112 protein-coding genes, 1 rRNA gene, 3 pseudogenes and 1 riboswitch (1 of these 117 cut by a window edge) are annotated in these 114301 nt (G+C 46.9%); of the genes and pseudogenes, 55 read left to right on the top strand and 61 right to left on the bottom strand.

Annotated elements, in window-relative coordinates; translation table 11 throughout:
- Window positions 1-754: the 3' portion of a LytTR family DNA-binding domain-containing protein gene (locus NL646_RS09530; RefSeq protein ID WP_069489142.1), read on the top strand. Its footprint begins 38 nt before the window's first position; 754 of the gene's 792 nt are visible here — the last part of the coding sequence; the start codon falls outside the window, past its left edge; its stop codon occupies window positions 752-754.
- Window positions 755-831: 77 nt separating this feature from the next.
- Entirely contained in the window at window positions 832-1467 is a 636-nt protein-coding gene (locus NL646_RS09525) for a DUF2268 domain-containing protein (RefSeq protein WP_140049151.1), read from the top strand.
- Between the two features lie 102 nt (window positions 1468-1569).
- Here NL646_RS09525 and NL646_RS09520 read toward each other — a convergent pair whose 3' ends face one another.
- Window positions 1570-2064, bottom strand: a complete 495-nt coding sequence (locus NL646_RS09520) for a peptidylprolyl isomerase (RefSeq protein ID WP_253664134.1) — start codon at window positions 2062-2064, stop codon at window positions 1570-1572.
- A gap of 199 nt (window positions 2065-2263) precedes the next feature.
- On the opposite strand from NL646_RS09520, the pseudogene NL646_RS09515 reads away from it, so the two are divergent.
- Window positions 2264-2377 (top strand): annotated as a pseudogene (locus NL646_RS09515) (IS200/IS605 family transposase); the annotation flags it as partial.
- Between the two features lie 81 nt (window positions 2378-2458).
- Here NL646_RS09515 and NL646_RS09510 read toward each other — a convergent pair.
- From NL646_RS09510 to NL646_RS09500, 3 genes are all read right to left on the bottom strand, one after another.
- Window positions 2459-4120: a methyl-accepting chemotaxis protein gene (locus tag NL646_RS09510; protein WP_015312741.1), complete on the bottom strand. Its 1662-nt coding sequence runs from the start codon at window positions 4118-4120 to the stop codon at window positions 2459-2461.
- A gap of 179 nt (window positions 4121-4299) precedes the next feature.
- On the bottom strand, window positions 4300-4686 hold the full coding sequence (locus NL646_RS09505) for a thiol-disulfide oxidoreductase DCC family protein (RefSeq protein WP_015312742.1): 387 nt from the start codon (window positions 4684-4686) through the stop codon (window positions 4300-4302).
- A 1-nt stretch (window position 4687) separates the two neighbouring features.
- Entirely contained in the window at window positions 4688-5515 is an 828-nt protein-coding gene (locus NL646_RS09500) for a DUF4344 domain-containing metallopeptidase (RefSeq protein WP_109884489.1), read from the bottom strand.
- 249 nt (window positions 5516-5764) lie between these two features.
- On the opposite strand from NL646_RS09500, the gene NL646_RS09495 reads away from it, so the two are divergent.
- Together NL646_RS09495 and gltS (NL646_RS09490) are read left to right on the top strand one after the other, a co-directional pair.
- Complete coding sequence (locus tag NL646_RS09495) at window positions 5765-6403, top strand: CatB-related O-acetyltransferase (RefSeq protein ID WP_253664133.1); 639 nt, start codon at window positions 5765-5767, stop codon at window positions 6401-6403.
- A gap of 544 nt (window positions 6404-6947) precedes the next feature.
- A complete protein-coding gene (gene gltS, locus NL646_RS09490; RefSeq protein WP_005464899.1) occupies window positions 6948-8183 on the top strand; it encodes a sodium/glutamate symporter in 1236 nt (411 codons plus the stop codon).
- 98 nt (window positions 8184-8281) lie between these two features.
- On the opposite strand, the gene NL646_RS09485 is transcribed toward gltS (NL646_RS09490), so the two are convergent.
- Genes NL646_RS09485 through NL646_RS09475 form a run of 3 tightly spaced genes read right to left on the bottom strand, consistent with a single transcriptional unit; the run spans window position 8282 to window position 10337 of the window.
- Window positions 8282-9112 (bottom strand): hypothetical protein, encoded by an 831-nt coding sequence (locus tag NL646_RS09485; RefSeq protein WP_172960612.1) that lies wholly within the window; start codon window positions 9110-9112, stop codon window positions 8282-8284.
- Window positions 9112-9969: an ABC transporter ATP-binding protein gene (locus tag NL646_RS09480; RefSeq protein ID WP_253664132.1), complete on the bottom strand. Its 858-nt coding sequence runs from the start codon at window positions 9967-9969 to the stop codon at window positions 9112-9114. Before NL646_RS09480 ends, NL646_RS09485 begins: the two co-directional genes overlap by 1 nt.
- Window positions 9966-10337, bottom strand: a complete 372-nt coding sequence (locus NL646_RS09475; RefSeq protein ID WP_005497659.1) for a GntR family transcriptional regulator — start codon at window positions 10335-10337, stop codon at window positions 9966-9968. Before NL646_RS09475 ends, NL646_RS09480 begins: the two co-directional genes overlap by 4 nt.
- Window positions 10338-10770: 433 nt before the next feature.
- Here NL646_RS09475 and gltS (NL646_RS09470) point away from each other — a divergent pair, with 433 nt between their 5' ends.
- Both gltS (NL646_RS09470) and NL646_RS09465 read left to right on the top strand, forming a co-directional pair.
- Window positions 10771-11997, top strand: a complete 1227-nt coding sequence (gene gltS / locus NL646_RS09470) for a sodium/glutamate symporter (RefSeq protein WP_005464942.1) — start codon at window positions 10771-10773, stop codon at window positions 11995-11997.
- 177 nt (window positions 11998-12174) lie between these two features.
- Complete coding sequence (locus NL646_RS09465) at window positions 12175-13041, top strand: hypothetical protein (RefSeq protein WP_023584394.1); 867 nt, start codon at window positions 12175-12177, stop codon at window positions 13039-13041.
- A 127-nt stretch (window positions 13042-13168) separates the two neighbouring features.
- Here the strand turns inward: NL646_RS09465 and nagB are convergent, their stop codons facing one another.
- On the bottom strand, window positions 13169-13969 hold the full coding sequence (nagB, locus tag NL646_RS09460; protein ID WP_005464933.1) for a glucosamine-6-phosphate deaminase: 801 nt from the start codon (window positions 13967-13969) through the stop codon (window positions 13169-13171).
- A 385-nt stretch (window positions 13970-14354) separates the two neighbouring features.
- On the opposite strand from nagB, the gene NL646_RS09455 reads away from it, so the two are divergent.
- Window positions 14355-14606 carry a DUF3081 domain-containing protein gene (locus tag NL646_RS09455; protein WP_005464900.1) on the top strand — a complete coding sequence of 84 codons (252 nt, stop codon included), beginning with the start codon at window positions 14355-14357 and terminating at the stop codon, window positions 14604-14606.
- 151 nt (window positions 14607-14757) lie between these two features.
- Here NL646_RS09455 and NL646_RS09450 read toward each other — a convergent pair whose 3' ends face one another.
- The gene (locus NL646_RS09450) at window positions 14758-15111 is read right to left on the bottom strand and encodes a DUF413 domain-containing protein (RefSeq protein ID WP_005464927.1); all 354 of its coding nucleotides are present in this window, start codon (window positions 15109-15111) and stop codon (window positions 14758-14760) included.
- A 148-nt stretch (window positions 15112-15259) separates the two neighbouring features.
- Between NL646_RS09450 and NL646_RS09445 the strand changes: the two genes are divergently transcribed.
- The gene (locus NL646_RS09445; RefSeq protein WP_005464903.1) at window positions 15260-16159 is read left to right on the top strand and encodes a LysR family transcriptional regulator; all 900 of its coding nucleotides are present in this window, start codon (window positions 15260-15262) and stop codon (window positions 16157-16159) included.
- Window positions 16160-16278: 119 nt separating this feature from the next.
- Here the strand turns inward: NL646_RS09445 and NL646_RS09440 are convergent, their stop codons facing one another.
- The 3 genes from NL646_RS09440 to NL646_RS09430 form a co-directional block, all read right to left on the bottom strand.
- Entirely contained in the window at window positions 16279-16974 is a 696-nt protein-coding gene (locus tag NL646_RS09440) for a pirin family protein (RefSeq protein WP_005497668.1), read from the bottom strand.
- Window positions 16975-16995: 21 nt separating this feature from the next.
- Window positions 16996-17439, bottom strand: coding sequence for a DoxX family protein (locus tag NL646_RS09435; protein ID WP_005464911.1), 444 nt, complete (start codon window positions 17437-17439; stop codon window positions 16996-16998).
- A gap of 348 nt (window positions 17440-17787) precedes the next feature.
- Entirely contained in the window at window positions 17788-17991 is a 204-nt protein-coding gene (locus NL646_RS09430; RefSeq protein WP_005464930.1) for a hypothetical protein, read from the bottom strand.
- A 180-nt stretch (window positions 17992-18171) separates the two neighbouring features.
- Between NL646_RS09430 and NL646_RS09425 the strand changes: the two genes are divergently transcribed.
- The 3 genes from NL646_RS09425 to NL646_RS09415 all read left to right on the top strand — a co-directional run bounded on the left by NL646_RS09425 (window position 18172) and on the right by NL646_RS09415 (window position 20936).
- On the top strand, window positions 18172-19539 hold the full coding sequence (locus NL646_RS09425; protein ID WP_025789698.1) for a DNA-3-methyladenine glycosylase 2 family protein: 1368 nt from the start codon (window positions 18172-18174) through the stop codon (window positions 19537-19539).
- Entirely contained in the window at window positions 19536-20018 is a 483-nt protein-coding gene (locus tag NL646_RS09420) for a methylated-DNA--[protein]-cysteine S-methyltransferase (protein WP_005464913.1), read from the top strand. Before NL646_RS09425 ends, NL646_RS09420 begins: the two co-directional genes overlap by 4 nt.
- Before the next feature lie 99 nt (window positions 20019-20117).
- Complete coding sequence (locus NL646_RS09415; RefSeq protein WP_069492872.1) at window positions 20118-20936, top strand: hypothetical protein; 819 nt, start codon at window positions 20118-20120, stop codon at window positions 20934-20936.
- 83 nt (window positions 20937-21019) lie between these two features.
- Here the strand turns inward: NL646_RS09415 and NL646_RS09410 are convergent, their stop codons facing one another.
- Window positions 21020-21628, bottom strand: coding sequence for a YitT family protein (locus tag NL646_RS09410; RefSeq protein WP_005464880.1), 609 nt, complete (start codon window positions 21626-21628; stop codon window positions 21020-21022).
- Between the two features lie 201 nt (window positions 21629-21829).
- Between NL646_RS09410 and NL646_RS09405 the strand changes: the two genes are divergently transcribed.
- Window positions 21830-22225 carry a GFA family protein gene (locus tag NL646_RS09405; protein ID WP_065770963.1) on the top strand — a complete coding sequence of 132 codons (396 nt, stop codon included), beginning with the start codon at window positions 21830-21832 and terminating at the stop codon, window positions 22223-22225.
- 27 nt (window positions 22226-22252) lie between these two features.
- Here NL646_RS09405 and nhaD read toward each other — a convergent pair whose 3' ends face one another.
- Together nhaD and NL646_RS09395 are read right to left on the bottom strand one after the other, a co-directional pair.
- Window positions 22253-23683 (bottom strand): sodium:proton antiporter NhaD, encoded by a 1431-nt coding sequence (nhaD, locus tag NL646_RS09400; protein WP_005482814.1) that lies wholly within the window; start codon window positions 23681-23683, stop codon window positions 22253-22255.
- 410 nt (window positions 23684-24093) lie between these two features.
- Window positions 24094-25119, bottom strand: a pseudogene (locus NL646_RS09395) (acyltransferase).
- A 254-nt stretch (window positions 25120-25373) separates the two neighbouring features.
- Between NL646_RS09395 and NL646_RS09390 the strand changes: the two are divergent.
- Together NL646_RS09390 and NL646_RS09385 are read left to right on the top strand one after the other, a co-directional pair.
- Window positions 25374-25964, top strand: a complete 591-nt coding sequence (locus NL646_RS09390; protein ID WP_029796395.1) for a TetR/AcrR family transcriptional regulator — start codon at window positions 25374-25376, stop codon at window positions 25962-25964.
- 120 nt (window positions 25965-26084) lie between these two features.
- Window positions 26085-26942, top strand: coding sequence for an alpha/beta fold hydrolase (locus tag NL646_RS09385; RefSeq protein ID WP_021821208.1), 858 nt, complete (start codon window positions 26085-26087; stop codon window positions 26940-26942).
- A gap of 111 nt (window positions 26943-27053) precedes the next feature.
- On the opposite strand, the gene NL646_RS09380 is transcribed toward NL646_RS09385, so the two are convergent.
- A complete protein-coding gene (locus tag NL646_RS09380; RefSeq protein ID WP_253664131.1) occupies window positions 27054-29600 on the bottom strand; it encodes a glycosyl hydrolase family 18 protein in 2547 nt (848 codons plus the stop codon).
- A 369-nt stretch (window positions 29601-29969) separates the two neighbouring features.
- Complete coding sequence (locus NL646_RS09375; protein WP_020841634.1) at window positions 29970-30473, bottom strand: DUF2850 domain-containing protein; 504 nt, start codon at window positions 30471-30473, stop codon at window positions 29970-29972.
- Between the two features lie 324 nt (window positions 30474-30797).
- Here NL646_RS09375 and NL646_RS09370 point away from each other — a divergent pair, with 324 nt between their 5' ends.
- Window positions 30798-31082 carry a pyrimidine/purine nucleoside phosphorylase gene (locus NL646_RS09370; RefSeq protein ID WP_005464991.1) on the top strand — a complete coding sequence of 95 codons (285 nt, stop codon included), beginning with the start codon at window positions 30798-30800 and terminating at the stop codon, window positions 31080-31082.
- A gap of 170 nt (window positions 31083-31252) precedes the next feature.
- Complete coding sequence (locus NL646_RS09365) at window positions 31253-31534, top strand: hypothetical protein (RefSeq protein ID WP_253664130.1); 282 nt, start codon at window positions 31253-31255, stop codon at window positions 31532-31534.
- A gap of 19 nt (window positions 31535-31553) precedes the next feature.
- On the opposite strand, the gene NL646_RS09360 is transcribed toward NL646_RS09365, so the two are convergent.
- Complete coding sequence (locus NL646_RS09360) at window positions 31554-32711, bottom strand: GGDEF domain-containing protein (protein ID WP_005464995.1); 1158 nt, start codon at window positions 32709-32711, stop codon at window positions 31554-31556.
- A 575-nt stretch (window positions 32712-33286) separates the two neighbouring features.
- Here NL646_RS09360 and NL646_RS09355 point away from each other — a divergent pair.
- Window positions 33287-34627, top strand: a complete 1341-nt coding sequence (locus NL646_RS09355) for an MATE family efflux transporter (RefSeq protein ID WP_062905932.1) — start codon at window positions 33287-33289, stop codon at window positions 34625-34627.
- A 97-nt stretch (window positions 34628-34724) separates the two neighbouring features.
- On the opposite strand, the gene NL646_RS09350 is transcribed toward NL646_RS09355, so the two are convergent.
- The 3 genes from NL646_RS09350 to NL646_RS09340 form a co-directional block, all read right to left on the bottom strand.
- On the bottom strand, window positions 34725-36404 hold the full coding sequence (locus NL646_RS09350) for an RluA family pseudouridine synthase (RefSeq protein WP_025558361.1): 1680 nt from the start codon (window positions 36402-36404) through the stop codon (window positions 34725-34727).
- Between the two features lie 117 nt (window positions 36405-36521).
- Window positions 36522-37142: a DsbA family protein gene (locus tag NL646_RS09345; protein ID WP_005497686.1), complete on the bottom strand. Its 621-nt coding sequence runs from the start codon at window positions 37140-37142 to the stop codon at window positions 36522-36524.
- Window positions 37136-38002, bottom strand: coding sequence for an MBL fold metallo-hydrolase (locus NL646_RS09340; protein ID WP_025558360.1), 867 nt, complete (start codon window positions 38000-38002; stop codon window positions 37136-37138). Before NL646_RS09340 ends, NL646_RS09345 begins: the two co-directional genes overlap by 7 nt.
- 126 nt (window positions 38003-38128) lie before the next feature.
- Between NL646_RS09340 and NL646_RS09335 the strand changes: the two genes are divergently transcribed.
- Window positions 38129-39016: a LysR family transcriptional regulator gene (locus NL646_RS09335; RefSeq protein WP_253664129.1), complete on the top strand. Its 888-nt coding sequence runs from the start codon at window positions 38129-38131 to the stop codon at window positions 39014-39016.
- A 95-nt stretch (window positions 39017-39111) separates the two neighbouring features.
- Complete coding sequence (locus NL646_RS09330; protein WP_253664128.1) at window positions 39112-39915, top strand: HAD family hydrolase; 804 nt, start codon at window positions 39112-39114, stop codon at window positions 39913-39915.
- Between the two features lie 109 nt (window positions 39916-40024).
- On the opposite strand, the gene NL646_RS09325 is transcribed toward NL646_RS09330, so the two are convergent.
- The 5 genes from NL646_RS09325 to NL646_RS09305 form a co-directional block, all read right to left on the bottom strand.
- Entirely contained in the window at window positions 40025-40414 is a 390-nt protein-coding gene (locus NL646_RS09325; protein ID WP_240495054.1) for a hypothetical protein, read from the bottom strand.
- 24 nt (window positions 40415-40438) lie between these two features.
- Window positions 40439-41530: a diguanylate cyclase gene (locus NL646_RS09320; protein ID WP_005464959.1), complete on the bottom strand. Its 1092-nt coding sequence runs from the start codon at window positions 41528-41530 to the stop codon at window positions 40439-40441.
- Window positions 41530-41991 (bottom strand): oxidoreductase, encoded by a 462-nt coding sequence (locus tag NL646_RS09315; RefSeq protein WP_005482833.1) that lies wholly within the window; start codon window positions 41989-41991, stop codon window positions 41530-41532. The genes NL646_RS09320 and NL646_RS09315 overlap by 1 nt, the downstream gene beginning before the upstream one ends.
- 445 nt (window positions 41992-42436) lie before the next feature.
- Window positions 42437-43276 carry an S-formylglutathione hydrolase gene (gene fghA, locus NL646_RS09310; RefSeq protein ID WP_025626235.1) on the bottom strand — a complete coding sequence of 280 codons (840 nt, stop codon included), beginning with the start codon at window positions 43274-43276 and terminating at the stop codon, window positions 42437-42439.
- Between the two features lie 61 nt (window positions 43277-43337).
- The gene (locus NL646_RS09305) at window positions 43338-44486 is read right to left on the bottom strand and encodes an S-(hydroxymethyl)glutathione dehydrogenase/class III alcohol dehydrogenase (RefSeq protein WP_005464962.1); all 1149 of its coding nucleotides are present in this window, start codon (window positions 44484-44486) and stop codon (window positions 43338-43340) included.
- 293 nt (window positions 44487-44779) lie between these two features.
- On the opposite strand from NL646_RS09305, the gene NL646_RS09300 reads away from it, so the two are divergent.
- A complete protein-coding gene (locus NL646_RS09300; RefSeq protein ID WP_203503710.1) occupies window positions 44780-45586 on the top strand; it encodes an arylamine N-acetyltransferase in 807 nt (268 codons plus the stop codon).
- Between the two features lie 80 nt (window positions 45587-45666).
- Window positions 45667-46536: a LysR family transcriptional regulator gene (locus NL646_RS09295; RefSeq protein WP_005464972.1), complete on the top strand. Its 870-nt coding sequence runs from the start codon at window positions 45667-45669 to the stop codon at window positions 46534-46536.
- On the opposite strand, the gene NL646_RS09290 is transcribed toward NL646_RS09295, so the two are convergent.
- The 3 genes from NL646_RS09290 to kdgR form a co-directional block, all read right to left on the bottom strand.
- A complete protein-coding gene (locus NL646_RS09290) occupies window positions 46537-47247 on the bottom strand; it encodes an exonuclease domain-containing protein (RefSeq protein WP_025521120.1) in 711 nt (236 codons plus the stop codon).
- A 2-nt stretch (window positions 47248-47249) separates the two neighbouring features.
- Complete coding sequence (locus NL646_RS09285) at window positions 47250-49118, bottom strand: DUF294 nucleotidyltransferase-like domain-containing protein (protein WP_253664127.1); 1869 nt, start codon at window positions 49116-49118, stop codon at window positions 47250-47252.
- Between the two features lie 83 nt (window positions 49119-49201).
- Window positions 49202-49984, bottom strand: coding sequence for a DNA-binding transcriptional regulator KdgR (gene kdgR, locus NL646_RS09280; RefSeq protein ID WP_005460804.1), 783 nt, complete (start codon window positions 49982-49984; stop codon window positions 49202-49204).
- 255 nt (window positions 49985-50239) lie between these two features.
- Here kdgR and kduD point away from each other — a divergent pair, with 255 nt between their 5' ends.
- From kduD to NL646_RS09245, 7 genes are all read left to right on the top strand, one after another.
- Complete coding sequence (gene kduD / locus NL646_RS09275; RefSeq protein ID WP_005482916.1) at window positions 50240-51001, top strand: 2-dehydro-3-deoxy-D-gluconate 5-dehydrogenase KduD; 762 nt, start codon at window positions 50240-50242, stop codon at window positions 50999-51001.
- An 18-nt stretch (window positions 51002-51019) separates the two neighbouring features.
- Window positions 51020-51544: a YgjV family protein gene (locus tag NL646_RS09270; RefSeq protein WP_005497706.1), complete on the top strand. Its 525-nt coding sequence runs from the start codon at window positions 51020-51022 to the stop codon at window positions 51542-51544.
- Window positions 51545-51551: 7 nt separating this feature from the next.
- Window positions 51552-51872, top strand: a complete 321-nt coding sequence (locus NL646_RS09265; protein ID WP_005467181.1) for a cupin domain-containing protein — start codon at window positions 51552-51554, stop codon at window positions 51870-51872.
- 40 nt (window positions 51873-51912) lie between these two features.
- Window positions 51913-52548: an RpiB/LacA/LacB family sugar-phosphate isomerase gene (locus NL646_RS09260; protein WP_005460779.1), complete on the top strand. Its 636-nt coding sequence runs from the start codon at window positions 51913-51915 to the stop codon at window positions 52546-52548.
- Window positions 52549-52625: 77 nt separating this feature from the next.
- Complete coding sequence (locus NL646_RS09255; protein ID WP_253664126.1) at window positions 52626-53537, top strand: alpha/beta hydrolase; 912 nt, start codon at window positions 52626-52628, stop codon at window positions 53535-53537.
- 98 nt (window positions 53538-53635) lie between these two features.
- Window positions 53636-54565 carry a sugar kinase gene (locus NL646_RS09250; protein ID WP_005482884.1) on the top strand — a complete coding sequence of 310 codons (930 nt, stop codon included), beginning with the start codon at window positions 53636-53638 and terminating at the stop codon, window positions 54563-54565.
- A gap of 11 nt (window positions 54566-54576) precedes the next feature.
- Window positions 54577-55200, top strand: coding sequence for a bifunctional 4-hydroxy-2-oxoglutarate aldolase/2-dehydro-3-deoxy-phosphogluconate aldolase (locus tag NL646_RS09245; protein ID WP_005460834.1), 624 nt, complete (start codon window positions 54577-54579; stop codon window positions 55198-55200).
- Between the two features lie 186 nt (window positions 55201-55386).
- Here the strand turns inward: NL646_RS09245 and NL646_RS09240 are convergent, their stop codons facing one another.
- Window positions 55387-57126 carry a transporter gene (locus NL646_RS09240; RefSeq protein ID WP_253664125.1) on the bottom strand — a complete coding sequence of 580 codons (1740 nt, stop codon included), beginning with the start codon at window positions 57124-57126 and terminating at the stop codon, window positions 55387-55389.
- Between the two features lie 129 nt (window positions 57127-57255).
- On the opposite strand from NL646_RS09240, the gene NL646_RS09235 reads away from it, so the two are divergent.
- The 4 genes from NL646_RS09235 (at window position 57256) to NL646_RS09220 (ending at window position 63473) form a co-directional block, all read left to right on the top strand.
- A complete protein-coding gene (locus tag NL646_RS09235; RefSeq protein ID WP_005482845.1) occupies window positions 57256-57933 on the top strand; it encodes an oligogalacturonate-specific porin KdgM family protein in 678 nt (225 codons plus the stop codon).
- Window positions 57934-57948: 15 nt separating this feature from the next.
- A complete protein-coding gene (locus NL646_RS09230) occupies window positions 57949-60177 on the top strand; it encodes an exopolygalacturonate lyase (protein ID WP_253664124.1) in 2229 nt (742 codons plus the stop codon).
- A gap of 300 nt (window positions 60178-60477) precedes the next feature.
- A complete protein-coding gene (locus NL646_RS09225) occupies window positions 60478-62250 on the top strand; it encodes a sodium:solute symporter family protein (protein ID WP_005487072.1) in 1773 nt (590 codons plus the stop codon).
- Window positions 62251-62306: 56 nt separating this feature from the next.
- Window positions 62307-63473 (top strand): oligogalacturonate lyase family protein, encoded by a 1167-nt coding sequence (locus NL646_RS09220; protein WP_005482890.1) that lies wholly within the window; start codon window positions 62307-62309, stop codon window positions 63471-63473.
- Between the two features lie 86 nt (window positions 63474-63559).
- Here NL646_RS09220 and NL646_RS09215 read toward each other — a convergent pair whose 3' ends face one another.
- Together NL646_RS09215 and NL646_RS09210 are read right to left on the bottom strand one after the other, a co-directional pair.
- The gene (locus NL646_RS09215) at window positions 63560-64333 is read right to left on the bottom strand and encodes a siderophore-interacting protein (protein ID WP_140123386.1); all 774 of its coding nucleotides are present in this window, start codon (window positions 64331-64333) and stop codon (window positions 63560-63562) included.
- A 179-nt stretch (window positions 64334-64512) separates the two neighbouring features.
- Window positions 64513-65097, bottom strand: a complete 585-nt coding sequence (locus NL646_RS09210; RefSeq protein WP_253664123.1) for a LysE family translocator — start codon at window positions 65095-65097, stop codon at window positions 64513-64515.
- Between the two features lie 114 nt (window positions 65098-65211).
- Here NL646_RS09210 and NL646_RS09205 point away from each other — a divergent pair, with 114 nt between their 5' ends.
- Window positions 65212-65652 carry an Lrp/AsnC family transcriptional regulator gene (locus NL646_RS09205; RefSeq protein ID WP_005482841.1) on the top strand — a complete coding sequence of 147 codons (441 nt, stop codon included), beginning with the start codon at window positions 65212-65214 and terminating at the stop codon, window positions 65650-65652.
- Window positions 65653-65866: 214 nt separating this feature from the next.
- Window positions 65867-67045, top strand: a complete 1179-nt coding sequence (locus tag NL646_RS09200) for a lytic polysaccharide monooxygenase (protein WP_053319996.1) — start codon at window positions 65867-65869, stop codon at window positions 67043-67045.
- A 116-nt stretch (window positions 67046-67161) separates the two neighbouring features.
- Here NL646_RS09200 and NL646_RS09195 read toward each other — a convergent pair whose 3' ends face one another.
- Genes NL646_RS09195 through NL646_RS09185 form a run of 3 tightly spaced genes read right to left on the bottom strand, consistent with a single transcriptional unit; the run spans window position 67162 to window position 68792 of the window.
- Complete coding sequence (locus NL646_RS09195; RefSeq protein ID WP_024700790.1) at window positions 67162-67782, bottom strand: HAD-IB family hydrolase; 621 nt, start codon at window positions 67780-67782, stop codon at window positions 67162-67164.
- Between the two features lie 38 nt (window positions 67783-67820).
- Complete coding sequence (locus NL646_RS09190) at window positions 67821-68132, bottom strand: cupin domain-containing protein (RefSeq protein ID WP_053319995.1); 312 nt, start codon at window positions 68130-68132, stop codon at window positions 67821-67823.
- A gap of 9 nt (window positions 68133-68141) precedes the next feature.
- Window positions 68142-68792, bottom strand: a complete 651-nt coding sequence (locus NL646_RS09185; protein ID WP_005482928.1) for a Qnr family pentapeptide repeat protein — start codon at window positions 68790-68792, stop codon at window positions 68142-68144.
- A 497-nt stretch (window positions 68793-69289) separates the two neighbouring features.
- Here NL646_RS09185 and ompW point away from each other — a divergent pair, with 497 nt between their 5' ends.
- The 3 genes from ompW (at window position 69290) to NL646_RS09170 (ending at window position 72679) form a co-directional block, all read left to right on the top strand.
- Window positions 69290-69934, top strand: coding sequence for an outer membrane protein OmpW (gene ompW / locus NL646_RS09180; protein WP_005460838.1), 645 nt, complete (start codon window positions 69290-69292; stop codon window positions 69932-69934).
- 232 nt (window positions 69935-70166) lie between these two features.
- Window positions 70167-71192, top strand: a complete 1026-nt coding sequence (locus tag NL646_RS09175) for an HlyD family secretion protein (protein ID WP_005460787.1) — start codon at window positions 70167-70169, stop codon at window positions 71190-71192.
- On the top strand, window positions 71189-72679 hold the full coding sequence (locus NL646_RS09170) for an MDR family MFS transporter (RefSeq protein WP_063517882.1): 1491 nt from the start codon (window positions 71189-71191) through the stop codon (window positions 72677-72679). The genes NL646_RS09175 and NL646_RS09170 overlap by 4 nt, the downstream gene beginning before the upstream one ends.
- Window positions 72680-72775: 96 nt before the next feature.
- On the opposite strand, the gene NL646_RS09165 is transcribed toward NL646_RS09170, so the two are convergent.
- Window positions 72776-73021, bottom strand: a complete 246-nt coding sequence (locus NL646_RS09165; RefSeq protein WP_005460845.1) for a Rho-binding antiterminator — start codon at window positions 73019-73021, stop codon at window positions 72776-72778.
- A gap of 180 nt (window positions 73022-73201) precedes the next feature.
- Between NL646_RS09165 and NL646_RS09160 the strand changes: the two genes are divergently transcribed.
- The 3 genes from NL646_RS09160 (at window position 73202) to ygjK (ending at window position 78366) form a co-directional block, all read left to right on the top strand.
- Window positions 73202-74338, top strand: coding sequence for an MBL fold metallo-hydrolase (locus tag NL646_RS09160; protein WP_005482877.1), 1137 nt, complete (start codon window positions 73202-73204; stop codon window positions 74336-74338).
- 454 nt (window positions 74339-74792) lie between these two features.
- Window positions 74793-75560, top strand: a complete 768-nt coding sequence (locus NL646_RS09155; RefSeq protein ID WP_020841655.1) for a hypothetical protein — start codon at window positions 74793-74795, stop codon at window positions 75558-75560.
- 115 nt (window positions 75561-75675) lie between these two features.
- Complete coding sequence (gene ygjK / locus NL646_RS09150; RefSeq protein ID WP_140146850.1) at window positions 75676-78366, top strand: alpha-glucosidase; 2691 nt, start codon at window positions 75676-75678, stop codon at window positions 78364-78366.
- Between the two features lie 133 nt (window positions 78367-78499).
- Here the strand turns inward: ygjK and NL646_RS09145 are convergent, their stop codons facing one another.
- The 4 genes from NL646_RS09145 to NL646_RS09130 all read right to left on the bottom strand — a co-directional run bounded on the left by NL646_RS09145 (window position 78500) and on the right by NL646_RS09130 (window position 81953).
- Window positions 78500-79012, bottom strand: coding sequence for a macro domain-containing protein (locus NL646_RS09145; RefSeq protein ID WP_140051025.1), 513 nt, complete (start codon window positions 79010-79012; stop codon window positions 78500-78502).
- Between the two features lie 59 nt (window positions 79013-79071).
- Entirely contained in the window at window positions 79072-79497 is a 426-nt protein-coding gene (locus NL646_RS09140; RefSeq protein ID WP_069497224.1) for a VOC family protein, read from the bottom strand.
- A 154-nt stretch (window positions 79498-79651) separates the two neighbouring features.
- A complete protein-coding gene (locus NL646_RS09135) occupies window positions 79652-80494 on the bottom strand; it encodes a LysR family transcriptional regulator (RefSeq protein ID WP_069497223.1) in 843 nt (280 codons plus the stop codon).
- A gap of 151 nt (window positions 80495-80645) precedes the next feature.
- Window positions 80646-81953: a DUF1254 domain-containing protein gene (locus tag NL646_RS09130; RefSeq protein WP_253664122.1), complete on the bottom strand. Its 1308-nt coding sequence runs from the start codon at window positions 81951-81953 to the stop codon at window positions 80646-80648.
- A gap of 141 nt (window positions 81954-82094) precedes the next feature.
- Between NL646_RS09130 and NL646_RS09125 the strand changes: the two genes are divergently transcribed.
- A complete protein-coding gene (locus tag NL646_RS09125) occupies window positions 82095-83009 on the top strand; it encodes a LysR family transcriptional regulator (protein ID WP_171971128.1) in 915 nt (304 codons plus the stop codon).
- A 72-nt stretch (window positions 83010-83081) separates the two neighbouring features.
- Here NL646_RS09125 and NL646_RS09120 read toward each other — a convergent pair.
- From NL646_RS09120 to NL646_RS09100, 5 genes and pseudogenes are all read right to left on the bottom strand, one after another.
- Window positions 83082-83566, bottom strand: a pseudogene (locus tag NL646_RS09120) (VOC family protein).
- A gap of 138 nt (window positions 83567-83704) precedes the next feature.
- A complete protein-coding gene (locus tag NL646_RS09115; RefSeq protein WP_140107222.1) occupies window positions 83705-84022 on the bottom strand; it encodes a DUF4144 domain-containing protein in 318 nt (105 codons plus the stop codon).
- 96 nt (window positions 84023-84118) lie between these two features.
- A complete protein-coding gene (locus NL646_RS09110; protein ID WP_140107220.1) occupies window positions 84119-84829 on the bottom strand; it encodes an HAD family hydrolase in 711 nt (236 codons plus the stop codon).
- Between the two features lie 25 nt (window positions 84830-84854).
- Complete coding sequence (locus NL646_RS09105; RefSeq protein WP_005460763.1) at window positions 84855-85391, bottom strand: DUF924 family protein; 537 nt, start codon at window positions 85389-85391, stop codon at window positions 84855-84857.
- Between the two features lie 65 nt (window positions 85392-85456).
- Window positions 85457-87304 carry a M3 family metallopeptidase gene (locus NL646_RS09100; protein WP_253664121.1) on the bottom strand — a complete coding sequence of 616 codons (1848 nt, stop codon included), beginning with the start codon at window positions 87302-87304 and terminating at the stop codon, window positions 85457-85459.
- A 231-nt stretch (window positions 87305-87535) separates the two neighbouring features.
- Here NL646_RS09100 and NL646_RS09095 point away from each other — a divergent pair, with 231 nt between their 5' ends.
- Entirely contained in the window at window positions 87536-87898 is a 363-nt protein-coding gene (locus tag NL646_RS09095) for a hypothetical protein (protein WP_253664120.1), read from the top strand.
- A gap of 83 nt (window positions 87899-87981) precedes the next feature.
- Here the strand turns inward: NL646_RS09095 and NL646_RS09090 are convergent, their stop codons facing one another.
- A complete protein-coding gene (locus NL646_RS09090; protein WP_005460772.1) occupies window positions 87982-88155 on the bottom strand; it encodes a hypothetical protein in 174 nt (57 codons plus the stop codon).
- Between the two features lie 240 nt (window positions 88156-88395).
- On the opposite strand from NL646_RS09090, the gene NL646_RS09085 reads away from it, so the two are divergent.
- From NL646_RS09085 to NL646_RS09075, 3 genes are all read left to right on the top strand, one after another.
- A complete protein-coding gene (locus tag NL646_RS09085) occupies window positions 88396-89538 on the top strand; it encodes a sugar diacid recognition domain-containing protein (RefSeq protein WP_079885349.1) in 1143 nt (380 codons plus the stop codon).
- Window positions 89539-89696: 158 nt separating this feature from the next.
- A complete protein-coding gene (locus NL646_RS09080) occupies window positions 89697-91049 on the top strand; it encodes a GntP family permease (RefSeq protein ID WP_005482895.1) in 1353 nt (450 codons plus the stop codon).
- Between the two features lie 16 nt (window positions 91050-91065).
- Window positions 91066-92202 (top strand): glycerate kinase, encoded by a 1137-nt coding sequence (locus tag NL646_RS09075; protein WP_253664119.1) that lies wholly within the window; start codon window positions 91066-91068, stop codon window positions 92200-92202.
- Window positions 92203-92298: 96 nt separating this feature from the next.
- On the opposite strand, the gene NL646_RS09070 is transcribed toward NL646_RS09075, so the two are convergent.
- Window positions 92299-93735, bottom strand: a complete 1437-nt coding sequence (locus NL646_RS09070; protein WP_253664118.1) for a PLP-dependent aminotransferase family protein — start codon at window positions 93733-93735, stop codon at window positions 92299-92301.
- A 92-nt stretch (window positions 93736-93827) separates the two neighbouring features.
- Between NL646_RS09070 and NL646_RS09065 the strand changes: the two genes are divergently transcribed.
- From NL646_RS09065 to NL646_RS09055, 3 genes are all read left to right on the top strand, one after another.
- Window positions 93828-94727: a DMT family transporter gene (locus NL646_RS09065; protein WP_005460847.1), complete on the top strand. Its 900-nt coding sequence runs from the start codon at window positions 93828-93830 to the stop codon at window positions 94725-94727.
- Window positions 94728-94794: 67 nt separating this feature from the next.
- Window positions 94795-95082, top strand: coding sequence for a hypothetical protein (locus tag NL646_RS09060; RefSeq protein WP_253664117.1), 288 nt, complete (start codon window positions 94795-94797; stop codon window positions 95080-95082).
- Window positions 95083-95235: 153 nt separating this feature from the next.
- Window positions 95236-95826, top strand: coding sequence for a type II secretion system protein (locus tag NL646_RS09055; RefSeq protein WP_223304377.1), 591 nt, complete (start codon window positions 95236-95238; stop codon window positions 95824-95826).
- 37 nt (window positions 95827-95863) lie between these two features.
- Here the strand turns inward: NL646_RS09055 and NL646_RS09050 are convergent, their stop codons facing one another.
- The 5 genes from NL646_RS09050 to NL646_RS09030 form a co-directional block, all read right to left on the bottom strand.
- Window positions 95864-96391, bottom strand: a complete 528-nt coding sequence (locus NL646_RS09050) for a GNAT family N-acetyltransferase (protein WP_253664116.1) — start codon at window positions 96389-96391, stop codon at window positions 95864-95866.
- Window positions 96392-96420: 29 nt separating this feature from the next.
- Window positions 96421-96888 carry an HAD family hydrolase gene (locus tag NL646_RS09045; RefSeq protein WP_005497792.1) on the bottom strand — a complete coding sequence of 156 codons (468 nt, stop codon included), beginning with the start codon at window positions 96886-96888 and terminating at the stop codon, window positions 96421-96423.
- 149 nt (window positions 96889-97037) lie between these two features.
- Window positions 97038-97508 (bottom strand): GNAT family N-acetyltransferase, encoded by a 471-nt coding sequence (locus NL646_RS09040; protein WP_017447017.1) that lies wholly within the window; start codon window positions 97506-97508, stop codon window positions 97038-97040.
- Between the two features lies 1 nt (window position 97509).
- The gene (locus tag NL646_RS09035; protein WP_253664115.1) at window positions 97510-98241 is read right to left on the bottom strand and encodes a glucose 1-dehydrogenase; all 732 of its coding nucleotides are present in this window, start codon (window positions 98239-98241) and stop codon (window positions 97510-97512) included.
- A 9-nt stretch (window positions 98242-98250) separates the two neighbouring features.
- Entirely contained in the window at window positions 98251-98766 is a 516-nt protein-coding gene (locus NL646_RS09030) for a GNAT family N-acetyltransferase (protein WP_253664114.1), read from the bottom strand.
- 270 nt (window positions 98767-99036) lie between these two features.
- Here NL646_RS09030 and NL646_RS09025 point away from each other — a divergent pair, with 270 nt between their 5' ends.
- The gene (locus NL646_RS09025) at window positions 99037-100131 is read left to right on the top strand and encodes a NapC/NirT family cytochrome c (protein WP_005459939.1); all 1095 of its coding nucleotides are present in this window, start codon (window positions 99037-99039) and stop codon (window positions 100129-100131) included.
- A gap of 22 nt (window positions 100132-100153) precedes the next feature.
- Window positions 100154-102601 carry a trimethylamine-N-oxide reductase 2 gene (locus tag NL646_RS09020; protein ID WP_253664113.1) on the top strand — a complete coding sequence of 816 codons (2448 nt, stop codon included), beginning with the start codon at window positions 100154-100156 and terminating at the stop codon, window positions 102599-102601.
- A 70-nt stretch (window positions 102602-102671) separates the two neighbouring features.
- On the opposite strand, the gene NL646_RS09015 is transcribed toward NL646_RS09020, so the two are convergent.
- The 8 genes from NL646_RS09015 to thiD all read right to left on the bottom strand — a co-directional run bounded on the left by NL646_RS09015 (window position 102672) and on the right by thiD (window position 109120).
- Window positions 102672-103397 (bottom strand): phosphatase PAP2 family protein, encoded by a 726-nt coding sequence (locus NL646_RS09015; protein WP_253664112.1) that lies wholly within the window; start codon window positions 103395-103397, stop codon window positions 102672-102674.
- Between the two features lie 182 nt (window positions 103398-103579).
- Complete coding sequence (gene thiE, locus NL646_RS09010; RefSeq protein ID WP_005459945.1) at window positions 103580-104194, bottom strand: thiamine phosphate synthase; 615 nt, start codon at window positions 104192-104194, stop codon at window positions 103580-103582.
- 63 nt (window positions 104195-104257) lie between these two features.
- Window positions 104258-105049, bottom strand: a complete 792-nt coding sequence (thiM, locus tag NL646_RS09005; protein WP_005497806.1) for a hydroxyethylthiazole kinase — start codon at window positions 105047-105049, stop codon at window positions 104258-104260.
- An 18-nt stretch (window positions 105050-105067) separates the two neighbouring features.
- Complete coding sequence (gene tenA / locus NL646_RS09000; RefSeq protein WP_005497807.1) at window positions 105068-105730, bottom strand: thiaminase II; 663 nt, start codon at window positions 105728-105730, stop codon at window positions 105068-105070.
- Between the two features lie 18 nt (window positions 105731-105748).
- Window positions 105749-106699: an ABC transporter substrate-binding protein gene (locus NL646_RS08995; RefSeq protein WP_237469547.1), complete on the bottom strand. Its 951-nt coding sequence runs from the start codon at window positions 106697-106699 to the stop codon at window positions 105749-105751.
- A gap of 22 nt (window positions 106700-106721) precedes the next feature.
- Entirely contained in the window at window positions 106722-107522 is an 801-nt protein-coding gene (locus NL646_RS08990; RefSeq protein ID WP_237469548.1) for an ABC transporter permease, read from the bottom strand.
- Window positions 107515-108273 (bottom strand): ABC transporter ATP-binding protein, encoded by a 759-nt coding sequence (locus tag NL646_RS08985; RefSeq protein WP_253664111.1) that lies wholly within the window; start codon window positions 108271-108273, stop codon window positions 107515-107517. The genes NL646_RS08990 and NL646_RS08985 overlap by 8 nt, the downstream gene beginning before the upstream one ends.
- Complete coding sequence (gene thiD, locus NL646_RS08980) at window positions 108263-109120, bottom strand: bifunctional hydroxymethylpyrimidine kinase/phosphomethylpyrimidine kinase (protein WP_021450349.1); 858 nt, start codon at window positions 109118-109120, stop codon at window positions 108263-108265. The genes NL646_RS08985 and thiD overlap by 11 nt, the downstream gene beginning before the upstream one ends.
- Window positions 109121-109216: 96 nt before the next feature.
- A riboswitch (TPP riboswitch) is annotated at window positions 109217-109324 on the bottom strand.
- A gap of 312 nt (window positions 109325-109636) precedes the next feature.
- On the opposite strand from thiD, the gene NL646_RS08975 reads away from it, so the two are divergent.
- The gene (locus NL646_RS08975) at window positions 109637-111022 is read left to right on the top strand and encodes a TldD/PmbA family protein (protein ID WP_253664110.1); all 1386 of its coding nucleotides are present in this window, start codon (window positions 109637-109639) and stop codon (window positions 111020-111022) included.
- Window positions 111022-112365, top strand: coding sequence for a TldD/PmbA family protein (locus tag NL646_RS08970; protein WP_253664109.1), 1344 nt, complete (start codon window positions 111022-111024; stop codon window positions 112363-112365). The genes NL646_RS08975 and NL646_RS08970 overlap by 1 nt, the downstream gene beginning before the upstream one ends.
- Before the next feature lie 80 nt (window positions 112366-112445).
- Here NL646_RS08970 and trmY read toward each other — a convergent pair whose 3' ends face one another.
- The gene (gene trmY, locus NL646_RS08965; RefSeq protein ID WP_023623060.1) at window positions 112446-113045 is read right to left on the bottom strand and encodes a tRNA (pseudouridine(54)-N(1))-methyltransferase TrmY; all 600 of its coding nucleotides are present in this window, start codon (window positions 113043-113045) and stop codon (window positions 112446-112448) included.
- Between the two features lie 165 nt (window positions 113046-113210).
- On the opposite strand from trmY, the gene NL646_RS08960 reads away from it, so the two are divergent.
- The gene (locus tag NL646_RS08960) at window positions 113211-113735 is read left to right on the top strand and encodes a DUF3087 domain-containing protein (protein ID WP_005459966.1); all 525 of its coding nucleotides are present in this window, start codon (window positions 113211-113213) and stop codon (window positions 113733-113735) included.
- Window positions 113736-114220: 485 nt separating this feature from the next.
- Window positions 114221-114301 (top strand): 16S ribosomal RNA (locus NL646_RS08955); the annotation flags it as partial.

Raw genomic sequence — 114301 nt, 5'->3', positions numbered from 1 at the left:
GCCGTTATTGCGGCATCATCTCGACAAAAGCCTCGCGGAAGTGTGGCCGGAGTTGGACATCGTTGCCAAGGTAGCTGATGGCGAACAAGCCTTGCTCGCCATTGAGCAAAGCCAACCTGATATTGCCTTTCTAGATATTCGTATGCCCGTGTTAGATGGCATGAGTTTGGCGCAAAAACTCAATCGTTTGGCCAACCCGCCTTTGATCGTGTTTGTTACTGCTTATGATGACTATGCCATTAAAGCGTTTGAGCAAAATGCGGCAGATTACCTGCTCAAACCCATTTCCGACGCTCGTTTGCAGACGACCTGTGAACGAGTCAAAGCTCGACTCAGCCAACGAGGAAGCGACAACAGCCATGTTCAGATGAATAGTTTGTTGGAACAACTGCAACAGTTGTCTGCGCCTCAAACACCGCAATACTTACAGTGGATTAAAGCCACGCAAGGTGACGATATTCATCTCATCGCGACGTCTGATGTGCTGTATTTCAAAGCGGAAGAAAAATACGTTTCGGTGTATGCGCAGCAAGGGCAGGGGGAAGTGCAAGAATATTTGATCCGCACATCGCTCAAAGAGTTGATTGGGCAGCTAAACCCAGAGCAGTTTTGGCAAGTGCATCGCTCAAGCGTGGTGCAAGTGTCTAAAATCAGCAAAGTAAACAAAGACTTTGCAGGAAGAATGTTTGTTTATGTTGGTGAAATTAAGCTGCCAGTGAGCCGCGCTTCTCAAAGTTTGTTTAAAGGCATGTAACTTCTCCCTAATCCGTTGCTGCTCACTCTTTACACTGTAAACTCGCCCCACATCATCTAAATTATCAAGGAAGATAAATGAGTTATCGTGTGACTTTATTGAATGCGACGGGAGCGTTGTCTTCTGTTGCTGATTATTTGTATGAACAGCTGAATAGCCTGAGTCTACAACTCGCCGATCATTTTGAGCTGAACAATATTGATGTCACCATCAGTCCATTTGGTCACGGTGATGCGCCGCAAAGTGGCATTGGTGGTTACTGCTTGAGCCCCTACCGAGTCGAAGTCTTGCTAGACACTCAGCGCACGGATATAAAAACCGTCATTGAAAACGAACTGGCTGCAGTGCTCGCGCATGAATTGCATCATCTGTTTCGGATGCGAGCGGGAGAAAATGGACTCACTCTGGGAGCGGTGTTGATCATGGAAGGCTTGGCTTGCCATTTTGAACGTCAGGTCAACGGCGGCATCATTCCGAGTTTGTTTGAGTTGATAAAAGACCGCGACTGGCGGCCGTTTTACACAGAGATGAAAGATAAGTTAACGAGCTTGGATTACAACTTTGATGCTTACTTTTTGGGAAGCGATGAAAGCCGTTGGCCGAAGTACATGGGGTATTGGGTGGGGTATAACCTAGTCGCGGAATACCTAGCTAATTTTCAGGGCTCTGAACTCGATTTGGTCGGTGCCAAAGCCGAGATTTTCTATCAATAATTCTATCTAATCCAAGAATTCCTACTAATCATCAACACAAAAAAAGCGCCTAACTCAGAAGTGGTTAGGCGCTTTTTCTTATCTTGGAGCGGACAGAGGCGACTATTCGCTGATCGTCACTTTTTTAATAATGATAGGTTCGCATGGCACATCATCGTGACCCTGCTTTGATGTCGTTTTCACTTTCGCTATGCGATTAACCACATCCATGCCCGCTGTCACTTTTCCAAATACCGCGTAGCCCCAACCCAAGTTGGTGGTGGCGGTGTGATCTAAGAAATCATTGTCTTCCAAGTTAATGAAGAACTGCGCAGTTGCTGAGTGCGGCGCGTCGGTACGTGCCATCGCAATTGTGCCGACGGTGTTTTTTAGGCCACGGTTCGCTTCGTTTGCGATTGGTGCGTGGGTTGGTTTTTCTGTCATGTCCTCAGTGTGACCGCCACCTTGAATCATAAAACCGTCGATAACGCGGTGGAAAATCGTGCCGTTGTAGAAGCCCTCTTCACAGTATTTTTTGAAGTTTTTTGAGCTCACTGGCGCTCGTTCCAAGTTCAGTTCAATTTCGATGTCACCGAAATTGGTGGTCATAATAATCATGTCGATTTGCCCTTGTGGGTGCTAAGTTGGCGGCATTATAGCGAAGTCGTTTCTAGGCCGTAACAAAAACAGCGACGTCATGACGTCGCTGTTTTTATTTTCAGCCCTAAACCACCTACTTCAGTAGGTGGTTATCATCCGCTTCGGCTTTGCCTGTAAAACTACTCATGCTAAATGCATCTTTGATTTTTCCAGAAGTCAAAGAGGCTATTTTGTCGATAGTGTTGGAATCAATGAAGAAATAATACGCCGATATGTAAGACATCAAGAGAAGCAAGAGCGAGTAGAGCAGCAGCAATTGGCGCTGGACTAAACAAAGGCCCCCTTTTAGGGGGCTCACACAAAGCCACCTTCTTTAGAAGGTGGTAATTTACTTGTCGGTTAGCCTGTTGGATTAAACCGTGAAACGACCAACCAAGTCGTAGAGCTCGTTGGCTTTGTGATTGAGGTTTTGGCTTCCCGAGCGGTTTTGGTTGGCAAGGCTTGCCGATTGACTACTTTGTTGCGAAATGACCTCAACACGTTGAGAGATTTCTTGTCCCACTTGGCTCTGTTCTTCGGTTGCAGTGGCGATCAGCGTGTTCATGTCCATAATGTTGGCAATCGCTGCTTGAATGTCTTGCAACGCAACCGAGGCGGCGCGCGCCTCTTCTACCGTTGCTTCACCGCGCGCTTGGCTTGATTCCATCGCACGTACTGCGGCATCTGAGCCAGATTTAAGTTGCTCAATCATTTTATGGATATCGCCCGTACTGTCTTGAGTGCGGCTTGCCAGCTTGCGGACTTCATCTGCTACTACCGCGAATCCACGTCCTTGATCGCCAGCTCGCGCAGCTTCAATCGCGGCGTTTAGCGCAAGCAAATTAGTTTGCTCGGCAATATCTTGAATCACTTCTAAAGATGATGAGATGTTTTGAACGTCGCTCTCTAAACGGGCAATCACAGTGCTCGCCTCTGAAACTTCGCTTGCCAGCTCTTCGACAGAATTCGCAGCGGAATCGACGATGTGTTTCGCTTGTTGAGCGTTTTCATCGGCGTGTCGTGCTGATTCTGCTGCTTGGTTAGCGTTGTTCGAAATCTCATGCGCGGTGGCTGTCATTTCCGTCATCGCTGCGGCAACTTGCTCGGTTTCTTCACGTTGACCGCCAGCGAGTTCGTCGACTTGAGAGGCGCGTTGCGACATGTTGTTGGTTTCTGCGACGACTTCTTCACCAACTTGAGTCACGCTCTTGATGATGCCCTGCAGGCTTTCAACAAAGATATTGAAGTTGTGCGCTAACTGTTTGAACTCAGGTACGTTGGATTCGTGCATGCGCGCCGTAAGGTCGGCATCGCCTTGCGCGAAGGATTGGATCGAGGCATCAAACTGTTCGATTGGTCGCATGATGCTACGATTCACAAACACGGCGAAGATAGCAACTACGGCAGCGATAGAAACACAGAACAGCGCGATGGCCACTAGAGTCGTGTTGAGCGCGTCATGGGCTGAGGCTTCCATTTCTGCAATGACGGCATCAATGTCATCAGTGTAGAAGCCGGTACCGATCATTAAATCCCACTCAGGAATGAACATTGAGTAGCTCAATTTCGGTAGCGCCTCTGTTTGTCCTAGTTTCGGGAAGTAATAGGTAGTGAATTCACCCGTTTTGGCGTTTTTCAGCAAGTCTTGAATCAGGTAATTACCTTTCTTGTCTTGCAGGTTATAGAAGTTTTCACCGATGCCTTTGTCGTTCTTGCCGACCACAACACGGACGCCTTTGGAGTTGTAACCGAAGATGTAGCCCGTTTCACCAAATTCCAGCTCTCGTAAAACGGGAAGAGCTTCTTCTAATGTCGCATTTTTCTTGAGTAGCGGTTCAATCGCCGAGCGAGCCATCTGAACATAGTTTTTCAGCTCGGCTTTTTTCATCGCCATCATGGTGGTGTGGGTCTGATCAATTTGCTGTTGGTTATAAGCGTTAGTTTGCAGGTAGGTGAACCACATCATACCTAGTGCAATGGTGAGTACTGGAATGATGGAAAGAATATACAGTCGCTTTCTTATGGTTAGATTCATAGAGACTTCCTTACTTCTCGGCGCAGCGTTACGAAAAGGCAAAATTCAATCGATTTGCCGGATGAATATATGGCTATTTATTTTTGTAGTGATTGCAGATTAACCGACTTAGTAGGAGAGAAGTACTGGAAATGCACGATTTATCGCGAGCGTATTAACATTTTCAAGCGTGATCACAATTACCGAGAGCAGCGGCCAGAATTACAACGAGAAGTGCCCGTTAACCAATATGAGATGCGATACCTATTTTGGGCGAAGCGCAGATAAAGCCAGTCCGCAACAGGTCTAATGAGTGGCCAGCGCAGTGGTGCATACAACCAACCTCGTCCAACAAGCTGCCAAGCTCTGTAGGTCACATCCAGCCCGAGGAGTAAATTCCCGTGGTTGTCCAAGGCATGCAGAATGGTGTTGGCACGATCAGGGTCGATTTGCGGGTAGGCCGAAAAAGCGTCGCTGTAAATATCAACGGTGTTTATCTCTTGCTTATGATCGTGTTGGCGTAATGCCTTCATCTCTTTGGCGCACAGTGGGCAAGTGCCGTCGTAGAAAATAGTCAGTTTAGTCATATCAATTCGTCATTGCATTGGGGCTGCTTGATGGTTTCTCGCTGTTTTTACGTGGCGATGCTTCTTTGGGTTCATTGTGCTGCAGGTAGTGCTGCCAGTTAGTGCGAATGTTTTCGTAATTGTATTGGCAGAAGTCTTTGCGATCTCGAAGGTAGTCTTTTTCTACTTCGTCGAGTAACGATTTGTACTGTTCAGGATCGCTGCCATACACCAAGCACAAAGTGGAGAAGTAACGCTGTAGGTCAAAACTGTGTTCGTCAATGTACTCGCCGAAATCGTAATAGTCGGGTCTGTCATCGGACTCAAACGCAAACATGTCGGCGGCACTGATGGCCATATCGGCGCCATCGTCTAAATAGTCGATCAGTAAAATAGTGGCGAAATTGTCAACGGCATCTTCTTCTTTCCCCAACACAGGGATGCTTTGATCCTCGATGTACGCATGCCCAGCTTCATGCAGCAAAGTGTGTAATAAGGTATCTAATGCACCAGTCTTTGGCGATTTTCCGTAGCGATCTTCATATTGGTTGTTGGAGAAGTAATTGAGCGACTCCAAATAAAACGTATAAGGAATATGGATGGTGTGCGTGTCGGGATCGTACATAGGGCCATCTTCGCCGCCATAAATCAGAGTGAGCGGTTTACGAAAAGGGAAGTAGTCTTGAGAAAGTCGAACAAAAATCGGGTTCACATCGCTGCTTTGAATGGATTGCTCGGCAAGTTTGTCATGGGTTGTTTCTGCGGGCATGTACTCGATACGAATATTGTCCGCTGCGTTGGCAGAAGCGGCGCAGAGTAATAGTACAGGGAGAAGCGATTGAATTTTCATGTTGAGCTCTTGTTATTTGAATGACTTGCATAAAAATTATACATGGTTTTGGCGAATGAATAATCGGGATTGGCGTTTGTCACTCTGCGCCAATTCGTTTTATAGTTCGCCTAAAGGAGATCACTATGCCTAATCCACTGTTGTTACAACCCCGAATCCAATAGGCGTTGTTGACTGAGAACGCAGCAACAGCGCCACGAGAAATCGTTCCGTGGCAAAATTTTACTCTCTATTGAAGAGGCAAATGCCATGACTAAACATTGGTCTAAAGTTCAGTATCTGCACCAAGTGGTGCAAAACGCCAACATCCATATTAAAGGTACTCACAGTTATTACAGCGATTGCTGGGATAATGGTTTTGAGCAATCCGTCGTTCGTTATCTGCTGGGGGATGAAATCAGCAAGCAGTGGCAACCCCGTTGGGAAGTCGACCAACTCTATATTGGTGACTACGTTTGTATCGCCGCCGAAGCGGTGATTTTAATGGGTGGCAACCACAATCATCGAACCGATTGGTTCTGCTTGTATCCGTTTCTTGATGATGTCGAACGTTCCTATCAAAGCAGGGGCGACACGATTATCGGAGATGCTGTCTGGATTGGAATGCGTGCGATGATCATGCCAGGCGTTACGATTGGAGAGGGCGCGGTGATTGCCGCAAACAGTGTCGTGACGAAAAACGTGCCGCCGTACACCGTGGTAGCAGGCGCTCCTGCTGAGCCGATCAAAACTCGTTTTGACTCAGAGACGATTGATAAGTTATTGGCTCTTAAGATGTATTCTTGGGATGAGGCTAAGTTTAACGCGATTCGCTCTTTTATCTGTGGAAATGATATTGAGCAGTTAATCATTGCGGAAAGTAACTATAAAGATGGCGAATGTCACTGAAATGAGGAAAATTATCAGCGATATGTTATAATCTCGCTCCGTTGTGACGAAAACTATTGTTGCAGCTTGTGCGTTTCCTTGGCATCGATTCGTTTAAATCACCATGAGTCAGAGTTGAAAAACTACGATAGGAACAAGCAAACTCAATTGTTTGAACGCGATCTCGGCGTTTTGACGGTTACAGCGGGATGGAACTTTGTTCGATAGTAATCGACGCATTCTGTTTAAGTAAGGGAGCCCATTGCGCGGTTCAGAAAGTGTCACTAGAACTTACTCACAACATTATACCCGGCGCATTGACCACGCGTTTTTGGTTGAGGCAAAGGGCATTTGAAGGAGCTGTAAAGGCTCCTTTCACATTTAAGGGCGGCAAACAGCAAACCATTGGCACAATGCTTAACAAGCGCCCTTAAACTAGCCTAAGGCGCATGACACCATCTAATGAGTATTTTCGGAAATAAAGCGAGAAAATTTGCTATTGAATGAAGGTTAAACTAACACTCAATCATTACGGAGGATGAAGAGAACAATAATAAGAGGCGATATGAATCATTTAATATCTGTAGGTGCACTGGAATCCTTCTTGGTTGCGATCAGTGTGCTTTTCTTGGGGCATTTTATTAATGCTAAGTTACCGATTTTAAAGAAGTTCAATATACCTGAGCCGATTGTAGGTGGCCTTATCGTAGCCTGCATCATTACTGCTCTTCATTTTAACGGTGTCGACTTGGAGTTTGATCTACCGTTACAAAACACCTTTATGCTGATGTTCTTTGCCACGGTTGGTTTAGCGGCAAACTACACTCAGTTGATGAAAGGAGGCGCGAAGGTTTTTATCTTCTTAGCGGTCGCGTCTTTCTATATCATCATTCAAAACGGTGTCGGCGTGTCACTTGCGGCGGCATTGGGTTTAGACCCATTAATGGGGTTAATCGCGGGTTCGATTACTCTGTCTGGTGGTCACGGCACGGGGGCGGCGTGGTCACAAACTTTCCAAGACGTGTACGGATTAAATAACGTTCTGGAAATCGCGATGGCATCGGCCACTTTTGGTTTGATCATCGGCGGTATCATTGGTAGCCCAGTGGCTCAACGCCTAGTGGAAAAACATGGTATCGAATCTGAGTACGGTCGTGGTGGTAGAGATGCCAAAACCCACGAGAAGTTCCCAGAGCTGGTGACGTACAACGAGTACGAAGAAGACAAAGTAACGGCGAAAAAGGTCGTGGAAAAACTCTTCTTCTTACTGATTTGTGTGACGGGTGCGAAGTACGTTGAACAGTGGGTGAGTACCTACGAAATTTCTTGGTTGATGATTCCTGATTTCGTTTACGCGCTGTTCATTGGTGTGATTATTACGAACTTCTTAGAGGTGACTAAGATTCGTAAGCTGGACGCTGAAACCGTCGATATGCTCGGTACGGTGTCGCTGTCTCTGTTCTTGGCGATGGCTCTCATGAGCTTGAAGCTATGGAACATCTTTGATTTGGCGATCCCATTCTTAGTGATTCTGGCGATTCAGTCGGTGATTTTGGCCATCTTCACCTATTACGTGACCTTTAAGGTAATGGGCAGCAACTACGATGCGGCGGTTATCTCGGGTGGTCACTGTGGTTTTGGTTTGGGTGCGACGCCAACAGCGGTGATGAACATGGGTTCTATTGTTAACCGTTTTGGTCCTTCGCCTCAGGCATTTATGGTGGTACCAATTGTTGGCGCGTTCTTTATCGACATCGTCAACTTAATCATCTTGCAAGGTTACATTTCTTTCCTTGGCTAGACGATTGGATAGATGAGCCCCTAAGGGTAAAAATAAAAACGGTCACAACGCAGGTTGTGACCGTTTTTTTATGTCTCGGTTTTTGTTCGAGACGTTGTTTATTGAATGGTACGGCTGAACTTCAAACTTGCCGTCCACGCCAGTATCCCAATAAAGGCGTAGATGCCGACGTTGGCCCAACCCGCTTCAGGAATCGCACTGAATGGGTTAGAGGCGATGATCGCATGCAGAGGCAAATAGAGCACTGCTGAGAAGAACTGATCCAACCCGTAGTTACCAAACATCGCAATTGGCATCCAACGTAGCGCATAAATCGCGATGAACAGAATCACCAACGGCGAGTTTACCTTCTGAGAAATTGCCATCGCGCAAAGTGCTAGTGGCAGCATCAACACGCCTGCGAGCGCCATTCTTGCTAAGAACTCCACCCAGTGCAGCAGCACATAGCCAAGTGAAGTTTGACGGTAGAGCAAAGCCAGTTGTTGGTCGGTCGAAATATTGAGTAACCACAGCATAAAATCAGCCGCCAAAACGAGGCCAGAACACACCAGCGGGATCACCAACAAACCAAACGTCAGCTTCACGAGGTGCGTTTTTAGATCGCTAACTGGCATACTGCGCCAAAACATAATGCTGCCTTCGGCACGCTCTTTACGCAGCGTTCTAGGGAAGTACTGAATGGCAAGTAACATAGACAGCAAACCAGCGCCACCAGTGATCAGCATGTTGACGTCATCCCCAAGTTCTTTGTGAATATCACTCACATCGCCACCGAGGCTCATTTCGAAAAACATATTGTGTTGCAACGTGGTGTTACTCATCAAACTAATAAAAAGCAACGCTCCACACGCCAACATAAACAAAGGTAAGCGCAATACTAGTGGGTTTTCTAACCACTCTTTACGCAACATTGCGACGACAGAGCGCATCATGCTGCCTCCTTTTGTAACGCTAAAAACAGATCCGCCAGTTTTACACCATGCACATCGCCAAGCCCCGCCGCTTGATCCGCGTATTGTGAAGACAATAGCCATTTCGTTGTGCCTAATCCTTTTTGAGAAGAGAGTGGGTGCATCGCTTCAATTTGCGCACGGTGTTCGTCATTGGCATCGAGAATAAAGTAGTCTTCACTGATGCTGTCCATTGAGGTTTGCAGCACCGGGCGACCGTGTTTAAGAATCAACACATCGGTTAACAGATGTTCGATCTCGGAAACTTCATGGCTGGTGATGATCAGAACGCGTTCACCATCGTGAAACCATTCCAGTAAATGACGGTAGAAGGTGTCGCGGTAAACCAAATCCAAACCAAGAGTTGGTTCATCCAAAATCAGGATTTGTGTATTGGTTGCGATAACAATGGCAAGGTGCAATTGCACTTTCATCCCTTTCGAAAGGGCTCTGATTTTCGCACGAGGTTTGATGTCGGTTTGACGAAGCAGCGCATCTGCTTTGCTTCGATTGAAACCCGGGTGAACCCCTTCGGTATAACTCAGAAGCTGAGAGACTGTCATCCAATCTGGCAAAACATTCACATCCGAGATGTACGACAAGTTCTGCATGATCTTGTCGCGCTGCATCATGGGCTCGAAGCCATTGATGCGAATAGTCCCTTCGTAGTCGTGGGCGCCGAGTAGGGCGTTAATAAGCGTCGATTTACCCGCGCCATTGTGGCCGAGTAAACCAAGCACTTGACCAGCATGTAAGTCAAAACTCACATCATGAAGCGCCTCTCCTTGTTGACGGTACTGCTTGGAGACGTTTTTTACACTGACTAATGTGCTCATTGGTCACCTTTCATATGGGGGTTGAGTTGCTGGACAAGTTCATCAACTGACATGTCCAGACGTTGTAATGTATCGGCTATTTGAGGAATTTGCTGTTCAAGAAAGCGAGCCTTTTCCGCAGAGCGCAATTGTTGAATTGCCCCTTGTGCGACAAACATGCCTTGGCCACGTTTTTTCTCCACCAGTCCTTCATCAACAAGTAACTGATAGCCTTTCATGACGGTAAGGTGGTTAATTTTCATATCGGCAGAGATGCTGCGGACGGAGGGTAAAGCCTCGCCTTCTTTCCAGATGCCCTGCAATATTTGTTGGGTGATCTGATCAGCCAACTGGCGAAAAATCGGTTGGCGATCATGCCAATGCGTCATGATAAACATCCTATGGCTGAATTGGTGTTATATATATGTATAACACTGAGCTTGAGAAATAGAAAGAATTAATCTTTTTGCTCTCACACAACAGCGTGTTTATGGCGTCCGTTTTCGACACGTTGCACCGAATATTTGCACGCAATCGGATGCGTTTTTCTATTTCAAATTGATATAAAAACAACCACTTCTCATAAGTTGAGAATCCGCAATTAGAGGTACTTCAGAGCGTGAGAAACTTACGACAAAACTTGTGTTTATCACTGAGTGAGAATTTATTGAATATTAAAATTAAAACATTCTTATTTAGTGAGAATTAAAGTGGAATTCACCCTAGAAAAATAAGGACTCAATAGGCAACCTGATTGGATTCGTTACCTATCTCTCGTTGAAGCATTACTCAGCGGATGAGAAAAAGGAAAAAAGAGGTTTTATGAATCATGTTATTTCAATCGGCCCACAGGAGTCGTTTCTCGTCGCTATTTGTGTGTTGTTCCTAGGGCAATTTATCAACACCAAACTTCCAATTTTAAAAAAATTTAATATCCCAGAACCGATTGTTGGTGGGTTAGTCATCGCCTGTGTGATTACCGCAATGCACTTTAATGGCGTTGATTTATCCTTCGATTTACCACTGCAAAACACATTTATGTTGATGTTTTTTGCCACCGTTGGATTAGCGGCAAACTACACCCAGCTGATCAAAGGTGGTGCGAAGGTGTTTATCTTTCTCGCGGTGGCATCAGCGTACATTCTTATTCAAAACGCCGTTGGTGTGTCTTTGGCGACCGCATTGGGCTTAGATCCGCTAATGGGGTTAATTGCGGGTTCCATTACGCTTTCTGGTGGTCACGGAACAGGCGCAGCTTGGTCGCAGACTTTCCAAGATATGTACGGGCTACATAACGTACTTGAGGTTGCGATGGCATCTGCGACGTTTGGCTTGGTGATTGGCGGCATCATCGGTAGCCCAGTGGCACAGCGTTTGATAGACAAAAACAACCTAGAATCGGAATACGGCCGTACAAATCAAAGTCACCAACGTTTTCCTGAACTCGTGACTTATAACGAGCACGAAGAAGACCGAGTTACTGCAAAGAAAGTGGTCGAAAGCTTGTCGATTATTTTGTTGTGTGTGACAGGGGCGGGTTATCTAGAAAACTGGGTGAGCAGCTTTGGCATCAAATGGTTGATGATTCCAGACTTTGTCTACGCGTTGTTTATTGGTGTGGTGATCACCAACATCATGGAAGTGACGAAAGTTCGCAAAGTCGACTTAGAAACCGTGGATATTCTCGGTACGGTTTCATTGTCGCTGTTCCTAGCAATGGCGCTAATGAGCCTAAAACTGTGGAACATTTTTGATCTAGCCATTCCGTTCTTGATCATCCTTGCCGTGCAGTCGGTAATTCTCGCGGTGTTCGCTTACTACGTGACATTCCGCGTCATGGGCAGCAACTACGACGCGGCGGTAATTTCTAGTGGACACTGCGGTTTTGGTTTGGGGGCGACACCAACAGCCGTGATGAACATGGGGTCTATCGTGAACCGTTTCGGCCCGTCACCACAGGCGTTTATGGTGGTGCCGATTGTCGGTGCATTCTTCATCGACATCGTTAACTTAGTGATTTTGCAAGGCTGCATCGCCTTTATCAAATAATCGGCGAAAGGCGTAACCACGCCAATTTTAAGATCATTTAAAGCCAAAGCCAGTCGGAAAAGACTGGCTTTTTTGTTTCTTGGTATGAATCTTTCTCATTCTTGCTTCAAGCAATGAAATCAATGCGTTAATATCATTCACAGGATGTTATTTTCCCAGCAGCAGGAGGCTCCACACATGTCAGAAAAAATATCGACATCAGCATTAGCGAAAATGCGCAATATTGACGCCAAGCTGCTGTTTTCAGATCTCAAACGCGCCGGTTACATCACTCGCCAAGAGGACAAATGGATCCTGACGGAAGAGGGCGCTAAGTTCGGCGGTGAATATGTTGACCACCCCAAGTTTGGGCAGTTTATTGTCTGGCCTACGAACTTGCATATTGAGCTGAATCCTACCTCTGGGAAAACTCTGAGTGCCACACAACTTGGCGATAAACTTCGCCTTAATGCCAAGCGAATCAACCAATTGTTGAGTGAGCTAGGCTGGATAAGTAAATCAGAAGACGGATGGCAAGTCACCGAAGCGGGCATTCGAGCAGGTGGTCAACAGCGTGCAGATAAAGAATCACAAAACACCTTTGTGGTTTGGCACGATGTCGTTTTGCGCAACAAGCGCTTGAAGCAATCTGTAGTGGAGTTTTTGGGGCAAGATGCGGAGTCGCACTCCACCGACAAATCCTACTCCAGTTTTCGTCAAAAATTCGAAGCCAAACACCGGACTTTGGATGGGCACTATGTTCGTTCAAAAGGGGAGTTATTAATTGATAACTGGTTGTATTTGGCTGGCATTGTCCATGCTTACGAGCGACAACTCCCGATAGAACAAGAAGTGATGAGCGATTTTTATCTCCCTGCTGGCAAGCTGTACCTTCTGTTTTGGGGAAGTGATAGCGGAGAGACGCCAGAAATAGAGCGAGAAGCCATTCGCGCGGTGTATCAGCAACACAACTTCAATTTGATCGAAGTAGGGCCAAGTGAACTAGACAAGCTGGATGAAGTATTGCCAAAACGTCTGCGCCAATTTGGCATCCAAGCGTACTGAGGTTCTTCTCAAATGAACGAAGATGCTTGCGACGTGATGGTATTTGTCATGCCCAGAAACGAAAAAACCCGTGATGATTCACGGGTTTTGTGTTTTTAGCGGTTATCTTGGCTTATTGCCCGATGGATTAGAAACCTTTGATGTTTTCCGCTTCTAGCTCAGAGAAGTACTTAACTGTCTTCACTTTAAGCTCTTGTTGTGAAGGCTCGTCACATACGATCACTGCTTTAGGGTGCAGCTGAAGAGCAGAAACTGTCCATAGGTGGTTTACACAACCTTCAACAGCCGCTTCTAGTGCAAGTGCTTTGTTGTGACCAGTCACTAGGATCATCACTTCTTCTGCGTCTAGTAGTGTGCCTACACCGATAGTCAGTGCGTATTTAGGAACTTGGTTGATGTCGCCATCAAAGAAGCGAGAGTTCGCGATACGAGTATCTTCAGTTAGTGTCTTGATGCGAGTGCGAGAAGACAGAGAAGACGCTGGCTCGTTGAATGCGATGTGACCGTCGTTACCTACGCCGCCCATGAATAGGTTGATTTTGCCGTAAGACTTGATTTTGTCTTCGTAGCGTTTGCATTCTGCTTCGTGGTTGTCAGTGTTGCCGTTCAACAGGTTGATATTTTCTTCTTGAATATCAATGTGGTTGAAGAAGTTGTTGTACATGAATGAACGGTATGATTCTGGGTGATCCGCAGGGATACCGATGTATTCATCCATGTTGAAAGTGACAACGTGTTTGAAACTTACTTCACCAGCTTGGTAAAGCTCGATCAGTGCTTTGTAAGTTGCTAGAGGAGTGCCACCAGTTGGTAGACCCAGAACGAATGGACGCTCAGCAGTAGGTTTGAAATCGTTGATACGCTTAGCGATGTGCGCAGCTGCCCACTTACCTACTTGTGCTGCTCGAGTTAACGGGATAAGTCTCATTTTGTGCCCCTAGTTATTGGAATTTAAGATGTTCTGAAACATTAATTCGCATTATAAAATAAGTAATGGCGAACTGCTATTGTTTTAGGTCAAAAATTTGCTTTTTCTTTAACCAATGTTGCCTTTTGCAACCAGTTTTACGTTTGCTTTACGCTAAATTGTTAACTTGTGAGTGTTTTTTGGTCACTTTAGTTCATTGATAGATGCGTAAAATTTATGGCTTGAATTAAGTTATAAAATAAACATCAAGCGTCGATGTTCTGGGTTTATTGGATGGTAAGTGGCGGAAAAAATTCAAATATTTTGATCTCACTCAACCTCGTACATGGCAGGTAAATCATTCCTTAACCATAATTACAGCGTGTGAACAGGTAGGGATATCACGATGAAAAACGAATTGGATCCAAGCAAAGTGCTACAAGCGTACGAAAACGTCATGAACAACGGCTCGCCAACGGAGTTCGGTAAGATCTATGAAGGTGTGGAGGCGTTCTCGGATTACGATGGTTACAACGTCTTTTTAAGAGGCAACGGCGTGGAGCTGAAAGTGGGTTTCCACAACACGTATCACCTAGAGTACGAGCAGGAGCACTTAAAAGAAACGTTTTTGAAAAAGATTGCGATGCTGGCGAAATAGGTCGACATTTCCCATGCACCAAAATCGCAGATATTAAAAAAGCCCTCGGGAGAACGCGCCCTTGGGCTTTAGGAGAAGAAATGGGTCAGAAGCGTTCACTCACACCGAATGATGAACGTTTGTTGAACATCTGACGTTTGGTTATTTCTTATTAATCGTCTTCAGCCAAACTCTCTTCTGCATAGTCGTCAGCCGCATCTGGTTTGTTGCGACCGTTTAGCGTATGGAAGCGCTTACGACCACGAGCCAGTTGGGTGTATTTTAACCAAGTGCGCTCGATTTTAGTTTTCGCTTTGCCTGGGTTTTCTAGCACCTTGACGAAGTGTTTCTCTTCGCTATTCTCAGGTGTTAACTCGCCTGACTCTAAGCCAAGCATAGTATCCCCATAAATTGTTAGGATTTCCTCTTCCGAAAGAGTAAAATCGCCAGACTTTGCAAAGCCGCGTGGGAATTTTACGTTGTCGTAAAAACGTTTTTTGCCATGACGGAATTCAGTGTCAGACATGTCAACAGCCTCTGTAACCGTTATTGATGAATGTAGTGAACTACGGCGAAAATTAGGCGCAAAGCTAACAAAAGAAAAACAAAACTTTTTTGTCGTCAAGATTTTAATTAATTGTTAATCTGGTTTGATATTAACCAGGAGTTGGTTTATGGATGTTAAGGTCTTTAGAACATTTTTAGAGCTGGCAAAGGTTCGTCACTTCGGACGCGCAGCTGAGAACCTGTATATTACGCAAGCAGCGGTCAGTGCCCGCATCAAACAATTGGAAAGTTACTTCGATACGCAATTGTTTATTCGTGATCGAAATAACATAAAGCTGACCTCAGCAGGGGAACGCTTAATCAGTTATGCCGAAGTTATGGTCACCACATTGCAGCAAGCAAAACTGGAATTATCACTTGAAGATGGAAAAGCATTACAGCTCACCATGGGCGGTACGCCAAACATTTGGGATGCGTATTTGCAAAACTGTTTGAGTATTGTGACGGATTCTTTCGGCGGTTACGGCTTTATGGCCGAGGTGATGGGCCGTGAAATGCTAAGCCGTAGCTTATTAGAGCGCACGTTAGATATGGCATTTGCGTTTGACCAAATCAAAGCTGATGAGCTTAATTGTAAAAAAGTCGCGGATGTTGTCCTTGTGCTGGTTTCTACCGAGCAAGATTCATTAGATACGGTGTTTGAGCACAAATATGTGTATGTGGATTGGGGAACACGCTTCGCTTCTGAGCACTCTGAGCGTCACCCTAAAATTCCGGCTCCGTACCTGCGCACATCGACTGCGCGTATTGCTTTGGACTTCATTTTAGAGAAAGGCGGCGCGGCGTATCTGCCGGTGTCTCTCGTAGAGCCGTTTATTGCGAATGGGCAGCTCTACAAGGTGTCTGGAGTGGAAGATTGGTACCGACCTATCTACTTAAGCTATCGCAAAGCCAGCACGTCTGTAGAAGCAATTAAACAGGTCGAAGAGATTGTGAAAGAAATCGATCCTCTCACGGCTTACAGCTTGCAACAGATTGGGTCTGCATCATCGGACGCAAACCATTAACGCTTGGCGTCAATGAAAACGAAAAAATGAAAAGCCCCCTTGGCGTTTGCTTTGGGGACTTTCTTTTTAAGCGAGATTTATCACCGGATGGCGATAGGTCGATATCTATGAACCGATAGTTACGGCAAGTCAAAGATTAACGCAGTAACCGATTGATTGGTCAGGTTACGAAATGTCACCTTGCTCTGAGCTTCGATTTTAGCGCCATCACCGCCCGTTAGCAGGGTGTTGTCGATATGCAGCTCTCCCGATACTTGATGAACGTAAACATTTCTTCCAGAGTGGATGTCGAAGGCGAGTTCGCGATTCGGCTCCAAAATCAATTGATACAAATACGCATCTTGTTTGATGTGCAGTGTGCCACTCTCTCCCGTTGGGGTTGCAATGGTGGTTAACCCTGCATTACGTCCAAAATCTTTTTGCTGGTAGCCCGGTTTATTCCCAAAGGTGTTAGGTTGAATCCAAATTTGCAAAAAGCGTAAAGGGTCTGTTTCTGATGCGTTATATTCGCTGTGGTAAATGCCTTTACCTGCCGACATCAGTTGAAACTCCCCCGCAGGTAACGTTTGTACATTGCCTTCACTGTCTTTGTGCGCAATGACACCTTCTAGCACATAACTGATGATCTCCATGTCGCGGTGACCATGAGTATCAAAGCCTGCGTTGGGTTGAACTAGGTCATCGTTGATGACTCGCAGTTCAGAAAAGCCCATGTGTTTTGGATCGTAGTAGCTACCAAAAGAAAACGTGTGTTTGCTGTCTAGCCAGCCAAAGTTTGCTCGACCTCGGTCTTCTGCGTGTCTTACGGTGATCATCAGTGCCTCCAGTGTCCGTGGTTAGGAGAATTTTTTGTTTAGGAAGTTATCTAACGCCGCTTTACCTGCGCCAGAAAAGGCCAGTGAAACACTTGCTGCTAGCAGAGCTAGGCCAAATTCGTAGCCGTTATTTGCCATAAATAAGCCGTTTTCGAAGTGCACTGAGAAAATCGCCACAACCATAGTGAATGAGAGTGCGACTGCTGCAGGGCGTGTCAGCAAACCAAGTAGAATAAACAAGCCGCCGAAAAATTCTGCGCTACCAGCAAGAAATGCCATCAATACGCCAGGGCCAAGTCCAATTGATGCCATCCATTGTCCTGTGCCTTCCAAGCCGTAGCCGCCAAACCAACCAAACAGTTTCTGAGCGCCGTGCGCCATAAAGATGATGCCGATAGGGATACGTAGTGCCAGTGCGCTGTAACCTGATTGTGATGTCGTGATTTTGTGTAAAAGTGCTTTCATGGTGCTGTCCTCGATATGTTTGTTTCAGTGGGAGTGTGTCTGCTCCTGAGCTGTTGAGAACAGTTTAGGCGTGGTTGATGAGGTTATTAATTGGCTTTATTTGACCTTCTCGTTCAATAAATTCGAATTAGTATATTTTAACGTTTTTGCTCAGACGCTTATCTGTAATTTATTGGGAGTAAGATTGGCTAATTTAGCGATTTTAACGACAACTAAGTCGTAAATTTCGATGGATTTGGTATGTGAGAGAAAAGATATTGTTGATCAAAACGCAAAAAAAAGAGCACAGGGGGCTGTGCTCATTGCTTTCACGATTACAAGGGAGAAAGGTGTGTCCAAAGTAGAAGATCAAAGGTTCATCAAACTTTCTAATGACTCCTCGACATTGTTGTAGTGATAGGTCCGAATATTCACGCCATCTGTGGCATTGATTTGAATTTCTGAAATTTCGTTACCTGAGTCACGTTCGATGATCCCAATGGAGTGATCAACGGATTTACTGGTAATAACCTTTTGGTTTCTTAGTACAATTACGCAAGTATGTAAGTCCATGCCAATTCCCTTTAGCCGACGTTGTTGTGATGTTCTGGATTTAACTTTAGTGTACAAATTCGCTAATGCCAATAAATCTCAATATTGAGTTCCGAAAATGGCTAATTTTCATTTGTTCTGCGTTCTACAATGAAGTTATATCGAGTTGTTTCCACAGAATGCACGAGCAAGGATCGCTTCATGTTTATCCATCCTCATACATCGTTGACCTTCGAGCAGTGCCAAAAGGCGCGAGTGTCGCGAGACAGCCGTTTTGATGGTCGATTTTACGTCGCGGTAAAAACCACAGGGATTTTCTGCCGACCGATTTGTCCGGCGAACCTACCCAAAGAAGAAAATGTAGAGTACTTCACCGATAAAGCCCAAGCACTTAAAGCGGGTTATCGTCCTTGTTTGCGTTGTCGCCCAGACAGCGCGCCGGGATCGTGGGCATGGAAAGGCGTAGAAACAACATTTCAACGCGCGATTTCGTTGATTGATCGAGGAGAGCTGCATCACCACTCGGTGTCTGAACTGGCAGAGCGCGTTGGTATTTCTGATCGTTACTTGCGTATGTTGTTCGAGCAGTATCTCGGCATGTCACCAAAACAGTACGCGCAATATCAGCAGTTAATGTTCGCCAAACAGTTGCTGCATTCCAGTTCGATGTCGGTTACGGAAGTCGGCTTCGCCGCTGGTTTTAACAGCACGCGCCGTTTCAACGATGCGTTCCAAAAGTTTCTGAAGCTCACGCCTTCTCAAGTTCGTCGAAGAGAATTTGATGGCGTGAGCACGAATCGAATTGCGTTGTCTTATCGTGGCGAGTTGAATTGGCAACACATGCTGGATTTTTACCGACTAAGAGCCATTGAGGGCGTGGAGCGGGTGAGCGGCGAGAGTTACCAACGCAACGTTTGTTTGGATAACAGCAAAGCGTGGTTTAAGGCGATCAAAGGTGAAGGAAACCTTGAGCTTGAATTCGAAATTGAAGAAGTTGCGAAGCTGCAAAACTTAGTGTCTGGAATACGTCGTATGTTCGATCTCGACACCGATATTTGTACTGTCGAGCAGCATTTGGATTATGTGGCACCGGGGCTTGTTTCGAACCGAGGCATTCGGATTCCTGGAGTGTGGAATGCTTGGGAAGCCGGGGTTAGAGCCATTCTTGGTCAACAAGTGTCGGTCAAGGCCGCGATAGGCCAGCTTAATTTATTGGTGAAAACGCTCAGTGGTGATGCTGACAAGCGCTTTTTCCCGACGCCAGATGCGATTGCGAATGCCGACGTGAGTTTTTTGCGGATGCCGCAAAGTCGTAAAGAGACGTTGGTGCGTTTCGCTCAGTTTATGCAAAACAACGCGGAGACGGATCCGCAACAATGGTTAGCGTTGAAAGGCATTGGACCTTGGACGGTCAGTTATGCTCAACTGCGTGGGCAATCCCAACCCGATTGCTTTTTAGATAAAGACTTAGTGGTGAAAAAAGCGATGCAGCGCTACCCATCACTCAATACGCACACCGCAGCCCCTTGGGGAAGCTACGCGACGTTTCACTTATGGAATCAATCATGAACACAGTTTATACCGAGATGCCGAGCCCACTAGGTGCGGTCACTATCCAATCTAACGCTGAGGGCTTACTTGGCATTTGGTTTGAGACTTGTACGACCAAGCCAAGTGAATTGGGGCGAAGAGATGATCAGCATCCGATTTTGCGCCAAGCCGTCACCCAGTTGGACGAATACTTTTCGGGTCTGCGCAACGAATTTGATTTGCCTTTGGCAGCGACAGGTACCGATTTTCAAAATCAAGTGTGGCATGCGTTAACGACTATTCCATACGGCGAGACGTGGAGCTATCAAGATCTCGCCAACGCGATTGGCAACCCGAAAGCCGTACGTGCGGTTGGGTTAGCAAATGGCAAGAACCCTATTTCCATTGTGGTGCCTTGTCATCGCGTTATTGGTAAAAGTGGCAAACTGACTGGGTATGCTGGTGGGGTAGAACGCAAACAACGTTTGCTCGCATTAGAGCAAGGTACACCACTTTAAGTGAGGCGATTCTCATATTGTTGTTTGGCGTGCAACGCACGGTTGAGAATTGTGTAGAGTGGTTTATTTACGAACAAGATAACAAAGGATAACAAGGGCATGTCTTTCAAAATGGATTTTGATGCATTCATGAGTGAGTGTTGGCAGCTGCACGAGGAAAAGCCAGTACAGGTTTATGCTCAGCTAGAAACGGCGCTGAATGAGGTGGAAGCGCTCAGCCAAGTTGAGCGAATATTTGCACTGATGTTGCACACCGCAATTGGGCACCTTGAGCATCCCGAACGATTTCTTGCCTGTTTAGACAGCTTAGATGATCGCGCCATTACCGAGAGTTTGGCGTTTCAACGTAGCATCGCCGTTGCACGCTTTTTTGTCGATGGCACTGAGAATGTGGCATTGCTAGAGGAGCAAGATCAGCGTCGCGTGTTCTCTCTTATTGCGAACGAACTTTCTGCTCTTACTCAGCTTGAACCAGCGAGTCAATGGTTGGCGAAAGCCGCGTTAGAAATGACACCACACGATGCAGAAGAGGTGCTAGCGCGTTCGATCGCAATCACCGCAAACAACTTGGCTTGTCAGTATGAAGAGCTCTCAGAGCGTACTGACGAGCAGAAAGCGAGGATGTTAGAGTCTGCAAGGCTAGCACTGGATTATTGGAAAATAGCGGGCGGTTGGATGCAGGAAGAGCGCGCAGAATATCGTTTGGCGATGAGCTTGCTGAAAGCCGATGCACCTAAAGAAGCCAAAGTGCATGCTGAACGATGTGAAGCCATTTGTCTGCAAAACGGCGGCGATGCGTTTGAGCTTTTTTATGCGCATGACTTATTGATGCAAGTGCATTTTCAACTTAGCCAGCAATGCAAAAAACAATTGGATGCGCAGGTGCAGCAATACTGCACAACCAGCGAACTGGCGTAGGTTTGCCGCCACAGCAAAAAGCCCCGAGCTAATGGCTAGGGGCTTTTTGGCTGTCTAAACACTTTCGTATTTCTAGGTGTTGATTATGCCGTTTGCGGTTTTGGCTGGTATCGTCCAGGTTTGTGGTTCATCGCCAAAATCAAGTTGGTCGCAATGGCACCAAGAACGGAGAGAGCGATAAGGTGCACATCCACAATAAACAGCGACATCACCACGATGGCACAATCGAGCGCCATCTGAATTTTGCCCGCTCGAATCCCAAAGCGTTCCTGAAGGTACAAGGCCAAAATATTAAAGCCGCCCAAACTCATCTTGTGACGAAATATCACCAGCATACCAATACCGATCAATCCACCGCCCAACAACGCTGCGTAAAAAGGTTCGATTCGGGAAATTTCGATCACGTGGTGCAAATGGTCGACCGCGAAGGAGACAATAGAAACGGCAATAAAGGTATTAACCGTAAACCTCCAGCCCATGCGCATCACAGACAGAATATAAAAAGGCAGGTTAAGGGCGAAAAATATTTGACCAAAACTGAAGTCACTGACTTTGGTCAGAAAGATGGCCAAGCCAGCGGTGCCGCCAGTCAGTAATCCTACTTTACTGAAAAATATCACCCCAAGTGACACCAACGCGCTACCGAGCGTCAGAGCCAAGAGGTTTTCTCTTAGGCTATGATCTTTATCCATAAAACAATTTCCTTGGTTTAAAAACCGCGCCGGAGACAATCTGTCTATCGAACGCGGTAAACAGTCACCAAAATAGCGACTAATAAATCGACCGATAAAATGTCGCGAAAAGTGACCAATGTCGAGTTTTTGGACAAGATTATGATGATGTTAAGCTGTTTAACATAATGTACACATGAATAAAAACAACAAGGAAAAGCGATGATTAAGCAAGTTGGCAACACTCAAATTAACCCCCTGCATCGACTGACCTGTCACTGCGGAAAAGTCGAACTGGAACTGACGTTACCCAACGGAATTGAAAAGCCGAGACGCTGTGATTGCTCTATGTGTCGTCGTCGAGGTGCGATTGTGGCTTCAGTCCCTTTGAGTGGTATTCGTATCGTTCAAGGTGACGATGTTTTAAAGCTCTACCAATTTAATACGCATACCGCGAAGCATTTTTTCTGTAGTGAATGTGGCATTTACACGCACCATCAACGCCGATCAGACCCAAGTGAGTACGGCTACAACGTGGGATGTTTAGAGAGCGTTAACCCGTACGAATTGGGTAATATTGAAGTGATGGATGGCGTTAACCATCCATCGGATCGTTAGACTAAGTAGCTAGGCGTGTCATTGGGATTAGGTAAACAAGCCGCCGTTCATCCACAAATGAGCGGCAATACTGGCGGCGTAGCCCAGAGCGATCACGGGCGTCCATTTTAAATGGCCAAAGAAAGTGTATTGGCCACGCGCTGCGCCCATTAAAGCCACACCCGCGGCAGAACCAATCGACAACAAACTACCCCCTACGCCCGCAGTGAGCGTAACAAGCAACCAGTTACCAGTGGACATGCTTGGGTCCATCGTTAGTACCGCAAACATGACCGGAATGTTATCGACAATGGCAGAAAGCACACCAACCATCACGTTCGCCCAAACCGGATTCCATTGGGTGTACATGACGTTTGAAACCAATTCGAGATAACCGAGCAAGCTCAAGCCGCCTACACACATCACGACGCCATAGAAGAACAGCAAGGTATCCCATTCGGCGCGAGAAACACGATGGAATACGTCAAACGGTACGACAGAGCCTAAACGTTTCAGCGCATGATCGTCCCCATTCGCAATCGCCATGGCTGCTTTTTTCGCGAGCGAATGTTTGAGGGTTTTTCTTAAGAAGTACCCGAAGAACTGTAGGTACGCCAAGCCCATCATCATACCAACCACGGGTGGGAAGTGAAGAACTGCATGGAAGGAGACAGCCGTAGCGATCGTGAGGACAAACAGCAGCACAATGCGCCTTGCGCCACGTTTTAATTCGACATGCTCGTGGATGGTATTGGGTTTGGTGTTCGGTACAAAAAGGGACATTAAAAACGCTGGCACGACATAGTTGATTAGAGAAGGGACAAACAAAGGCATGAATTCAGAGAACCGCACGTGCCCGGCTTGCCAAACCATCAAGGTTGTAATGTCACCAAATGGGCTGAATGCCCCGCCCGCGTTGGCTGCGATAACGATGTTGATGCAAGCAAGATTGACGAACCTTGGATTGTCGCCAGACACTTTCATTACCACCGCGCACATCAAAAGGGCCGTGGTTAAGTTATCTGCGATTGGAGAAATGACAAACGCTAGAAAGCCTGTCAGCCAAAACAGTTTTTTGAACCCGAACCCTTTCCCGACCATCCACGCTTGTAGAGCATCAAAGAGTTTGCGCTCTTCCATCGCGTTTATGTAGGTCATCGCGACGAGCAAAAACAGCAACAGCTCGGCGTACTCAAGTAGGTTATGTTCCAACGCCGCTTTTGCCACGTCTTGCTGGTGGTGCTGGGCGAAGGTGTAACCAATCAAAATCCAAATCAGACCTGCCGCGAGAAGTACAGGTTTGGATTTTCTCATCTTCAAATACTCTTCGAGCATGACCAGAATATAAGCGATCGAGAAAAGAATGAGAGCGATATAGCCTACGGCGGAGTTCACCAGATTAAGATCACCGGATGCCGCTGCAAAGCTGGAACTAGAGAACAACAAACAGCAGAAAGCCACAATAGGATAGATTGGCATAGACATTTCTCCCTTGTCTTGTTGGAGAAATATTAGCCATAAATTAAGGGGTTAGTTGTGAGAGAGCTCGAATTAACAGTAGGAGTTAAGATTTGGGTAGCTTGCGCCACTATTTTCTGAGTGACGCAATGCTCGCCGCGCCAAATAAGATCGCAACAGCGTATAAACCATAAGTTAGCCAATGGCTAATTTCTAGAAAAGGAATGAGTCCCTGACCTGCCCACATACAGCCTCCGTTTAATGAGCAATGTTGTAATAGTCGGGTCAATCTAAAGCAAATGAACAATGTTTTTTGTGAGTGACGGCAAATTCTGAAGGATTAGAAAGTCAAATTTTGGTGAGTGAGAGAGAACTCTCACTTTAAAAATCAATACGCTAACACTTTAGTGTTAGCGTATTGCTGAATCCATTTAGCGGAGTAGGGCTTTTTTCAGTGGAGATGCTTCAATTGCCCTTACCAACAACAAGGTCACGATGAGAGTGGCAGGAAACAAGAAGGCATCTTTTGCTAAGTCTTGTAATCCTAAAAAGCCCGCTATGTTCATCATGACAATAATGACCAACAGATGGCTCACGTAAACGCCTAAAACACTTGGGGCCCACTTAAATACCCATGGCATGTTGCCAAAATTAGGATGAACTAACAGCCACATGAACACGCCGAGTGACCAAATGACGGTGCCAAACAAGAAGTCGTTAGAGTTGAAGGCCACATCGTATTGCATCAACCAGTAGGCTTCACCAAAGTGCAGAGCCATACCGAGGAGAATCAGGCGAATGGTGCTGTTGCGTGACCAAAGCCACTGTTTTTCTCGAATCAAGTAGCCAAATACCACAAGCAAGGTACTGAAAAATGGCCCATTACGAGTGAAAAACGGAGCAGGTAAATCGGTGAGAGGTGCATAGCTGCCTGCCAAAACACCATAGACGTAAAGCAGCACTGCTGTTGGAAGCAGTAACTGTGTCATGCCAATTCGAACTAAGAAGGCGATGATAGCGACCGCAATCACCAATGCTGGAATAAACCACAGGTGGACAAGCCCGCCTTCTAGTAATGAATTCAGTGGTGCAGACGCTAAGTATCCCCAGTAGCCTTGTCGTTCGGCAAGGTATCCCGCTTCTGCTACGACTTGCCATTGGAACGGCATGAGTAAGCTGATCACGCTCCAAACCAACCAAATTTTCATTAGAGGTTTCGCATAGTTGGCTAAAGTTTCGAGTGGATTGCTGCTCAGCTTAGGTTGGATAAGGTAACCAGAAATAAGGAAAAAAAGTGGAACCGCAAAACGAGCGAGCTGATTAAGAAGATAACCGACCCAAGGTACGCCATCCTACTGCCAATAAGTGAGGGCCATTTGGCAATGCAGCCCGACAATTGCCACCATGGCAATGATGCGTGCAAATTCTAAACTGGCTATTTTTCGGTTTGTCGCCATACGTTACTTACCTAAATGAATAAAAAACTTCAGCGAAAGTAACAGTTCGCGATGCACTTCATGCATGAAAAAATCAACACATTGCAGCTTGAACCTTAGCAATGTCTGAATTTAAGACTCACTTCAAACTTCTTGATTCCGCATCTATTAACCCACTCAATAGGTCGATCTTAGCGAGAAAATGACATGGATAGATGGTTAGACCAGTTAACTCTTCATTGCAAAAAAGAACGACCGTGCTAAAACATACAGTTATGAAAAAAGGAAAAGTAACGAAAGAGTTCATTCTGCAGCGCGCATTTGAAATTGCCAGTGAAGACGGCTTAGAAAGCCTCACCATTGGCGAACTAGCGAAGCAGTGTAGCATGTCCAAAAGTGGTCTGTTTGCTCACTTTAATTCCAAGTTGAATTTGCAGCTTTCCGTGCTTGAGTACGCAAACCAAGTGTTTGCTGAAAGAGTGATTGAACCTGCTCGCGGGCTTGGTGATGGTAATATTGAGCGGAAAATCCGAGGGTTGTTGGATTCTTGGATGACGTGGAACCATTCATTTCAAGGCAGTTGTATGTTCCTTGATGCGTGGAATGATGCCGCAGACAAAAATTGTCCGTTACAAGCGGCATTACGTAAAGCGATTGATACTTGGTTAAGTTATCTAGAAATTCAAATTGCGAAAGGCAAAGAAAACCAAGAGTTTATAAGCGACTTAGATACTCGTCAGGCGACGTTCGATTTATACGGGCAGTACCTGAGCGCGCATGTTTTCTATTCGATCAAAGGTGAGGAAGAGAGCTTACGCCTATTTTGGCAAGGCATCGACAACTTGCTTGCTCGATGGAGAGGTTAACACCGTCTACGGGTAACGAAGATTCATTTTAAAGAGTGACAGAGTTCGCTCTTTCTTATCAGTATAAAAAGCACGACCGTTCTATTTTTGCCAAGTGTGCTGATAACTAAGGAAAAGATCATGAGTGAGAAAATCTATTTTAATACCTCGCAGCGTTTTAGTGTGAAGCGCAGTCTCGTCAATATCAGTACCCGCTTGCACCACACATTAGCCCCTTCGCATGCGAAGAAAACGGCGCGAAAACTGCTGCTTACTCCAGCGCGTACGCAACCAAAAAATGCGGAGCCACAAGGATTAGTTAAAGCAGAAATCCAAGGGCACACTGGGGCTATCAAAACGTATTCGTTGGGTCAGGGGCCTGTGTGGGTTCTGACTCATGGTTGGTCGGGCACGGCGAGCCAGTTTTATCCGTTGATGGAGCATATCGCGGCTTGTGGATTTACAGCGTTGGCTTACGATCATCCAGCACATGGTGAAAGTGATGGTCAATATGGCCATATTCCGGGCTTTGTGCGTGGTTTGGAAGAGGTTCTCGACTCGGTAGAAGAAGGCGTCGCCGGATTGGTTGGACATAGTATGGGAACGGCGTCTGCACTTGAGTGCCGTCATCATAAGTTGGAAAACAAGCCACTGCTATTGATTGCGCCAGTGTTGAACTACGTAGAGAACTTGTTTGGCAGCATTGCGCGTTCTGGCTATTCAATGAAACTGTTCAAAGCGGTGGTATCGGAAGTGGAAGATCAGTATGGCTACCCATTGCAATCGATCGACCCTCTGAAGCGACTCTCGGAGCGAGCGGCACCCACGATCATCGTGCATGATGAGAAAGATAAATTCACTAAACACAGCATTTCCGCTCAAGCCGCTGACGAGATTGAAAATGTTGAGTTGGTGACAACACAAGGTCAAGGCCATGGGCGAGTCATGAAGTGTGAGCAAGTATTTAGCAGCTTCGACCGCTTGATTGAACGCGTGTAGTTATTGGCTTAATGATGTTTAATCACAATGAAAAAAGAAAGGACAGCCGGGGGCTGTCCTTTTTCGTTTTTAGCTTCTGTGAGTGCAAGGTTTACACTCAGAATGTTAGGCTTAGTTACAGTTAGCTACGCCAACTTCTTTCCATACACCCCATTCGCCAGACTTGCTTGGATCGTCACCCTGAGTCCACCATTTCGCTTCCCACGTTTTACCTGCGTGAGTCACTTGGTTGCCACCTGTGTACACTGCGCTCGCATCCCATGCGTTGTCACAAGTACCTGGATTTGGATCGGTTGTGTGCTGTGCAACAACCACTGTCGCGCTTGCCGATGAAGACGCTTTACCGTCGCTCACACTTACAGTGAAACTTAGGCTTGTGTCTTGCGGGTATTCCGCAGCAGTGAACGTCACTTTAGAGCCGCTTACCGTTGCGTTCAGACCTTGAGGCAGAGTCCAGTTGAAAGTAAGAGTATCGTTGTCTGCATCGCTAGACGCAGATGCATCTACAACCACAACGTCACCAGCATTTGCTGTTGCTGGAGCAACAACTTGCGCTACTGGTGCGTTGTTCACTGGGTCAACCACACCTGCTGGCTTCACAGTTACTACAACCAGGTCAGATGCCGTTGCACCTTCGTTGTCAGTCACTGTCAGCTTGAAGGTTAATTGCTCTTCAACAGTAACTTCTGCTGCATCAAAGCTTGCTTTCGCTGTGTTTGCACCTGCTAATACCACTGCCGTGCCAGATACTTGTTCCCACGCGTAACTCGCGATAGTGCCGTCAGAGTCTTTCGATAGGCTACCATCTAGAACCACACTTGCAGGGCCAGTTACCGATTGATCTGCGCCAGCTGCGGCTGTTGGTTTACGGTTTGGTTGAGGAACCACACCGCCTGCCATACCTTCGTGCATTGCGTTGAGAATGTCGCCGTTATCCGCGTCGATTTCCCAAGAGAATAGACCCGCAAGACCTAGAGATTTCGCGTAGCTACCTTTTGCTAGCACTGAACGATGGTCATCAAATGTGATCAACTCACCCGTTGTACGGTTCCATACCCATGGTGCTTCAGCTTGTGCATCGTAGCCGTACTCGAAGCCGTTAATGCCAGTGTTGTTTGCACCTAGCATGAATGACTTAATGCCTTTGTAGTCGATTACGCCATCTTCCCAAACACCTTGTGTAGTGCTGCCTTTCAGTTTACCTGTCGCAGTACCTGTCATTGGGTCATTTGGATCAGTGAGTGTATCTGGTGTTACGCCTTCCCAGCCACGGCCATACATTGCAGTACCAAGGACTAGCTTGTTCGCAGGAACGCCTTGAGCAAGAAGAAGTTGGATACCGTTATCTGCTGTGTACGCAGGGCCTTTGTAAGCTTCGCCGTTTTCATCTACGCCGCTGCCGTCACATTGACCAGGGCGCATGAACGAACCACAGTAAAGTGCTGTTTGGTGACCAGGAACGTTGTTCCAGCCACCGTAGAAGTCGTAAGTCATCGCGAAGATGTAGTCCATGTATTGAACGGCATCTGCGTAGTTTACGTCTTCAATTTTGTCGTAGCCGACACCGATTGCTGAAGTTAGCTCGTAAGTACGGCCAGTTTCTGCTTCTAGCTCATCTAGCATTGCGCGCAGTTCACGCATCAATGCAACGTAAGCTGGACCATCGTTTACTGGGTCGCCTTTATCTGCTGCAGCACCGCCGCCACCAGGGAATTCCCAGTCAATATCTACACCATCGTAGAATTTCCAAGTTTTCAGGAATTTCTTAACCGATGCCACGAATGTGTCGCGGTTCGCTTTATTAACGAAATCGTAGAATGGGTCAGACAGTGTCCAGCCACCGATAGATGGGATGATTTTTAGATCAGGGTTACGTTGTTTCAATGCCATTAGCATTGCGTAGTTACCCTTGATAGGCGTGCTGTACTCGTGGCCAGCTTGCGGGAAGCTCTTCTGGTAAGCGGCCCATGGGTCATGGATTACCACTTCGTAATCAGGCACACCGCGACATGCAGTTTGAAGAGCGTTAAAGCTGTTACCACCAACAGACTTAACAGATTCGTTTGGACCACAGATTGGAATAAAGCCGTAAAGGATGTGAGTTAAGTTGTCGGCTGGCATGTTGTCTACGGTGTAGTTACGACCATAGATGCCCCATTCAACAAAGTACGTACCCATCACGACGCTAGGGTCGGTGTTGTATGTTTTGTTGTTTGGATCAACGTTCATCGTTAGTGGCTTCAAGTGAGAGCCATCTGTATCCGCGATGGTGATTTCTGCAGGAGCACTTTTCGAACAGCCTGTAGCATCACACGCTTCAATTTCCATTTGGTACAAGCCGCCTTGGCCGTAATCAAATGTTGCTGTGGTTTGGCCGCCAGTGATAGCGCCTGTTGCGACTTTTACGCCATCAAAATAGATGTTGTAAGTGTCGCCAGGTGTACCGCTCCACTGGTTGAATTTAACGGTGATTTTAGCTTGGTCATGGTATTTCACCATGTCGTAGTAGCCAGATGTGGTTTCCATAGCCAGTTCAATTTTAGAAAATTGAAGGTTATTAGAACCGTACATATCGACACTTGGTGCGGTCGGAGCTGCGACTGCAGCACCTGATAGCGCTAAAGCAACCCCAGCTGCACATAGGTTAAATCGAATCATAACTTCTCTCTCAATCCTTGGATTCATGTTCTTTCGTGAACATAAGCTGCTCTTGCACCAGATAAGATGATCAGATTTGCACCACGTGCAAAAGCATCACACTCAGCATTTCAGAGAGTTTTTTTTCGTCAAAAAAAATTAAAACGGTTTTCGAGTCACATGAGAGAACTTAAATAAAACCCACACTCTGTTACACGGAAAATGTAAGACTGAGTCAATAATTTATAAATATTTGGCAGGAATTAAATTAATTGTTTACTCAATTTTGGTGGGTATAAATGCGACGAATATCTTATTTGATTGTTTATTAAGGTTTTATTTCATCGCATAGAAGTGCCTTAGGTCGGTAAAATAGTGGTAAAAAACGTGCTAGTCGCGACTGAAATGTTCACTCAGAGCGGCTCGTCGTTTTGATGCTGCGCCCACTTCTGAACCTTGAACAGTATGCTCAAATCCCTTTCGAATGAATCGCTGATCTGGGATTCGAGGTTCAATTCGGCGTATTTGTGGTGACAGATGAGAGCCAGAAAGTTGATACGCGGTTTCACCTAATCCGGTATTTAAGGTGATGACTTTGCCATCAAACGCAAATTCCGTCGTGATCAAACGATGATTTCGATACACCCCATCGGATGTAAAAATAAGGCGTTCGGTTTGATAAGGTGGAGCACCAATTTCGATCCACTCACCATAGACGTGTTCGGGGTTGATGTAATCTTGGTAGGAGACGTGGAGCTGATAAGCGAAAAAAGCCACCAAACTGCAGACAAAAATAACGAACGCACTTTTAACCATCTTAAGCTGGTGTCGAGCCCAAAATGAAAGTTGCGGTTCTTTATCTTGTTTCCTTTTCCTGCGAGCGGGTATGGCCATGAGTACTCTTATCGTCCTTTTTTAATATGGTGGAAACCTTCCGCACTAAAAACAAACAATCTCGCCGTTGCGACCCAGAAACTATGATCTAATGTCCACTTTTACAATCGGATACACTATTACTGATTGATTTGTCGTTAATGATTGACTCCTTAGTGATTAAGAATGGACTGCAAATTTCGAATTATTCTTTCCTGTTGCGTTAGCCAAATTCTGTGCTGATTAACTGAGTTCTTAATTCGGTAGAATCTCTGTGCTTTAAAGGCTTGAGTCGCAGAAAAAAACAGGGTAAAAAAGAGCGGACTTTTGATAAGGAAACCAATAATGAGTATTAAGGAAAATAGCTATTTTGCAGGTGGTGTAAAGTCACTAGGTTTTAACCAGCACGGACAGGATGTTAGTGTCGGTGTGATGCTTCCGGGCGAGTACACATTTGGTACGCAGGCTCCTGAGCGCATGACAGTCGTTAAAGGTGCTCTCGTGGTGAAACGCGTAGGTGAAGCCGATTGGACAACCTACAGCAGCGGTGAGTCGTTTGATGTTGAAGGTAACTCATCATTTGAGCTGCAAGTGAAAGACGCAACGGCTTACTTGTGCGAATACCTATAATCGGTACAAATGCTGAATTGCTTTAAGCCACCTTCGGGTGGCTTTTTTAGTTGCGTAATTTCCTTGAACTGGCGCACGAGATATCGCTTAGAATTCGGTATCTTGGCGCTATTTATGCGCAACTGTGTATATACTTAGTATAAGTACACCCATCAACCAAGGAGGAAGTGATGGCAGTACAACGTAAGCATTCTGATCTCCCTCCTCGCTACGAAGCGAGCGATTTAACGAATGAACAGCGACACCGCTTTACTGAAGTAGCGAACGCGGCGCACAAAAGACGCAAGTTTTACAAACAGGCGATAGAAAAAAGCTTGGTCGGAAAAATGAAGGAGCAAGCTTTTAAGCCAGTGATTGCACCACAACAAGGAAAACCAAGCCGGGCGCGTCAAGCCTTCTGGTTGATCGTGTTTTTAGCGCTTGGGTTGTGGGCGATGCACTTTTTTGCATAATCGGGCGACTCACAGAGGCTTAGCACGCCTCTGTCATCTCAAGCATTGATTCTTGTTGTTTGCGCAGCTCACCAGCATGAGAACAATGTTCGTAAAACGCGTACTGATTTTTACCCGTGTGTTTCGCGGCATACATCGCTTTGTCTGCGCAGCGGGTAAGCTCTGATAAATCGTTGGCGTCTTGTTTATAGATTGCGGCTCCTACGCTCATCGTCAGCTCATTATAGGTATCGTAGTTTTGATATCCCTTTGGGAACAAATTAACGATGCGATCCAAAATGCCATCTAGGTCTTGTTTACTGCGCACATCGTAAAGCATTAACACGAACTCATCGCCTGCGAAGCGCGCAATGGAGTAGTCATGTTTATCGGTTTTTCGGTCGCTGTTACGAATGCTTTTCTTCAATCGAGTCGCAAATGCTTTCAACACTTGGTCGCCAACATCATGGCCATAGGTGTCGTTGATGTACTTAAAATTGTCGATATCGAGAAAAACCAACGCAGTGACACTGCGTTCGTCTGAGTGGTCAATGTCGTGCAGTTTTGCTCTGGCCCACGTTTCAAAGCTCCAACGATTCGCTAAGCCCGTCAGTTGGTCTAGGTAGGCCAACTCCTCAATCCCTTCTCGGTAAAGGGTTTGAATGTAGCTGACGACTTTTGCGTAGTAGTAGGAGAAGGTATGGCAGACAAAACTGATGGCTATCAAGGTGAACATGAACCGACGCTCGATCATATCGCCAGTGGCCGGTAAGCCGTCTAAAAACGTAATGCCAAAGAAAACCAAAATCATGTAGGTAGCGCTAAAGAGTAAACCGACTTTGAACTCGTTAATCAAAATGATGGTTGCGACGATGGGGTAGAGCCACAATAACTTTCCGGAGGGCGCATCATTAAAAAGAAGTAGTAATAACCCCTCAAACATGATGACGGCGCTGAGCAGTAAATCGGCATATTTGTGATGCCTTTGCACTTTAATGAGATAGCAGATCCCTAAGCAGGCGATGGCACTGAAGGCATGCAAAACGCTTAACCCCCAATGATTTTCGAGCGATTGGACGATAGCGCCGTACACCAATAGTGTGGCGGCAATGCTAGAACACAGAAAAACGATTTTCTTTTTTCTCGTCGAGCGGATATCCGCCATTTCTTCTAGGCGAGCCCCGGCCAATGTCGACATCTTCTATCCCTACTTAAATTGATATGTACGTCTATTCTAGGCGGTATTTTAGCGATAAATAGAATAACAAAATCGCCAAATGTGAACTTAGTCATGTTGCGAGGTGATTGAATCTTGTAAGGAATTTTCTGGGTGTGACGACGCCAAGGGTTTTGTTTATTACGATATCTATCGATATGTTGCCTGCAATATGGTGATGACGGTTACAAAGTTACCTTGATGTGTGCACGTTGATAAATACAGATAATGCATAAAAACGGCTGTTGGTGAGTCGATTCTCAATTCGCTGAATGGCGTCATTTGACTGCGTTAAGCCACTTATCAACCGCGTACCTATTGAGCTCATTGTTCGTCAGTCGATGATCTCTAAGCTCCGTCAATGAGTCGCGTGGGCTTGAAAAGTCATTAGAAATATTTTCCTCAAATGACAGGAATTATTGTTGTCGTTGTGACCAATCTCCGACTAAAATCCGCGCTGAATCTCAGTTTCATCTCAAACGAATCCCGAATTACTTTTTATAGGCTGCCTCACAGTTCTCTGCGAGGCAGTTTTAGTTGTTGGAAAGGTTAAAAACATGCCTAAAAGCCAAAACATCAACCAACGAATGTCCATCGTGGCATTAGCTTGGCCGATTCTTGTCGAAATTTTGCTACGGACGGCTTTAGGAACCAGTGACGTGTTCATGCTGAGTGGCTACTCGGACAAAGCTGTATCCGCTGTTGGTGTGATCACGCAGATTACCTTTTTCTTAATCATCGTTTCGACGTTTGTCAGCAGCGGAACGGGGATTTTGATTGCCCAATACAATGGCGCAGGGCGCGAGCAAGAGTCTGTGAATGTCGGCGTAGCAAGTATTGCGCTGTCTGTGATCATCGGTGTGCTATTGAGTGTGATTGCCGTGCTTGGCGCGATATTCCTGCTCCCGTATTACGGTTTGGAGGCGCAAGTCGAGCAATACGCACGTGAATATTTGCTGATCAGCGGAGCGATGACGTTCAACGTCACCATAGGCATAGTCTTTACGACCATTCTGCGTAGCCATGGCTATTCGCGCTCTCCAATGGTGGTGAACTTGATCTCGGGTGTGTTCAACATCATTGGTAACTATATTGCGCTTTACCAGCCATTCGGTTTACCTGTGTATGGTGTGCAAGGTGTAGCAATAGCAACCGTCGTCAGCCAAGTCATCGGTACGTTAATGTTATGGTTTATTCTCGCTCGCAGCAGCATTGAACTACCGATGTCGACCATGAAACAAGTGCCCGCAGAGATTTACAAAAAGATCTTAAAAATCGGCGGTATGAACGCGGGTGAAGTGCTGTCTTACAACGTGGCGCAAATCTGCATTGTGTACTTTGTGGTGCAAATGGGGACGGCATCGTTGGCAGCTTTCACTTATGCGCAAAACATTGCCCGTTTCTCGTTTGCTTTCGCGTTGGCAATTGGTCAGGCAGCGCAAATTCAAACTGGTTACTACATCGGTAAAGGTTGGGTGAGCAGCATTTTAAAACGCGTACAAATCTACTTCTTAGTGGGATTTGTGGCATCAACGGCGGCAACCACACTGATTTACCTGTTTAGAGAAGAGATTCTGCGCGTATTTACCGATCAACCAGAAATACTCGCATTGACAGGCTCGTTAGTCATGGGCTCAATTTTGCTTGAGGCCGGACGTGTGTTTAACCTGATTTTTATCGCGGGGCTCAAAGGCGCGGGTGACATCAAGTTCCCAGTGCAAATGGGGATTTTGAGTATGTGGGGACTAGGCGTGCTTTTCTCTTACATCTTTGGCATCCACTTGGGTTATGGCGTTTTAGGGGCTTGGATGGCAATCGCACTCGATGAATGGGTGCGTGGTATCATCATGGCAAGGCGTTGGCGCTCTCAGGTGTGGACCAAGTTTAAGGTGAGCTAACGGTTTTCGGTATCGCGCATCACGCTTATTCTGTTGTTAGAAACCAAAAAAGGCACTGTTAGTCAGTGCCTTTTTGTTATTTAAAATCTGGAAGACGTTAGAATTCGCACTCAGCTTTGAACACCATGCGCTCTTTGCTGTATGGATGATCCAGCTCTAGCATCTCAGCATGCAGGTGTAAGCGATTCGCTTTTTCGCCGTATAAACCATCACCAACCATTGGCATGTTTAACCCCATGTGATGAGCACTGTGTACACGTAGTTGGTGAGTTCGCCCGGTTTTCGGATACATGTATACCTTGCTGCGTCCATCTTTGACTTCAATCAGTTGCCAGTAGGTTTCTGCATGTTTCCCGTGTTCAAAACACACCAGTTGACGTGGGCGGTCGTCGGGGTCACCACGCATTGGCAGTGAAATTTCCCCTTCCGGCTCGTTCAATACGCCTTCGAGCAGGGCCATATAACGTTTTTGTACGCCGCGAGCCATAAACTGTTTTTGCAGACTTTTGTTCGCGCGCTTAGTTAAGGCAAACACCAAAATGCCAGAGGTTGCCATGTCGAGGCGATGAATCACAAACGGCCCTTCCACATCAGGGAACATCTCTTGTAGGCGAGTATAAGCAGAGTCTTTGATGGTTTTACCCGGCACTGAAAGTAAGCCCGATGGCTTGTTGACAACGACCATAGCGTCGTCTTGGTAGATTATCTCTAGCTCTTTGTCTTCTGCCCAATTCTCCGCCAATGGGTTAGGTTCGACGTCCAGCCCTTGCATCATATGGCCTAAAATCGGCTGACATTTGCTATTACACGATGGGTAGAACTTTTTGTGTTGGCGAACTTCAGACTTTGGCGACACACCCCACCAAAATTCCGCCAACGCCAGCGGTTTGAATCCGTGTTTAAACGCGTATTGGAGCAGTTTTGGCGCAGCACATTCCCCCGCACCTGCTGGTGGTATTGGGTTTGTGGTGTCCGCAAAAATGTCCACCAAGTCGCGTGCTTCGCCATGGCTGTTTAGGAAGCGGTATTGTTTATGCAGCTTGTGCTGTAAAGCGTTGGAGAGTGTCTTGCGCTGCTCTTTAAGGTGAGCAAGTTGCTGCTCTAACTCGGCCAAGCGCGCTTCTTTGATTGCAAGCTTTTCATCCCACGCTTGCTTTAAGTATTTGAGAACGTTTTTCTCGGCGACACTTTGCTTACCCAACTCATCCAACAAGATTTTGAGATCATCGGCATTGAGCGTTTGCTCGCCCTGTTGGCGCTGTCGCTTGCGTGCTGCTCGGCCATCAATCATCACTTGGCGCTGTGTTTGCTCCTCTTGTTGATAAGCGGCTCGGTCGGCTTGGATTTGCGCTTTAAGCTCCGCCAATTCCGGATTCGCGGCACAGGTTTTGTACTCCGCATTGGCGGCGTTGATGGCATCCGTTTCTGCGCGGAAGAAGCCTTCATCGGTCAGCATGTCGTACACAGGAGGGACAAATCCTGGAATCAAGTTTTGGTCAGCAATTTTGCCAGAAAACGCACTTAAAAAGCCGAGCTCGCCTTGAGAGCTTTCTACTAGTAATACGCCAAACATTTTGCCTCGTCCCGTTTCTTCATCAACCAAACCAAAATCGTGTTCGAAGTCGGTTTGCGCTAATAAGTGCTGTTGCAATTGCTTTGCAGCCATAACGCAAAGAGGATGCGGCGTGTAGTAGAACGGAAACGTAAACTGCGTTGGTAATTCATAGTCAGAAGTATCAGCAGTAAAACGAGTAAAACAATGTTCAGGCGAGTGCATGGTGGGTATCCGCGCGAGTAAAAAATCGAGCGAGGATTGTACCTGTTTGAGTCAGGATTGCCATGTCGGTGTTGGCACTCGCTCTTGGATTAAGAACAAGAGCGAGTGGGGAAGAGCTTATTGCAGTTTTTGTAATGCCAGCTTCCACTGTGCCGGTTTGTCGTAGTAGGCCGAGTGCGGCAAGGTCAGGTACTCGCCATTTACTTCTGCAATCAGGGTTGGATAACCACCAACGTGTAACTGGCGCATCAACTGTCGGCTAGAGCGAATTTTCTCATCTAGATCGGCTTCGCTTAACGTCATGTTTTGCTCCCACACATCGTTTGCTAAACCTAGCGATTCTGCAATGGCTTTGAGCGTCGATGCTTCATTCACTTTTAACCCGAGCTGATAATGCGCGGATTGGATGGCCTTTAGCATGTGCCATGGATTCAGCCCCATTTTCTCCGCACTCAAGATCGCTTGTGTGGGTAGATAAGAATCAAGAACAAACGCATCTTCGCTTTTCACTCGTTGCAAATATGCCTCACCAAACGTTGCTCCGGTTTCGGTTGCGATACGAGCGTCACTGTTGATGATGTGCTGACGAAATTCAGATTCAATCGCGCGTTTCTCAATCATACCGCCGGGATGAAGCTCTACCTTAAATTGAGAGGTGTCCATCAAGGCTTCGATGAGTGGTGATGCCCCGTAGCACCAACCACACATGGGATCGAAGAAGTAATGCACGGTTACCATGACATTTCACCAGTATGCACTTTTGCACCGATTTCTAGCGCGATTGGCAATTGAGCTTCTGGGTATTTCGCTGACATGGTGTCAATGAGTTGAACGCTGTTATTGCTGTGTTTTTTCGCTTGCTGAAAATCCTGCAAGTATTGTTGCGAGTAGCGAATGGTGTCTGCGTTCAGCTTTGTACCTGCTTTCATGTGACCAGGGATGACCACTTGAGGTTTAAGCGCAAGCATCTCGCTAAGCTGCTGCTCCCAAGTATTGATGGCGGTTTGGTCAGCGGCATCGGCCATCCACAAATGTACGTTTGAGTACACGGCTACGTTACCTAGAATCGCTTTGTTATCTGGAATCCATAGGTAAGGGCGGTGTGCTGATGTGCCATGGTTACCACGAATTTCAATCTTATGACCTTCTAGCTCCAATGATGCTTTATCGTACGCGACAGGGATCACTGGTTTTACCGGTGCGTTTGCGCCAAGCTTTGGTCCCCAGTACGCCAGCTTTCCAGCCAATTTCTCTTTAATAATTTTTTGAACCGCAGGCGTTGCGATGATCTGCGCATCAGGGAACTGTTGGTGTAAGGCCTCTGCGCCAAAGTAGTAGTCTGGGTCCGCTTGGCTGATAAAAATGGTTTTAAGCGTTTTGCCTGAGTCCAATACTTTAGCGGCAATGCGCATCGCGTCAGCTTTGGTGAAGCCAGTGTCGATGACCATGGCGTCAGTCTCACCGTATACCAAGGTTGAGTTAACGTGGAAGCTGTTACCGTCGGCGTTGTAAACCTCAAGAGTAAGGGGAGAGTGGTTTGCCGCTAGGACAGGGCTTGCCATTAAAACGGATGCAGCAATCAAAGTGAATTTTTTCATAATAAGCTCCTAAAGAATTTGGGGCCAAGCGACGATGGCTTGGGAACGGGAGCTATATTAGGAAATTGATACGCTCGGAAAAATACACAATAATGTGCATCACTATTTCTTATTTCGAGCAAATCTATGGACAGAGTAACGGCAGCAAAAGTATTTGTGGATGTGGTGTATTCTGGCAGTTTTACTGCGACCGCAGAGCGGTTAGACATGTCTCGGCCAATGGTGACTCGTTATGTAGAGGCTATGGAGAACTGGCTGCAAACTCGTTTGTTGCACCGCACCACGCGCAAGGTGTCGCTCACCACCGCAGGGGAGCGCAGCTTGCCTCAGATTGAGCGCTGGTTAAAACAGGCCGATACGTTGACGTCGAACATTGCCGTTGATGGTGAGCTGTCCGGAAAAATCCGTCTCGCGTCTAGCACTTCATTTGGATTCTCACAGTTGCTCCCAGCAGTAAACAGTTTTATGCAAAAGCACCCCAAAGTGCATATCGACATAGATCTGCAAGATTCAGTGAGTGATCTAACCGAGCAACGCATCGATCTGGCAATCCGAATTGCGTCAGATCCCGATCCTTCTTTGATTGGTAAGCCGATTGCGGTGTGTGAATCGGTGTTGGTGGCATCGCCACAATACTTGCAAACTCACCACGCGATCGCGCATCCGCGAGATTTATCTTCACACGACTGTTTGGGTTACAAAAACTTTGAGCGTCACGTGTGGCATTTGTCTCAGGGCGACCAGTTCGAATCGGTGGGAATTGAGTGTCGCCTAACCAGCAATGAGGCTACGGCGTTATTGTATGGAGCGTTACAAGGCATGGGTATTTCGATGCTGCCAACCTATTTGAGCAATATCTATCTGCAATCGGGTCAGCTTGAGTCGGTGTTGCCGAATTGGAAGCCAAATGATCTCAACATTTACGCGCTGTATTCATCGCGTAAACACTTGTCTCCTGCGGTGAGAGCCTTCATCGATCACAGTGAAGATTACTTTAAACTGCACTCTTGGTAATCGCGAAAGGCGTCGTCATCCCGACTTGAGATTCATACAAGATCCTGTACCTTACATGGATATATTTTTCGCAGCGTCATTTAGAGTTTTAGTTAATGTCACAAGTTCGCATCAAATTTATTGCTTCCGATATGGATGGCACTTTGCTTGACCAATACGGTCGTTTGGATCCAGAGTTTTTCGACCTGTTTTTGCAACTGGAAGAGCAAGGTATTTTGTTCTCCGCTGCGTCTGGTCGTCAGTATTACAGTCTGCGAGACACGTTCGCGCCAATCAAAGATAGAGTGTTGTATGTGGCCGAAAATGGCACCTTGGTGATGTACCAAGACAAAGAGCTCTACAGTTGCACCATTCCTAAAGCGGAAGTGGCGGAGATTGTGAAAGTGGCTCGTGAAATTGACGGAGCGAACATCGTATTGTGTGGCAAGCGCTCTGCGTACATCGAAACGCATGATCAGCAATCACTGGAAGAGTTTCAAAAGTACTACCACCGCTGTGAAACGGTGGCGGATTTGCTTGAGGTCGAAGACGAGTTCATCAAGGTAGCGATTTGTCACTTTGACGGTTCGGAAGAGCTCCTGTTCCCGACCATGAACACGAAGTTTGGCGCAACGCATAAAGTTGTAGTGAGCGCAAAAATTTGGCTGGATGTGATGAATGCCGAGGCGTCTAAAGGCGCGGCCATTAAGCATCTTCAAGAGACGATGAATTTTACTCCGGCAGAAACCATGACGTTTGGTGATTACCTCAACGACCTCGAAATGCTGCAAGTCAGTGAGCATTCGTACGCGGTTGCCAATGCGCATGAAGAGATTAAGAAAATCGCTCGTTATTCTGCGCCAAGCAACCAAGAGGCTGGGGTACTCAAAGTGATTAAAGAGAAAGTGTTAGCGAAGTAACGCCCTCCTTTCGATGTTACTTTCTTCTTAACGTAAAAAGCCCCACAGTACATGCGGGGCTTTGCTTTTTTTTGTGTGTGATGGGAGGGGATAGTAATGTTCCCGTTTTTTAGCGCACGTAGTTGGCAGTTGCGCTGACTAAAAAGTGCTGCAACTTTCCATCCGATTTTGGTACCCACAAGTCGTTGTGGTATTGGTAGATACGGCCATTGACGGTCACAGACAAGGCGTTATCACCCGTTTGTTCCATGCGAATAAACTGATCCGAAGTGACCAAAAACGGCTCTTGTTCTTCAATGCTCTGACCCGTTGCCAATACGAAGTAGCCGAATCGGTTACCAGCATCCGGATCGGTTGAGTAGATTCGATGCCCAACGAGGCTGTAGTCGTCGCTGAGTGCCTGCTCAAGCGTTTTTTGCCCGATGGTTTCGTGCGATGGGATAAATACCCAAGCCAACACACCTGCCGCAATGACTGCCAGTAGAAGCAGTACTTGCATGAACTTTCTCATCATAAATACCGTTTAACGTTGAAATTTCATTTTGTACATGCGCTTATCCGCTATGCTGATAAGAAAGTCAACATTATCGCTGTCACTTGGGTAGTGCGCGACGCCAATACTGGTCGACAGTGACGATACGTTGTTCGCGTTTAGAACCGGAGTATCAAACACGGAATGGATGTGTTTTTTCGCCTCCTCTGCATCGACGTCTGAGGACTCAATCACGACAGCAAACTCGTCTCCACCCATCCGATAGGTACTGAAGCTATCAATATTCATGTCTTTCAATCGCTTGGCAATTTCGCACAACACCGTATCACCAGCTTGGTGGCCATATGTGTCATTCACGTTTTTGAACCCGTTTAGGTCCAACAAGCACAAAGAAAAAGCCGTTCGGTTGCGGGTGTTATTTCTCAACGTGACAAACAGAGCATTACGGTTGCCAAGGCCAGTAAGGGGGTCACTCAACGCCAGCTTACGATGGAAGTGCGATTCTCTGTAGAAGAAGTAAGTCAGCGACAAAATCGACAAGACGAAAGTGGCAAACAGCATGTATTGCGCTTTCATCAATCGTTGGCTTTCATCTTTTTGTGTCTCGTACACTTGGCTGGTTAAGCGAAAGTTCTGGTTCACAAACTCCACCAAGTTTAAATACAGCGTTTGAGTGGCGCGATAAAACTGAGCTGCCGCTTGGCTGTCGCCGGTTTTGGCTTCCACCAACAGAGGTTCTAACTCCTTAAACTCATTAAACAGTTGCAAAAAATATTGCTGAATGTGATTGCGAGAAAAAAAGGTGTAGACGTCTTTACTATTTATTAATAAATCAAAACGGCTCCAAGCAAGCTCATACTGAAGTTCTGCACCTTCTATTTTTAAAACATTTTCGTCCAGTCGACGTGCTTCACTGACGAGCTCAGAAAGTTCTTTCGATAACTGGAATAAAAACCATGTCGCTTGTTTTTGCTCATCAGTAAAACTTTGCGCTAAGACCCGAGTTTGTTGGAGCAATATGACATTTGCGAGCAATAAAGAAGTGGCAAAAACCAAAAGGAGCATTTTGCTGGTCGTCGAATAATTTTTTTGTTTAATTGGGTAAGCTTCTGATAACTTCATTATTTTTGTTTTATTTTCATCTCATTAACTTGCCACACCATTTGGGCATGATATTCATTGTGATCCAATTCAGGATATTGACTGAGAGGGTATATCACCCAGTAAGGGCCTTTATTTCTCACTTTGATGTAATGATGATCTTGCTGGTACGCCAAAATTGGCTGATAACGAACAATATCTTTGCGAGATAAGGTGGAGTGATAGTTGTTTAAACTGCCGATATCGACTTGCTCTGGGATGCTTCCATAAACATGAGTCAGCAGCGTGCTGAGCTTTACACCAAGAAACTCTGAAGATTGTTGAATCCAAGGTAAATCAGTGGTGTAGCTGGTGGTTGGGAGAGATTGAAGCTCTTCCAGTTTAAGTGTGACGCTAGGTTGCTGAGGACTACTAAAAGTAATGGAATTGGCAGAAAGGAATGGTGCGAACAGCAGCAAACTGAGTGATACAATTTTTTTCATCATACGCCCTTTTGTTTTTTATTCTTTTTACCGAGCTAGAACAAAAAGTTGCTAGCGGTAAATTATTTATGATTTTAATGACAAAGCCAACCGTATGAGATTTTATAATATGTTATGTTTGAAAAGTAACTGTAGGTTTACTTCACGTCAAGGTTCTTTAGTGACTTCTTAATTAAAAGATCATTAAAAAGAAATTATTATCGAGTTATATGACGATTTAACGTCATTTAGCCGAATTTCAATGAAAATCCATACCATTCTCACTTAATGAACTCTCGCTCAGAACTAAGATTGAATTTAAGATTTAAATAATGAGCTCAACATGTTTGGTGTGCGTTGAATTTTATTGGAATAATTGCACTTATTTATTAAATACGTCATACAATAAAGCCACCTAATTTGGTGGCTTTATTTTTATATATCATCAAGTTATTTTTATTGTTATTTACGCAAATAAATATTTTGCGTGAAAGTTTAAATGATTGTCTATAAAGCTCGATATAAAGTAATAACTGTGGTCGTAGCCAGATTGCATTCTCAGATTCAATTCTGAACCGTGTTGTTTTGCTGCGGCTAATAAGACTTCCGTTTTGAGTTGCTCACTCAAGAAACCGTCCGCATCGCCTTGATCAACCAAAATTGGTAAGGGTGATTTTTCTTTCTTCAAAAGCTCACTTGCATCGTATTGCTTCCAACTTTCGATATCAGTGCCCAAGTATGCGGTGAATGCTTTTTGTCCCCACGGACACTGCATTGGGTTGCTGATTGGGCTAAATGCTGAAATCGAGCGGTATAGTGTCGGATTCTTAAGGCCAATGGTGAGCGCACCGTGTCCGCCCATGCTGTGACCAGAGATTGATTTCACATCCGATACTGGGAAGTTGGCTTCGATGATGGCTGGCAGCTCTTGCGTGACGTAGTCGTACATATGGTAATGCAGTGACCACGGTGCTTGAGTGGCGTTGAGATAAAAGCCTGCGCCTTGGCCTAAGTCGTAACTTGCATCATCGGCAACGCCTTCACCACGCGGGCTGGTGTCCGGAGCAATGATGGCAATCCCAAGTTCTGCCGCCATACGAAATGCGCCGGCTTTCTGCATAAAGTTTTCATCGGTGCAGGTTAAGCCCGACAACCAGTATAAAGCGGGTACTGGGTTGGATTTTGTTGCATTAGGCGGCAAGAAAATCGCAAAACGCATGGTGCAGTTCAACGCTTTAGAATCGTGCGTATATTGTTTGTGCCAACCGCCAAACACTTTGGTTTGGCTTACATTTTCAATGGTCATGGATAAACTCTCTAACAACAGAATGAATTCAGGCTCCCCTTACGGAGAGCCTGAGTCAGCATTACTTATCCATATGGATAACGGTACGGATGCTCTTACCTTCGTGCATCAGATCAAATGCTTTGTTTACGTCTTCCAAGCCCATCGTGTGAGTAATGAACTCTTGTAAGCCAAACTCACCCGCCATGTAGCGGTTTACGATTTCTGGAAGCTCAGAGCGACCTTTCACGCCACCGAACGCACTGCCGCGCCATACACGACCCGTAACCAGCTGGAATGGACGAGTTGAGATCTCTTGACCCGCACCCGCAACACCGATGATCACCGACTCACCCCAACCTTTGTGACAGCACTCAAGCGCTTGACGCATTACGTTGACGTTACCGATACATTCGAATGAGTAGTCCACACCGCCATCCGTCATTTCAACAATCACTTCTTGAATTGGCTTGTCGAATTTTTGTGGGTTGATGACGTCTGTAGCACCAAGTTGTTTCGCTAGGTCGAATTTGCTTTCGTTGATGTCGATACCGATGATGCGGCTTGCTCCTGCCATGCGCGCACCGATGATCGCTGAAAGACCGATGCCGCCCAGACCAAAGATCGCAACCGTGTCGCCTTTTTCAACTTTTGCAGTGTTCAGAACCGCGCCCATACCAGTCGTTACGCCACAACCTAGTAGACACACTTCTTCAAGAGGCGCTTGCTTGTTCACTTTGGCTAATGAAATTTCAGGCAGCACTGTGTACTCAGAGAAAGTAGAACAACCCATGTAGTGGAAGATGGTTTCACCGTTGATAGAAAAACGGCTTGTACCATCTGGCATCAGACCTTTACCTTGTGTTTCACGAACGGCCTGACAAAGGTTGGTTTTGCCCGATTTACAGAACTTACACTCGCCACATTCTGCGGTGTAAAGAGGAATCACGTGGTCGCCAACCTCAACGCTGGTAACACCTTCGCCAACCATTTCAACAATACCGCCGCCTTCGTGACCAAGAATTGAAGGGAAGATGCCTTCTGGATCGTCGCCTGACAGAGTGAACGCATCAGTATGACAAACACCTGTCGCGACGATGCGCACTAGCACTTCACCCGCTTTAGGAAGCTGTACATCCACTTCTTCCATTTTCAGTGGCTCGCCAGCCGCCCACGCAACCATTGCCTTGGATTTGATGTGAGTTTGACCAGGTTTGATTTCAAGAGTCATTGGATTTTCCTTTATATTCTCAGTATATGGAGTGACGTAATAAGCGTAGTTAAGGTTTGCTTCCTGCGCTGCGTCGTTTTGTTGGTGTCCATTCTAGGTGTTTCAATAAAAATGATAATCCGTCCATTTTGAAAATGATTTTTACATATACGTAATAATGTTAAAGTGAGTGGACAACAAGAGTGTGATGCCTCCTCAAAACAGAAGGGAAAACGGAAAAGGCGATTGACCTGAGGCTGGGTAGAGGGACTAGAGTAGAAAACAATCAACCCATCAGATAAGTAAGAGTGATTATGAATAAGACGGATCTGAACGCCTATTTAACCAAGCTCGGTTTGCCGAGTGAGTTACCCGCCGATTTGGAGTCATTGCACAAGATTCACGTAGCGCAGCACCGTTGCCTGCCGTTTGAGAACTTTGATATTTCGTTGCAGCGTGGCATCTCTGTTGAGATTGAAGACATCATTCAAAAAACCGTGTATCACTCCCGTGGTGGCTACTGCTTTGAACTGAATGGCTTAATGCTCGATGTGCTCAAGACCCTCGGGTTTGAAGCGCGCAGCTTACTTGGGCGTGTTCACGTGATGGGGACGCCGACAGGTCGCAGCCATCAAATCACGTTGGTGATGCTGGATGAACAAGCATGGATTGTCGATGTAGGCTTTGGCTCCAATACGCCGCGCGCGCCATTGCCGTTTATCCTCAACCAAGTGATTCAGACGGATTTACAAACCTTCCGCTTTGTTGAAGATGCCCAGTTTGGTTACTTCCTTCAAGTGTTGTCAACGGACGGAATGGACACATGGAACAACCTTTATAGCTTCGATTTAGAGTTTGTGTTTGCGGGTGATATCGCGTGTGGCAACTTTTTTACCTCCACTTCTCCTCATTCGCGTTTTACCAGCGCAAGAGTCGCGGCGAAAGCAACAGAAAGTGGGTTGGTGACATTGCTTAACTACACACTGAAATACACCAGCCAAGGTGAGCAGACAGAATTGGAGTTAGAGCCAGGCCAAGCCTATCTGGATGCATTGAAAGAATACTTCGGCATTGAACTTGATGCGCAGTACGGCGATCTTCGTCCGTTGCCTGACGCCTAAAATTCTCACGTTTTCAAAGCGTAGCACGACGAGAACATTTTCATCACTATTTGTCTAAAAGAGGTCGACAGGAATACAGCATGGCGAATTGGGAAGGGGTAAGCGAATTTGTTGCTGTGGCGGAAACCAACAGTTTTACCGGAGCAGCAGCTAAGCTGAAAACATCGGTGGCACAAATCAGTCGTCGGGTATCAGCTCTTGAAGAACGACTTGCGGTGAAATTGCTGCATCGCACGACGCGAAAAGTCTCCCTGTCTGAAGCCGGACAACTCTATTACCAGCAGTGTAAACATTTGGTGGAAGGGTTAGAACTGGCCGAGCTTGCCGTAACGCAAATGCAGACCGAACCGCGCGGTTTGCTGCGCGTGACGGCTCCTGTGACGTATGGGGAAATGAACCTCGCGCCGCTTTTGCATCAGTTTTTGGAAAAGTACCCGCGTGTGGATCTTGATTTAGTGCTGACCAACCAAAAGCTGGATTTGATTGAGCAAGGTGTGGACGTAGCGATTCGTCTTGGCCGCTTGCAAGATTCCAGCATGATCGCCAAGCGTCTTTCCTCACGTCAAACCTACGTGTGTGCCAGTCCGATGTACTTGGAGCGTTTTGGTGAGCCACATACGTTGTCGGAATTGGGACGGCATCAGTGCTTGGTTGGCTCGGTCGACTATTGGCACTTTAAGGAAAATAAACGCGATAAATCTTTACGCGTGTCGGGACGGATTAAATGCAACAGCGGTTTTGCTTTGGTGGACGCAGCGAAACGCGGGCTTGGTTTAGTGCAGCTGCCGGATTACTACGTTCAAGAAGCGTTAGACAGTGGTGAGTTAGTCGAAGTACTGACCGATTACCGCGACGATCGCGAAGGCATTTGGGCGCTGTATCCGCAAAGTCGCAATTTGTCGCCAAAAGTTCGGTTATTGATCGACTTTTTGGCGCAAGAGTTGGCGTGATCAGCGCATCAACTGACGCAACGTGACATCCGGAAGCGCGGTCAGTTTTTTACTTTGCACCAAGAACAACTCCGCGCACGCCAAGGCATCACTGGCGGCTGAGTGCGATAAGTACCCCGGCAGGTGATAATAGCGGCGCAAATCGTCCAACTGATAACTGCTGTGCGCGCCGCTTTTCCCTGCATAGCTAAACTGCTTTTCGATTTGCAGAGTGTCGATAAAATACGCGGGGAAATCCTCTACTTGGTAGCGAGAGGAAAAATAAGCGTGAATGAAGGCTTTTTCAATGCAGCATCCGTGGGCGAGCACCACTTTTCCTGTGATGCGTTCCAACAACCGGTTCATACCTTCATCCAATGGCAGTCCTTTGGCGAGATCTTGCGGAGTTAAGCCATTAATTTTCGCTGTTTCTGGTTTGATGAATTGTCCATGACAAATGTACCACTCTTTGGAGCTGGCGATATCAATGCCGTCCAGCGTTAGGTCAACTACGCCAATCGATAAGATTTTATCGCCTTGCGCGTCCACGCCTGTGGTTTCAAAGTCCAACGCAACAAAACTCAAATCCCTCAAGGTCGTTGAGTCATCCACCAAAGGCCGTTGAAGATAGTCTTTCAGCACCATTGGCCAATCGTCGATAACGTGAATGGCTTGGCGTTTTTGCTCAGGAGAGAGCGGCGTTTCCCACCGCTTAAACCAACGTTTAATCATGGTTACGCCCCTTTCACAAACTTCAGTTTCGCGACATCTTGCAGCTCACTGATGATCTTAAATGCATCTTTTAAGTGCTTGCGCTCAAAGCTACTGAAATCATCGGGTGCGATGTGGTTGTCAGGTGTGGTGCCTGCCAGAATCGCATTGAGTTGATGACGGAAACGTACCTGAGTAATAAAGCGATACGCGCCAATGATGTTTTCAACACTGTCTTTCGACAATGTGCCGTGCTGGGCTGCGTAGCGAAAACGCTCTTCTGTGCCAGTTAACGAGCCGCCAGCGGCAAGACTGAAAATACGCGCCAGATCGATGATCAGATTCAAGGCGTACTTTTTGATGTTTAACGTGTTGCTGTTTTCCCCACCTTTTTCCAACACCAAATTGTTGAAAATGCCAAGTGGCGGCTGAGTGTCAATCGCATCGCGCACCAAAGCCGGAATAAAGCTCGGGCTCTTTTGAATGCAATCATGCAAGTGTTGTTGGATATGGTCGACAAACTCGCGGTTGCCGTGAATGGCACGTACTTCAAGGAATACGCTAATGCTCAATAGTTTGTTGTATTCTGGGCTGGCCACCCATTTCTGATAGTACTCTTTCCAACGACGAATTGGCTGACACCACTTTGGTGACGCCGCCATGTACTTGCCGTCACAAAGCGGATAGCCGCACGCCGCTAAACCATTACACACCCGCATAGCAAGGTGAGTGAAGTACAGTTTATGTTCTTCGGTGGCGTCATCGGAAAGCACAATCGCACTGTCTTGGTCTGACAGCATGTGCACTTCGTTACGGGCGTGAGAGCCTGCAACCAACCACGCGTAATCACACGGCGGTGGGCCCAACAGCTCTTCATTGAGCTGGATGATGCGGCGCGTGAAAGCGTCCATGATCATTGACATCACTCGACCCTGAATTTCCGCACTCACACCGCTTTCCACCAACGCTTGGAAAATGGTTTGACGTTCTTCTTTCAACGCCGCCAGCGCGTTGAGTGAACTCGCGTATTTGATTTTCTCAATTAAGAACAAAGACTGCGTGCGGTGGTTATGCACTAAATGTGTTGTCGTTAGAAGTCCTTTCACTTGCTTGCCATGTACCACGGGCAAACAGCGAATGTTGTATTGCAGCATCAAGGAAATGGCTTGAATCACTTTAGCATCGTCTTCGATCAACACGGGGTTTGGTGTCATCACATCGGCAATGGGTTGATTGGTATCCATGTCTTGTGCGACGACCGATTTCGTCATATCTCGGTCGGTGACTAAGCCAATAATCTCGCCTTCTTTCATCACAACGGCACAGGAGCTGCGTTGTTTGCCGCACATGGTTTGCGCCACACTGCGGATAGAGTCGTTCACATCGACAATCGCAATGTTTTCGCTGGCGATCTCGCCAACGGTACGAAAGAACAGCCCTTTTTCTTCTTTTCGACAAACGTACTTCACCGCAGAACTCAAGCGCACATTGGCTTGGGCGGCAAAATAGTCGGCAAATTCTGGGTGTTCTTCGCTGACCAGTTTTAGCTCAGAATGGGGGATCAAATAGAGCAATGAATCTTCAATCGCTTCCGCTTGGTAACCATCTTCGGCATTTTCGAGTGGGTCGAGGAAAGTAAAACCAAATTGGTCATCTTGCCCAAGGCGCGCACGTAGTTCGCCATTAGGCGTGCGCTGTTCAATGGCGCCGGTTCGGATGATGTAGAGGTAACGTTGATCGCACAAGGCGCTAAAACCGATGGTTTCACCCCTCACGAGGTACTTGACCTTGACGGAGTTCGCGATGCTTTCAACCACAGGTTCTGGCAGTTTATCAAAGGGGTCAATTTTGATTAAAAAGTCGAAGATGTTTGGAGTGACGGATGTGCCCATGGCTTACCTCTAAAATGAACCGGTGTTTCAACATTGTTCTAAGTGGCAAAAAAAGCAGCCTCGCGGCTGCCTCTTGTTTCTGATTATGCCGGGTAATCGTGGTAACCCAATTGCTCAGAAATGTTTTTACCTGCTTGATGCAGTAAGCCGACGTAATATTCCATTCTCTCTTCATCGAAACGGATGGTTGGGAATGAGATAGACAAGCCAGCAATGATTTGACCAAAGCGGTCATAAATCGGCGCAGCGATACAACGAAGACCTGGTTCTTGCTCTTCGTTATCTTCTGCATAGTGGAAATCGCGCACTTTCGCCAATTCTTCTAGCACTTGATCAGTATTTTCCAATGTTTTTTCTGTGTGCTTAATGAACTCGACATCGCTCAATACGTCACGAACGAAGCTTTCATCGCGCTCAGAAAGCAGCACTTTACCAATCGCAGTACTGTAGAGCGGATTGCGACGACCGATGCGCGATTGCATGCGTAGGTTGTAGCCAGAGTCGATTTTGTGGATGTAAATGATGGCATTTTCATCCAGCGCACCAAGGTGCAAGGCTTCGTTGGTTTGTTCTGAAATGTGGCGCATTTCTTTGTCGGCCAGTTCGATCAGATCGACGTACTCAAGCGATTTTGCGCCCAACTCGAACAGCTTAAGTGTTAGAGAGTACTTATCCGCTTCGCCTTCTTGAGACACGTAACCGAGCGATTTCATGGTTTGCAGAAAACGGTAAGTAGTCGCTTTCGACATCATTAGACGTTGTGAAAGCTCTGAAACGCCGATGGCTTTCTGTTCACCAAGTGCTTGAAGAATATGAAAAACCTTAAGTACTGACGAAACCGCTTCAGGCTGAGTCGACTTTTCCATTGTTGCCCCTTTCATTCTTAGTTTTCTGCATTATATCGCTGAAAAATTTAAGAACCAGTATTTTTAAAATGCCTTTTCAAAAATTTGAAACCGCGCAATTAAAGAATCCAGAAAAACAAGATCGCAATCAATATTTTTAAAACGGCTTTTCAAAAAAAATTGCAAACAGTTTCTTTTTGGGTCAGGATGAATGCATACAAAGTGACATGGCCAAGACGCCAAATCACGACATTACCTACTATTGAGGAAAACGACATGATTCTTGATTCATTTAACCTTGAGGGAAAAGTGGCCATTGTTACTGGTTGTGACACTGGTCTTGGTCAAGGTATGGCGCTTGGTCTAGCAAAAGCGGGCTGTGACATTGTTGGCGTAAACATCAGCGAACCAACAGAAACGATTGAGAAAGTAGAGGCTGAAGGCCGTAAGTTCGTCGATATCCGCGCTAACTTAATGAAACTAGACGACATCCCAACTATCGTTGACCGCGCAGTAACCGAACTTGGTCGCATTGATATCCTAGTGAACAACGCGGGCATCATTCGTCGTAACGATGCCATCGAGTTTTCTGAGCAAGATTGGGATGACGTAATGAACATCAACGTGAAGTCTGTATTCTTTATGTCTCAAGCGGTTGCAAAACAGTTCATCGCGCAAGGTGAAGGCGGCAAGATCATTAACATCGCATCAATGCTTTCTTTCCAAGGTGGTATTCGCGTGCCTTCTTACACTGCGTCTAAGAGTGGCGTAATGGGTGTGACTCGCCTAATGGCGAACGAATGGGCAAGCCACGGCATCAACGTAAACGCGATTGCTCCGGGTTACATGGCAACCAACAACACCGCGGCATTGCGTGCCGATGAACAGCGCAACAAAGAAATCGTAGACCGTATTCCTGCTGCTCGCTGGGGTACGCCAGAAGATCTAGCTGGCCCTTGTGTATTCCTAGCGTCTAAAGCTGCGGATTACATCAACGGTTACACCATCGCAGTAGATGGTGGTTGGCTAGCGCGCTAATCGAGTTGCGAGAAGGTGATGGTGGATACCACGATATTAGCGCAAGCTTTAGGGTTTATTAGTTTTGGTTTGGGATTCTCCGTCTTCTACCAGAAGAATGACAGGCACCTAAAAATCTTGATGCTGATTTTTAACCTCAATCATCTTCTCCACTTTTTATTGCTGGGCTCGATGGTCTCTGCGCTGAGCGCATTGCTGTCGGCGCTCAGAACGACCACGGCGATTTTTGTCTCGTCGAAACGAGTCGCTGCTGTCTTTATTGTGATCAGTTTAGTCAGTGGCTTTTGGGTAGCAGAGCAATGGCGTGATTTATGGCCGATTATCGGGACGGTGATTGGTACATACTCGGTGTTCTGCTTGTCAGGGATCAGGATGCGCATTGGCTTTTTGCTCGGCGCGTCTTGCTGGCTAACCAATAATATTCTGGTGGGTTCCATTGGTGGAACGTTGTTAGAAATGACCGTGATCGTGATGAATTTATTGACGATTTATCGCTTACATCGTCAGCAATCAGAATCCATGATTAATCAATCAAGTTATTAGGTGAACCATGTTCGTATTTAACCAAGACATTCCGATGGAAGATCTCGGCGAAGGGATTTCACGCAAAGTACTGGCACACAGCGACAACATGATGTCGGTAGAAGTGCACTTTGAAGAAGGTGCAATTGGTGCGATGCACTCACACCCGCACGAGCAGCTGACTTACGTGCTTTCTGGTGAGTTTGAATTCACCATCGGTGATGAGAAAAAAATCGTCAAAACGGGCGATACTATGTACAAAGAACCAAACATTGAGCATGGCTGCGTTTGTCTGAAAGCGGGTGTACTTATCGATACTTTCACCCCAATGCGCAAAGATTTTGTTTAAGAATTGAAATTTGAATGCGGAGTTTCCGCAGGAGTAACACATGAAAATTGCACTAATGATGGAAAACAGCCAAGCAGCGAAAAACGCAATGGTGGCTGGCGAGCTTAACTCTGTAGCAGGTGGCCTTGGTCACGATGTTTTCAATGTTGGTATGACGGATGAAAACGACCATCACCTAACTTACATTCACCTAGGTATCATGGCGAGCATTCTGCTGAACTCAAAAGCTGTGGACTTCGTGGTAACTGGTTGTGGTACTGGCCAAGGTGCATTGATGTCTTGCAACCTACACCCTGGCGTTGTTTGTGGTTACTGCCTAGAGCCATCAGACGCGTTCCTGTTCAATCAAATCAATAACGGCAACGCGATTTCTCTAGCATTTGCTAAAGGTTTTGGTTGGGCGGGTGAATTGAACGTTCGTTACATCTTCGAAAAAGCGTTCACAGGCAAACGCGGCGAAGGTTACCCAATTGAGCGTGCAGCACCTCAGCAAGCGAACGCGGCTATCCTAAACAACGTGAAATCAGCGGTAGCAAAAGACGTGGTTGAAGGTCTACGTGCTATCGACCAAGAGCTAGTGAAAACTGCAGTAGGCAGCACGCAATTCCAAGAGTGTTTCTTTGCGCACTGCCAAGTACCTGAAATTGCAGAATATGTGAAGTCGCTACTAGACTAAGCACTCATTTTATCGGGAAATAGGTTAAGGCCAGCCATTGTGCTGGCTTTTTTTGTTTTTAAGCCGGAGAGAATGCCATGCACGTTGCGCCGATTACTTCACTACAGACTTGGTTTCCTGAGCATCTCGTTTTGCCTTTGTGGTCTGAGCCTCAAATCCCCTCCCATCTGGTGCAAAGTTATCAAGAAAGAAATCCGAACGAGTTGTTACCAGATCGCGCTGTGTTTGAGATCACGCATCCAGAAATTGTCGTGTTTGAACCAGAGCAATCCAACGGGATGGGTATTTTATTGATGCCCGGTGGCGGTTATCAGCGAGTCTCGGTGGATAAAGAAGGGGCGGACAGCGCACGCGTGTTGAACCAAGCAGGTTTTACCGTGTTTGTGATGACCTATCGCATGCCAAACGAAGGGCATGAATTTGGATCTTGGACGCCACTGGCGGACGCGCAGCGAGCAATGCGTTTGGTGCGTCAGTTGCCTTTGGCGTCTCATTTATCATCTATTGGTGTGTTAGGTTTCTCGGCTGGCGGACACGTTGCAGCGAGCTTAGCGACGAGTCACGCATTGGATATTTATCCTCTTCAAGATGAGGCGGACCGTGTATCTGCCAAGCCCGATTTTTGCGCTTTGATGTACCCGGTGATCAGTATGAACACCGACATCGCGCACATGGGCTCGCGTGCCGAGTTACTGGCTAATTTGGAACGTGAATCTGACCTTCTCCGATTCTCGCTAGAAAAACAGGTGACGTCAGACATGCCGCCTTGTTTTCTTTTACATGCCAGTGACGACACCGCCGTGAGTGTGGAAAACAGCCTCGTGTTTTGGCAAGCACTTCGCCAGCACGAAATCGCGACCGAAATGCACTTGTTTGAGCAAGGTAAACACGGTTTTGGTATTCGCGATGCGCAAGGTTTGCCTGTTGCGGCGTGGCCGCAATTGCTCTCTGCATGGCTACAAAATCTGACCGAGAAAGCACGCAGATAGATCAAGCTCACGAAATAAATGAACCGTTGTTTTATTTTTATTGTTAACTGGTTTTGTAATTGCAATAATGGCGACATCAAATACTGAGGAGACTTCCCATGAACCCAATCAGTCGTGTCGCCATCATCGGCGAATGTATGGTGGAGCTTAAAAAACATGACGGCGTGCTACAGCAAGGTTTTGGCGGTGATACGCTCAATACCGCGGTGTACCTTTCTCGTCTAACCAAACAACACGGGGTCGAAACTTCGTATGTGACGGGATTAGGGCATGATCCGTTTAGTCGTGAAATGCTAACGGCATGGCGTGAAGAGGGGATCAATACGGACATGGTCTACCTTTCTGAAGATAAATTGCCAGGCATCTACGCGATTGAAACCGCCGAAGATGGCGAGCGTAGCTTCTTTTACTGGCGTAATGATGCGGCAGCAAAATACTGGTTGCGTGAGCGAGCATTGTTGTCGTTGGTGAAAGATCTTTGTCAGCATCAAATGATCTACCTGAGTGGCATTAGCTTGGCGATCATCTCGGACGATTGTCGTCAGATGTTGATTGAGCTGCTAACAATGTGCCGTAAAGAAGGTGTGAAAATCGCATTCGATAACAACTTCCGCCCTAAGCTCTGGCCTAACATCGAGCAAGCTCGTGATTTTTACTCAAAGATCCTCAGCGTCACCGACATGGCATTTTTGACCTTCGATGACGAGGTCATGCTGTGGGGAGATAAGCACGAAGATGAAGCGATCAGCCGTACGAAAAACTTTGGTGTGAAAGAGATCATCGTGAAACGTGGCGCGGACGACTGTTTTGTTGTAACACAAGATCAACAACATACCGTTGCGGCCTTGAAGGTTGATGCTGTGGTGGATACCACGGCGGCGGGTGATTCTTTTAGTGCGGGTTATCTTGCAAAACGAATTTTAGGCGGAGACGTTGCTGAGTCTGCGCTTGCTGGGCACAAAGTGGCTGGCACGGTTATTCAACATCGCGGCGCGATCATTCCAAGCCAAGCGATGCCAACTATTTAAGGAACGATGAAATGAAAGATCTGAACCAACAACTTTCAGAAATTAAAGTAGTCCCTGTTATCGCGATCAAAGACGCAGGCAAGGCAGTGAAACTGGCACAAGTGCTGATTGAAAATGGCCTGCCATGTGCTGAAGTGACGTTCCGTACTGAAGATGCCGCTTTAGCGATCAAAAACATGCGCGAAGCGTACCCAGAGATGTTGATTGGCGCGGGAACTGTGCTGACAAGCGCGCAAGTGGATGAAGCGATTGATGCGGGCGTGGACTTTATTGTGAGCCCAGGTTTCAACCCAACTACAGTGAAATACTGCCAACAGCGTAACGTGACCATCGTCCCTGGCGTCAACAACCCAAGCTTGGTTGAACAAGCAATGGAAATGGGTCTGCGTACGCTGAAGTTTTTCCCAGCAGAACCGTCAGGCGGCGTCGCGATGCTAAAAGCATTATCTGCGGTTTATCCTGTAAAATTCATGCCAACCGGTGGCGTGAGCCCAAGCAATGTTAAAGATTATTTGTCTATTTCTTCAGTCTTAGCGTGTGGTGGTACTTGGATGGTACCCGGCGATTTGATTGACAACGAGCAATGGGATGAACTGGCGAAGCTGGTTCGTGAAGTTGCGGGAATTATCGAATAATTCCTCACCCCGGTTAGCGCCGAGAACTATCGTAGATAGTCGAAACGATCTTTTGAGCCATTTGCCAACGCCTGCGGCTCCACCGTAGGCGTTTTTTTATGTGCAGTTTTGGCGAGTTAAAAAGCCAGCTTTCCACTAGGCGCGACACAAAACAACGCGCCCAATACGGTTTACTTACCCATTTACTTACTTAGTTTTTTGTTTCTGCCAAGCACGTTTAGAGTGCTGGGTAGGTTGTAGTAGGAACAAGCTAAACAGTAACACGATGCAGCCAATTGCGACAAAGATGGATTGAGAAGAGCCCGCTAACACGACGCCGGCAAGAATCAGTAACATGCCCGCCAACGCTGTGATGGAGCCGACATAAAGTCCTTGCTTATGATTGATAGGGGACAGCTCCTCGTCGCTGATCGGTGTGGCTAGTTGAATCGCAAGTGCAGTGCGACTTTGCTGGATTGATGGTGACTCTTTGGCATAAAAGACCCGCGTAGACAGGAAGAAGCCTCCCGTCACCAGTAAATGAACGGCAAGCGTTGCGACCACGGACAGGTCTTTGCTTTCTCTTGGCGTTAATGGCGAGGAAGAGAGCCACTGTACATCAAAGATAAACATCATAAAGAGCGATACTGCGCATCCGACCATAACGGTGGCCCATCCCGACCAGTTTGGTGTTTTCAAACTGACAAGCGCAAGCAGAGATGGGATGTTGATTGGCATCTGAATGAACGCCGCGAACACAATCATCATGTCGAACAAGCTGTACGACTCAACAGACGCCAGCAGCAAAGCTGTGACCGTGGCTAATACGCCAGATACTACCGTCGCAATTTTTCCAACCATCAACTGCTGACGACTGGTCGCATTTGGGTTGAACCACACTTGGTAGAGGCTTTTGACCACAATGCCAGCGTTGCGGTTGTGTGCTGATGAAAGCGGCGCAATGGTCGCGGCCACTAATGCCACCATCACCAATCCGAGTAAACCTTGAGGCATATAATGTTGGATGTAGTAAAGATAAGCGGCGTTGTTCGCACTCTGCTCTAGTGCAGGATAGATCGCCAGTAAATCGATGTTTTGTGCTGCCACGAACCACGCTGGCATAAACCACAGTACCGGGGCAAAAACAAACAGCACACCAGCAACGAATGCGGCCTTGGTGGCGTCTTTATCGTTGGCGGTGGTCAGAAAGCGATAGCAACTCAAGGTGTGGTTATTACTCATGGTTTGTTGCAGCAGCATGGCGATCGCCCACATCACAAACAGAGACGGAATCCTGATCTGTTCACCATAAATTGGCGTGGTGTACGCAAACACTTCGCTTGGTGAGTCAAAGCGTTGCAGTGCGGTATAGCCGATCACTAGAGTAATGGCGATCAGCAAAATTAATTGAATCACATTCGTCACAGACACCGTCCACGCGCCGCCACTCACGGCGATCAAAGTGACGATCACCCCCATAGCGAGAATAGTGGTCGACATCTCAATGGCAAAAACGGCAGAGAAAAAAGACGCCAATCCATTCATCCAAATAGCACAGGCGATCAAAGTCAGCGGAAAGCTTAACCATGTGAATAGCTGTTCTGATGTGTGGCCAAACCGCACTCGAATCACTTCCATGGCGGTTTCTACGCGTAACCTTCGATAGCGACGCGCAAAAAACGCCGCCGCCACGAAAAATCCCAACGCATTTCCCCAAAAGATTAACATCACGCTGATGCCATCTTCATACGCTTTGGCTGCGGCACCCGTAAACGTCCACGCTGAAAATTGCGTCATGAATGCGGTCGCGCCAGCCATCCACCACATCATGGCTCCTCCACCCTGAAGGAAGTCGTTCGACGAGGTGGAAAAGCGGCGAAATAGCCACGCAGCGATCCCAATAAAGAGCAGATAGATCATTACGATCATCGAATCCAATAAAGTCATGTGTCATAGCTCACAAAAAAATTAAAACACCGTTTTAAAGATCACAAAAATACCGATAAGAACTTTATCAGTACGTAATAATGAATATATTAAAACAAGATTTATTATAAAATAAAATGGTGTTTCAAAATGAAAGTTAGATACCTTACTTCTGCACTCTTACTTGCAATGACTTCTGGTTTAGCGGCTGCCGCATCGGTGGATATTCGTCATGAATATGTGCCTGATCGTGATGGTGACGAACATCGAGATCGTATTTACGTTTCTCACCGTTTCGACAACCAAATCGGTTTTAGCGTGGAAGCAAAATGGAACTACAAAGATGGTCACATGGGCAATGCAGGCCATGAAACTGGCGTGAGCTACCGTTGGAAAGCGACCGACAATTTCTCTCTAACGCCGGGCATTAACATTGATGCCAGCCCATCGGGTGCGTCAGTGTTCAAGTACAACTTGACGGGCGCGTACAAAATCAATGACGAGTGGGATGTCGCTGCGCGTATTCGTCATGGGTACAAAAATACGGACGACTCGCGTTACAACCAGCTCAACCTTTACGCAAACCGTAAGTTTGAATGGGGCAAGCTTGGCGTAGAAGCGGAGTACAAAGATATTCATGGCGGTGAAGGTGGCTGGAAAGACAAAGGTCATGATCAGCTGATCGACTTTAAAGGCGAATACACCAAGTTAGAAAGTGGCGTGATTCCATTCTTCGCTATCGCGGCGATCACGCACAAGGGTGACGGCTCAGAGTTTAAAGATGAATATGTTCCTCGTTTCCGTGTCGGTTTGAAATACAACTTCTAACAAGGAAAAGTGACCATGAAAAAACACACTTTAGCCTTGTGTCTGGCGGCCATATTGGCCCCAGCCGCACACGCTGCTGAGATTAAGGTCGAAGACCTGACTTGGAAAGCGATCACTTTTGGTCAATCGACCGACATGAACTTTGGCTCAACCATTTTGCCGGAAAAAGTTGGCGTGAACCAAGTGACGGTCAATGGTGAGGCTGTCGCTGCTGGCAAGTTAGCGTCCACATTTACCATTGAAAGCCGCGGCGGCAAGTTAGCCAACTCGCATGAAGGGCTCACCTTTTACTACACCGAGCTACCAACTGATGTGAACTTTACCCTCAGTGCCGATGTGGTGCTTGAACAGCTTGGCCCGGAAACAGGCGCGACACCAAACCGCCAAGAAGGCGCAGGTTTGATGGTGCGCGACATTCTAGGTGCCGAGCGTTTAGTGCCGCAACCTGAGGGCCATGAAGAGTTTCCGTCTGCATCGAACATGGTGATGAACCTAATGCGTTCTCACACCCGCACGAACGATGGCATGACCAACATCAACGCATCGTTTCGTGAAGGCGTTTATCAACCTTGGGGAACGCCGGGTAACCGTTTAAGCCGTGTCGATTATGTGGAAGGGGTGCCTTACGGCACGGCTGAAACCTACCGCATGACGCTGACACGCACCAATGATGGTTTCAAAGTCAGCTACCGTAATGGCGAAAAATTCGTTGAGCAAGCGGTAAAAGGCGCGAATGCCAATATCGTTGAAATGCAAAACTCAGACTCGCAATACGTCGGCTTCTTTGCGTCACGCAATGCAAAAATGACGGTGAGCAATGTCGATTTGCAGCTTGCTGCGGCGGATACCGTGGACGCTCCAAAATACGCGGCCAAGCAGGGAGAATTGGTATTCCAAATCGCTTCTTCACCTCGATCTGCAACCAAGGAGTATCCGGTTCAAGCTCGTGCCAACTACTCGGGCGAATTTGAAGTTCTGCACAATGACAAAGTGGTTGCGAAGCAAACCGTGACGGCGGGCGAGCTGTTCAGCCAGTGGCTGACACTTGATAGCGGCGCGAATCAAATGGAAGTGAGATTCACCGCCATTGACGGCCCAAACAAAGAGACACAAGCGCACCGTTACAGCGTTGACGTTGTTTCTCTGCCAGACCCAATGACGCTGTATGTTGCACCAAACGGCAGCGACAAAGGCAACGGATCTCAAGCACAACCGCTTGATTTAGCTACCGCAGTAGAACTGCTTCCTGCTGGTGGCACCATCATTTTGAAAGATGGCGACTACCAAGGGATGGAAATTCCGCTGACGGCGAGTGGCACTGCCGACAAGCTCAAGCACCTACGTGCGGAAGGAGACAATGTTCGCTTTGTTTCGGAACTTCGTCACGAGGCAAATTACTGGCATTACCAAGGTATTGAAGTTGCGGGTGCGCAGTTCATTGTTCATGGTAGCCACAACACCTTCGAAAAAATGGTGACACACGGCGCTCCAGATACTGGTTTCGTGATCACCTCTCCTGAAAACATTGGCCGCGCACTGTGGGCAAGTTACAACCAAGTGATTGAAAGCGAAAGCTACAACAACATGGATCCTTCGCAGATCAACGCAGACGGTTTTGCGGCCAAGATGCGTATCGGCGATGGCAACACCTTCATCCGTTGTTTGTCTCACCACAACATTGATGACGGTTGGGACTTGTTCAACAAAGTGGAAGATGGCGCAAACGGTGCGGTGACCATTTTGGATTCCATCTCGTTAAGCAACGGTCGCACACTCGATGTTGCCAACAAGGGTGGCACGATTGGTAACGGCTTCAAGCTAGGCGGCGAGGGGATTCCGGTTCCACATGTGGTGAAAAACAGCTTGTCTTTCAATAACAACATGGACGGATTTACGGACAACTTTAACCCTGGTGCACTGGTATTGAGCGACAACGTGTCGATTGATAACAAGCGCTTCAACTACTTGTTCCGTAAGAGCCCATACTCCGGCGAGATTGAGCAAGGCACGTTCACCAATAACCGTTCTTACCGATTCCATGTCAGCAGCAAATATGACGACGTGATCAACAGTGCGAAATCGACTGGCAATGCGTTGGTCGAAAATGGCACGACTTACACCAGTGATGGCAAAGCGGTCGACAGCAAAACGCTCGCGCCATTAAAGCAAGCGTCAGTGATTGATACCCAGCAAGCCATTCCGGGTAAGCAAGAGGCGATGCAGCTTAAGCAACTTATTCACTAACGAGTAACCACGGGCTCTCAGGAGCCCTTTTTTTCGTCAAAACTCACCTTACAACGGTCGCATTTTTACGCTTTTCGACTTGTCAGTGACAATCTCTTTTTGGTTCTAAGATTAACTAAGGGAATGCAGCAACGACGAGTATGGATCCGCAATTATTTACAAGACGCTCACTATTGATCTTCATCACGTTTGAGCGCAAAAAATAAAAAATGAACCGTTGTTTTGATTTTTGTCTCAGTTAGTTTTGTTTTTTGAAAATATAATTTATCTAAATTAAAACAGCGTTTCGAGGTTTCTATTATGGAATACGATTACTTAGTAATAGCAGGCTACTTTGCCCTGATGGTGGCAATCAGCTTGCTGTTCAAAAAAATGGCAAGCAATAGTACCAGCGACTATTTCCGCGGGGGCGGTAAGATGCTTTGGTGGATGGTTGGTGCCACAGCATTTATGACTCAGTTCTCTGCATGGACGTTTACCGGTGCAGCGGGTAAAGCGTTTAACGATGGCTTCGCGGTATTGGCCGTGTTTGTTGGCAACATGGTGGCGTACGTTTTCGCTTACTTCTACTTTGCTCGCCGCTTCCGCCAAATGCGTGTCGATACGCCGACTGAAGGGGTAAAACGCCGCTTTGGTAACACTAACGAGCAGTTTTTCACTTGGGTAATCATTCCATTAAGTGTGATTAACGCGGGTGTTTGGCTAAACGGTTTGGGTGTGTTTGCTTCTGCGGTATTTAATGCCGACATCGTGACTACCATTTGGGTGACTGGCCTTGCGGTATTGGCTATCTCATTGCTGAGTGGTGCGTGGGGCGTAGTGGCGTCGGACTTTATTCAAACGCTGGTAGTTGCGGTTATCTCCATTGCTTGTGCGGCAGTTGCATTGTACGTCGTTGGTGGCCCTGGCGAGATCGTTGAGAACTTCCCTGGTGGCTTCATCATGGGCCCAGATATGAACTACCCACTACTGTTAGTTTGTACGTTCATCTTCTTCGTAGTGAAACAGCTGCAAAGTATCAACAACATGCAGGAGTCTTACCGTTTCCTTAACGCGAAAGATTCGAAAAACGCAAGCAAAGCTGCGCTGATGGCGCTTGTGATGATGCTATTTGGCGCGGTGATTTGGTTCATCCCACCTTGGGCTTCAGCAATCCTGTACCCAGATGCAGCAACGCAATACTCATCATTGGGTGCGAAAGCAAGCGATGCGGTTTACCTTGTCTTCGCTCGTGAAACAATGCCTCTAGGCACCGTTGGTCTGCTCATGGCAGGTCTGTTTGCGGCGACCATGTCTTCGATGGACTCTGCACTAAACCGTAACTCAGGTATTTTCGTTCGCAGCTTCTACTCAAACATCGTGCGTAAAGGCCAAGCTTCGGATAAAGAGCTACTGCGTGCTGGTCAAATCGCATGTTTGGTGAACGGCATCCTCGTTATCATGATGGCTCAGTTCTTCAACTCACTGAAGCACCTAAGCTTGTTTGACCTAATGATGCAAGTGGCGACGCTACTTCAATCACCAATCCTAGTTCCATTGTTCCTTGGCATCATCATTCGCAGAACGCCGAAATGGGCACCATGGGCAACAGTTGTGGTTGGTATGTTTGTCTCTTGGTCAGTGGTGAAAATCTTCACTCCAGAATTTGTTGGTAGCTGGTTCGGTATGGATGAGCTAACACGCCGCGAAGCAGGTGAAATGCGCACAATGATCACCATTGCTGCTCACCTTGTCTTTACTGCTGGTTTCTTCTGCCTATCGACTTTGTTCTACAAAGAAGAAACAGACACGCACAAAGAGACAACGGCGGAATTCTTTAAAGATGTGGACACCGAGTGTGTTGCAGAAGAAGGCCAAGACATTGTTGACCGCATGCAACGCGCGAAATTGGGTACGCTGGTTATCTACATGGCCGCAGGTTTAACACTGATGGTGTTGATTCCAAACCCACTATGGGGCCGCTTATTGTTCCTTGCTTGTGCAGCGTCAGTCTTTGCTGTGGGCTACGGCTTGAAGAAGAGTGCCAAGCTAGACACGCAGCCCTCTAAAGTAGCCGCGACAACGACCCAATAATCTGAATTTTTGTTTTGGCTGCCCTCGCTTGGGCAGCCCTTTTGTGGAGATATATTATGGCTAAAGGTGATGTGATTACTCTCAACTTCGAAACGTTTGTTGATAGTGATACCCAAGTGAAAGTGACGCGATTAACGCCAACGGACGTGATTTGTCACCGTAACTACTTTTACCAGAAGTGCTTTACTCAGGATGGAAAAAAGCTGCTGTTTGCAGGTGATTTCGACGGAAATCGCAACTATTACCTGCTTAACCTTGAAACGCAACAAGCAGTCCAACTGACGGAAGGTAAAGGTGACAACACCTTTGGCGGTTTCATTTCGACGGATGAGCGTGCATTTTTCTACGTGAAAAACGAACTGAATTTGATGAAAGTCGATTTAGAAACGCTGGAAGAACAAGTCATTTATACGGTCGATGAAGAGTGGAAAGGCTACGGTACTTGGGTGGCAAATTCTGACTGTACCAAGTTAGTCGGCATCGAGATTTTAAAACGTGATTGGCAACCGCTGACTTCGTGGGAAAAGTTTGCCGAGTTCTACCACACCAATCCAACTTGTCGCCTAATTAAAGTGGATATCGAAACCGGTGAGTTGGAGGTGATCCATCAAGACACTGCGTGGCTGGGTCACCCAATTTACCGTCCGTTTGATGACTCAACGGTTGGTTTCTGTCATGAAGGTCCGCATGATTTGGTGGATGCGCGCATGTGGCTGGTCAATGAAGATGGCAGCAACGTTCGTAAAATCAAAGAGCACGCAGAAGGTGAATCGTGCACGCACGAGTTCTGGATTCCAGATGGCAGCGCAATGGCGTACGTTTCTTACTTCAAAGGTCAAACTGATCGCGTGATTTACAAAGCCAACCCAGAGACATTAGAGAATGAAGAAGTGATGGTGATGCCACCTTGTTCTCACCTTATGAGTAACTTCGATGGTTCTTTGATGGTTGGTGATGGTTGCGATGCGCCAGTTGATGTTGCAGACGCGGACAGCTACAACATCGAAAATGACCCGTTCTTGTATGTATTGAACACAAAAGCGAAATCGGCGCAAAAACTGTGTAAGCACAGCACATCTTGGGATGTGTTGGATGGCGATCGCCAAATTACTCACCCGCATCCGTCATTCACACCGAACGATGATGGTGTGTTGTTTACCAGTGACTTTGAAGGCGTTCCTGCGATTTACATTGCGGACGTGCCGGAGTCTTACAAACACTGATTACGTCAAACATGATGATGAAAAACGCCCGGTGATGCCGGGCGTTTTTATTAGGATGAGAGCTGGAATCGAAAAGACATGAACCACTATTGGTTGGATTCCGCGTCTTCACGTTTAATCATTTTGTGCCCATCTTCAGACACGCCTTGCTTCCAATAGCTGCTGATGTAGATATTCTCGCGATCGACTTCTTTCTCATTGCGGAAATATTGGCGCAGCGCACGCATTGAATCGAACTCACACGCACACCATATCGAAGCGTTACCATCTAACCACTCGAGTTCGCGAACGCTATCAGCCAAGGCTTGCCCTTCGGTTAACCAAATCAACTCCATGCCTGCTGGCGCGTGTAGGGGTTGGATGTCGGCTGGAGACAACACGCTGATCACGGCATAGCCTTTGGCCTCTTCTGGCAACGTACGAATTTTCGCAGAAAGCGCTGGAAGTGCCGTCATATCGGCAGCCATGAAGAACCAATCCGCCTCCGTATTTAAGTTGGAGATGCTACCCGGCCCCACGATGTTGATCGTGTCGCCTTTTTGCGCGGCCATTGCCCAACGTGCGGCAAATCCGCATTGCAGATCTTGCGTTACGTGTCGGACGAAATCCACTTCGATTGAGCTGGTTTCTGGATGAAAACGTCGAATTGTGTAAGTGCGCATGATTGGTCGGTCGTCTTCTGACAGGATGCTCAGATCCGCGCCGCCCATATCGTTAAACAGTAATTTGATGTAACTGCCTTCGCAGTCACGAGGAAAGTGGCTCAGCGCCTCACCTTGCAAGGTGAGGCGCTGCATGTTTGGAGTGATGGTTTCTGTGTCTGTGACAACAAGCGTTTTAGGTTGAGGCTTCTTTTTCATGGTTACTTTACTCGATAATTATTCTCTTTCTCATTTAAAGGTTATCAAGTTCCCTAACAAGAGGGTAGCGTCTTTAAACAAATTTACACTGTGAATTAACGCCAAAGCCTCAAGAAAAATATTACCTCTATCCTTCCTCTAACCACGTAAAATGAGTCGTTTTTTAACCATAAATGGACTTATATCATTGGAATCGTAGATAAAAGCAACAGAGCGGCCATGCTGTAGTTGAACCCCTTAACGCGTTTATCGGTGGTCAACCAACGCTGCAATTGCATGCCTGCCGCCGTCCAAAATGTCACCGATGGCAAGTTGGCTAAACAGAAGATACCGGCGATAAAAGTCAGTTCAAGCCAAGAACCGCCGCTGGTGTATACCGTAATCGCCGTCAACGCCATCGACCAACCTTTTGGGTTCACCCACTGGAATGCGACAGCCCCTAAAAAATACATCGGGCGAAAATCGTGTTTTGCTTCGGTTTTGTCGCTGGTGGCGATTTTGTACGTCAAGTACAGCAAATAACTCAAGCTCAATACTTTCAAAATGGAGTGGGTGAGCGGGTAGGCATGGAACAGGCTCATCAAGCCAATGCCCACCAAAATTAGCATGGCACCAAAGCCGAAGGTAATGCCCAACATGTGTGGGATAGTGCGTTTAAAGCCGACATTTGCCCCTGAGGTCATCAACATAATGTTATTGGGACCCGGCGTAAAAGTGGAGACAAAAGCGAACAACGCCAAAGCGCCCAGTTGATGATATTCCATAGATTGTTCCTTGAATCAGTTCTCGATAAGTTGAGAACAACTATAAGTAGAACTGAGGTCAATATTGTGCTTTTATTTGATGATTAGAAACTAAATAAGCAATGAAACATCATCATGGATAGATTTGACGAAAGAATATTGCAAGTGCTCAAACGAGACGGAAGAATCTCCAATGTGGAGCTGTCGGAACGCGTTGGTTTATCTCCATCTGCAACCTTACGCCGAGTGCAAGATTTAGAGCGTAAAGGCGTGATCAAAGGCTACCGAGCAGTACTGGATAATCAGCAACTTGGCGTGGGTTTTGTCGCTTATGTGTCGATTGGTTTGGCCTCGCACTCTAAGCAGGCGCAGCTGGGTTTCGAAGAGCATGTGCGTTTTGTAAACGAGGTGGTGGAATGTCACAACATCACTGGTGCGAACGAGTATTTGCTGCGTGTGGAAACGCAAGATCTCGCCGCTTATAAAGCGTTTCACGCTGATGTGTTGGGGGAGTGCGAACACGTCAAGTCGATCACAACCATGGTGGTGATGGACACACCAAAAGACGAGCGCTAGCCAAACGAGAGTGACAGTTTTTGTGGCACACGAATTTGAAGTGGCTCGAAAGAGTCAGTCGAGTATGAGAATGGTTCACAACAAATGCTGGAAAGCAGATGGCACTCTTACAATTTCCATATTTATTCTCACCTTCTAAATAATCCCATCCTGCTAGTTTTGCTTAAACCGCTTGTGTTTCAGAGCGGCGAGTCAGCAAAATTAAGGATGAACGATGAAATCACATGTAACACTTCCTCTTTTGAGCTTAAGCGCTGTTGCCGCATTGAGCTCATTTAACGTCAACGCCCATGGCTGGGTAGAGTTTCCAAGTGCTCGTCAAAATACGTGTTATTTAGACGGTGGTTTTTGGACCAACGAGATCCCTAACCAAGCGTGTAAAGCGGCTTTTGAAGAATCAGGCGCGTACCCGTTTGTGCAACGCAGCGAAATTGCGGCGAACGTACCAAACTACCGCGACATGGCACACGTTCAGGCGGTGGTTCGTGACGGTGAACTGTGTTCTGCCGGCGATGCGGCTAAGAAAGGCTTGAACATTCCTTCTCCAAACTGGCAGCGCACCAATGTTACGCCAGATGCAAACAACCAGATTGAATTGGTGTTTTACGGCAAAGCGCCGCACAACCCATCGTACTGGGAATTCTATCTCACCAAGCCAACTTATGATGATTCAAAACCTCTTACTTGGAGTGATTTAGATCTGATCGACACCGCAGGTGATGTGTATGTTGATGCGGAAAAACGCTACCGTATTCAGGTGACTTTCCCTGCTGATCGTTCCGGCGATGCGGTGCTTTATACTCGTTGGCAGCGCATTGATGTCGCTGGGGAAGGCTTCTACAACTGTAGTGACATTACGTTAAACAGAACGGGTACGACGCCACCGACTGACCCTGTTGATCCAACCGAACCAGGCAACAATCTGACATCTCTAGGCTACTTTGTTCAGCAAGGTTTTGGGCCAGTAGAGTCTGGCGATACGGTGCGTTTCCGTACGTTTAATGCGACGGGGAATGAAATTGTCGATATTTCACTACCAATCAGCGCAAACAATACGGCGACTTGGGCTGCAGAAATAGCAGATCAATTTAACGCGCAGCAAACGGGCGATTGGTATGTTGGCATTTGGCATCAAGAGATGAACCACTACATGTTCGATAGTAAGAACGTGAATGCAAACCAAGTATTAGCGCCAAGTGCAGACTTCAGTTATGCGTTGTCACTGATCAAAGCGGATGTACCGCCACCAGTTGAACCAACCAACTTGTGGGACAAGACGGCCGTTTACAACCAAGGTGATGTGGTGACGCACAACGGCAAAGAATGGACTGCCCAGTGGTGGACGTCTGGTGAGGAACCAGGCACAACGGGTCAATGGGGTGTATGGCGTTAAGCCAGTTATTTGGGCCCTGAACAGTAAAACCCTTCTCATGTGAGAAGGGTTTGTTTTTTCAGTCTAAAACGATCACTTTGGTTGAGTGGTTGTCTTGAAAATCAGAGCACATATCGTTATTCGCTTGCTCTCCACTCGCTCCAGTTGAGCATCGCGTAGTCTGCCAGTTTTAGCATCGGAATGTCTTCGTGCGTATCACCGTAGGCATAAATAGACGCAAACTCGTCGAGCGAAAACGCCGCCTTAACGCGCGAGACTTTTCTTTCTAAACTGCAATCACCTTGCTGGTAAAAGCCACTCAGTTTTGGCTGTTCTGAGATCAGTTCACTGCACAGCAAGTGGTAACCGTTCACTTCACACCAAGGCTTGAGATACGCATTGAGTGATGCCGACACCACCACAATGGTATCGCCTCTGTGTTGATGCCACGCCAACCTTTCCATCGCTTCTGGCCGTAAGTACAGCGGGATCACTTCGTGGGCAAACTGAGCGCCAATCGCTTCAATTTGCTGCGTTTCTTTCCCTGAAAATGCAATAAAACTGCTGAGTGGGCGCATAACACGAGCGGGTAACACTCCGAGTTTGTACAGTGCATAAAATGGCATGATAGCGACCTTTCCTACTCGTTTGCGGAGGCCATAAGCAGAATAGTGGAGGAAAAGGCTAAACATATCCTCTCGGGTGATGGTGCCATCAAAATCAAACAGTGCCAGTGACGGCTTAGTAGTATCGAGCAAATTCAGCGCCTATTTTTTGGTTTAAGATCGTTTTGTGTTTATTGATAAAACACCGCCAACCAGATGGTTTCTTGCGTTGGGTCAGTCCAGCTCACTTTGTGTTTGGTATGAGCTGGAATCGTAACGTGATCGCCTGCATCAAGCCGTTGCACTACACCTGATTCAAAAGTCAGCTCTCCAGCTCCTTTAAGAACCAATACCCATTCATGTTCTTCTTGATCGTACCAGCCACTTTTGGGCGAGGTTTGCCCCGTTGAGACAATGCGTTCTATACGCAGGTTTTTGTGGGTCAGCAGGTCTTCGAACACTTCCTCGTCGAGGTTATTCGTTAAGTCTTTAAACAGGTTCATGGCCTTTCCTTAGAGAATGATCAGTCCAAAAGGCGCAAGCAATTGCTCTTGTTGCCAATCACAAATTTTAACACCAAACAGAGAAACGCGGCGAATATCCAGCCCGTCCAGTTCGACATGAGTCAGATCACACTGCTCAACGTTAAAGGTTCCCCATTGTTCTGGCGAGAATTCGCAGCGAGATAAATCCGAGCCTTTGAGAGTTGCCCCTGCGAGGTTCGCACCGTTCCAACGGTTTTCAAAGAGGTCACATTTTTCTAGTAACACTCGCTCGAAGTTACAGTAGGTGAGGTTGCAGCCAGTAATAAAAGCAGAACAGAAAAACATGGTGTTACTGACGCGATTAGCAAAGTTCGCACCTTGGAAGTTTGCCCCTTTGAGATCGCACTTACGCAGCTCCAAGCCCATACAATTTGCGCCGTTAAACAGGCTCATCGCCAACATACAGTTCGTGAAGCTGGCATCTTTTAAGTTCGCGAAGCGAAAACTACACCCTTCTAGCGCTTTGGATTCGATAAAGCGACAGTCGATGAACTTAGCATCGCGCAGATCGGCATGGTCGAAACTGCACATATAAAAGTGGCAGTTTTTAAAGGTGGCATTCTGAAAATCGTGATGAGAAAAGTTTTCTCGTTCAAAAATGAGATCGGTTTTTAACATGTCTTCTCCTTAGCTGTGAGCAGACTAGCACTCCAAGTGACTGATTTTCCAGAAAAATAACTTCTTGTATTTCAGTGTTTTACAAACCCCTCAAATCGCGATTTTAAGGGGTCAAACGAGCGTTTTAAGTGGGTTGTTTTTTGAAAATAGAAGACGTAGAGGAAGAAAAAAGTTTTTGCTGGCTACGGGCCTTAGCGAGAGGATTCGTGTTTTTGAGTAAGCATGGCTTCTCACACGCACAGTTTGCATTACAGAATTGTATCCGATTTGCATAATTTGTTGATCGGTATGGCGTTTCTCTATACAAAAAACCTATATTTTTCACAAATTGATTTCCATCAAAATAGTAGGGTTTCTATGTGCTAGATTGCGCGCAGCTCAAAAAAAATATAGATGCCCGTGTGCTTCAAGGCGCTGAGTTTACTTGAAATCTAAGGCCATTCAGCAGGCACACCTTTGGGTACAACATAACGAAGCCCTACAAAAGGAAATAAAAAATGAAAAAAACAATCTGCAGTCTAGCAGTGGTTGCTGCACTCGTGTCACCAAGTGTTTTCGCTCATAAACAAGGTGACTTCGTTCTTCGTGTTGGTGCGGCGTCTGTCGTTCCAAATGACAGCAGCGATAAGATTCTTGGTTCTCAAGAAGAATTGAAAGTGGATTCAAATACGCAGCTTGGTTTGACGTTTGGCTACATGTTCACAGACAACATCAGCCTAGAGCTTCTAGCAGCAACACCATTCAGCCATGATATTTCAACAGACTTGTTAGGTCTTGGTGATATCGCGGACACCAAACACCTTCCACCAACGCTTATGGTTCAGTACTACTTTGGCGAGCCACAAAGTAAGTTCCGTCCATACGTTGGTGCAGGTCTCAACTACACCATCTTTTTTGATGAAGGCTTTAACAACAAAGCGAAAAACGTGGGCTTAACTGATCTTAAGCTAGACGATTCATTTGGTTTAGCAGCAAACGTAGGCGTGGACTACATGATCAACGATCAATGGTTCCTTAACGCATCTGCGTGGTATGCAAACATTGAAACAGAAGCAACATACAAATTTGGTGGAGCGAAGCAAAAAACCGACGTCAAAATTAACCCTTGGGTATTTATGATCAGCGGCGGTTACAAGTTCTAAGAAAAGCGGTAGTTACACACATTACACGCGCATTACAATTATTGGCATGACTTTAGGGGCGGTTACGGGGACTGCCCCTTTTTTTATCTGCATTTCCGTGTGTATTAGATTGCACACGATTCAAGCAATAGTTCAAGGTTTAAAACTGGATCTTAACCTTGCAGATCATTTTATTGTTCCAAGATCGAAAAGTCCTACACTGGTCACATAATTGAACAAGTGGACAATATAAATGAGCGGCGACATCGCGAAGCATTCTTCCGCCAGATCTAAGCTGGTAAAAACTCTTTTCTTCACTCTCTGTGTTATCGCATTTGGTGCGATGTATTGGTCTTGGCAGTATTCAGACAGTCACCCAAGCACAGAAGATGCCTATGTTAGGGCAAAAATTTTGTCGGTAGCGCCTCAGGTAAAAGGCCAAGTGGTTTCTGTGGATGTCAAAGACTTCCAATCTGTTAACAAAGGTGACCTACTGCTGAAGATAGATTCACGCCCATATTTGTTGGCAGTGAAGCAAGCAAAAGCGGCATACCAATTGGCGGTCCAGCAACATGACGTAGCCGATAAGCAGGTAACTGAAGCTGTTGCGGGCTTAGATGCGGCGCGCTCTAACCTGACAGAAGCGCAAGTAGAGTACAAACGTACGGATTCTCTAGTGAAACGCAAACTGGCGTCAGACCAAGATTTAGATACGGCGAAAAACAAACTAGCCAATGCCCAAGCGAGCCTAGAGCAAGCGCGCGCGACGGTAGAAAAAGCCATTGCGAACCGTGGTGAAGAAGGCGCAGAGGCTGCGGTCGTTCAACAAGCTGCAGCACAGTTAGCGCAAGCGGAGCTGAACTTGAGCTACACCGACATTACGTCACCAGTGGATGGCATTGCCGGTGAAATCAATACGCACGTAGGCTCGGTTGTTAGCGTGGGTCAAACGCTGTTCCCTGTGATTTTAAAAGACAGCTATTGGGTACGCGCGAACTTTAAAGAAACCGATCTTACTCATATTAAACCTGGCATGCATGCGGATGTGGTGATTGATATGTACCCAGACGTGGTGTGGAAAGCAACGGTAGAACAACTATCGCCTGCGAGTGGTACATCGTTCTCCTTGATGCCACCAGAAAACGCAACGGGTAACTGGGTTAAAATCAAACAGCGTTTCCCTGTACGTTTGGCATTAGAAGTACCGGCCGATGCGCCGCAACTTCGCGTGGGTGCGAGCTCAGAAGTCACCATTGATTTGCAAAGTAGCGTGCAATGAACCATCAAATTACGGCAGACAAACGGGGGATTGCCACCGTCGCCGTGATGCTTTCTGCCATCATGGTGTTAATCGATATGACCGTTGCGAACGTGTCGCTATCGCACATGATGGGCGCGTTGGGCGCAACGGCAGACCAAATTACTTGGGTGCTGACGGGTTACAGCATGGCGGAAGCGATCTTCATTCCGATGACCAGTTTCTGGGTGTCGCGCTTTGGTGAACGCAAAGTCATGCTGGTTGCTGTGATCGGTTTTGTGATTGCCAGTGCGCTTTGTGGGCAAGCACAGTCTCTTGAAGAGATGGTGCTGTTTCGCATTATCCAAGGTGCTTTCGGCGCGTCGGTGATTCCATTGGCGCAGTCGACGTTAGTGCAGATTTATCCGTATGAGCAAAAAGGCAAAGCGATGGCAATTTTCTCCATCGGCATTTTGCTTGGTCCTATTTTGGGCCCAGTTGTGGGTGGCGTGATCACCGACAACATCAATTGGCGCTGGATTTTTTACATCAACTTGCCATTCGGTTTGATTTGTACCTCTTTGATTTATCGCTATATCCACATCGACAACAAATCCAAACCTAACTTTGACTGGTGGATCATCGGTTACATGGCGTTAGGTGTTGGCGCGTTGCAGTTTGTGTTGGATAAAGGTAACGAAGAAGACTGGCTCAACTCACGCATGATCCAGACCGCGATATTACTCGCTGTCATGGGGTCGGTGATGTGGATTTATCGCAGCTGGAAAACCAAAAGTCCAATAGCGCCATTATGGCTGCTTAAAGACCGAAATCTTATGGTCTCGTCGTTGATGATTGCCGTGGTGTCGATGGCGATGTTTGGCCTGACGACTCAACAACCTATGTTGTTGGAAAGCTTGCTGGATTATCCGGTCTCAACCACTGGCTTATTAATGGCACCGCGTGGATTGGCGTCAGCGGCGATGTTGATTTTGGTGATTAAGCTCAATCCGCAATTCGATCCCAGAATCAAAATAGTCTTTGGCTTGAGCTGTATCGGGATTGGTAGTTATTTGATGACGCAATACTCACTGCAGATCGATACATTTTGGATTGTGATGCCGAGTATGATTCAGGGAATGGGGCTTGGTTTAACCTTCTCGACGCTGTCCACCTTGGCGTATTTAACGATTCCGAAAGAGCAATCTGTCGCGGCGGCAAGTATTTACAATCTGTTCCGTACGATTGGTAGTTCGTTTGGTATCTCTATCGCCACCACGTTCCAATATCGTGATAGTCAGCAGCAATGGCATGCGCTGGGAGAGGGTATTAATCCTTATAATCCTAACTTGCATGACTGGGCGGCCAATCAGGGGCTTTCCATTACCGACCCGATTGCGTTAGACCAATACCAACAGATGTTGCAGCAGCAATCGCAAATGGTCGCGTTTGTGCACACCTTCCAGCTTGTGGGAGTGATGTTCGTGATCATGATGCCGATGCTGGTTTTCATCCGGTCGCGTGAATAACAACAAGTTCAGGTGAACCGTGTAAGAGAACGCCTCTCAAGTTGTGACAGCTTGAGAGGCGTTTTTTATTGGACGGTGTCAATGAAAGACGGACGTTTACTCAAACGTCACTTCGTCAAAATGCGGATTGGCTTTGAGCGCGCGCATTGCGACTAATTGTTCAGTCGGGAAGGCGGTGTGCTCACCATCCATATCTAAAAACAAGCACTCTTGTCGCTGCATGTCGTAGCCTGTGTCGAACGCGTTGCCCTGATGAGTTTCACCATTTTTTAGTGTGATCTCGATAGGGAGCTTAAACATACAGGCGATTTCAATAAAATCGTATTGGCTGCAAGTCACCATAGTTTTCTCCTTTCAAACCGACGCAGTATTCAGAAGGTTTGAGAACCGTATCCTTAAATAGAAGACGTTTGATTGAAACTGAATCTTCATCTTACACCTCATTTTGGTCACGAAATAGACATACACGCACGTTTTAATAAACCTACTGTTGAGCGTTCGCAAGTGAGACAAAACTACGATATGTCTGAGACGATACTTAAGCGCACATACCTAACGAGTGAACAAAAGACACAAAAGCCAGATTCACTGATTCCGCCTCAAACCTACCATGCGCAGTTGGCGCACCGTGTTCACCACTCGCCTCAATTTGAAAACGGCCGCGTTAAAAACGAGATGCCAAATGTCCCTAGTCCGCAATCATTCTGGCAGGTGTGTTGGAGTTATCTTGGTGGTAGAACGCCGTTGAGTCCTAACGAACATCTGCCACATTCCCCAATTCAACCCACGCAGTTTGCGCAGCGAAGTGAATCGATGCGCCTTACTTGGCTGGGCCATTCCACTATGCTGGTGGAGGTCGATGGCATTCGAATTCTGACCGATCCGGTATTTGATTACGCTTCTCCGTTCATCGCAAAAGCGTGGTTTGAACGCAATATTCCCAATACCCATGCCAGAGATTGTTTGCCGATTCCTGAAATCATCGTGATTTCTCACGATCACTACGACCATTTAGAAGCATCGACCATACGTTTCTACGCCGATAAACCCGTGACGTTTTATGTGCCCTTAGGGGTTGGCAAGCATCTGATAAAGTGGGGCGTTTGCGCAGACAACATCGTGGAATTCGATTGGTGGGATAGCGTGCACTATGCTGGAATCGAACTGATTTGTACGCCTGCTAACCATAATTCGGGTCGTACTTATTTCGATAAAAACGCTACCCTGTGGGCTTCTTGGGTCATCAAAGGCAAAGAAGAGACGCTCTATTTTAGTGGCGATTCAGCTTACGATTCGCACTTTTCCGAGATCGCACAGCGATGTGGACCAATCGACATTGCCTGTTTGGAAGTGGCTGCCGATGTGAAAGGCCAAGGTTATCCGGTCGAAAACTGGGGGCACATGCAGGCTCATCATACCGTGCAAGCGTTTCACGATTTAAATGCGAAAAAACTGTTGCCAGTACATTGGGCTACATACGAGCTATTTACTCACCGCTGGGACGAACCGATTTTAGATTTGCTTGCCCATTGTCAAAAAGAACATATAACGCTGCTGACGCCAATGCCGGGGGAGAGTTTTTACGTTCATCAAGAACATATAAATAAACAATGGTGGCGAGAAAAAGAAATATGTGAGCCAGCTAGAATTTTGACTTAATAATATGATCTTAATTCAATAATTATTTTGGAAATTAACCTTGTTATTTCAGAATATAACAAGGATTTTACTGGTCATTGAAATTAAAAATTTCCATAGATTCACTTTCCAATTGTGATCTCACGCTTTTATAAATCGATTGGTGTCATTTTTTGATACTTTTCATCTGAAAATTTGCGCTCTTATCAGAAAAGTTTTAGTAAAAATCTTTGCCATCTTAATTTTATTCTTCAAAACAATTATACTGACTATTATCTTGATAAGCCCATAGAGCAATGGCTATAACTTGTTCTGGATGGGTAAAATGTATCCAGTTAAAGAAAAGTAAAAAATCTAATGGATAAGACATGTTTTAAGCCAACAAGATAGAATATTGAGACCAAAATCACAAGAGTAGGACTCTCTTGAATTTATCATCATGGATGCTGAATAAATAAAATACAGGCATTGTTCGATGAATAATTCTGCAACGTATTTACTTGCTGCTTTACGAGAAAAAATAAAAGAAAAAGGCATTGGATATTCCGAGCTTTCTATTGGACTTGGAATCCCGCTTTCTACTATAAAAAGGCAGCTTCACAATACGTCTCTTGGTTTAGATAAAATCTTGTTGTACGCCACGCACCTTGATACGGATTTGGTTGAGTTATCCATGCGAGGTAAGCAGCTGCAGCAAGAGAGTGAACAGTTTATCACCGACACCAACAGTGAGATTTTCCATCAATATCCTCACTTATTTGATTTTCTTTATCTTTTGCGTCGACCTGAGTGGTCTTTAGAAGAGATCGCGCGGAGATACCAGCTGAGTGATACTTCCGTTGCGCTCTATTTACGTGCACTAGAAATGATGGATTACATTGAACTGAAAGGGGATAAACACTATCAATTTAAAGATACAGGCCGCTTTATTTTTGAAGAAGGTTCAAATTTAGACACGCTATTTGCACAGCGCTTTCGTGAAGAAGTGTTTAGCCACGATATTCGACCTCCAATTTGTGTTGGACGCATTGCGATTACCGAAGAACAAGAAGAAAAACTGGCAAATGAAGTGTACAACAAATTAATTGAGTTTGATGTTCAAAATAAAACCAGTGAAAACAGTCAACGACTAAAAAACGTTTTACTCACTTTTACACCTGGTAATCAGATATTTTTGGCTGACACAATTCCGAATATTAATGGCGATTTACTAAAAGCCATCACTATCGCTAAAGAAAAATAAAAGAATAATTATTGGAAGCTCGTGCTTATTTAGTGCGAGCCGAGCTTCTGCACACTAAAAACACTCATTTATATAAATGGGAATATAAAAATAACGTAAATAATAGGGAAAAAGTATGTTTAAAAAGAGCACACTTGCCATTCTGATCGGGGCTACTATTTCGCTTGTTGGATGTGGTTCCAATGATAAAACTGAAATCCGTTTACCACAGGCGCCAACTTCGGAATTTACTAACGTGATTGATCGTACTGGTAATCCAACTTACCTGCGTGATTACGACAGTTATTCGAACCTGAAGTACAACGCACTCACGGACAACGGCGCGTGGCATGGCCATTTGCTACCTGAAGATGCGGCGGGTTATGGCGCTTTCGGCGGTATTATGCAAGTGACGCAAGAGTACGCGCATTTTATGTCTGGCCAAACGTTCGACAAGCTCACGTTGACCGACAAAGTGAGTGGCCAAACTTACGATTTATCGAACGCAGAAGCGAAAGTCTATTCCATTCCAGGTGCGTTAGTGCAGGTGTTGGACTTGGACGATATTCACGTGCAAATGGTGCTGCGCTTCGTGACTGACCGCTCTTCGCTGGTGGAAACGCTCATCACTAACAAAACTGATCGTGATATGAACTTGGCGTTGGAGTGGGACGGCGAGTTGGTGAAATACGCGCTGTCGACGCGCAAAAACCAAACCGTGGCGCAGTACTACCCAGATTACAAGCGCCAGATTTCGACCATCGAAAACGGCATTAAAATTAACTTTAGCGAGATGAAAGACAACTGGGCGATCCGTAATGACCGCGATGCCGAGTTCCGCATTACTCGTTCTCTACCGACGAAGACGTTCACCAACGAAACCTCATTCAGTTCTACCGCGGAGATGAGCCTACCAGCTGAGCAAACATCGGCGGTTTATACGGCGTATTCTAACCTGCACAATGCGAAAGAAGTGCAGTCAGAATCGTTGAAATTGCAAGATGTATTGGCGAATCCAACTCAATACATGGAAGCGTCGAAAGCGCGTTGGGACGGCTATTTAGCGAATGGTCTTATCAACAAAGAAGCGACAGCAGACCAAGCTCGCGTAGCGGTAAAAGCGATGGAGACCCTAAACGGTAACTGGCGCTCTGCGGCGGGCGATATTGAACAAGCGACAGTCACGCCATCGGTCACTGCGCGTTGGTTCTCTGGTAACTTAACATGGCCGTGGGATTCGTGGAAACAAGCGTACGCGATGGCGCATTTCAACCCAGATGTTGCGATGGACAACATTCGCACGGTATTCCAAGAGCAAGTTCAAGCTGATGACAAGATTCGTCCGCAAGACAAAGGCTACTTGCTGGATGTATTGACGTACACCAAACCTGTTAGTCGTGGTGGTGCTGGCTCTGAAAACTGGAACGAACGCAATACGAAACCTTCGTTGGCGGCATGGTCTGTGATGGAGGTGTATCACGCTCTCGTGAACCAGTTTGATCGCCCAGAAGACGCGCAAAAATTCATTGATGAAATGTATCCGAAGTTGGTGGCATACCACGATTGGTGGCTATCAAACCGCGACCACAACCAAAATGGTGTGCCTGAATACGGCGCGGCAGTAGACCCAGCACACAACACGGAAGAAGGCGTGATGTACGTTTGGGTAGAAACGCGCGATCCTAACTTCACGACCATTATTCCTGCAGAAGACATCATCGAGCAAAACGGCAATTCTTATAAAGTAAAAGGCATGGCGTCTTACAATAAGATTCTCGATGAAGTGGATTACATGACGATTCACGTCGGCGCACAAGAAGCGGCGGGCTGGGAATCGGGCATGGATAACGCGGCTCGTTTTGGCTTTATCTACAACATCCACAACATGAATTCGCAAGCTGAAGACATCAGCAACCCAGACAGAAATGTGGATCAACTTGGTCGCTACGCGGCAAGTGCGTACGGCTTTGATAACAGCATCAAGCTGGAAGGCGAAGAGTGGGTGTACAGCAACACGTCAGCGGAAAACTTAGCGAAACTCGATCTAGCGAAGAAAGATTGGGAAGTTCGTTTTGCAGAAAACCGCACCAACAATAACGCAGCGGAAGGTGAGCTGCTTGGCTTCTCTATGCTGCAAGAATCGGTGGATCAAGCCTCTTACATGTACTCAGACAACAAATACTTAGCGGAAATGGCGAAGTTGGTGTCCGATGGAGTAGAAGGTAAAGACCGCGCGCAAGAATTCCTGAACGGCGCCGAGAAAATCAAAACGTACATTAACCAATGTATGTTTGATGAAAGCACAGGGTTTTTCTACGACATTCACTTAAATGTGGCTGAAGATGGCACTACTCCTGCGCCTCTTGCAAATGGCTGTGCGGGTTTGCCGATTGTAGAGCGTGGACGTGGCCCTGAAGGTTGGTCGCCGCTGTTTAATGGTGCAGCAACGCAAGAGCATGCCGATAAAGTGATCGCGGTAATGCGTGATCAAGACGAGTTCAACACGCCAGATAAATTCCAAGGAATGGGTGTGCCTTTGCCGACCGCATCGCAAACCAACCCTGCTTACGGTAAAGATGTGTACTGGCGTGGTCGTGTGTGGCTAGACCAAGTGTACTTTGGCTTCCGTGCGATGGAAAACTACGGCTACAAAGAAGAAGCGATTGCAATGGCGAATGAACTGTTTAACAACGCAGAAGGTATGACGGGTGACATGCCAATCCGTGAAAACTACAACCCAGAGACGGGCGCGGTACAAGGTGCGTCGAACTTCTCTTGGTCTGCGGCGCATTTGTACATGATGTACAACGGATTCTTCAAAAACTAGATCGCACACATTAGGCGCTTTGGATGACACCCCTAGCATTCGTAGCGCTTAACGAACGATAATTCAGTGACAAATAAGACAAACCGGACTGTATTGGCAGTCCGGTTTTTTTATGTCTCTTGTCATACAGATTTCAGTGCTGGGTCAGGGCGTATTGCCAAATCGAAAGCATCTCTTCACTAAACAAGTAAAAGCGCATGTCGAGTGCCGCGTATTCCGGTCTTTGACAAACAGCCATCGCGACTTCTGCTGCTTCTTGAGGTGGGTAACCATACACTCCGCAAGAAATCGCAGGCAGTGCCACACTTTGACAGTGGTTGGCGAGCGCGAGATCCAGCGAACGTTGATATGCAGATTCCAACACCGCTTTTGGATCGGCGAATTTATCGTAAATCGGGCCAACGGCATGAATGACGTAACGCGCGTTTAAATTGCCAGCCTCAGTAATGCGTGCGTCACCAAACGGGCATCGAATACCGTCGACATCATCAACGGCATAACACGCATTGATAAGCGCAGGCCCTGCTGCGCGATGAATGGCACCATCGACGCCACCTCCGCCGAGCATTCTCGGGTTTGCTGCATTCACGATGGCATCGACATGTGCGGTGGTGATGTCGCCTTGGACTAACGAGATCGCGTTCATTTTTTTGAGCCTTCTACAATGATGAGAAACAAATGGTCAGTAACAGAGTTAAGTGTAGCTTACTCATCAATCACTTGAGGTTTTAACTCGACGACATTTCCTTCCGGATCATGAATATAGAGTGAGCGACCGAACCCTTGTGCACCGTAGCGCTTCGCAAACTCTTCGGTTTCAATGCCGTTCGAACGCAGATATTCCAGTATTTCATTTTCGCAAAAAGGCGCTAGTTGCAGGCAAAAATGGTCAATATTACGACCATTTTGAACTGGTGGCTTTCCGCCAAGTTGCCCTAACTCGCTGTCCACCGTCACCACATCAATCAATGCGTTACCAGCCCTAAGCTGGGTTAAACCAAGCTCTATTACTTCGCGCTCGACTGGGCAACCCAAAATATCTCGATAGAAATGCAACATGGCGTCGAGGTTGCACGTTCTTAACACGACATGATCAAGGGCTTGGATTGCGATTGGGTTGTTGGTGGGCATGCTTCACTCCTTTTGTGCGGTTATGGAAAAGTATACGACCTGAACGTCCATATTGATCGTTAAGTCATTTTTAACATATGCACATTTGGTCATAAAGAGTGCGTTTAAGAAGAGAGAAAGAGTTTTTGGCGAAACGCCTTGATGTGCGACCGCGTCAGGCGTTTAGGCCTGTAGCAAATTGGTCACGCGCCCAAGCTCGCAAACGTTGATGGGAAGTACTCGACTCATCTCGTTTATGGAAAATCAGTTTATAGCTGACCGGCTCGGAAAACATTGGAGTTTGAATGACTTGCAGATTCAAAGCCGATTGCCATTTCTGCGCCAAAGACAGGGGAAGCACGCCTAAGCAATCGTGTTTCGCCACATAAAGCATCATGCCAGAGAGTGATGTTGTCATCATTTCCACATCACGCTCTTCCAGCCCTGGCTGGTGAACTTCGGTGTTGCTAACTGGGAAGTCTTCGTCTCCGACAAATCGACAGTGCTTTTCAGAATAAAACTGTTCTTGTTCTATTTTTCCCGCGATACGTGGGTGATCTTGACGACAAATCACCACCATTGGCTCTTCAAAAATTGATTCATTGATAAACGATGGGTCATGAATGGTCGTTGGGCTAATAATCAAATCGATCTGTTTAAGTCGTAGATCATTCAATAACGAAGGTAAATCCGTATCGGCGCAAATGCTGATCGTGTTGGTTGGTGTGATGCGGTGGATCAGCGCCTCGTTACAGCTCAGGCGGAAAGTGCTTTGATCGGAAATGGCATCATTAATCATCGCAAACGCCTGATGAAATTTAGGTAGCAACTGATGCGCTACAGAAGTGAGTTTGATTTGTCGCCCATCCTTCACAAATAACGATTTGTTGGTTTCTTTTTCCAAACGCTTCATGGATGCGCTAATCGCAGGCTGAGTTAGCCCTAGATGCTCTGCGGCGCGAGAGTAAGATTGATATTCAGCAACAATTAAAAAGGTTTGGATTAGATTAAAATCCATACGATACCTAAATAAAAATAATCACTAGATTGAGTGGGTGGCTCTTTGATTTTTGGGCTAGATGTTCGCCCTAGACACCCACCTTGAAATAAGCCTCCTTAACGTACTTACGAACTAAGGAGGCGACAGAGCAGTGGTTCGTTAAAACGAATTATTTAACTACTTTGATTTCAGGCATTTGATACTCACCACTTTGGATTGCATCGTCTGCGCCGTAGAAACGCATGATGGCGTAGAACGGTTTTTCAGGTACTGGCAAGAAGTTTGGATCGTCTGCTCGGCCTTTCTCGTTCGCACTCATGTAAATGGTGTAGTAACCGTCTTTGTCCGCTTTCATGGTTCGGTCGCCACGGCTGTGACGGTTTAGGTCGTTTTTCGCCATCAAACGGTTGTCGTTGCCGTAAATAGTAACAGACCAGAATTCGCTGACGTTCGGCGCTTTAAAGCGCATCACGTAATCATGCTTCGAACCATCCAGTTTTTGACCAGTGCTGTCGAAATCTGATTTACGGTAAGACGCTTCGATAGGTGGTAAGCCCCACTGACCAAGGTAAGTACCTTCTGCAAAAATATCGCGTGGCGCATCACCCAAGGTATCGCGTGTACCAAGCAACGTACGAGCATCTGTCATTTTAGGTGCAAGTTCGACGAGGTGTTCCATGCCTTTCTTCTCACCAACTTTTGCCAGTTTTAGCTGCTCAGGTGTGAAGTCAGTTTTGCATGGTTCAACGCCGATAGATTGGTATTTGTCCAACCACTGTTTGTCTGCATTGCCCATCGAGCCATCACATAGCGCGAAGTTCACGCGTTCAAGCCATGTTGAATTTTTTGGATCTGGGTACGTTCTTTGTACTGGTTTTGGCCCGTTCTTACCTAAATATTCCGATAGGGTACGAATGTTCCATTGGTCCATGTAGTTAAGCGCGACTTTCGCATCTTCGTCATTCACTGCCATGATGCGACCCATCAGCTTCACAAGGTTACTGTCTACGCGAACCACTTCGTCGACAGAAGCTGGCACTTCACCTTGCCAATCTTGTGCTGCAAACATGAACTGGCCGCCTTTTGTGCCGCGAGTACGAGAACTGAACGCTGCGTTGGTGTAGTGGCCCATGTCCATTGTGTGCAAGATCCAGTAACGGCCTTCATCCATATCAGGCACGCTTACAATGACAGGTTCTGCAGCAACATCTAACCAGCCCATAAGGTGAAGCGTATCGTTATTAATGGTTGGGTGAGCGGTGTAAGAGTCATCAGCTAGAGCACGAATATTCTGAAAGCGGTTCAGTGGATAGTTGTTTTCTACCACCGTGTGATAGAAAAACTTGTACGCTTCATCGATAGAGTAGCCGTAGGTATAAGCATCTTCTGCAAGATCAACATTGGTGTTAGCCGCAAATACAGGGCTGGCTCCTAGCGCTGATAATCCCAATAGAGTAACGAGTAATTTTTGTTTCATGGCTGGTTTCATCCATTTGGTTGTGAGGATATGTTTCCAGCTAAGCTTAGTCGTTAACCCGTTTATTACAGAAATGAATTGTGGGTATTTAGTCTATATCAAAAGTGATATCCTCTGAGAAAAGCTAAAGAGATAACGTTGATGAACTTTGATTACAATTTGCTCAAGGTGCTTGCGGTGATTCTTGAAACACGCAACACCACAACGGCTGCGGAGCGTTTGTGCACCAGCCAGCCTGCTGTGAGCCGAAGCTTGCGTAAAATTCGGGATTTGTTTAACGACGACATTTTAGTGCGTAAGGGCACCAATATGGAGCTCACGCCGAAAGCCGAAGAGATCAAAGCGCAGCTTTCTGGGATCATCAACGACATCGACAAGCTGGTGAATGTTTCTCATAGTTTTGATCCCGCGACCGAAAGCAGTGTTCTGCGTGTTGCAATCAACTCGTCAATTGCGCAATGGTTTTCTGCCGCGTTTACTCAGCTGCTAGCCAAAGAAGCGCCGTTTATGAACTTGGTGATCGAAGACTGGACGGAAACCACGCCAGACAAAATCGATGCGGGTGAAATCGCTTTTGGTATCAACTATTTTCCTATGGAGTTGCCGAAGCATCTGGTTCAGAAAAAAGGCGGGCGGGACGACTTTGCTCTGGCCTGTCGCGCGACGCATCCGCATTGTGGTAAACGCATGTACTTGGATGACATTTCAGAGTACGCGTACGCGGTTCACATCATCCAACATTGGAATGAAAAAGAAGATCACATCTCGCGCTTATTACAGCCTTTTTCAGTTGTCCCAAGAATTCAACTGCGTACCACGCACATCAACACCATTTTGAATTTGGTTGCGGATAGCGATGTGCTGTTTCCTTGTTCGCGTCACTTGATCAATCAGTTAGATAAGCGTTTTTCTTTTATCGAATTTGATGACGCGCTGCCGAAATTAGAGGGTAACTTCGGTTACGTTTACAGCGTAAAGCGCCGCAATGATCCGTTGATATTGTGGGTTAACAATACCGTTGAATCGTTGATGAAGTCGTTAGGCATTGAGTCGTAACAATGGTTGGTGAAACGGTTTGAACAACCGGGTTCGATAACGCATTGATCCCGGTTGTGTTGCTTGATGTAATTACTCGTATTCAGAAGCGTAAGTTTCTTCATAAGTGTGCGAGTAAAGCTCGAACAGGTTGCCGAATGGGTCTTCTAGATAAACCATTTTCGCAGGCTTGTTATCGTCTTCTGGGTGGTAACGCATGATGTCCATACGCACTTTGCCACCAAACGCTTCAGTGCGCTTGATTGCACCTTCAAAGTCGTCCGTCTGCAAACAGAATGGAAGATACCGATGCGAGAAAAATCCACTTCATGGCGCTCTTGACGCTCTTTCATTTCAAATAACTCAAGTCCGATGCCATCGCTTGTCACTAGATGCGCAATGTTGAAGCCTTTAAAGCCCTCACCAAAGACCGCAATACACATTCTGCCAATTGCGGTTTCGCGTTCTTCAATCACTTTCGTGTTACCCATAACGACTTTTAGACCAAGCGCTTGCGTGTAAAACTCAACCGCTTTATCCATATCTCCGACCATAATACCGACATGATTCATTTTCATTTGTTTGCTCCCAACATGTGTGCTTAAACGTTGTTTTGTTTCGATGTGGGAGAGTATATGGTGTGGTTTTAATTACATGAAATTATCATAAATTATAAAAATAATAACTTTATGTAATCAACATGGGCAAAGTTCGAGTTAATCGGCTAATGCCTCAACAGCTTGCTGTACCGAGGTGAAGTGAATTTTGATGATGCATCTTTGTGCGAGACTAAACTCATGCGACTGGATGAGTGACGTAACTTCCTCGACGGACAGAGTGCGTTCTTCCGGTTGTAAAACGGTGGTGTTCGAATCGTTGTATTGCAACCCGAACGTGTTGCCATTTGAGTCAATTACGTAATCATCTGGCCCCCAAATGAGCGCTTCGCATTCGGAATCAAGATCGGCATGAGAACGCAAATAGATAAGTTCATCGTCGCCATCGAGTTTCAATAAACATGGCCATGTAACCATGGGGCCTCCAGTGTAGTGGCTAAAATTGTTTCAATGTCTGAAAGGGCAAGGTGAGCGCTGGCTTTCAAGGTGTAGGCCTTAAACCGCAGCCAAAAATTACGTGTGTTGAGCAATAATCGAAAACAGCTCGTCAACCGTTCTTGCCACGTAATCTGGTTGCACGCTCCAATGCTCTGGCATCGCGCCGCTGTACGCTGCTGCAACGGCAATCACTTTACTTTGGCCACCCAACTGCTGTTCGATGTTGCGTGCGAATTGCGTGTCGGCTTCATGGTCACCGATGTACATCAGCTGTCGATTTTCTGCGTGACCAAAAATCGACTCAACGCATTTGATGCCACTGTACGCATCGGGCTTTTGGTGTCCGTTCGAGACGTCATCATACCCGACGATGGATTTAAACGGCGCGCTGATGCCGTTGTCGGACAGCACTCGACGAATATTGCTTTGTGAGTTTTGAGAGCAAATGCCGTGAGGCAGCTGCGCAAACTCTTTAATAACGCCATCAATGCCTTCAAACAGGGTTACTGGTGTTTGGTTTCTCTCTTGATGCTCTGCCCATAAACCACCAGCTTTTAGCATTTCATCATGGGACATGCCGTAGTAATCCACGTAGAGCTCTTGCCAGTTTTTCGCCGCGTGGTTTGCGTAGTGATAGTTGGCTTCTGAATGGAGATATTTCGGTAAATTATTGCCAGTTAAATGCGGGGCAACGATGGATAAGATCGCTTTGGTGATGTCGATGTTTTTCGGTACAGAGTTTACGAGTGTCCCATCGTAATCCCACAATATGGCGTCTAATTTCATTCAACGTTCTCGTTGTTATTGATGGTTAAAAGCTGGAGCCGGGTTGCTGCAAAAATGCTAACTCTTCAGGTGTGCTTTCTCTACCCAAGATGGCGTTGCGATGTGGGTAACGTCCAAATTGGTCGATGATGGCTTTGTGTTTTAGCTCAAAATCGTAGTTATTTTCAAGCCCTGATGCGCGAAACAATTTCTCAGCTTCGACATGAATGAGGCGAGATTCGCTGTGCATAAACGGCATGTACAAAAAGCTTAGCTGCTCAGGCGCTAATTCTTGATCGTGTCCTAACCGAATTGCTTCTTGAGCCAATGCTAATGCGAGCGGGTCTTGCGCAAACGCTTTTGGGGTGTTGCGATACACATTACGTGAAAACTGGTCGAGGACGATGATTTCGGCCAATCGTCCTTGTGCGCTGTCACGCCAATTAAACAGTTCACAACGAGCGGCTTGTTCTAGTACCGAGGCAAATCGTGACGCAATATGTTTGTCCAGTTCTGGGTTGTTTTCAAACCAGTTTTGAGGCGTTAGCTCCTCGAACCAGAACTTGATGATTTGTTGATGCATGGCGCTTCCTTTTATTGTGCCTTAATAGCAAAAAGCCAGAAGCGTGGCTTCTGGCTCTTGGCGTGTTATCGACCGTAAGTCTCTACGATGTAACGTTCAAAATCGTCACACATTTGTTCGTCAGATATGACGTTGCTTGCCAGTTCTTTACTGCCGTCGACGACTTTAATCGTCGCGTTCAATGAAGCGACTGGTGCTCGTTCTCGCGTCGCAAGTGAGTCGATTTTCTTCTGCTGCACTTCCCATGCCTGTTCTGGGGATAGGTTACACACGTCCGCTAGGTACTTGGCGTTAAAGCCTTCACCAGTCAGGCTGACAATGGTTTCGTTGTGCGACAAGTGATTGCCTGCGTGCCAGTAGTGTTTTGCCAACAGTGGGCCAATTTCTGGGTTATCCGTCAGGTAGCCAAACTGCTCAAGGAAGTATGCACGGGTCTGATACACCGCCATGTGCGCGAGTAGATAACCTTGGTATGCACAAGCCGCTTCGTCAGATAGCAAATGTGGAATCGCCATCAGTGGGCGAGGGCTGCATTCCAAACCAAGGATCTGTTTTTCACAATCGCGAGCCAGCTTAGTGATGCGCTCTGGCGTTAACTCGTCATCGCTAAGTTGATATAACGCGCGCTCAAAGTAAGGCACAACCAAGATGCTACGTTCTTCATAAGCTTTGAATGGCTGACGACTGTTGATCATCGCTTGAATGATCTCATCAGGAACCGGATTCCCTTCATCATCCAGTGCGTACTGTTTTAGCCAATCGGCATCGGTTAACAGGCTGTCACAGAACATCGACTGAGTTTCTGCATAAGCCATCGACGTCGGCGCAAACTCCTGCGAAAAACAAGGCGCGTTCATTTTTACGTTCGCAAAGTGTGCTGCGTGGCCACCTTCGTGGAACAGCGTGTTAATGCCATCGTAGCCGCTGCCCACTTGGTCTGGTTTGGCATTGCTGGTGAAGTTCACCTGTGCTGCGACCCATTCGCCTTGATTGTAGAAAGAAGGGATCGGGCCGTGGCAGAACCCGTTCGGGTACTTACCTTTGCGGTCTAACAAATCCAGCGTTAGCGTCGCGCCAGAGTAATCAATATTCAGACGACCAAACGATTCTACCCAGCGTCTCAGAGATTTAGAGAACGGCACGTATGGGTCAAGGTCACGCATGACGTCACCCGCGAACGAGTAAACAAAGTTGAAGCCTGTTAGTGCACTTGCGCCTTTCTCTTTCGCCAAGTTTTCTAAGCTGTTTAGGTGCGCATTTCGCGTGCGTTGTTCGAAATCTTCCAAAATCTCGAATAGCTGCTCAGAGCTCATCTTTTCCGTTTTTTGTACGGAGTAATCAAAGAAGGTCGCATAACCCAGTGAGCGAGCGAACTGGTTGCGCAGTTTGATCAGTTCTATAAAGCCGTTTTGCAGTAGCCATTGTTCAAGGTTCAGCAACGCTTGATGAGCCGATTGGCGAACTTCTTCATGATTGCTGGTGCGAATGGTTGAGCTCAATACTGGCAGTGAACCTTCTACTTGCTTGCCGTTTTCATCGGTAAACGTTTGTACGTGGTTCTGTTTTTTCTCGAATAGCTCAGCTTCAAAGGCAATGAGCTGATTTTTCAACGCTTGTGCTTTTTCGCCCTCGATGGCGTGAGATTCAAACATCGCTAGCCAACCAGAAAGGCCCGTAATGGTTTGCTGTTTCTCTTGTGGGTCGGTAATTGAGTCCGCGACTTCAAGTTGTTGTTTGATGGCAGTAATTTGCTCGGCGTTGCTCAAAAAGCTTGTCCACGCTGTTTGTGCTTGCGTCGAGCCATCATGGTCATCGCTTATACCCATGTAAGTTTCCCAAAAGAAATCTTCTTTGGTGCGGTGAATCGCGAGGTAACGTTGATTGAGGTCGTTGAGATAATCCGTTGCGGTCATTTTGATCCTTCAAATGGTTTCGTTATGTAGACAGTTGATTATTGCACGCTTGGCCGCGAGAAAGGAGCGACAATCTCATTTGTCGATTTTGCATCGCGTAAACGTGATTTTACTATTTGTTTACATTTTAAATGGTTAGTAGGTTATTTGTTGTGGCGCACCTTACGTTTGGGCGCTGATGGTATACAATTTATAAAATTTCTTGTTGCGGTCGTACAAAGCGGAAACGAAATGATAAATAAAGAAAAAATAACGTTGCTGACGCTAGGAGTGGTTTTAGCGGGATGTTCGTCAGTGACGGCTCCTAAAAAGGATGCCATTGAGAGTATTCAGCAAAAATGTGCGGTCATTCTGAGTAGTGATGTTTCTGATGATCACCGTTGGCAGGTGTATAACGAGCTGATGCAAGAATATGCGGTACATGCCATTAAAACTCAGGCTCAACTTGACCGCTTTGAAGCGTTTGTTATGCGAGTGCAAAGTGATGATTCAGGTCAGCTGATTACTGAGCTGATTGAAGTCACTGACTGGGGATGCTCAAACGGCAATTATCTTGAAGAGATGGATATGTTCATTCAAGAGGTTCAAAAGTAAAAAACCGAGCGTTAAGTCGCTCGGTTTTTTGTTTTTGTAGCACTCTTTTTTGTAGGCTCTAGTGCGCTGGCTCGTCGGGACGTTTACTCTTCTGGGTACTCGCCCATACCCTCAGTTTTGCCTTCTGCTTTCCAGTGCTCATTGGCATCATAAGCTTCATCGCATAAGTCCACGGTGTAGCCCATTTCAGTAATTTCTTTCAAAGTGAGGTTGTCAGCAATTTTGGCAATTTCGCCCGCTTTATTACGCAATTCCATCGTGTTTCCTCCGTTATCGCTCGCTTGCAGCAACGTGACTCCAACGCGTAGTAACAAGGCATCGAAGTCTCTTTGCTTTAAGTATATATCCCTCTGTTCAAAATGACGGATTAAACCCTTTTTTATGTGTGGTTAAGGCGTAATGATTTGAGCTACGCCTGCAATTTGCATCGACAGCATCGCGATAGCACGCTATTTGTGATTTATTGAGTGATTCATTTATAAGTTTGGAAAATCGAAATGGTGATTCTCGACCACTCCTTAGCACAGCAAATTGTTGATCGAACCATGTCCATCATTGGTCACAATGTGAATGTGATGAACTCAGCAGGCATCATTATTGGCAGTGGCGATCCAAAACGCGTTGGGCAAGTGCATGATGGCGCGGTATTGGCGTTGAATCACGGCGATTCGCTAGAGCTGAATGAGCAGCAATGTTTGACGTTGCAGGGTGTCAAACCCGGAATCAATATGCTGTTGAAATTGCATGGCGACGTGATCGGTATTGTTGGTGTGACAGGTGAGCCGGAGAAAATCCGAGATTTCGCCAAACTGGTCAAAATGACCGCTGAATTGACAATCGAGCAAGCTGCGCTGGTGGAAAAATTTCAGTGGGACAGACGTCATCGCGAAGAGTTTATTCTGGCTTGGATCAATGGCAAATTGACCGATGAAGAGCTGAAAGATTGGGCGATGCGTCTTTCTATTGATGTTACTCAACCACGGGTGGCTACGGTGATTGAAGTCTCGACGCCGTCCGCCTCAAAAAGCATGAAGAGTGTGCGCAATATTGTTGAGCTGCTTGAATATCCGGAGCGTAACAACCTGGTTGCGATTGTCTCGGTGAATGAAATTGTGGTGCTGAAACCGTGTCATTCCGCCAAGCAGTGGGATAGCCAAATCGAAAGTGAACGCATTGATAAGTTGATGTCGCGTTTAAGCGATCACGATTCGCATACGTTTCACATTGCGCTAGGGCAGCTGTTTAATGAACCTAAAGATGTCGCGTTGTCATACCAAAGCGCGAAGCAGGTATTAGCCATTGGCAAGCAGTTCTACCCAGAGAAGCGTAAGTACCTGTTCGATGAACTTCGTTTGCCTGTGCTGTTAGCGCCGTTGGCGGATATTTGGCAAGGTGAACAAATTATTGATGGCGTGAAACGGTTGAAAGAGAAAGACAAAACTGGGCAATTACTGAAAACCCTAGATGCGTTGTTTGAATGCAATGGCAATGTGACGGAATGCTCTAAAATGCTGTTTATTCACCGGAACACTCTGCGTTATCGGTTAGAAAAAATCACCGAGATAACAGGGCTGCCAACCACCAATTTTGTGGGGTTAGCGGAGCTTTATATTGCGACTCGGCTCTCAAAAATGGCGTGATATTGTGCATTTGCACAATACGCGTCATTTTTTGACCACATCATTTGTCACTCCGCCTAAAGGAATTCGAAAGCAAACGATTAATAATTCATGCGTCCCTACATGTTGAGTGAGCCAACACGGACTCGCTCAGCAAAATAAGAATAAATGGAGTTATCATGAACCTTATATTAATCCTGCTCGGGGTGATCGCATTTATTGTGCTCACGACCACTAAATTCAAATTACATCCCTTTTTAGCGCTGATCATCGCGGCGTTCCTTGCGGCATTTGCTTACGGCTTACCGGCAGATAGCATTGCCAAAACCATTGCTTCTGGCTTTGGCGGCATCCTTGGTTACATTGGTTTGGTTATCGTTTTAGGTACCATCATCGGTGTTATTTTGGAGAAAAGTGGTGCGGCGATCACCATGGCCGATACGGTTATTAAAGTGTTGGGTGAGCGTTTCCCAACATTGACTATGAGCATCATCGGTTACATCGTTTCTGTTCCGGTATTTTGTGATTCAGGCTTTGTCATTCTGAACTCGCTCAAAGAATCACTCGCGAAGCGTTTAAAAACCTCAAGCGTTGCGATGAGTGTGGCGTTGGCTACTGGCCTATACGCGACGCACACGTTTGTGCCGCCAACTCCTGGCCCGATTGCCGCTGCGGGTAACTTAGGCCTGGAATCTAACCTTGGTTTAGTGATTGGTGTGGGTGTGTTTGTTGCAGCGGTTGCGGCGCTAGCAGGTATGTTGTGGGCGAACCGATTCCAACATGTAGAACCAGATGGCATTGAAGCCGCAGATGAAATTCAGCATGACTGGCAAGCACTCAAAGCGTCTTACGGCAAATTGCCAACGGCGAGCCAAGCATTCGCTCCTATTTTTGTTCCAATCTTATTGATCTGTTTTGGTTCTATCGCGAAATTCCCAAGCCTACCGCTGGGCGAAGGTTTTGTGTTTGATGTTCTGACTTTCTTAGGACAGCCATTAACGGCATTGGTGATTGGCCTGTTCCTTTCTGTTCGCCTACTCAAGTCAGACAACAAGATTGAAGAATTTGGCGAGCGAATCAGCCAAGGCATTACGGCTGCTGCGCCTATTCTTTTGATTACCGGTGCGGGTGGTGCATTTGGCGCGGTATTAAAAGCAACGCCGCTAGGTGAATACTTGGGTACGACGCTATCGGCGCTGGGCGTGGGTATTTTCATGCCATTTATCGTTGCGGCTGCGCTAAAATCGGCGCAAGGTTCGTCAACGGTTGCGTTGGTGACCACATCGGCTTTGGTTGCGCCTATGCTTACGCAATTGGGGCTAGATTCAGAAATGGGCCGCGTATTAACGGTGATGGCGATCGGTGCAGGTGCGATGACGGTTTCTCATGCAAACGACAGCTTCTTCTGGGTAGTGTCGCAGTTTAGCCGCATGTCGGTGGGCTTAGCGTACCGCGCGCAAACCATGGCTACGCTCGTTCAAGGTGTCACGGCAATGGCATTGGTGTACATTTTGAGTCTCGTTCTCTTATAAGTCTCTGGAAATACGTATGAAAGTGGTAATTGCACCTGATTCATTTAAAGAAAGCTTAACCGCCAAACAAGTGAGCGAGGCGATCAAAACGGGTCTTGCTCGCGTATGGCATGATGCCGAGTTTGTTACGGTTCCGGTCGCAGACGGAGGCGAAGGCACGGTTCAATCTTTGATAGATGCAACTCAAGGCGAACAAGTCTTCACAACAGTGACTGCGCCATTAGGGAATGATGTTGAAGCGTTTTATGGCATCCTCGGCGACGGCGAAACTGCGGTTATTGAAATGGCGGAGGCCAGTGGGCTACACCTTGTGCCGAGTGACGCTCGCGACCCAAAACTGACCAGCAGCATTGGTACCGGACAGCTGATCAAACACGCGCTAGACAGAGGTATTCAACGCTTAATCATTGGTTTGGGCGGCAGCGCTACCAATGATGGTGGCGTGGGCATGTTGACCGCGTTGGGGGTAACGTTTCTTGATGAATCTGGCCATGCAGTTACCCCAAATGGAGGCGGGTTAGCGGCGCTTGCATCCATCGATATTTCTGGTCTTGACCCGCGCTTAGCTGCTTGCGAAGTGTTGGTAGCGTGCGATGTTGATAACCCACTCTGTGGCGACAAAGGCGCGTCGGCTATCTTTGGCCCGCAAAAGGGAGCGACAGCGTCAGACGTCACTCTGCTCGATAACGCATTGCGCAAGTTTGGCGAGTTGACGGAACAAGCGACGGGTAAGCACGTACTGACTCGTGAAGGGGCGGGTGCTGCTGGTGGTATGGGCGCGGCCTTGCTCGGGTACACGCCAGCGCGTTTGCAACCGGGAATTGAGATTGTGCTAGAAACGGTCAAACTTGCTGAGCATGTTGCGGATGCGGATATCGTATTCACAGGCGAGGGGCGAATCGATCATCAAACCGCACATGGCAAAACGCCGATGGGCGTTGCTAAGGTGGCAAAGCAGTTTGATTTACCAGTCATTGTATTAGCAGGCTGTGTGGGCGACAACTATCAGGCGGTTTATGAGTGCGGTATTGATGCGGTGTTTGCTTGTGTACCAAGGGCGATGAGCTTATCTGAGGCCATGAAAGAGGCCGACGTCAACGTTGCCAATTTAGCCGAAAACGTCGCGAGAATGTGGCAAATTAAGTCGCACTGAGGGCGATAACGATACGAGAAAACTCCACCTTTGCGTGGAGTTTTTTGTTGTTACCTGTTTGCGTGTGTGGGCATAAGTTCATTTAGCAAGAGCGAGTTAACAGACATGCTTTGCTATCAACTTTGCCAGTGTTTGCATCGCGTGACTCCAATCGGTTTCATGACCAAAGTTTGCTACGCTGAGGCGCACGCAATGTCGATATTGCTCTTGAGTGCCAAATACGGTGCCGGGAAGTAGGCTGATTCTGTGCTTATTGCACGCTTGATACAACGCATAACTGTCCGTTTCTTCGGGCAGGCGCAACCAAAGCAAGAACGAGCCTTGCACGGCGTTGATCTGGTATCGATTTTTTAGAGATTCGTATTCATCCAAGTATTGATGAAGCATCTGGATAAATCGACGCATGTTGTTTTGATAAACCCGCCCCATTCGCGCAGTATGCGTTCGATACTTGCCTGACGTTAGAAACGTTGCCACGGCTGACTGCATCAGGTTCAAACTGCCCATGTTCTCACACAGTAGATATTGCTCAATTTGATCTCGATATCGCCCCGCCAACATCCAACCAATTCTCAAACGCGAATCGAGTGTTTTGGATAACGAATTCACGTAAATCACGCGTTGCTTGTCATCGAGCAAGCTCAAGCTTGGCAACGGCTTATCATAACTTAACCCGCCAAACACATCGTCTTCGATAATAGGAATATTGCCGGACGCCAAGAGCAATTGCTGGCGCTTTTCTAGCGGCATCATGGCTCCAGTAGGGTTGGTGAAGTTTGGTGTTACGATGATCGCTCTTATGTCCCATGTCGCCATTGCTTTTGCTAAGGCTTCGGGGCACATACCGTCTCGTGGGCAACTCGGGATTTCCACCACTTTGAGGCCGAGTGATTCGAGCATCAATAAGTTGCCAAAATAACAAGGAGACTCCACCGCGACGATATCGCCTTTTTGTGTCGTTGCGCGCAGCGCTAGGCTTATTGCTTGTTGAGCGCCGTGCGTCACCATGATCTCATCCAATTTGGCTGGCGTGCCCAAATCTTGCGTGATTTTCGCCAGTTGTTTAATTAAGAGGTGATCTCCGGGTGGCAACTGGTAATGGCTCGGTACATGCGTTTGCCGGCGGCTGTGACGGCCAATCTCGGCGTACAAGCTTTTGATCGCGGGGGAATCAATGTTTGGGTGGGCAGAGCCAGCGGGCAGACGCTCTTGGTATTCAGGGTACGTGAGGATTTCTTTACAGATCGAGAGCAAATCCACACGAGTCGGATCCGGAATTGAGCGAGAGGTCGGCAAGGCGATTTTCACTCGATAACCCGATTTGGGAACCGAGTACACCAAGTTTTGCGCTTCCAGCTCTTGATATGCACGAATCACGGTGTTTTTGCTGACGTTTAATTCTTGGCTCAACGAGCGAATGGAGGGCAGTCGATCATCCGCTTGATAAACGCCACCATTGATGGCTTGTTTGAGGTGTTTTTCCACCACGAGGTACTTATTCCCTTCACCGCTTTCCAATAAATCTGTACCCATAAAAACACTTCCATCTGTCACTTTTTGAAAACACTGTACCTAATTACATTAGCAGTATCTCAAAACATAAAACAAGCGTGAGTGAGGCGATCATGTTAATCCGAGCCATCCCTTTTGTATTTGTCATCCTTTGGGCTTCTGGATTTGTTGGTGCGCGTTTTGGTTTGCAATATGCTGAGCCAGCGACACTGCTTTCTATCCGTATGGCATTCAATGTCTTACTGTTTTTGGTTCTTGTGGCGGTATTGCGTAGAAGGTTGCCGACAGGAACAGATTTTTGGCACAGCTGCGTGGTTGGGGCGTTAATCCACGGTTTCTATCTGGGCGGTACTTATTTCGCTATCGCTTTGGGTATGCCTGCGGGGTTGAGTTCGTTGCTGGTGGGCATTCAGCCGATTTTAACCGCGGCTTTGCTGGTGGCGTTTGTTCGTGAGGAATTTAAACCCTCGCAATGGCTGGGTTTGGCTCTTGGTTTTGTCGGTATCGCTATGGTGTTGATGGGCAAAATGGAGTGGCAATCCGAGCAGCACAAAGTGTTGGCCATTGGTTTGTGTTTATTGGCTTTGGTTGGTATCACGCTAGGGACGCTGTATCAGAAAAAACATTGCCAACAAGTGGATATGGTTGGTGGTGCGACAGTGCAATATTTAGCCGCGCTCATCATGTTTCTGCCTGTTGCGATGCAGTTTGAAACCATGCAAGTGCAATGGGAACTGGAGTTTATTTTGACCGTGTTGTGGTTGGTCGTCGTGCTCTCTTGTGTGGCGATTCTATTGTTGCTGTACATGGTGAGAAATGGGGCGTCTTCGAGTGTGGCGTCTGTGTTTTACCTAGTGCCGCCAACGACGGCGATTCAAGCTTGGCTCGCGTTTGGAGAGTCATTTGATTGGATGGGCATTTCTGGCTTTGTCCTAGCGGCTACGGCGGTGTATTTGGTGGTTAAAAAACCAGATCTGACGATAAAAAAGGCTATCAAAACGGAATATACCTAAATTAGGTAGGGACATTCACGTGCCAGTGAGTACAATTCTGCCTCATCTTAATCCGTGGAGCAGAGTGATGACGGCAAAGCCAGACCGAATGACCGCGATGCGTAATATCATCGACCAAGTAAAAGCTGAACTACCGATTTACGAACCTGAAACCTTTGTGTGTGGGCCGGAAGGGCAGTGCATCGGTTGTCCGAAGAAGTTACTGGAAATGGTGGATTCAGAGCTGAGCTATTGGGAATCGGCTATGGAGCGCGGCATTGTTCCGCAATTCGATGAAATTCGTCATTTTGGCAAAATGTGCACGAATGTTCGTCGTGGTCTGGTGCGAAATAATGTGCCTTTACTCAATAGCTAGAGAGTGAAAATCGTCTAATATCTGATACATAGCGTCGTTTTGTTGCACCGCTCTTTGGCTGCTGTTCTCAAGTTTGAGTGGTGTTTGTCTCTTCTTACCCCTTGGGCCTTTAATCGTAAGAAATTGGCGATATATTGGCTCGGTCTCACATGGATGTGGGGCTATTGTCTTGGGCTAGTTGAGATAGGAAACGTGAAATCAAAGGGATTTACGCTGATGGAAATCACCATAGTGCTCACCACTTTGGCTTTCATCGCATTAGCTGCTTTACCGGTACTACTCGATATTCATCGCCAAGCATACGCTGCGATGCTGCACAGTTCTCAGTCTTCTTTAGGTACGGCTCTCAAATTCTTCCATGCTCAATCTGTGATTGATAACGCTTACGACCAAGAGCACGTTCACTACATTGACCGACAAGTCAAAACACGCAAAGGCATGCCAGAAGCCAGCGCCGACAGTATTCGTGCTTTATTAGAAATAGACCTGCCTGCCAGAGGCTACTCGAAAATTGACGTGCCGTGCAAAGGCAGTGATTTTTGTATCATCGGTCAGCAGCACCCGAACAGCGCTCATTTTGTCGCGATTCCTGATTATCAGTTCTTAGATAAATCGGGTGTTGATCGCGTGGTGTACATTTGGCCGCAGGGTTACACATTGGCAGAAGAAGCGTGCTACTTCTACTATGTGAATCAAGCCTCGACCGATTCAATTGTTCGAGGGCATGTGACGCAAGGGTGTTAGTCCCAATTAAGCTTTGTGAAAAACGGTTATCGAGAATCTACAAATCGGGGTTGTTCGAACGGCGTTGCGCTTTATTCAATACCATTTTTTGACTCATTAAGACCTTGCCATTTGGCAAGATCACTTCCCCAAGTTCTCCCTGATGTTCAAACCCAAAGCGTTTATACAAAGCAATCGCTGGTGTGTTGGTTTTGTATACGTTGAGTACGATTTGGTCATAGCCAAACGCCCAACCGCGCGCGATTGCCATTGATAATAATTTCCGTCCTAATCCTTTGCCTCGGTAGTTTTTGTCGATGTGAATACCAAGAATACCGACGCGAATGAGCTGCCCGCGTTCGTAACCGCACATTTCTGCAGGGAAGATTTCAACGCTGCCGATAAGCTCTTGGCGGTCAAACGCGACAAACTGAGGGATGGATTCGTTCTCAACACGTTGCAGGATGCTACGAAGTGTTGCGTTATCGGGGGCTGGAGAAATCAAAAACTCCCCCTCGGAGTACACCCGATTCCACAGCGCGGTGAAGCGCTCGAGATCGCTCACCTTGATGGGGCTGATTTGCATTCATCTTCCTTGATTAGTGCAGGTAACGGTTAGGGTATAAGCTCAGATAAACACCGAATTTGATTGGGAATGGGCTCGGCTGGTGCATCAGCGCCCGTTGGGTTAAACCAAATTGTGTTTACGCCCGCTTGCATGGCGGGATAAATGTCTTTGTGAGGTAAATCGCCGACCATGGTTATTTCACTCACGTTAACCCCTAACTGTTTTGCGACGGCGAGATAAAACTCAGGTTGGTTTTTAGCGATACCGAGGTTGGCAAAACAAAAATAGCCATTTAAGAATTGGTCCAAGTCGACACGGACGAATGCACGCTGAACCTCTTCCATGTTGGAGTCAGACGCGCTGGTCGCAATATAAATGGGATGATTTTGGGAAAGTACTGCCAGCGTTTCGGTGGCCTGAGGAACCGTTTCTACGTGTTCCCAATCGCACATTTTTCCTTGTGCGTGAGGGAAATCTACCATCAAGGTGTTCCCCCAATCGAAAAGATAAATCATGTTCGAATCTCCTTTACACCCAGGCATCTTGAAGTCACTTGGGTATATCAGTACATCATATCGCCTTTTCTAAAATCGGGGGACAAATCGAAGTGATAAATGCGATTTAGTCGGCTTTAGTCGTGAAAAGCGTTTAATTGCCGCTATCGTTACAAATGTTTCAGCATAATGCGTGAGTTAGTTTTAAAACCTTGATTATCGTAAAAACGCTGTGCTGGCTGATTGAATTCCATCACTTCCAATCGAACTTGCGTGGCATTGGCATCGCGCGCCCATTGCTCGCAAGCTTGGAGCAGTTGACGACCGATTCCTTGCTGTTTTTGCTCTTCATCGACAACGATCGTCCCCACGCGGCAAATTGGGTCTTTGATCAGAAAACTGACGGTGTCGTTTTGGGTGATCATCGCGGTTAAGAAGCCGAGAATTTGCTGTTCGCGTTCTGCAACCAAAAAGAGTCGCTCTTTGTTCTCTAGTGCTTGCGCAAGAAATTCGCGATCAGCTTCTGAAGGCGCAACAAAGGCTTCTGGCGCATTCGCAAAATGCAGTGAATTGATCTGAAAATTAAGCTGAAAAATTCCGTCTAAATCATTGGGAGTAGCTTGTCGGATGTGGATTTGCATTCTATCTGCCCCCAGCAATATCGATAAATGATCCTGTGACATAAGAAGCTTCGTCACTCAGTAGCCAAGCGATCGCATTCGCCACTTCTTCTACTGTGCCGCCGCGTTTAAGAGGAATTTGAGGGCTCAGTCTATCCACTCGGTTTGGTTCTCCGCCGTTGGCATGCATATCGGTATAAATGAAACCAGGTCGAACGCCATTGACGCGAATATTGCGCTCTGCCAACTCGAGCGAGAGCCCTTTAGTTAAGGTATCCATCGCGCCTTTTGATGTGGCGTAATCAACATACTCAAATGGCGCGCCTGAGCGTGACGCTCCAGAGGAGACATTCACAATGGCACCGCCCGCACTGAATCGCTTCGCCGCTTCTCGACAGCAGAGGAAACAACTGACGACATTCGTGTTCATCACAGTTTGGAAGCGCTCCAAGCTGATGTCGGCCAAAGGCGATTGGGTAAACAGCACGCCCACGTTGTTGACCAAGTGCGTCACTGCACCAAATTCGCGTTCTGTTTCATTAAACAAGGAGAGCACTTGCTGCTCATCGGCTACGTCTGCGGCGATGGCAATGGCTTTCCCGCCGTTTGCTTGTATTTCTGCCACAATTTGGCCGGCAGCTTCTTGCTGAGTTCGGTAATTAACGCAAACGCGATAGCCTTGCTCGGCCAGCTTTTTCGCAGTTGCGGCCCCAATGCCTCGGCTTGCGCCAGTAACGATGACTACTTTATTCAAAATACGTCCTTATTTTTGTCGCGAGTAGATTTTATCGGCGTAGTGTTTGCCACCGATTTGGTATGCGTCTGGAATGACTTGAGAGAGTTCGAAGCCGCATTTTGTGAGTACGCGCTCTGATGCGACATTTCCTTCGGTCACTGTGGCTGAAAAGCGGAGGATATCGTGCGTGGTTTCTGCCCAGTGCAGCAAAGCCTCAAGTGTTTCTGTGCCGAATTGCTGGCCATGAAACTCGGGCAGCAGCAAATAGCCCACTTCGGCTTTGTCTTCCTCTAGTACAAAACCCGTGATCCCAATAGGTTGTTGAGTATTTGCATCGAAAATGGTCAAGCACAACCAATGGTCACACTCTGGTGTCCAGCTCGCTAAACGAGATTCAAACTTGTCGCGTAACACTCGCTCATCAGGTTTATCGAAGCAGAGAGTGATGACACTCGGCTCGATATGTAAACGCTGAAATAGCGCCCAATCTTCTGCTCTGATCGGGCTCATTTTGGTTCTGGGTGTAGATATGAGAGTCGACATGCACATCCTTAATGCATCGAGTTGAATTGCCAGTCTCTCATTCTCTTAGCTTATTGATCAAACCGTTCAATTTAGAAAAGTGATTTATGTTGTGAATGTCGAATTGTGCAAAAAATTTGCGTTAGATATGAATTCATGGGGGCTAAATAACGAAATTTCATTCTTGAGACGCAGAGAGCAACACGGTAATGATGTGGATCAAGAGTTATCTACCCACAAAGTAGTAATTTGCGACCTATAATTACATTTTATTTGGAAGTGTTGCGAATTATGTCAATAAAAAAACGATATATTGCATTGCTAGTTGCTGCTGGCGTTGGTGTGGGTTGGTTAACTTTGGGCGGCAGTGCAGCGGTGATGCACTACACGTCTGACACTGAGTTTTGTGTCTCATGCCACTCTATGGAAATCCCTTATAAAGAGTATCAAGGCTCAGTTCATTTCAGTAATGCAAAGGGCATTCGCGCGGAATGTTCTGACTGTCATATTCCTCAAGAACCAATGGATTACCTGATCACCAAAATTCGTGCGTCGAAAGACATTTACCACGAATTTGTGACAGGCAAGATCGACACGCCAGAGAAATACGAAGCACATCGTAAAGACATGGCTGAAACTGTATGGGCTCAGTTCCGTGAAAACGATTCAGCGACGTGTCGTTCGTGTCATGATTTCGATGCAATGGAAGAGTTTGAGCAATCACGCGATGCGGCGAAGATGCACGAATACGCGAAAGCGAACGATCAAACGTGTATCGATTGTCACAAAGGTGTGGCTCACTTTGCACCAGAAGCAGAGCTAGACAGCAAAGCATTCGAAACGCTGATGAGCTTCACGACGAAGACAGCTGCTAACGCGAAGGTAGTTTACCCAGTAACGACGATTAATATGGGTGAAATGGGTACCATCAATCCAACAACAAAACTGGAAGTGATGAGCGCGGAAGGCGACAACCGCACTGTTAAGTTGAACGCATTCCAAATGAAAGGTGCAGAACAAGTGCTTTACATGGGAGAAGGTCAACGTGCCATCGTAGCAACGCTAACAGAGCAAGGCCAACAAGCGCTTGAAGCTGGTGAATTTGAGGCGGATGTTTACGGCAACGAATGGCGCGCGGTTTCTCTAACAGGTGCTATTGATTCTCCAGTTGTAGACACGCTTGATCCAGTATGGTCATACGCAGAAGAGTTGGACAACGTTTACTGTGCCACTTGTCACGCGAAAATTCCTTCAAATCACTTCACAGTGAATGCATGGGGACCGGTAGCGAAAAGTATGGGTGATCGAACTGATATTTCAGCCGAGAACCTAGAAATTCTAACCAAGTTCTTCCAGCACCACGCGAAAGATGTGGTTGGTCACTAACGATAAATAGAAGGATAAGATTATGACTAATATGACCCGTCGCGGATTTCTAAAAGGCACTGGTATGGCGGCTGGTGCAATGGCATTCACTTCGTTTGCACCTATGTCTGTTGCGTCTTCTAATGCTCGCGGCAAAGGCATTCTAACGGCGGGCCGCATGGGCCCAATGTTGTGTGAAGTACAAGATGGTAAGTTGGTTTCGACCACCAATGCTCTGCCTCAAACTGTACCAAATAGCCTACAAAGCACCGGTCCTGACCAAGTGCACACTAAAGCGCGTGTTAAGTACCCAATGGTTCGTAAAGGTTACTTGGCAAACCCATCGGCTCCCGAAGGCGTTCGCGGCAGCGATGAATTTGTACGCGTGTCTTGGGATGAAGCTTACAAGCTGATCCACGAGCAGCACATGCGCATTCGTAAAGAATATGGCCCGGCTTCTGTGTTTGCTGGTTCTTACGGCTGGCGTTCAAGTGGCGTGCTGCACAAAGCACAAACCTTGCTGCAACGTTACATGAGCATGGCGGGTGGCTATTCAGGCCACTTGGGTGACTATTCAACGGGTGCTGCGCAGATCATCATGCCGCACGTTGTGGGCTCTATCGAAGTGTACGAGCAACAAACCACGTACCCAGTGGTACTAGAGCACAGTGATGTGGTTGTGCTTTGGGGCTTAAACCCAATTAACACCCTAAAAATCGCGTGGAGCTCAACAGACTGCGCGGGTCTTGAGTTCTTCCATCAGTTGAAAAAATCAGGCAAGACGGTTATTGCGATTGACCCTATTCGTTCTGAAACCATTGAATTCTTTAGCGAGAATGCGGAGTGGATTGCTCCTCACCCAATGACCGACGTGGCAATGATGATGGGTATCGCACACACCTTAGTGAAACAAGGTAAGCACGATAAAGCCTTCCTCGATAAATACACCGCAGGTTACGACAAGTTTGAAGCGTACCTGATGGGCGAAGAAGACGGCGTAGAAAAATCAGCAGAATGGGCATCACAAATCTGTGGCGTACCTGCGAAGCAACTTGAGCTATTGGCTGACATCTTCAGTAAAAACCGCACCATGCTGATGGCGGGTTGGGGCATGCAGCGCCAACAATACGGTGAGCAGCGTCACTGGATGCTGGTTACACTGGCAACGATGTTGGGTCAAATCGGTTTACCGGGCGGTGGTTTTGGTTTCTCTTATCACTACTCAAACGGTGGTAACCCTGCTCGTGACGCTGGCGTACTTCCTGCGATTTCAGCATCACTGGGTGGCGGCTCTTCTGCGGGTAACGACTGGGCGGTATCTGGCGCGGTGCAAAGCTTCCCTGTGGCGCGTATTGTCGAGGCGTTGGAAAACCCAGGTCAATCCTACCATCACAACGGTCATGAACTGACGTTCCCAGATATCAAGATGATTTGGTGGGCAGGTGGTGCGAACTTTACTCACCACCAAGACACCAACCGCTTGATTAAAGCATGGCAAAAGCCTGAACTGATCGTGATTTCAGAACCTTACTGGACAGCGGCTGCGAAGCACGCGGACATCGTTCTGCCAATCACCACATCGTTCGAGCGTAACGACTTAACGATGACGGGTGACTACAGTAACCAACACTTGGTGCCAATGAAGCAAGTGGTTGAGCCGCAAGGTGAAGCGCGTAATGACTTCGATGTATTCGCGGACATGGCAGAGATGCTAGCACCGGGTGGCCGTGATGTGTACACCGAAGGCAAAACCGAAATGGAATGGTTGTACGGCTTCTACAAGGCGGCGCAACAAGGTGGCCGTGGCTCTCGCATTGCAATGCCGAACTTCAGCAAGTTCTGGGAAGATAACCAACTGATCGAGATGAAGTGGAACGAGAAGAACGCACAGTTTGTTCGTTACGCGGATTTCCGTGAAGACCCGATCATGAACCCGCTAGGTACGCCAAGTGGTAAGATTGAAATCTTCTCGAAAACCATTGAAGGTTACCAGTTGGAAGACTGTCCTCCACACCCTACGTGGATGGCACCAACCGAGTACACCGGCAATGCAAAAGATGGCGAGTTGCAGTTAATGACCGCGCACGCAGCACATCGTCTACACAGCCAGTTTAACTACGCGAAGATTCGCGAAGAGTACGCAATTGCAAACCGTGAACCTATTTGGATTCACCCTGAAGATGCGAAAGCGCGTGGTATTAAAACGGGCGATCTAGTTCGTGCGTTTAACAACCGTGGCCAAGTATTGGTTGGCGCGGAAGTGACTGACCGAATCAAGCAGGGTTCAGTATGTATTCATGAAGGCGGTTGGCCGGATTTGGATCCGAAAACCAGCATTTGTAAGAACGGCGGTTGTAACGTGTTAACGTTGGATATTCCGACCTCTCGACTTGCAAACGGCTGTGCGGCGAACTCGGCACTGGTTCGTATTGAAAAATACACTGGCCCAGAATTAGAACTAACAGCGTTTGAACCACCAAAAAATGGCTAGAAAAAAGTAGCGCTTGAAAGCAAGAAGCCAGCGAATCGCTGGCTTCTTTTTTTTCTAGTAATCGTTCACATTAGCGCGAAGCGAGAGAAACAAACGGCATCTGTTTCTTAATCTGAAATGTCGGGAGTAAAGTAAATACAATCGCGACAAACAAGACTGAGCCTATTAAATCTTCAGGGCGATGCATGCCCAGCCATAAGCGGCTATATGCGACGCTCATACCCCACATCCACAATGACAGTGCAGAGATATAGCACTTGTTCTGTAAGAACAACCCACCAAAGAAAGCCAAACAAATCGAAACGAAAATCGTATGGCCCGACGGGAAAGAATAGTCTTTCTCGCCTTGCCAATGGCGCGTCCGCCAATCACTGACTTGTTCAGAAATCTGGTTAATTACGTTGGCTTGTTGCTTTGTATCTAACTGATAAAACGTTTCTGGTGTTTCAATTAATTGTTCTGCTGCGAGCAATTCCGTGTACGGGCGCGGGCTTTCTGTCATCAGTTTTAGCCCCGTTTTGCTGGCAAAGCCAATCACAAGTAACAACCCTAACATTGAGAGTTTTTGCATCCACTCAGTGCGACTTGGCTTAAAGCGAAATAAAGAAAGCAGTAGCAGTGTTAAGGTAATTAAAAAGCCTTTGCTGCCAGCAGAGTCAGTGAGCAAAGTAAAAGTAATACCCAGACTTTCAGGCACCTGTGAAGTGAGATCGTGATAAGAGCCAAACAGCGATATTGGGATGATGCCAAGAACAAACAAGGCGAGCATCATCAATCCATATTTTTTGGTTTTCATTGAGAGCGTTTTGTTTTTATTGAGGGTTATTCAACCACGTGAAAATAAGGGACTTATCTTACGTTATCTGGCGTGAAAAACTTATCAACGCTTTGTCAATTTGACGAGAGAATGAAGGTTGAGTGATGAATTGATGATATTTATCCGGAAGGTAAAGGCGCTCATCCTTAAGCGCTGGGGTCTTAATCCATCAGAGAAAGTAAGTATTCTGCTGCTTTGGTTGGGTTTTCTGCATGACAAATGGCAGAAACCAAAGCCAAACCATGCACACCTGTCGCACTCAGAGCAGGAATGTTGGTTTCGTTGATGCCACCAATAGCAACGATTGGTAAAGACGTGGTGTTCAGCGCCATCTTCAAACCTTCAATACCCCAGTGTTTTTTGGTGTTGGTTTTGGTTGGCGTAGCGAAGATGGCACTCAAGCCGATGTAATCAATGGGCAGAGAATCCGCCTCTGCCAGTTGATCTTCAGTCTCAATCGATAAGCCGAGAATCTTGTTTGGGCCAATCAATTGACGAGCGATCTCTGCTGGCATGTCTGACTGCCCGAGGTGAACACCATCGGCATCGACGGCAAGGGCAACATCAACACGATCATTGATGATTAACGGGACGCCAGTGCCTTCAAGGATCGTCTTCACGGCTTGAGCTCGTTCAATAAATGCACGAACGTCACCATGTTTTTCGCGCACCTGTACCATGGTGACCCCACCTTCTACCGCCTTTCTTACAACGTGTTTGAGAGTGGATAAATCTTGTTGGTCGTCGGTGACCAAATACAAACGATAGGCGTTCATTGTGTTTCCTTTCGCCTCCCACTTTCGTTGGAGTGAGAGGCGTTTAAAGCATTGAGAAGCGATTTATCTCACTTGTAATTTAAGACGTGTTGCCAGTGTTTCTTCATCCAGTTGGTAAAGCTCATCCAAAAGATGCATTTGCAAGCTACCTGGCCCTCGCGCTTGCTCTGCCGCAATTTCACCCACAACGCCAAGCACCGCTGCCGCAGCAAGGCCTGTTTCGTCGCCGATTGCTGCGAACGCGCCAGTCAGTGCCGTTAGTGTGCAACCCATGCCCGTTACGTATGGCATCATCTCGTGACCATTATTCAGCTGGACGGTTTGCTCTTTTGTCACGATGTAGTCAGTTTCGCCGGAGATCACCACGCTCGCTCCGTACTCTTCAACCAAGAAGTGAGCCGCCCCAAGGGCTGCATCACTACTGTCGAGTGCATCTACACCTTTGCTTTGTGCTTGCTCACCAGCGAGAGCAATAATTTCGGACGCATTACCACGAATGATTAACTTGTTTGCAAGGCGGGCGATTTCGCGCGAGGTTTCGGTGCGCAGTGAACTTGCGCCGCAACCGACAGGGTCGAGCACAACGATTTTACCGTTCGAGTTGGCTTGCTCGACGGCATAGCTCATGCGCGGCGTCCAAACGCTGTCTAGGGTGCCGATGTTGATCACCAAAGCGCCTGCAAACGACATCATTTCTGCCATTTCTTGCTTTGAATGCGCCATGATTGGCGAAGCTCCGATAGCCAACAAAGCGTTCGCCGTGTTGTTCATCACCACGTAGTTGGTAATGTTCACGACTAAAGGCTTTTGCTGACGCACTGCGGTTAATGCTTGAGTGATTTGTTCTATTAACATGAGATTCTCCAATTAACCTTATTGTGCGTTTAGACCTTGTTGCCAAAACGCCACTTCCATACGCGTTGCGGTTTTGAAGACCTGAATCAGGTTTTGACCGCGCTGGCTGTGGATGTCGATTTCAGCCAGCAACTGGTTAAAGTGTTCGGCCCCACTTGCCACGCCTGATTGGAACTCTTCACCGCCGTACAAGTTAATCCAACTTGCGTAAGGATTGCCTTCGAATACCGTGTTTTCATCTTCAATCAGCATTTTACCAATGACGGCGTAGCCGATGGAGCAAGGGGCGAGCGCGGCATACAAGTCAACTAAGTCGCCCGTCATTCCCGCATCCAGTACGTAGCGCGTGTAAGCCACCGTGCCAAAATCTTCCGGCTCGTTTTCGAGATCAGATTCCGTCAAGCCCCACTGACCGCAGTAGGTAACATGGTGGGTAATCTCTGAATCTAAAAGCGCATGTACACTTGGTAGTGCGCGGCGCATGTCGTCTAACGTACGTGCTTTGTAGATTGCCAGCGCATAAGCTCGTGCGTACTGTTTTAGGAATAAGAAATCTTGTTTCAAGTAATGCAGAAAACAAGGTTGAGCCAGTGTGCCTTTGGCTAATTGCTGCACGAAGGCATGCTCAGTGTATTCTTGCCAATCTTGGCGGCAAGCGTCGATCAAATCTTGGTATTTCATAATGAGACTGCCTCGTAATTAGTCAAAGCTCGGTACGTAATCTTTCGCTTTTGGTAGCGTTTCGATGATTTTTTGTGAGTACATGAACTCGGCGTAATCGTCATAGCGTTTTAGGTCGACTGCTGATGGGCGAAGCGCGAAACGAGTTAATGTGTCATTCCAAGCGCGTTGGTTGAGTTCGTTATTTAGCGTGTCTGGCGAGTAAGCGACAAACTCTTTCCAAGACTTTTTAGGGTGGTTGACGATGTAAGTGGTCGCTTGCTCCAGCGCTTTGTTGAACGCTTTAATAGCCGCTTTGTCGTAGGTTTTTGCATTCGCCACAAACACCAGTTCGTCATACGCTGGTACGCCGTGTTCTTCTGGGAAGAAGGCTTTGGCTTTGTAGCCTTCTAGCGCAAGTTGGTTGGTTTCGAAGTTACGCAAGCCGCCCCAAATAGCGTCTACTTTCCCTGAGGCAAGAGAGGAAGAGAGTGCCCAACCGACGTTGATGATTTGCACGTCAGAAAACTTCACGTTCTCCTGCGCAAGCATGGTGCCGATTGTCGCCTCTTCGTTACCTGCGATCGCAATACCGATCTTCTTGCCTTTAAGGTCGCCAAGGTTGTCGTTCTTGCCGTTATCCAACACCATCAATGTGTTGAGGGGAGTAGCAATCAAGGTCGCAGAGCGAATTAATGGCAAGCCAGCCGCTACGTCGATGGTCAGGCTAGGTTGGTATGAAATCGCCATATCGACTTTGCCAGCCGCAACTAGTTTGGGTGGAGTGCTTGGGTCGGCGGGTTCTTGGATATTGATCTTCAAACCTTGCTGTTTAAAGTAGCCGCGCTCTTGTGCGATCACGATAGGGCCATGGTTCGGGTTAACGAACCAATCCAGCATTAAAGTAAGCTCCTTTTCGGCAGCAAGTACGTTAGTTGAAACGATTGAAGCGAGCAGAGCAGCAGCGCTCATGAGTTTGTTTTTATTCACGGGGTTCTTCCTTTTTCTTTCCCTATTTGTTTTCCCAGGGAATGGCTTTTTTCAGTAATTTGTCAGTGGTGAAATAGAGTGCGATAGACAGCGCGGCGAGAATAAACAGCGCCGCGAACATCTCATCGATGATCATGCGTGCGTTGGCTTGCAGCATCAGATAGCCTAGGCCCTCACTTGAGCCGACCCATTCACCTACCACGGCACCAATCGGCGCAATAACCACGGCAACACGAATACCAGACGCTAACGTTGGCAGGGCGGCAGGTAGTTGAATATGGCGCAGTAATTGCCATTTCGATGCGCCCATGGTTTTGGCAAGATCGAGGTAACCAGTTGGTGTATTGCGTAAACCGTCGTAGCAACATGTCGTGACGGGAAAAAAGATGATGATCGCCGCCATTACTACTTTCGATGCAATGCCGTAACCCAGCCAAAGCATGAGCACTGGCGCGATAGCAAATACTGGAATTGCTTGGCTAGCGATAAGAATCGGCAATAGCCAGCGTTTGAGCGGCTCGAACATCAGCATTTGCAAAGCGAATAGCAAACCCATCGATAAGCCGAGTGCGAGGCCAAGTAGGATCTCTTGTGCTGTTACCCAAGTGTGTTTGAGTAGCACGTCGTATCGAGTCACTAATCTATTCAATACTTCAATTGGCGAAGGCAAGATGAATCTTGGCATGTCAAACACCACTACAATGAGTTGCCACAAACCTAAGATCACCGCTGCGCTGATCAGCAGACGCAACGCCGGATGAGTTACGCGTTCCTTTTTACTAATACGCGCCGAAACGGAGTTGTACTGAGTCATATCACTCATAGTCTTTCTCCAACTGATCCAAAATCGCCTGCTGTAGCGCTGCGCACTCTCCATCGAGAGATCTTGGTGGCTTGGAGTCCGGAACAACCAAGTGCTGCGCTTGAGCGGGCGTGCCTTGCAACACATAGAGTTGGTGTGCCAATCGCACTGCTTCTTGTGGATCGTGCGTAATCAAGACAACGGTTTTGTCCTTTAGTAACTCGGCAGAGAGAGTTTGCAATTTGTGCCGAGTCACGGCGTCCAATGCCGAGAAAGGTTCATCCATCAAAACCAAAGGTTTGTCTTGCATCAGAGTGCGAGCAAGGGCTACGCGCTGTCGCATACCTCCAGAGAGTTGAGCGGGTTTGGCGTAAGCGTAATCTGCTAACCCAACGTGCTCTAACAAGTTGAGAGCACGTTGTTTCTCATCCGCTGGATTTGAATTGGCGTAAGAAAAGCGCGAGCTAAGGCAGACGTTATCCAGCACGTTAAGCCACGGTAGCAATAAATCCTGCTGAGCCATGTAAGCGATACGGTCATGCAGTGCTGCGCCGTCGGTTGTGATGAGTTCGCCATGCCAGTCAACTTGGTCATCCAGTAGGCCAGCTAAGTAACGCAATATCGTTGTTTTTCCGCAGCCACTTCGCCCGAGTAATACCGTCCATTGACCGATAGGAATGGTCATGTTCACTCCCGCTAAAGTCGGTGTTTGGCTGTCTTTGTATTGCAAACTGGCGTCGGCAAGCTGAATGCCAATCGCGTTAGCGAACATAGGTATGACCCGCAAAGAAATGATGTACTGGTCCGTGACCTTTCCCCACTTCCAATTCATCCGCATGAGCGATGGCTTGGCTGATGTACTGTTTTCCTAAATGCACGGCTTTGTGCAGGTTGTTGCCTTGACCAAGGTAAGACGCAATAGCGGAAGACAGTGTACAGCCCGTACCGTGGGTGTTTTGGGTCGGAAAACGCTTGGCGCTGATTAACTCGACACTGTTTTGCATGATCAGCAGATCGTTGCTGTTTTCATCTTCTTCAAGGTGACCGCCTTTGAGCAGAATGGCTTTGGCACCAAGCGCACGAAGGTCGTCAATCATGTCACTCATTTCTGCCTCAGATTGAGGTACAGGCTTACCTGTCAGTGCTGCACCCTCTGGCAGGTTAGGAGTGATGATGTCTGCCAGAGGAATTAGTTCTTCTTTTAATGTGCTGATTGCTGATTGCTCAAGTAGCAAATCGCCGCTGGTGGCGACCATGACGGGATCTATCACAAGATGTTTAGGCTGGTACTGTCTGATCTTGCTTGCCACCACTTTGATGATGTTCGAATCCGCCAGCATGCCGACTTTTACCGCCACAATATTGAGATCGGTAAACACCGCATCGAGTTGGCTTTCAACGTGATCAAGTGGGATAGGGAAAATGGCAGAAACGCCTTGTGTGTTTTGCGAAGTGATGGCGGTAATGACCGAGCATGCAAAGCTGCCTGTTGCCGACATCGCTTTGATGTCTGCTTGAATACCTGCGCCGCCGCCACTGTCGGAGCCTGCGATGGTCAATACGATAGGGGTAGGTAAGGCTGGCGTCTGATGTGAATAAGGCTGTGATTGCTGCGTCATGGTCGCTCCTATTACAAGACGTATAGGAACTGACTTTGACCGCTGTGGGCAGATCGATTGTTCGATCGTTTCACTCGCCAAAGAGAGGCGGCGAAAGGCAAAGTGTGCATAGTTCCCTACGTCAGTGCTAACTGAATCAGGTTCAACGGGTCTCGAATTTCGATCTCAGCCAACGCTTATCACGTGGCCCCCCGACTATTTCGCTCGGATGATAACAGGACGCTTACTCAAGAGATACGTTTTTTGAGAGTAATTATTATTGAGTATTCAATTATGCGAAGTGAGTGATAGAGTAAGCTTCTTAATACTTTGTTGCGCGGAATTTTCCAGTGCAACGCTCTGATGAAAGAGCAGAAACTGGAATATTAAATAAAGAGTCGTGGTCTCTTTTGGCAAGGATTAGCATAAAACAAGGTTAAAAAACTGTTAAAATTTAACGCGTTGCCAATTTAACTTTACGGAATTTATCGGAAGTTATTTAGGAAGGCTAAGACGATCATCGAGCAAGGAGACTTCATGCTTAATTCTGTAACAGCGAAGGCAGTGATCGATCATGCTCTCTTTTTAGGAGCTGATTTCGCTGAGCTATTCGTTGAACATCACCAAACCAACACCGTCCAGATCGCATCTGGTGAGGTGGATAATGTAAATTCAGGTATCGATTTTGGTATCGGTATTCGCCTCTTCTTCGGTCACAAAGTGCTTTACGGTTACACCAACAGCACGGACGAAACCGAACTAAAACGCGTGACATCACTGCTTGCAGCGAAAGACAAGCGTGAGCAAATCGCGTCAGCGGGTTCTTTGAATTTGAACCGATACCCAATCCAACATGGTTGCAGCATGCCGCTAAGTAAGGATGCTAACCTAGATTCAAAAATCGCATTTCTATTGAAAGTTGACCAAGCTGCGCGTGCAGAAAGTGAATACATCAGCCAGTTCATTGGTAGTGTGCTTCAGCGCGAGCAGCAAGTGTCTATCTTCAACTCAGAAGGTTTGCATGTAGACGATACGCGTCACTACATTCGTGTTGCGGGTAACACAGTTGCCCAGAAAGGCAATGAGCAATCTTCTGGCATGGAAGGCCCGGGGGCACTTGCCGGTTGGGAGTTTAGCGAACAGATCGATGCGAAAGAGCTGGGTCAAACTATCGCTCAACAAGCGTTAGTGAAATTGGGCGCGGATGCTTGTCCATCGGGTGAAATGCCTGTGGTAATTGGTAACGGCTTTGGCGGCGTTATCTTCCACGAAGCGTGTGGCCACCTGCTAGAAACCACTTCGGTTGCGAAAAAGGCGTCAGTATTCCACGACAAAATGGGTGAGATGATCGCTCATACCGCAGTAAACGCAGTAGATGATGGCACTATGACCAACGAATGGGGCTCAATCCACGTTGATGACGAAGGTTTGCCAACGCAGCGTACCCAACTGATCAAAGACGGTAAGCTAACTAGCTTTATGGTTGATAAAATGGGCGGCATGAAGACAGGTTACGAGCCAACAGGCTCTGGTCGTCGTCAGAACTACAAGTTCGCACCAACCTCGCGCATGCGCAATACCTTTATCGAAGAAGGCGAGCATTCACTCGATGAAATGCTTGCGGGAATCGAACGCGGTATTTACGCCAAGAAGATGGGTGGTGGCTCCGTTCAACCAGGGACGGGCGAATTTAACTTCGCTGTTCGTGAAGCGTATTTGATTGAAAACGGCAAAATTACCAAGCCTTTGAAAGCGGCGACACTAATCAGCACTGGTCCTAAAGTATTGAAAGAAATCAGTATGGTCGGTAAGGACATGGCACTTGCTCCAGGTATGTGTGGTTCAGTGAGTGGCTCAGTACCTACAACAGTCGGCCAACCAACCCTTAAAGTGGACAATATTCTGGTAGGAGGCGGTAACTAATGAGCCAAGAACAACAACTTCTAAAAGCGGTTGATTACATCCTGTCAGAAGCCAAACGCCAAGGTGCGGAAGCGGATGTGATTGTGAACCGTAACAGCAGCTTTTCGCTGAAAGCAAACCAAGGCAAGCTGGATGAGTACAAAGTCAGCTCAAGCCAAGTGCTGGGTGTTCGAGTCATTAAAGATGCTCGTGTCGCGACCAGTTATTCTGAATCACTAGAGCAACCAAGTTTAGATTTGATGCTCACCAACGCGCTGCAAAGTGCTCGTTTTTCTAAGCAAGATGAACATCAAACCATCAGCTGCGTAAACAGCAAAATCACCACTGATATTGCAGAAATTGCGCAAGACGATACCACATCGGTCGATGAGAAAATTGAACTGTCCCTCGCGCTTGAACAAGGTGTTGTGGCTCAGCCTCACGCTTCAAGCTCACCATACAATGGTTATAGTGACGGCGAAACTCAGCTCATCATCGCGAATACTCAAGGTACGTTATGTCAACATTTCGAGCGATCGTTCACTTGTTACGCGTATACCCTGTTTGAAAAAGACGGCAAACAGTCGATGGCGGGAAGAATGTCGCTAGGTCGCCGTTTTGATGAGTTGAATCCAACTTACTGCATTGAAGGCGGTTACAACCTTGCTCGCGATCTTCTTGATGGAGTACCAGTTGCGACAGGTAACTATCCAGCCATCTTCCACATCAATGCGCTAAGCAGCCTGTTTGGTGCATTTGGCAGTGCGTTTTCTGGTGTGAGTGCGATGAAAGGCATCTCGCCACTGGGTGACAAGCTTGGTCAAAGCGTAGCAAGTGAACTTCTCACCTTTACCGATGCGGCATACATGCCAAATGGTATGGCTATCGCAGGGTTTGATAGTGAAGGTTTTGCCACTCAAGACAATGTGTTGATCGCCAATGGCCAACTGAATACGCTATTGCACAATAGCCAAACAGCGAGTTATTTAGGTGCAGTGTCGACGGCAAGTGCTGCTCGCGGTGCGAAATCGAGCCTAGACGTATCGGCAAATCATAAAGTGATTGCGACAGGCAACAGCAGTGCGTCAGAAGTCAAAGCAGGTGAATACCTAGAATTAGTGGAACTGCAAGGGGTTCACTCTGGTGCAGATGCTGTCAGTGGTGATTTCTCATTTGGTGCGAGTGGTTTCTTGTGCCGTGATGGTCAGCGTGTTCAACCTGTGCGCGGAATTACAGTTGCAGGTAACTTCTATAAGATGCTGCAAGAAGTAGAAGCTGTGGGTGATACGCAGCTTATTAATGATAGCCGCACTTTCTTCGCGCCAGATGTGCGTTTTGCTCGACTGAGTATTGGCGGTAAATAAGCGCGGCATAGAAAGTCAGAAACAAAAAAGAGGACTCAATCGAGTCCTCTTTCATCATCTAGCAACGTGTACGCGAATAACTAGAATTCGCGGATATCCAGTTCGTTGTGGATCAATACTACACACTGAGAAGCAAACAGCATCTTAGGTCCAAGGCTGATTTTCTCAGTACCTAGGCGCTTCAAGCTGTTGAACGACTTCTTCGGCATCGGAATGTGGTCGGTTAGCAAGAAGCATGGGTTTTCACCAATTTCTGCATCACGAACAAATTCGCCTTTCTTGTCCAACATATAAAGTTGGTGGTCTTCCGCCAGTTCTTGAACCAAGCGTTCGAAGCTCACTGTACGAACCGTAATACCCGGCTCAACTTCACGAAGCTGCTCTTTACCCATACCAACAGATGTGTCCAACGCACGGGCAACGGCAGAGATCAACGTTGACTCGTGAAAACCACCAATATTGGTAATGTCGTTTGAACGAATGGTAATCGTGCGCGAGTAATCCTTCGTGCTCTCTAATACCAAGTGGACAACCACATCTTCACGGTGAGATTGTGCCACGAACATGGTGTTCATCATGGTATGAGCAAGGATCTCGGTATGTGCCTCGTTACCAACACCTTCTAATAGTGCTTTGCTGGTGGTTGGCGCCGCGCGAGCTCGTAAAACAAAAGAGCGCATGAACTTAGCCTCTATATAGAATAGAAAGAGTGAATGCGCGGAAGTATATACCCAAGCAGGGAACGGATGCGAGTTTAATAGTAAATGTGAACTTACTTACAAAGCTTCGATTGTGGAGCTGGGTGTGCTCGTTAGAATAGGAGGCAACCCTGTTAGGAGCGGTATATGGAAATCAAACAGATAAATAAAGACATTTATAAAAAGAAAGTAAACCTTGTGATTGGCGGTTTTGTTGCGTTGCTCGCCATCTCCTCTCTTGCCTTTAGTACCTTGTTGATTGTTTTGTTTGGCAACACTGAAGTCGTACCAGAACAATCAACGGGCAATTTCCATTGGAATTTGATTGGTGTCGTTCTCGCAGTTGCAACTTCCCTCTCTTTATTGAATCAAATTAAAACTCGACCATACATGGAAGAAGTGCTGTACGTTTGGAAACTCAAGCAACTGCACAACAAAATCTTTCGTAAACTAAAAAGCATTAAAGCAGCCGCGAGCAATGACGATGTAAAAGCGCTCACTACGCTTAAGTTCTATTACACCACGCAACGCCAAGTGTTTGAGCTAGACAACAACACATTGACGATGAGTAGTGTAAATAAAGAACTAGAGGCAATAGATCAAATCGAAGTCGACAAATCACTGCACCTTGATATTGCAAGCTTTGAAGAGGGTTGGATAGACACATACTGATTGCTTATTTGCTACTTGAAGTTAACAACTGAGCGCTAAAAATAAGCGTTTGAATGAGATTTCATCTCTCGACGCTTTTTTTTGAATTTTTTTTTAAATAGGGGTTGCCAAGAAAACTCATCTCCCTATAATGCGCCTCCGTTGTCAGGGCAAAGCGGAAACGCAAAAGCAGCTGGCAATAAGGCGAAAAAGCTTCTAAAAATTAATTTTAAAAAGTGTTTGACACTAAGAATTAGTTCATTAGAATACGCCTCCGCTTTGAGAGAAAAACTTCTCGAAAAGCAAGCTCTTTAACAATATAGACCTATCAATCTGTGTGGGCACTCGTTGATGATAATCCAATTAGATATTTCTTTCTTAACGGAAAGCGGTATCAAATTAGGTTTCAATGAAACGAAGTGACCATTGAATCTTCGGATTCAGCACAGTCAATTCAAACATTACTTTATGTAATGTTCAGTATTCATTGAGCCGAACAAAATCTTAAATTGAAGAGTTTGATCATGGCTCAGATTGAACGCTGGCGGCAGGCCTAACACATGCAAGTCGAGCGGAAACGAGTTATC

Origin of the sequence: Vibrio sp. Y20_XG_PY13, from assembly GCF_024181925.1 — a bacterium.
GTDB lineage: Bacteria > Pseudomonadota > Gammaproteobacteria > Enterobacterales > Vibrionaceae > Vibrio > Vibrio parahaemolyticus.
This window is presented reverse-complemented; position numbering and strand designations above follow the sequence as displayed.

Coding starts and splice junctions, on each gene's coding strand:
- NL646_RS09525 (WP_140049151.1), top strand. CDS start 832: ATGAGTTATCGTGTGACTTTATTGAATGCGACGGGAGCGTTGTCTTCT.
- NL646_RS09520 (WP_253664134.1), bottom strand. CDS start 2,064: ATGATTATTATGACCACCAATTTCGGTGACATCGAAATTGAACTGAAC.
- NL646_RS09510 (WP_015312741.1), bottom strand. CDS start 4,120: ATGAATCTAACCATAAGAAAGCGACTGTATATTCTTTCCATCATTCCA.
- NL646_RS09505 (WP_015312742.1), bottom strand. CDS start 4,686: ATGACTAAACTGACTATTTTCTACGACGGCACTTGCCCACTGTGCGCC.
- NL646_RS09500 (WP_109884489.1), bottom strand. CDS start 5,515: ATGAAAATTCAATCGCTTCTCCCTGTACTATTACTCTGCGCCGCTTCT.
- NL646_RS09495 (WP_253664133.1), top strand. CDS start 5,765: ATGACTAAACATTGGTCTAAAGTTCAGTATCTGCACCAAGTGGTGCAA.
- gltS (WP_005464899.1), top strand. CDS start 6,948: ATGAATCATTTAATATCTGTAGGTGCACTGGAATCCTTCTTGGTTGCG.
- NL646_RS09485 (WP_172960612.1), bottom strand. CDS start 9,112: ATGCGCTCTGTCGTCGCAATGTTGCGTAAAGAGTGGTTAGAAAACCCA.
- NL646_RS09480 (WP_253664132.1), bottom strand. CDS start 9,969: ATGAGCACATTAGTCAGTGTAAAAAACGTCTCCAAGCAGTACCGTCAA.
- NL646_RS09475 (WP_005497659.1), bottom strand. CDS start 10,337: ATGACGCATTGGCATGATCGCCAACCGATTTTTCGCCAGTTGGCTGAT.
- gltS (WP_005464942.1), top strand. CDS start 10,771: ATGAATCATGTTATTTCAATCGGCCCACAGGAGTCGTTTCTCGTCGCT.
- NL646_RS09465 (WP_023584394.1), top strand. CDS start 12,175: ATGTCAGAAAAAATATCGACATCAGCATTAGCGAAAATGCGCAATATT.
- nagB (WP_005464933.1), bottom strand. CDS start 13,969: ATGAGACTTATCCCGTTAACTCGAGCAGCACAAGTAGGTAAGTGGGCA.
- NL646_RS09455 (WP_005464900.1), top strand. CDS start 14,355: ATGAAAAACGAATTGGATCCAAGCAAAGTGCTACAAGCGTACGAAAAC.
- NL646_RS09450 (WP_005464927.1), bottom strand. CDS start 15,111: ATGTCTGACACTGAATTCCGTCATGGCAAAAAACGTTTTTACGACAAC.
- NL646_RS09445 (WP_005464903.1), top strand. CDS start 15,260: ATGGATGTTAAGGTCTTTAGAACATTTTTAGAGCTGGCAAAGGTTCGT.
- NL646_RS09440 (WP_005497668.1), bottom strand. CDS start 16,974: ATGATCACCGTAAGACACGCAGAAGACCGAGGTCGAGCAAACTTTGGC.
- NL646_RS09435 (WP_005464911.1), bottom strand. CDS start 17,439: ATGAAAGCACTTTTACACAAAATCACGACATCACAATCAGGTTACAGC.
- NL646_RS09430 (WP_005464930.1), bottom strand. CDS start 17,991: ATGGACTTACATACTTGCGTAATTGTACTAAGAAACCAAAAGGTTATT.
- NL646_RS09425 (WP_025789698.1), top strand. CDS start 18,172: ATGTTTATCCATCCTCATACATCGTTGACCTTCGAGCAGTGCCAAAAG.
- NL646_RS09420 (WP_005464913.1), top strand. CDS start 19,536: ATGAACACAGTTTATACCGAGATGCCGAGCCCACTAGGTGCGGTCACT.
- NL646_RS09415 (WP_069492872.1), top strand. CDS start 20,118: ATGTCTTTCAAAATGGATTTTGATGCATTCATGAGTGAGTGTTGGCAG.
- NL646_RS09410 (WP_005464880.1), bottom strand. CDS start 21,628: ATGGATAAAGATCATAGCCTAAGAGAAAACCTCTTGGCTCTGACGCTC.
- NL646_RS09405 (WP_065770963.1), top strand. CDS start 21,830: ATGATTAAGCAAGTTGGCAACACTCAAATTAACCCCCTGCATCGACTG.
- nhaD (WP_005482814.1), bottom strand. CDS start 23,683: ATGCCAATCTATCCTATTGTGGCTTTCTGCTGTTTGTTGTTCTCTAGT.
- NL646_RS09390 (WP_029796395.1), top strand. CDS start 25,374: ATGAAAAAAGGAAAAGTAACGAAAGAGTTCATTCTGCAGCGCGCATTT.
- NL646_RS09385 (WP_021821208.1), top strand. CDS start 26,085: ATGAGTGAGAAAATCTATTTTAATACCTCGCAGCGTTTTAGTGTGAAG.
- NL646_RS09380 (WP_253664131.1), bottom strand. CDS start 29,600: ATGATTCGATTTAACCTATGTGCAGCTGGGGTTGCTTTAGCGCTATCA.
- NL646_RS09375 (WP_020841634.1), bottom strand. CDS start 30,473: ATGGCCATACCCGCTCGCAGGAAAAGGAAACAAGATAAAGAACCGCAA.
- NL646_RS09370 (WP_005464991.1), top strand. CDS start 30,798: ATGAGTATTAAGGAAAATAGCTATTTTGCAGGTGGTGTAAAGTCACTA.
- NL646_RS09365 (WP_253664130.1), top strand. CDS start 31,253: ATGGCAGTACAACGTAAGCATTCTGATCTCCCTCCTCGCTACGAAGCG.
- NL646_RS09360 (WP_005464995.1), bottom strand. CDS start 32,711: ATGTCGACATTGGCCGGGGCTCGCCTAGAAGAAATGGCGGATATCCGC.
- NL646_RS09355 (WP_062905932.1), top strand. CDS start 33,287: ATGCCTAAAAGCCAAAACATCAACCAACGAATGTCCATCGTGGCATTA.
- NL646_RS09350 (WP_025558361.1), bottom strand. CDS start 36,404: ATGCACTCGCCTGAACATTGTTTTACTCGTTTTACTGCTGATACTTCT.
- NL646_RS09345 (WP_005497686.1), bottom strand. CDS start 37,142: ATGGTAACCGTGCATTACTTCTTCGATCCCATGTGTGGTTGGTGCTAC.
- NL646_RS09340 (WP_025558360.1), bottom strand. CDS start 38,002: ATGAAAAAATTCACTTTGATTGCTGCATCCGTTTTAATGGCAAGCCCT.
- NL646_RS09335 (WP_253664129.1), top strand. CDS start 38,129: ATGGACAGAGTAACGGCAGCAAAAGTATTTGTGGATGTGGTGTATTCT.
- NL646_RS09330 (WP_253664128.1), top strand. CDS start 39,112: ATGTCACAAGTTCGCATCAAATTTATTGCTTCCGATATGGATGGCACT.
- NL646_RS09325 (WP_240495054.1), bottom strand. CDS start 40,414: ATGCAAGTACTGCTTCTACTGGCAGTCATTGCGGCAGGTGTGTTGGCT.
- NL646_RS09320 (WP_005464959.1), bottom strand. CDS start 41,530: ATGAAGTTATCAGAAGCTTACCCAATTAAACAAAAAAATTATTCGACG.
- NL646_RS09315 (WP_005482833.1), bottom strand. CDS start 41,991: ATGAAAAAAATTGTATCACTCAGTTTGCTGCTGTTCGCACCATTCCTT.
- fghA (WP_025626235.1), bottom strand. CDS start 43,276: ATGACCATTGAAAATGTAAGCCAAACCAAAGTGTTTGGCGGTTGGCAC.
- NL646_RS09305 (WP_005464962.1), bottom strand. CDS start 44,486: ATGACTCTTGAAATCAAACCTGGTCAAACTCACATCAAATCCAAGGCA.
- NL646_RS09300 (WP_203503710.1), top strand. CDS start 44,780: ATGAATAAGACGGATCTGAACGCCTATTTAACCAAGCTCGGTTTGCCG.
- NL646_RS09295 (WP_005464972.1), top strand. CDS start 45,667: ATGGCGAATTGGGAAGGGGTAAGCGAATTTGTTGCTGTGGCGGAAACC.
- NL646_RS09290 (WP_025521120.1), bottom strand. CDS start 47,247: ATGATTAAACGTTGGTTTAAGCGGTGGGAAACGCCGCTCTCTCCTGAG.
- NL646_RS09285 (WP_253664127.1), bottom strand. CDS start 49,118: ATGGGCACATCCGTCACTCCAAACATCTTCGACTTTTTAATCAAAATT.
- kdgR (WP_005460804.1), bottom strand. CDS start 49,984: ATGGAAAAGTCGACTCAGCCTGAAGCGGTTTCGTCAGTACTTAAGGTT.
- kduD (WP_005482916.1), top strand. CDS start 50,240: ATGATTCTTGATTCATTTAACCTTGAGGGAAAAGTGGCCATTGTTACT.
- NL646_RS09270 (WP_005497706.1), top strand. CDS start 51,020: ATGGTGGATACCACGATATTAGCGCAAGCTTTAGGGTTTATTAGTTTT.
- NL646_RS09265 (WP_005467181.1), top strand. CDS start 51,552: ATGTTCGTATTTAACCAAGACATTCCGATGGAAGATCTCGGCGAAGGG.
- NL646_RS09260 (WP_005460779.1), top strand. CDS start 51,913: ATGAAAATTGCACTAATGATGGAAAACAGCCAAGCAGCGAAAAACGCA.
- NL646_RS09255 (WP_253664126.1), top strand. CDS start 52,626: ATGCACGTTGCGCCGATTACTTCACTACAGACTTGGTTTCCTGAGCAT.
- NL646_RS09250 (WP_005482884.1), top strand. CDS start 53,636: ATGAACCCAATCAGTCGTGTCGCCATCATCGGCGAATGTATGGTGGAG.
- NL646_RS09245 (WP_005460834.1), top strand. CDS start 54,577: ATGAAAGATCTGAACCAACAACTTTCAGAAATTAAAGTAGTCCCTGTT.
- NL646_RS09240 (WP_253664125.1), bottom strand. CDS start 57,126: ATGACTTTATTGGATTCGATGATCGTAATGATCTATCTGCTCTTTATT.
- NL646_RS09235 (WP_005482845.1), top strand. CDS start 57,256: ATGAAAGTTAGATACCTTACTTCTGCACTCTTACTTGCAATGACTTCT.
- NL646_RS09230 (WP_253664124.1), top strand. CDS start 57,949: ATGAAAAAACACACTTTAGCCTTGTGTCTGGCGGCCATATTGGCCCCA.
- NL646_RS09225 (WP_005487072.1), top strand. CDS start 60,478: ATGGAATACGATTACTTAGTAATAGCAGGCTACTTTGCCCTGATGGTG.
- NL646_RS09220 (WP_005482890.1), top strand. CDS start 62,307: ATGGCTAAAGGTGATGTGATTACTCTCAACTTCGAAACGTTTGTTGAT.
- NL646_RS09215 (WP_140123386.1), bottom strand. CDS start 64,333: ATGAAAAAGAAGCCTCAACCTAAAACGCTTGTTGTCACAGACACAGAA.
- NL646_RS09210 (WP_253664123.1), bottom strand. CDS start 65,097: ATGGAATATCATCAACTGGGCGCTTTGGCGTTGTTCGCTTTTGTCTCC.
- NL646_RS09205 (WP_005482841.1), top strand. CDS start 65,212: ATGGATAGATTTGACGAAAGAATATTGCAAGTGCTCAAACGAGACGGA.
- NL646_RS09200 (WP_053319996.1), top strand. CDS start 65,867: ATGAAATCACATGTAACACTTCCTCTTTTGAGCTTAAGCGCTGTTGCC.
- NL646_RS09190 (WP_053319995.1), bottom strand. CDS start 68,132: ATGAACCTGTTTAAAGACTTAACGAATAACCTCGACGAGGAAGTGTTC.
- NL646_RS09185 (WP_005482928.1), bottom strand. CDS start 68,792: ATGTTAAAAACCGATCTCATTTTTGAACGAGAAAACTTTTCTCATCAC.
- ompW (WP_005460838.1), top strand. CDS start 69,290: ATGAAAAAAACAATCTGCAGTCTAGCAGTGGTTGCTGCACTCGTGTCA.
- NL646_RS09175 (WP_005460787.1), top strand. CDS start 70,167: ATGAGCGGCGACATCGCGAAGCATTCTTCCGCCAGATCTAAGCTGGTA.
- NL646_RS09170 (WP_063517882.1), top strand. CDS start 71,189: ATGAACCATCAAATTACGGCAGACAAACGGGGGATTGCCACCGTCGCC.
- NL646_RS09165 (WP_005460845.1), bottom strand. CDS start 73,021: ATGGTGACTTGCAGCCAATACGATTTTATTGAAATCGCCTGTATGTTT.
- NL646_RS09160 (WP_005482877.1), top strand. CDS start 73,202: ATGTCTGAGACGATACTTAAGCGCACATACCTAACGAGTGAACAAAAG.
- NL646_RS09155 (WP_020841655.1), top strand. CDS start 74,793: ATGAATAATTCTGCAACGTATTTACTTGCTGCTTTACGAGAAAAAATA.
- ygjK (WP_140146850.1), top strand. CDS start 75,676: ATGTTTAAAAAGAGCACACTTGCCATTCTGATCGGGGCTACTATTTCG.
- NL646_RS09145 (WP_140051025.1), bottom strand. CDS start 79,012: ATGAACGCGATCTCGTTAGTCCAAGGCGACATCACCACCGCACATGTC.
- NL646_RS09140 (WP_069497224.1), bottom strand. CDS start 79,497: ATGCCCACCAACAACCCAATCGCAATCCAAGCCCTTGATCATGTCGTG.
- NL646_RS09135 (WP_069497223.1), bottom strand. CDS start 80,494: ATGGATTTTAATCTAATCCAAACCTTTTTAATTGTTGCTGAATATCAA.
- NL646_RS09130 (WP_253664122.1), bottom strand. CDS start 81,953: ATGAAACAAAAATTACTCGTTACTCTATTGGGATTATCAGCGCTAGGA.
- NL646_RS09125 (WP_171971128.1), top strand. CDS start 82,095: ATGAACTTTGATTACAATTTGCTCAAGGTGCTTGCGGTGATTCTTGAA.
- NL646_RS09115 (WP_140107222.1), bottom strand. CDS start 84,022: ATGGTTACATGGCCATGTTTATTGAAACTCGATGGCGACGATGAACTT.
- NL646_RS09110 (WP_140107220.1), bottom strand. CDS start 84,829: ATGAAATTAGACGCCATATTGTGGGATTACGATGGGACACTCGTAAAC.
- NL646_RS09105 (WP_005460763.1), bottom strand. CDS start 85,391: ATGCATCAACAAATCATCAAGTTCTGGTTCGAGGAGCTAACGCCTCAA.
- NL646_RS09100 (WP_253664121.1), bottom strand. CDS start 87,304: ATGACCGCAACGGATTATCTCAACGACCTCAATCAACGTTACCTCGCG.
- NL646_RS09095 (WP_253664120.1), top strand. CDS start 87,536: ATGATAAATAAAGAAAAAATAACGTTGCTGACGCTAGGAGTGGTTTTA.
- NL646_RS09090 (WP_005460772.1), bottom strand. CDS start 88,155: ATGGAATTGCGTAATAAAGCGGGCGAAATTGCCAAAATTGCTGACAAC.
- NL646_RS09085 (WP_079885349.1), top strand. CDS start 88,396: ATGGTGATTCTCGACCACTCCTTAGCACAGCAAATTGTTGATCGAACC.
- NL646_RS09080 (WP_005482895.1), top strand. CDS start 89,697: ATGAACCTTATATTAATCCTGCTCGGGGTGATCGCATTTATTGTGCTC.
- NL646_RS09075 (WP_253664119.1), top strand. CDS start 91,066: ATGAAAGTGGTAATTGCACCTGATTCATTTAAAGAAAGCTTAACCGCC.
- NL646_RS09070 (WP_253664118.1), bottom strand. CDS start 93,735: ATGGGTACAGATTTATTGGAAAGCGGTGAAGGGAATAAGTACCTCGTG.
- NL646_RS09065 (WP_005460847.1), top strand. CDS start 93,828: ATGTTAATCCGAGCCATCCCTTTTGTATTTGTCATCCTTTGGGCTTCT.
- NL646_RS09060 (WP_253664117.1), top strand. CDS start 94,795: ATGACGGCAAAGCCAGACCGAATGACCGCGATGCGTAATATCATCGAC.
- NL646_RS09055 (WP_223304377.1), top strand. CDS start 95,236: ATGTGGGGCTATTGTCTTGGGCTAGTTGAGATAGGAAACGTGAAATCA.
- NL646_RS09050 (WP_253664116.1), bottom strand. CDS start 96,391: ATGCAAATCAGCCCCATCAAGGTGAGCGATCTCGAGCGCTTCACCGCG.
- NL646_RS09045 (WP_005497792.1), bottom strand. CDS start 96,888: ATGATTTATCTTTTCGATTGGGGGAACACCTTGATGGTAGATTTCCCT.
- NL646_RS09040 (WP_017447017.1), bottom strand. CDS start 97,508: ATGCAAATCCACATCCGACAAGCTACTCCCAATGATTTAGACGGAATT.
- NL646_RS09030 (WP_253664114.1), bottom strand. CDS start 98,766: ATGTCGACTCTCATATCTACACCCAGAACCAAAATGAGCCCGATCAGA.
- NL646_RS09025 (WP_005459939.1), top strand. CDS start 99,037: ATGTCAATAAAAAAACGATATATTGCATTGCTAGTTGCTGCTGGCGTT.
- NL646_RS09020 (WP_253664113.1), top strand. CDS start 100,154: ATGACTAATATGACCCGTCGCGGATTTCTAAAAGGCACTGGTATGGCG.
- NL646_RS09015 (WP_253664112.1), bottom strand. CDS start 103,397: ATGAAAACCAAAAAATATGGATTGATGATGCTCGCCTTGTTTGTTCTT.
- thiE (WP_005459945.1), bottom strand. CDS start 104,194: ATGAACGCCTATCGTTTGTATTTGGTCACCGACGACCAACAAGATTTA.
- thiM (WP_005497806.1), bottom strand. CDS start 105,049: ATGTTAATAGAACAAATCACTCAAGCATTAACCGCAGTGCGTCAGCAA.
- tenA (WP_005497807.1), bottom strand. CDS start 105,730: ATGAAATACCAAGATTTGATCGACGCTTGCCGCCAAGATTGGCAAGAA.
- NL646_RS08990 (WP_237469548.1), bottom strand. CDS start 107,522: ATGAGTGATATGACTCAGTACAACTCCGTTTCGGCGCGTATTAGTAAA.
- NL646_RS08985 (WP_253664111.1), bottom strand. CDS start 108,273: ATGTTCGCTAACGCGATTGGCATTCAGCTTGCCGACGCCAGTTTGCAA.
- thiD (WP_021450349.1), bottom strand. CDS start 109,120: ATGACGCAGCAATCACAGCCTTATTCACATCAGACGCCAGCCTTACCT.
- NL646_RS08975 (WP_253664110.1), top strand. CDS start 109,637: ATGCTTAATTCTGTAACAGCGAAGGCAGTGATCGATCATGCTCTCTTT.
- NL646_RS08970 (WP_253664109.1), top strand. CDS start 111,022: ATGAGCCAAGAACAACAACTTCTAAAAGCGGTTGATTACATCCTGTCA.
- trmY (WP_023623060.1), bottom strand. CDS start 113,045: ATGCGCTCTTTTGTTTTACGAGCTCGCGCGGCGCCAACCACCAGCAAA.
- NL646_RS08960 (WP_005459966.1), top strand. CDS start 113,211: ATGGAAATCAAACAGATAAATAAAGACATTTATAAAAAGAAAGTAAAC.